Source organism: Acidovorax sp. sif0632 (genome assembly GCF_019218805.1).
Taxonomy (GTDB): domain Bacteria; phylum Pseudomonadota; class Gammaproteobacteria; order Burkholderiales; family Burkholderiaceae_C; genus Acidovorax; species Acidovorax facilis.
The window spans coordinates 1-109,971 of record NZ_JAHUWW010000005.1 but is presented as its reverse complement, the minus strand read 5'-3'; the positions used below and the strand labels follow the sequence as shown (position 1 = coordinate 109,971).

The 109,971-nt window shown below is 65.9% G+C and carries 112 protein-coding genes and 2 pseudogenes (1 of these 114 only partly in view); 74 read left to right on the top strand and 40 right to left on the bottom strand.

The window, feature by feature from the left end; all coding sequences use genetic code 11:
* The 3 genes in view from KW832_RS16690 to KW832_RS16680 are tightly spaced (at most 46 nt apart) and all read right to left on the bottom strand, a layout consistent with a single transcriptional unit that may run on beyond the window.
* Window positions 1-375: the 5' portion of an SPOR domain-containing protein gene (locus KW832_RS16690; protein ID WP_218300872.1), read on the bottom strand. It extends 363 nt beyond the left edge of the window; the window shows 375 of its 738 coding nt (coding positions 1-375); the start codon lies at window positions 373-375; the stop codon falls past the left edge of the window.
* A gap of 46 nt (window positions 376-421) precedes the next feature.
* Window positions 422-1,285 carry a biotin--[acetyl-CoA-carboxylase] ligase gene (locus KW832_RS16685; RefSeq protein WP_121508206.1) on the bottom strand — a complete coding sequence of 288 codons (864 nt, stop codon included), beginning with the start codon at window positions 1,283-1,285 and terminating at the stop codon, window positions 422-424.
* Window positions 1,282-1,884 carry an SET domain-containing protein gene (locus KW832_RS16680; protein ID WP_121508207.1) on the bottom strand — a complete coding sequence of 201 codons (603 nt, stop codon included), beginning with the start codon at window positions 1,882-1,884 and terminating at the stop codon, window positions 1,282-1,284. Before KW832_RS16680 ends, KW832_RS16685 begins: the two co-directional genes overlap by 4 nt.
* A 131-nt stretch (window positions 1,885-2,015) precedes the next feature.
* Between KW832_RS16680 and KW832_RS16675 the strand changes: the two genes are divergently transcribed.
* From KW832_RS16675 to KW832_RS16650, 6 genes are all read left to right on the top strand, one after another.
* Window positions 2,016-4,940, top strand: a complete 2,925-nt coding sequence (locus KW832_RS16675) for a DNA topoisomerase III (protein WP_218300873.1) — start codon at window positions 2,016-2,018, stop codon at window positions 4,938-4,940.
* On the top strand, window positions 4,937-5,170 hold the full coding sequence (locus tag KW832_RS16670; RefSeq protein WP_218300874.1) for a hypothetical protein: 234 nt from the start codon (window positions 4,937-4,939) through the stop codon (window positions 5,168-5,170). The genes KW832_RS16675 and KW832_RS16670 overlap by 4 nt, the downstream gene beginning before the upstream one ends.
* Before the next feature lie 89 nt (window positions 5,171-5,259).
* On the top strand, window positions 5,260-6,036 hold the full coding sequence (locus tag KW832_RS16665) for a helix-turn-helix transcriptional regulator (RefSeq protein WP_218300875.1): 777 nt from the start codon (window positions 5,260-5,262) through the stop codon (window positions 6,034-6,036).
* A 115-nt stretch (window positions 6,037-6,151) separates the two neighbouring features.
* A complete protein-coding gene (locus KW832_RS16660) occupies window positions 6,152-6,754 on the top strand; it encodes a YbhB/YbcL family Raf kinase inhibitor-like protein (protein WP_255577798.1) in 603 nt (200 codons plus the stop codon).
* Window positions 6,755-6,825: 71 nt separating this feature from the next.
* Window positions 6,826-7,176 carry a DUF4124 domain-containing protein gene (locus KW832_RS16655; protein ID WP_055401712.1) on the top strand — a complete coding sequence of 117 codons (351 nt, stop codon included), beginning with the start codon at window positions 6,826-6,828 and terminating at the stop codon, window positions 7,174-7,176.
* A 149-nt stretch (window positions 7,177-7,325) separates the two neighbouring features.
* Complete coding sequence (locus KW832_RS16650) at window positions 7,326-7,664, top strand: DUF2834 domain-containing protein (RefSeq protein ID WP_121421558.1); 339 nt, start codon at window positions 7,326-7,328, stop codon at window positions 7,662-7,664.
* On the opposite strand, the gene KW832_RS16645 is transcribed toward KW832_RS16650, so the two are convergent.
* Window positions 7,625-8,497, bottom strand: coding sequence for a helix-turn-helix domain-containing protein (locus KW832_RS16645; protein WP_255577797.1), 873 nt, complete (start codon window positions 8,495-8,497; stop codon window positions 7,625-7,627). The two genes, KW832_RS16650 and KW832_RS16645, sit on opposite strands and share 40 nt — an antisense overlap.
* A 99-nt stretch (window positions 8,498-8,596) precedes the next feature.
* On the opposite strand from KW832_RS16645, the gene KW832_RS16640 reads away from it, so the two are divergent.
* Window positions 8,597-9,355, top strand: coding sequence for a tyrosine-protein phosphatase (locus KW832_RS16640; RefSeq protein ID WP_218300877.1), 759 nt, complete (start codon window positions 8,597-8,599; stop codon window positions 9,353-9,355).
* A gap of 782 nt (window positions 9,356-10,137) precedes the next feature.
* Here the strand turns inward: KW832_RS16640 and KW832_RS16635 are convergent.
* The 3 genes from KW832_RS16635 to KW832_RS16625 all read right to left on the bottom strand — a co-directional run bounded on the left by KW832_RS16635 (window position 10,138) and on the right by KW832_RS16625 (window position 13,379).
* The gene (locus tag KW832_RS16635; RefSeq protein WP_218300878.1) at window positions 10,138-11,496 is read right to left on the bottom strand and encodes an MFS transporter; all 1,359 of its coding nucleotides are present in this window, start codon (window positions 11,494-11,496) and stop codon (window positions 10,138-10,140) included.
* Window positions 11,497-11,815: 319 nt separating this feature from the next.
* Window positions 11,816-12,460, bottom strand: coding sequence for an NADPH-dependent F420 reductase (locus KW832_RS16630; RefSeq protein WP_218300879.1), 645 nt, complete (start codon window positions 12,458-12,460; stop codon window positions 11,816-11,818).
* Window positions 12,461-12,542: 82 nt separating this feature from the next.
* The gene (locus KW832_RS16625) at window positions 12,543-13,379 is read right to left on the bottom strand and encodes a pirin family protein (RefSeq protein WP_218300880.1); all 837 of its coding nucleotides are present in this window, start codon (window positions 13,377-13,379) and stop codon (window positions 12,543-12,545) included.
* 116 nt (window positions 13,380-13,495) lie between these two features.
* On the opposite strand from KW832_RS16625, the gene KW832_RS16620 reads away from it, so the two are divergent.
* From KW832_RS16620 to KW832_RS16610, 3 genes are all read left to right on the top strand, one after another.
* The gene (locus KW832_RS16620) at window positions 13,496-14,416 is read left to right on the top strand and encodes a LysR family transcriptional regulator (protein WP_218300969.1); all 921 of its coding nucleotides are present in this window, start codon (window positions 13,496-13,498) and stop codon (window positions 14,414-14,416) included.
* A gap of 73 nt (window positions 14,417-14,489) precedes the next feature.
* Window positions 14,490-15,899 carry a DUF2130 domain-containing protein gene (locus KW832_RS16615; RefSeq protein ID WP_218300881.1) on the top strand — a complete coding sequence of 470 codons (1,410 nt, stop codon included), beginning with the start codon at window positions 14,490-14,492 and terminating at the stop codon, window positions 15,897-15,899.
* A gap of 188 nt (window positions 15,900-16,087) precedes the next feature.
* Entirely contained in the window at window positions 16,088-16,429 is a 342-nt protein-coding gene (locus KW832_RS16610) for a DUF1330 domain-containing protein (RefSeq protein WP_055400741.1), read from the top strand.
* Between the two features lie 32 nt (window positions 16,430-16,461).
* On the opposite strand, the gene KW832_RS16605 is transcribed toward KW832_RS16610, so the two are convergent.
* On the bottom strand, window positions 16,462-17,061 hold the full coding sequence (locus KW832_RS16605; protein ID WP_218300882.1) for a flavin reductase family protein: 600 nt from the start codon (window positions 17,059-17,061) through the stop codon (window positions 16,462-16,464).
* Between the two features lie 173 nt (window positions 17,062-17,234).
* On the opposite strand from KW832_RS16605, the gene KW832_RS16600 reads away from it, so the two are divergent.
* Window positions 17,235-17,624, top strand: coding sequence for a VOC family protein (locus tag KW832_RS16600; RefSeq protein WP_055401124.1), 390 nt, complete (start codon window positions 17,235-17,237; stop codon window positions 17,622-17,624).
* A gap of 40 nt (window positions 17,625-17,664) precedes the next feature.
* Here KW832_RS16600 and KW832_RS16595 read toward each other — a convergent pair whose 3' ends face one another.
* Together KW832_RS16595 and KW832_RS16590 are read right to left on the bottom strand one after the other, a co-directional pair.
* A complete protein-coding gene (locus tag KW832_RS16595; protein WP_218300970.1) occupies window positions 17,665-18,351 on the bottom strand; it encodes a glutaminyl-peptide cyclotransferase in 687 nt (228 codons plus the stop codon).
* Between the two features lie 120 nt (window positions 18,352-18,471).
* Window positions 18,472-19,707 carry a helix-turn-helix domain-containing protein gene (locus tag KW832_RS16590; protein WP_218300883.1) on the bottom strand — a complete coding sequence of 412 codons (1,236 nt, stop codon included), beginning with the start codon at window positions 19,705-19,707 and terminating at the stop codon, window positions 18,472-18,474.
* 124 nt (window positions 19,708-19,831) lie between these two features.
* Here KW832_RS16590 and KW832_RS16585 point away from each other — a divergent pair, with 124 nt between their 5' ends.
* From KW832_RS16585 to KW832_RS16575, 3 genes are all read left to right on the top strand, one after another.
* Entirely contained in the window at window positions 19,832-20,440 is a 609-nt protein-coding gene (locus KW832_RS16585) for a class I SAM-dependent methyltransferase (protein WP_218300884.1), read from the top strand.
* Entirely contained in the window at window positions 20,437-21,216 is a 780-nt protein-coding gene (locus KW832_RS16580) for a tRNA-uridine aminocarboxypropyltransferase (RefSeq protein ID WP_370628735.1), read from the top strand. The genes KW832_RS16585 and KW832_RS16580 overlap by 4 nt, the downstream gene beginning before the upstream one ends.
* Window positions 21,217-21,409: 193 nt before the next feature.
* On the top strand, window positions 21,410-21,832 hold the full coding sequence (locus tag KW832_RS16575) for a hypothetical protein (RefSeq protein ID WP_218300885.1): 423 nt from the start codon (window positions 21,410-21,412) through the stop codon (window positions 21,830-21,832).
* Window positions 21,833-21,982: 150 nt separating this feature from the next.
* On the opposite strand, the gene KW832_RS16570 is transcribed toward KW832_RS16575, so the two are convergent.
* Window positions 21,983-22,831, bottom strand: a complete 849-nt coding sequence (locus KW832_RS16570) for a hypothetical protein (protein ID WP_218300886.1) — start codon at window positions 22,829-22,831, stop codon at window positions 21,983-21,985.
* Between the two features lie 191 nt (window positions 22,832-23,022).
* Between KW832_RS16570 and KW832_RS16565 the strand changes: the two genes are divergently transcribed.
* The 4 genes from KW832_RS16565 (at window position 23,023) to KW832_RS16550 (ending at window position 25,622) form a co-directional block, all read left to right on the top strand.
* Window positions 23,023-23,901 carry a PA4780 family RIO1-like protein kinase gene (locus tag KW832_RS16565; RefSeq protein ID WP_055401116.1) on the top strand — a complete coding sequence of 293 codons (879 nt, stop codon included), beginning with the start codon at window positions 23,023-23,025 and terminating at the stop codon, window positions 23,899-23,901.
* A 64-nt stretch (window positions 23,902-23,965) separates the two neighbouring features.
* Entirely contained in the window at window positions 23,966-24,448 is a 483-nt protein-coding gene (locus KW832_RS16560) for a GNAT family N-acetyltransferase (RefSeq protein ID WP_218300887.1), read from the top strand.
* Window positions 24,449-24,610: 162 nt separating this feature from the next.
* A complete protein-coding gene (locus KW832_RS16555) occupies window positions 24,611-24,862 on the top strand; it encodes a hypothetical protein (RefSeq protein WP_055401112.1) in 252 nt (83 codons plus the stop codon).
* Between the two features lie 184 nt (window positions 24,863-25,046).
* Window positions 25,047-25,622 carry a DUF1439 domain-containing protein gene (locus tag KW832_RS16550; RefSeq protein WP_218300888.1) on the top strand — a complete coding sequence of 192 codons (576 nt, stop codon included), beginning with the start codon at window positions 25,047-25,049 and terminating at the stop codon, window positions 25,620-25,622.
* Window positions 25,623-25,813: 191 nt separating this feature from the next.
* Here the strand turns inward: KW832_RS16550 and KW832_RS16545 are convergent, their stop codons facing one another.
* Complete coding sequence (locus KW832_RS16545; protein WP_218300972.1) at window positions 25,814-26,737, bottom strand: LysR family transcriptional regulator; 924 nt, start codon at window positions 26,735-26,737, stop codon at window positions 25,814-25,816.
* 138 nt (window positions 26,738-26,875) lie between these two features.
* Here KW832_RS16545 and KW832_RS16540 point away from each other — a divergent pair, with 138 nt between their 5' ends.
* Window positions 26,876-27,676, top strand: coding sequence for an SDR family oxidoreductase (locus tag KW832_RS16540; RefSeq protein WP_055401108.1), 801 nt, complete (start codon window positions 26,876-26,878; stop codon window positions 27,674-27,676).
* 108 nt (window positions 27,677-27,784) lie between these two features.
* Window positions 27,785-28,660, top strand: coding sequence for a hypothetical protein (locus tag KW832_RS16535; protein WP_370628737.1), 876 nt, complete (start codon window positions 27,785-27,787; stop codon window positions 28,658-28,660).
* A gap of 38 nt (window positions 28,661-28,698) precedes the next feature.
* Here the strand turns inward: KW832_RS16535 and KW832_RS16530 are convergent, their stop codons facing one another.
* Both KW832_RS16530 and KW832_RS16525 read right to left on the bottom strand, forming a co-directional pair.
* Window positions 28,699-29,211 (bottom strand): SRPBCC family protein, encoded by a 513-nt coding sequence (locus tag KW832_RS16530; protein WP_055401106.1) that lies wholly within the window; start codon window positions 29,209-29,211, stop codon window positions 28,699-28,701.
* Between the two features lie 192 nt (window positions 29,212-29,403).
* Window positions 29,404-30,378: a LysR family transcriptional regulator gene (locus KW832_RS16525; protein ID WP_218300889.1), complete on the bottom strand. Its 975-nt coding sequence runs from the start codon at window positions 30,376-30,378 to the stop codon at window positions 29,404-29,406.
* Between the two features lie 171 nt (window positions 30,379-30,549).
* Here KW832_RS16525 and KW832_RS16520 point away from each other — a divergent pair, with 171 nt between their 5' ends.
* On the top strand, window positions 30,550-31,449 hold the full coding sequence (locus tag KW832_RS16520) for an oxidoreductase (protein WP_218300890.1): 900 nt from the start codon (window positions 30,550-30,552) through the stop codon (window positions 31,447-31,449).
* 141 nt (window positions 31,450-31,590) lie between these two features.
* Here KW832_RS16520 and KW832_RS16515 read toward each other — a convergent pair whose 3' ends face one another.
* From KW832_RS16515 to KW832_RS16505, 3 genes are read right to left on the bottom strand one after another with little or no spacing between them, the layout of a single operon-like run.
* Window positions 31,591-32,106: a hypothetical protein gene (locus KW832_RS16515; RefSeq protein ID WP_218300891.1), complete on the bottom strand. Its 516-nt coding sequence runs from the start codon at window positions 32,104-32,106 to the stop codon at window positions 31,591-31,593.
* A 48-nt stretch (window positions 32,107-32,154) separates the two neighbouring features.
* Window positions 32,155-32,778: a glutathione S-transferase family protein gene (locus KW832_RS16510; RefSeq protein ID WP_218300892.1), complete on the bottom strand. Its 624-nt coding sequence runs from the start codon at window positions 32,776-32,778 to the stop codon at window positions 32,155-32,157.
* 19 nt (window positions 32,779-32,797) lie between these two features.
* Window positions 32,798-33,526: an NIPSNAP family protein gene (locus KW832_RS16505; RefSeq protein ID WP_218300893.1), complete on the bottom strand. Its 729-nt coding sequence runs from the start codon at window positions 33,524-33,526 to the stop codon at window positions 32,798-32,800.
* Between the two features lie 169 nt (window positions 33,527-33,695).
* Here KW832_RS16505 and KW832_RS16500 point away from each other — a divergent pair, with 169 nt between their 5' ends.
* The 3 genes from KW832_RS16500 to KW832_RS16490 all read left to right on the top strand — a co-directional run bounded on the left by KW832_RS16500 (window position 33,696) and on the right by KW832_RS16490 (window position 37,130).
* Window positions 33,696-34,646, top strand: a complete 951-nt coding sequence (locus KW832_RS16500) for a YafY family protein (RefSeq protein WP_255577796.1) — start codon at window positions 33,696-33,698, stop codon at window positions 34,644-34,646.
* Between the two features lie 214 nt (window positions 34,647-34,860).
* The gene (locus KW832_RS16495; protein ID WP_218300895.1) at window positions 34,861-36,318 is read left to right on the top strand and encodes a metal-dependent hydrolase; all 1,458 of its coding nucleotides are present in this window, start codon (window positions 34,861-34,863) and stop codon (window positions 36,316-36,318) included.
* On the top strand, window positions 36,318-37,130 hold the full coding sequence (locus tag KW832_RS16490) for a cupin-like domain-containing protein (RefSeq protein ID WP_218300896.1): 813 nt from the start codon (window positions 36,318-36,320) through the stop codon (window positions 37,128-37,130). The genes KW832_RS16495 and KW832_RS16490 overlap by 1 nt, the downstream gene beginning before the upstream one ends.
* Here KW832_RS16490 and KW832_RS16485 read toward each other — a convergent pair.
* The gene (locus tag KW832_RS16485) at window positions 37,127-37,810 is read right to left on the bottom strand and encodes a TetR/AcrR family transcriptional regulator (RefSeq protein WP_218300897.1); all 684 of its coding nucleotides are present in this window, start codon (window positions 37,808-37,810) and stop codon (window positions 37,127-37,129) included. The two genes, KW832_RS16490 and KW832_RS16485, sit on opposite strands and share 4 nt — an antisense overlap.
* A 137-nt stretch (window positions 37,811-37,947) precedes the next feature.
* On the opposite strand from KW832_RS16485, the gene KW832_RS16480 reads away from it, so the two are divergent.
* From KW832_RS16480 to KW832_RS16435, 10 genes are all read left to right on the top strand, one after another.
* Window positions 37,948-38,376, top strand: coding sequence for a VOC family protein (locus KW832_RS16480; protein WP_218300898.1), 429 nt, complete (start codon window positions 37,948-37,950; stop codon window positions 38,374-38,376).
* Between the two features lie 35 nt (window positions 38,377-38,411).
* Window positions 38,412-39,071, top strand: a complete 660-nt coding sequence (locus tag KW832_RS16475) for a glutathione S-transferase family protein (RefSeq protein ID WP_121508929.1) — start codon at window positions 38,412-38,414, stop codon at window positions 39,069-39,071.
* A gap of 57 nt (window positions 39,072-39,128) precedes the next feature.
* Window positions 39,129-39,623, top strand: a complete 495-nt coding sequence (locus KW832_RS16470; protein WP_218300899.1) for a DUF1579 domain-containing protein — start codon at window positions 39,129-39,131, stop codon at window positions 39,621-39,623.
* Between the two features lie 90 nt (window positions 39,624-39,713).
* Window positions 39,714-40,082 carry a DUF1428 domain-containing protein gene (locus tag KW832_RS16465; protein WP_055397674.1) on the top strand — a complete coding sequence of 123 codons (369 nt, stop codon included), beginning with the start codon at window positions 39,714-39,716 and terminating at the stop codon, window positions 40,080-40,082.
* Between the two features lie 450 nt (window positions 40,083-40,532).
* A complete protein-coding gene (locus KW832_RS16460; RefSeq protein WP_218300900.1) occupies window positions 40,533-41,141 on the top strand; it encodes a hypothetical protein in 609 nt (202 codons plus the stop codon).
* A gap of 80 nt (window positions 41,142-41,221) precedes the next feature.
* Window positions 41,222-41,947 carry a GTP pyrophosphokinase family protein gene (locus KW832_RS16455; protein WP_218300901.1) on the top strand — a complete coding sequence of 242 codons (726 nt, stop codon included), beginning with the start codon at window positions 41,222-41,224 and terminating at the stop codon, window positions 41,945-41,947.
* A gap of 329 nt (window positions 41,948-42,276) precedes the next feature.
* Complete coding sequence (locus KW832_RS16450) at window positions 42,277-42,624, top strand: hypothetical protein (protein ID WP_218300902.1); 348 nt, start codon at window positions 42,277-42,279, stop codon at window positions 42,622-42,624.
* 24 nt (window positions 42,625-42,648) lie between these two features.
* On the top strand, window positions 42,649-42,933 hold the full coding sequence (locus KW832_RS16445; protein WP_218300903.1) for a hypothetical protein: 285 nt from the start codon (window positions 42,649-42,651) through the stop codon (window positions 42,931-42,933).
* 298 nt (window positions 42,934-43,231) lie between these two features.
* Window positions 43,232-44,314, top strand: coding sequence for a pirin family protein (locus KW832_RS16440; protein ID WP_218300904.1), 1,083 nt, complete (start codon window positions 43,232-43,234; stop codon window positions 44,312-44,314).
* 90 nt (window positions 44,315-44,404) lie between these two features.
* Window positions 44,405-44,881: a peptidylprolyl isomerase gene (locus tag KW832_RS16435; RefSeq protein ID WP_218300905.1), complete on the top strand. Its 477-nt coding sequence runs from the start codon at window positions 44,405-44,407 to the stop codon at window positions 44,879-44,881.
* A 13-nt stretch (window positions 44,882-44,894) separates the two neighbouring features.
* Here the strand turns inward: KW832_RS16435 and KW832_RS16430 are convergent, their stop codons facing one another.
* Together KW832_RS16430 and KW832_RS16425 are read right to left on the bottom strand one after the other, a co-directional pair.
* Window positions 44,895-46,028: a thiolase family protein gene (locus KW832_RS16430; RefSeq protein WP_218300906.1), complete on the bottom strand. Its 1,134-nt coding sequence runs from the start codon at window positions 46,026-46,028 to the stop codon at window positions 44,895-44,897.
* A gap of 44 nt (window positions 46,029-46,072) precedes the next feature.
* On the bottom strand, window positions 46,073-46,909 hold the full coding sequence (locus KW832_RS16425; protein WP_218300907.1) for an SDR family oxidoreductase: 837 nt from the start codon (window positions 46,907-46,909) through the stop codon (window positions 46,073-46,075).
* A 134-nt stretch (window positions 46,910-47,043) separates the two neighbouring features.
* Here KW832_RS16425 and KW832_RS16420 point away from each other — a divergent pair, with 134 nt between their 5' ends.
* Window positions 47,044-47,637, top strand: coding sequence for a TetR/AcrR family transcriptional regulator (locus KW832_RS16420; RefSeq protein WP_218300908.1), 594 nt, complete (start codon window positions 47,044-47,046; stop codon window positions 47,635-47,637).
* Between the two features lie 59 nt (window positions 47,638-47,696).
* Here KW832_RS16420 and KW832_RS16415 read toward each other — a convergent pair whose 3' ends face one another.
* Complete coding sequence (locus tag KW832_RS16415) at window positions 47,697-48,266, bottom strand: PleD family two-component system response regulator (RefSeq protein WP_218300909.1); 570 nt, start codon at window positions 48,264-48,266, stop codon at window positions 47,697-47,699.
* A 301-nt stretch (window positions 48,267-48,567) separates the two neighbouring features.
* Complete coding sequence (locus tag KW832_RS16410; protein ID WP_176887452.1) at window positions 48,568-49,491, bottom strand: LysR family transcriptional regulator; 924 nt, start codon at window positions 49,489-49,491, stop codon at window positions 48,568-48,570.
* 117 nt (window positions 49,492-49,608) lie between these two features.
* Here KW832_RS16410 and KW832_RS16405 point away from each other — a divergent pair, with 117 nt between their 5' ends.
* Window positions 49,609-50,250 carry a glutathione S-transferase family protein gene (locus KW832_RS16405; protein ID WP_218300910.1) on the top strand — a complete coding sequence of 214 codons (642 nt, stop codon included), beginning with the start codon at window positions 49,609-49,611 and terminating at the stop codon, window positions 50,248-50,250.
* Window positions 50,247-51,248 (top strand): pyridoxamine 5'-phosphate oxidase family protein, encoded by a 1,002-nt coding sequence (locus tag KW832_RS16400; RefSeq protein ID WP_218300911.1) that lies wholly within the window; start codon window positions 50,247-50,249, stop codon window positions 51,246-51,248. Before KW832_RS16405 ends, KW832_RS16400 begins: the two co-directional genes overlap by 4 nt.
* Here KW832_RS16400 and KW832_RS16395 read toward each other — a convergent pair.
* The 4 genes from KW832_RS16395 to KW832_RS16380 all read right to left on the bottom strand — a co-directional run bounded on the left by KW832_RS16395 (window position 51,142) and on the right by KW832_RS16380 (window position 54,780).
* The gene (locus KW832_RS16395) at window positions 51,142-52,131 is read right to left on the bottom strand and encodes a TIGR03915 family putative DNA repair protein (protein WP_255577793.1); all 990 of its coding nucleotides are present in this window, start codon (window positions 52,129-52,131) and stop codon (window positions 51,142-51,144) included. The genes KW832_RS16400 and KW832_RS16395 overlap by 107 nt on opposite strands.
* A gap of 15 nt (window positions 52,132-52,146) precedes the next feature.
* On the bottom strand, window positions 52,147-53,439 hold the full coding sequence (locus tag KW832_RS16390; RefSeq protein ID WP_218300912.1) for a putative DNA modification/repair radical SAM protein: 1,293 nt from the start codon (window positions 53,437-53,439) through the stop codon (window positions 52,147-52,149).
* 136 nt (window positions 53,440-53,575) lie between these two features.
* The gene (locus tag KW832_RS16385; protein WP_218300913.1) at window positions 53,576-54,421 is read right to left on the bottom strand and encodes a class III extradiol dioxygenase family protein; all 846 of its coding nucleotides are present in this window, start codon (window positions 54,419-54,421) and stop codon (window positions 53,576-53,578) included.
* 11 nt (window positions 54,422-54,432) lie between these two features.
* Complete coding sequence (locus tag KW832_RS16380) at window positions 54,433-54,780, bottom strand: protocatechuate 4,5-dioxygenase subunit alpha (protein WP_218300914.1); 348 nt, start codon at window positions 54,778-54,780, stop codon at window positions 54,433-54,435.
* Between the two features lie 58 nt (window positions 54,781-54,838).
* Here KW832_RS16380 and KW832_RS16375 point away from each other — a divergent pair, with 58 nt between their 5' ends.
* The gene (locus KW832_RS16375; RefSeq protein ID WP_218300915.1) at window positions 54,839-55,780 is read left to right on the top strand and encodes a LysR family transcriptional regulator; all 942 of its coding nucleotides are present in this window, start codon (window positions 54,839-54,841) and stop codon (window positions 55,778-55,780) included.
* Window positions 55,781-55,789: 9 nt separating this feature from the next.
* On the opposite strand, the gene KW832_RS16370 is transcribed toward KW832_RS16375, so the two are convergent.
* The gene (locus KW832_RS16370) at window positions 55,790-56,665 is read right to left on the bottom strand and encodes a gamma-glutamyl-gamma-aminobutyrate hydrolase family protein (protein WP_218300916.1); all 876 of its coding nucleotides are present in this window, start codon (window positions 56,663-56,665) and stop codon (window positions 55,790-55,792) included.
* Between the two features lie 294 nt (window positions 56,666-56,959).
* On the opposite strand from KW832_RS16370, the gene KW832_RS16365 reads away from it, so the two are divergent.
* The 3 genes from KW832_RS16365 to KW832_RS16355 all read left to right on the top strand — a co-directional run bounded on the left by KW832_RS16365 (window position 56,960) and on the right by KW832_RS16355 (window position 63,140).
* Window positions 56,960-60,529: a TonB-dependent receptor domain-containing protein gene (locus KW832_RS16365; RefSeq protein ID WP_218300917.1), complete on the top strand. Its 3,570-nt coding sequence runs from the start codon at window positions 56,960-56,962 to the stop codon at window positions 60,527-60,529.
* A complete protein-coding gene (locus KW832_RS16360; protein ID WP_218300918.1) occupies window positions 60,501-62,510 on the top strand; it encodes an adenylate/guanylate cyclase domain-containing protein in 2,010 nt (669 codons plus the stop codon). Before KW832_RS16365 ends, KW832_RS16360 begins: the two co-directional genes overlap by 29 nt.
* A 279-nt stretch (window positions 62,511-62,789) precedes the next feature.
* Window positions 62,790-63,140, top strand: a complete 351-nt coding sequence (locus tag KW832_RS16355; RefSeq protein ID WP_218300919.1) for an HPF/RaiA family ribosome-associated protein — start codon at window positions 62,790-62,792, stop codon at window positions 63,138-63,140.
* Between the two features lie 132 nt (window positions 63,141-63,272).
* Here KW832_RS16355 and KW832_RS16350 read toward each other — a convergent pair whose 3' ends face one another.
* On the bottom strand, window positions 63,273-64,238 hold the full coding sequence (locus tag KW832_RS16350; RefSeq protein ID WP_218300920.1) for a PDR/VanB family oxidoreductase: 966 nt from the start codon (window positions 64,236-64,238) through the stop codon (window positions 63,273-63,275).
* Entirely contained in the window at window positions 64,235-65,290 is a 1,056-nt protein-coding gene (locus KW832_RS16345) for an aromatic ring-hydroxylating dioxygenase subunit alpha (protein WP_218300921.1), read from the bottom strand. Before KW832_RS16345 ends, KW832_RS16350 begins: the two co-directional genes overlap by 4 nt.
* A 289-nt stretch (window positions 65,291-65,579) precedes the next feature.
* On the opposite strand from KW832_RS16345, the gene KW832_RS16340 reads away from it, so the two are divergent.
* The 6 genes from KW832_RS16340 to KW832_RS16315 all read left to right on the top strand — a co-directional run bounded on the left by KW832_RS16340 (window position 65,580) and on the right by KW832_RS16315 (window position 71,453).
* Complete coding sequence (locus tag KW832_RS16340; RefSeq protein WP_218300922.1) at window positions 65,580-66,368, top strand: GntR family transcriptional regulator; 789 nt, start codon at window positions 65,580-65,582, stop codon at window positions 66,366-66,368.
* Between the two features lie 216 nt (window positions 66,369-66,584).
* Window positions 66,585-67,622 (top strand): TRAP transporter substrate-binding protein, encoded by a 1,038-nt coding sequence (locus KW832_RS16335; RefSeq protein ID WP_121421518.1) that lies wholly within the window; start codon window positions 66,585-66,587, stop codon window positions 67,620-67,622.
* 102 nt (window positions 67,623-67,724) lie between these two features.
* Window positions 67,725-68,213: a TRAP transporter small permease gene (locus KW832_RS16330; RefSeq protein WP_121421517.1), complete on the top strand. Its 489-nt coding sequence runs from the start codon at window positions 67,725-67,727 to the stop codon at window positions 68,211-68,213.
* Window positions 68,210-69,529: a TRAP transporter large permease gene (locus KW832_RS16325; protein WP_218300923.1), complete on the top strand. Its 1,320-nt coding sequence runs from the start codon at window positions 68,210-68,212 to the stop codon at window positions 69,527-69,529. The genes KW832_RS16330 and KW832_RS16325 overlap by 4 nt, the downstream gene beginning before the upstream one ends.
* Window positions 69,529-70,491 carry a tripartite tricarboxylate transporter substrate binding protein gene (locus tag KW832_RS16320; RefSeq protein ID WP_055398486.1) on the top strand — a complete coding sequence of 321 codons (963 nt, stop codon included), beginning with the start codon at window positions 69,529-69,531 and terminating at the stop codon, window positions 70,489-70,491. The genes KW832_RS16325 and KW832_RS16320 overlap by 1 nt, the downstream gene beginning before the upstream one ends.
* A gap of 14 nt (window positions 70,492-70,505) precedes the next feature.
* A complete protein-coding gene (locus KW832_RS16315; protein ID WP_255577812.1) occupies window positions 70,506-71,453 on the top strand; it encodes an NAD(P)-dependent oxidoreductase in 948 nt (315 codons plus the stop codon).
* A 105-nt stretch (window positions 71,454-71,558) separates the two neighbouring features.
* Here KW832_RS16315 and KW832_RS16310 read toward each other — a convergent pair whose 3' ends face one another.
* Window positions 71,559-72,509 carry a LysR substrate-binding domain-containing protein gene (locus KW832_RS16310; protein ID WP_121508259.1) on the bottom strand — a complete coding sequence of 317 codons (951 nt, stop codon included), beginning with the start codon at window positions 72,507-72,509 and terminating at the stop codon, window positions 71,559-71,561.
* A gap of 170 nt (window positions 72,510-72,679) precedes the next feature.
* Here KW832_RS16310 and KW832_RS16305 point away from each other — a divergent pair, with 170 nt between their 5' ends.
* The 8 genes from KW832_RS16305 to KW832_RS16270 all read left to right on the top strand — a co-directional run bounded on the left by KW832_RS16305 (window position 72,680) and on the right by KW832_RS16270 (window position 79,477).
* Window positions 72,680-73,372, top strand: coding sequence for a substrate-binding domain-containing protein (locus KW832_RS16305; protein WP_218300925.1), 693 nt, complete (start codon window positions 72,680-72,682; stop codon window positions 73,370-73,372).
* Window positions 73,373-73,407: 35 nt separating this feature from the next.
* Window positions 73,408-74,442 (top strand): amidohydrolase family protein, encoded by a 1,035-nt coding sequence (locus tag KW832_RS16300; protein ID WP_218300926.1) that lies wholly within the window; start codon window positions 73,408-73,410, stop codon window positions 74,440-74,442.
* Between the two features lies 1 nt (window position 74,443).
* Window positions 74,444-75,127, top strand: coding sequence for a 4-carboxy-4-hydroxy-2-oxoadipate aldolase/oxaloacetate decarboxylase (gene ligK, locus KW832_RS16295; RefSeq protein WP_218300927.1), 684 nt, complete (start codon window positions 74,444-74,446; stop codon window positions 75,125-75,127).
* 97 nt (window positions 75,128-75,224) lie between these two features.
* The gene (locus KW832_RS16290) at window positions 75,225-76,232 is read left to right on the top strand and encodes a tripartite tricarboxylate transporter substrate binding protein (protein WP_055398481.1); all 1,008 of its coding nucleotides are present in this window, start codon (window positions 75,225-75,227) and stop codon (window positions 76,230-76,232) included.
* 34 nt (window positions 76,233-76,266) lie between these two features.
* On the top strand, window positions 76,267-77,196 hold the full coding sequence (locus tag KW832_RS16285; RefSeq protein WP_218300928.1) for an amidohydrolase family protein: 930 nt from the start codon (window positions 76,267-76,269) through the stop codon (window positions 77,194-77,196).
* Window positions 77,197-77,200: 4 nt separating this feature from the next.
* On the top strand, window positions 77,201-77,641 hold the full coding sequence (ligA, locus tag KW832_RS16280; RefSeq protein WP_055398479.1) for a protocatechuate 4,5-dioxygenase subunit alpha: 441 nt from the start codon (window positions 77,201-77,203) through the stop codon (window positions 77,639-77,641).
* A 2-nt stretch (window positions 77,642-77,643) separates the two neighbouring features.
* Window positions 77,644-78,510 (top strand): class III extradiol dioxygenase subunit beta, encoded by an 867-nt coding sequence (locus KW832_RS16275; protein WP_218300929.1) that lies wholly within the window; start codon window positions 77,644-77,646, stop codon window positions 78,508-78,510.
* 13 nt (window positions 78,511-78,523) lie between these two features.
* Window positions 78,524-79,477: a Gfo/Idh/MocA family oxidoreductase gene (locus tag KW832_RS16270; protein WP_218300930.1), complete on the top strand. Its 954-nt coding sequence runs from the start codon at window positions 78,524-78,526 to the stop codon at window positions 79,475-79,477.
* An 81-nt stretch (window positions 79,478-79,558) separates the two neighbouring features.
* Here KW832_RS16270 and KW832_RS16265 read toward each other — a convergent pair whose 3' ends face one another.
* From KW832_RS16265 to KW832_RS16255, 3 genes are all read right to left on the bottom strand, one after another.
* On the bottom strand, window positions 79,559-80,158 hold the full coding sequence (locus tag KW832_RS16265; protein ID WP_218300931.1) for an ATP-dependent Clp protease proteolytic subunit: 600 nt from the start codon (window positions 80,156-80,158) through the stop codon (window positions 79,559-79,561).
* A gap of 68 nt (window positions 80,159-80,226) precedes the next feature.
* The gene (locus KW832_RS16260) at window positions 80,227-81,546 is read right to left on the bottom strand and encodes a flavin-dependent oxidoreductase (RefSeq protein ID WP_218300932.1); all 1,320 of its coding nucleotides are present in this window, start codon (window positions 81,544-81,546) and stop codon (window positions 80,227-80,229) included.
* Between the two features lie 122 nt (window positions 81,547-81,668).
* A complete protein-coding gene (locus tag KW832_RS16255; RefSeq protein WP_218300933.1) occupies window positions 81,669-82,022 on the bottom strand; it encodes a FlxA-like family protein in 354 nt (117 codons plus the stop codon).
* Between the two features lie 159 nt (window positions 82,023-82,181).
* On the opposite strand from KW832_RS16255, the gene KW832_RS16250 reads away from it, so the two are divergent.
* The 3 genes from KW832_RS16250 to KW832_RS16240 all read left to right on the top strand — a co-directional run bounded on the left by KW832_RS16250 (window position 82,182) and on the right by KW832_RS16240 (window position 84,761).
* The gene (locus KW832_RS16250) at window positions 82,182-83,009 is read left to right on the top strand and encodes a sigma-70 family RNA polymerase sigma factor (protein WP_218300934.1); all 828 of its coding nucleotides are present in this window, start codon (window positions 82,182-82,184) and stop codon (window positions 83,007-83,009) included.
* A 64-nt stretch (window positions 83,010-83,073) separates the two neighbouring features.
* Window positions 83,074-83,682 (top strand): YdeI family protein, encoded by a 609-nt coding sequence (locus tag KW832_RS16245; protein WP_218300935.1) that lies wholly within the window; start codon window positions 83,074-83,076, stop codon window positions 83,680-83,682.
* Between the two features lie 59 nt (window positions 83,683-83,741).
* Window positions 83,742-84,761, top strand: a complete 1,020-nt coding sequence (locus KW832_RS16240; protein WP_218300936.1) for an aldo/keto reductase — start codon at window positions 83,742-83,744, stop codon at window positions 84,759-84,761.
* 193 nt (window positions 84,762-84,954) lie between these two features.
* Here the strand turns inward: KW832_RS16240 and KW832_RS16235 are convergent, their stop codons facing one another.
* A complete protein-coding gene (locus tag KW832_RS16235; RefSeq protein WP_055398498.1) occupies window positions 84,955-85,875 on the bottom strand; it encodes an OmpA family protein in 921 nt (306 codons plus the stop codon).
* A gap of 104 nt (window positions 85,876-85,979) precedes the next feature.
* A complete protein-coding gene (locus KW832_RS16230; protein WP_055398468.1) occupies window positions 85,980-86,357 on the bottom strand; it encodes a DUF4398 domain-containing protein in 378 nt (125 codons plus the stop codon).
* Between the two features lie 374 nt (window positions 86,358-86,731).
* Between KW832_RS16230 and KW832_RS16225 the strand changes: the two genes are divergently transcribed.
* Window positions 86,732-87,880 carry a mechanosensitive ion channel family protein gene (locus KW832_RS16225; RefSeq protein WP_218300937.1) on the top strand — a complete coding sequence of 383 codons (1,149 nt, stop codon included), beginning with the start codon at window positions 86,732-86,734 and terminating at the stop codon, window positions 87,878-87,880.
* A gap of 211 nt (window positions 87,881-88,091) precedes the next feature.
* Here the strand turns inward: KW832_RS16225 and gap are convergent, their stop codons facing one another.
* Complete coding sequence (gene gap / locus KW832_RS16220) at window positions 88,092-89,090, bottom strand: type I glyceraldehyde-3-phosphate dehydrogenase (RefSeq protein WP_121421498.1); 999 nt, start codon at window positions 89,088-89,090, stop codon at window positions 88,092-88,094.
* 88 nt (window positions 89,091-89,178) lie between these two features.
* On the bottom strand, window positions 89,179-91,260 hold the full coding sequence (gene tkt, locus KW832_RS16215) for a transketolase (RefSeq protein WP_055398465.1): 2,082 nt from the start codon (window positions 91,258-91,260) through the stop codon (window positions 89,179-89,181).
* Window positions 91,261-91,383: 123 nt separating this feature from the next.
* On the opposite strand from tkt, the gene KW832_RS16210 reads away from it, so the two are divergent.
* The 5 genes from KW832_RS16210 (at window position 91,384) to pyk (ending at window position 96,301) form a co-directional block, all read left to right on the top strand.
* The gene (locus KW832_RS16210; protein WP_218300938.1) at window positions 91,384-91,773 is read left to right on the top strand and encodes an S-adenosylmethionine decarboxylase family protein; all 390 of its coding nucleotides are present in this window, start codon (window positions 91,384-91,386) and stop codon (window positions 91,771-91,773) included.
* A complete protein-coding gene (locus KW832_RS16205; RefSeq protein ID WP_218300939.1) occupies window positions 91,770-92,555 on the top strand; it encodes a nucleotidyltransferase family protein in 786 nt (261 codons plus the stop codon). The genes KW832_RS16210 and KW832_RS16205 overlap by 4 nt, the downstream gene beginning before the upstream one ends.
* Entirely contained in the window at window positions 92,552-93,949 is a 1,398-nt protein-coding gene (locus KW832_RS16200) for an aminopeptidase P N-terminal domain-containing protein (protein WP_218300940.1), read from the top strand. The genes KW832_RS16205 and KW832_RS16200 overlap by 4 nt, the downstream gene beginning before the upstream one ends.
* A 16-nt stretch (window positions 93,950-93,965) precedes the next feature.
* On the top strand, window positions 93,966-94,751 hold the full coding sequence (locus tag KW832_RS16195; RefSeq protein ID WP_218300941.1) for a CPBP family intramembrane glutamic endopeptidase: 786 nt from the start codon (window positions 93,966-93,968) through the stop codon (window positions 94,749-94,751).
* A gap of 113 nt (window positions 94,752-94,864) precedes the next feature.
* A complete protein-coding gene (gene pyk, locus KW832_RS16190) occupies window positions 94,865-96,301 on the top strand; it encodes a pyruvate kinase (RefSeq protein WP_055398460.1) in 1,437 nt (478 codons plus the stop codon).
* 19 nt (window positions 96,302-96,320) lie between these two features.
* On the opposite strand, the gene KW832_RS16185 is transcribed toward pyk, so the two are convergent.
* Window positions 96,321-97,061 carry a phosphatase PAP2 family protein gene (locus tag KW832_RS16185; RefSeq protein WP_255577791.1) on the bottom strand — a complete coding sequence of 247 codons (741 nt, stop codon included), beginning with the start codon at window positions 97,059-97,061 and terminating at the stop codon, window positions 96,321-96,323.
* 79 nt (window positions 97,062-97,140) lie between these two features.
* Here KW832_RS16185 and KW832_RS16180 point away from each other — a divergent pair, with 79 nt between their 5' ends.
* From KW832_RS16180 to KW832_RS16140, 9 genes are all read left to right on the top strand, one after another.
* A complete protein-coding gene (locus KW832_RS16180; RefSeq protein ID WP_218300942.1) occupies window positions 97,141-97,848 on the top strand; it encodes a response regulator transcription factor in 708 nt (235 codons plus the stop codon).
* On the top strand, window positions 97,845-99,236 hold the full coding sequence (locus tag KW832_RS16175) for a histidine kinase dimerization/phospho-acceptor domain-containing protein (RefSeq protein ID WP_218300943.1): 1,392 nt from the start codon (window positions 97,845-97,847) through the stop codon (window positions 99,234-99,236). Before KW832_RS16180 ends, KW832_RS16175 begins: the two co-directional genes overlap by 4 nt.
* Window positions 99,237-99,315: 79 nt before the next feature.
* Window positions 99,316-100,380 carry a class II fructose-bisphosphate aldolase gene (gene fba / locus KW832_RS16170; RefSeq protein WP_055398457.1) on the top strand — a complete coding sequence of 355 codons (1,065 nt, stop codon included), beginning with the start codon at window positions 99,316-99,318 and terminating at the stop codon, window positions 100,378-100,380.
* A gap of 317 nt (window positions 100,381-100,697) precedes the next feature.
* On the top strand, window positions 100,698-101,432 hold the full coding sequence (locus KW832_RS16165; RefSeq protein WP_218300944.1) for a hypothetical protein: 735 nt from the start codon (window positions 100,698-100,700) through the stop codon (window positions 101,430-101,432).
* 62 nt (window positions 101,433-101,494) lie between these two features.
* Window positions 101,495-102,034 carry a phenylacetic acid degradation protein gene (locus tag KW832_RS16160; RefSeq protein WP_218300945.1) on the top strand — a complete coding sequence of 180 codons (540 nt, stop codon included), beginning with the start codon at window positions 101,495-101,497 and terminating at the stop codon, window positions 102,032-102,034.
* 60 nt (window positions 102,035-102,094) lie between these two features.
* A complete protein-coding gene (locus KW832_RS16155; protein WP_218300946.1) occupies window positions 102,095-103,696 on the top strand; it encodes a Re/Si-specific NAD(P)(+) transhydrogenase subunit alpha in 1,602 nt (533 codons plus the stop codon).
* Window positions 103,697-103,731: 35 nt separating this feature from the next.
* The gene (pntB, locus tag KW832_RS16150; protein ID WP_218300947.1) at window positions 103,732-105,144 is read left to right on the top strand and encodes a Re/Si-specific NAD(P)(+) transhydrogenase subunit beta; all 1,413 of its coding nucleotides are present in this window, start codon (window positions 103,732-103,734) and stop codon (window positions 105,142-105,144) included.
* A gap of 91 nt (window positions 105,145-105,235) precedes the next feature.
* Window positions 105,236-106,915: a long-chain-fatty-acid--CoA ligase gene (locus KW832_RS16145; RefSeq protein ID WP_121421489.1), complete on the top strand. Its 1,680-nt coding sequence runs from the start codon at window positions 105,236-105,238 to the stop codon at window positions 106,913-106,915.
* Between the two features lie 70 nt (window positions 106,916-106,985).
* Complete coding sequence (locus KW832_RS16140; protein WP_218300948.1) at window positions 106,986-107,753, top strand: 5'-methylthioadenosine/adenosylhomocysteine nucleosidase; 768 nt, start codon at window positions 106,986-106,988, stop codon at window positions 107,751-107,753.
* Window positions 107,754-108,046: 293 nt separating this feature from the next.
* On the opposite strand, the gene corA is transcribed toward KW832_RS16140, so the two are convergent.
* Complete coding sequence (corA, locus tag KW832_RS16135; RefSeq protein ID WP_055398450.1) at window positions 108,047-109,033, bottom strand: magnesium/cobalt transporter CorA; 987 nt, start codon at window positions 109,031-109,033, stop codon at window positions 108,047-108,049.
* A gap of 258 nt (window positions 109,034-109,291) precedes the next feature.
* On the opposite strand from corA, the pseudogene KW832_RS16130 reads away from it, so the two are divergent.
* Window positions 109,292-109,693: pseudogene (locus KW832_RS16130) on the top strand (transposase); the annotation flags it as partial.
* Between the two features lie 62 nt (window positions 109,694-109,755).
* Here KW832_RS16130 and KW832_RS25710 read toward each other — a convergent pair.
* A pseudogene (locus KW832_RS25710) lies at window positions 109,756-109,971 on the bottom strand (hypothetical protein); the annotation flags it as partial.

The following is a 109,971-nucleotide window of genomic DNA, read 5'->3' as shown; positions in this document are numbered from 1 at the left end:
GCCCGGCGGCAGGTTGGCGGCGGCGGTACGCAGGGCGTCGGCCTGGCGCTCGTCAAATACACCGGCCTGCAGGCATTCGGCGGTATCGGCAGGGGGTGGGGAGGAAGCGGCGGAAGACGCCACGTCGGCCGATGCGGTGGCCGTGCCGGGGGTGGAGGGAGAGGGTGGGGGGGAGGACGAAGAAGAGGAGGAGGAAGATGTTTTACTGTGGTTCACACGCAGGATCTGCAGCGTCTCGGGCCGGATCTGCTGGTTCATGCGCTGCGGCTCAGCCTGTTCCTCGGGGGCAAAGCCCCAGTCCTTGAGCAGCCCTTGCGACCACGCGTAGTAGCCCGCGTTGGCCAGCAGCAGTGCGATCACGGCAAGACGGAGCATGGAGCGCGGCCTTTCAGGAACATCGAGATCAACAAAGGGAGCTTCTTCACACCGGAGGCACCGCAGTGGGCCGCACGCTGATTTCGGAACTCGTGATGGCTTGCATGCCGCCCGCAGTGTGCACCAGCAGCGCGCCATCGTCCCCCACGCCGTGCGCCGTGCCGGTGTGGCCGTCGCTCAGCGTCACGGCCCGGCCCTGCAGCACATCGCGGGCTGCAAAGCGGGGCTGCATGGGGCCAAACCCGTAGCCTTCAAACGAGCGCAGCATGGCCACCAGTGGCGGCACGATGCGCAGCAGCGCGGTGGGGGCGTCCAAGCCGGGCTCTACGTCCTGCAAGCTGCCGGGCGGCATGCTCATGCCCTCGGCGCTGCGCGGCAGCACGTTGATGCCGATGCCCACCACCACATACCGTGCGGTGCTGGCACTGGCTGTTGCAGCAGAGGCTGCTTGGGGCGCCACAAAACTCGCGGTCTCCACCAGGATGCCGCCAAGCTTGCGGTCACCCGCCGCGCCGCCCAGCCAGAGGTCGTTGGGCCACTTGAGCCCCACACGCGCGGGCTGGTCGGCGCCCAGAGCGGGCAGCACGGGCTGCAGGCTTTCAGCCACGCTCACCCCCACAGCGAGCGAGAGACCCGACCAATCCTGCGGCGCCAGAGGCAGCCCCAGCGACATCATGAGGGAAGCCCCCACATCGCTTTGCCACACCCGCCCCAGCCGCCCGCGCCCGGCGGTCTGCTGCTCGGCCACCAGCAGCGTGGGCTCGCACTGGCCGTTGCGCGCGCGGCGCATCAGCTCGGTGTTGGTGGAGTCGATGGTGGGCAGCACCTCGACGGTAAAGCCCGGTAACAGCGGTGACACCGCTTCCCAGATGGCCTCGGCGGGCCAGCGGATGGGGGAGGCGGCGCTCACTGGCTTCGGCCCCGCGGCTTGGTGGTTGAAGGCGCTTTGGGGGCTTTGGCTTTTTTGGCGGAAGACTTGGTTGGAGAGGGTTTGGATGGTGGCAACGGCACCGGTGGTGCCCAGCCGCGCTTGGGCGCCAGCAGCGTGCCCCGGCAGTTCTTGCTGCCGCACCAGCAGGGGTATTCGGCCTTGAGCTTCTTGGTGTAGCGCTCTTCGATGATCAGGCCGTAGTCGTAGTTCAGCTCTTCGCCCGCCTTGATATTGCGCAGCGCGGTGATGAAAATGCGGCCGTCCCGCTCATCGGCGTAGCAGTTGGGGTTGCAGCTGTGGTTGATCCAGCGCGACGAATTGCCGCCGAACTTTGCGTCGATCACGTGGTCTTCATCCACATGAAAGTAGAACGTGTGGTTGGGTTGCAGGGGGTCGTGTGGGTGCCGGTCCTGCGCTTCCTGCCAGCCAATCACTTCGCCCGTGTACTCCACAAGGACTTCGCCTTCCGCAATATCCTGCACGGCAAACACGCCCTTGCCATGGACGCCAGAGCGCCGGGTCTGGATGCGGCGGCCCGGTGCAAGGGTGGGGGCGGCAGGCGATGCGGAGCGGGGCATGGCAAAAACTCTGTTAACTTGATAGTGCACACATGTGTGCGTGCGCGTGTATGCGTGTGCATGCGCGTGAGACCCGAATTGTAGAAGCGCCCGGAACCCGGGCAACCAGAATGACTGGCGAGAGCCCCAAAATGACCAAGACCCTGGTAATTGCAGAAAAACCCTCTGTCGCGCAAGACATCGTGCGCGCATTGACCCCCGTGGCCGGAAAGTTCGACAAACACGAAGACCACTTCGAGAACGACCGCTATGTAGTCACCAGCGCCGTGGGCCACCTCGTAGAGATCCAGGCGCCCGAAGAGTTTGACGTGAAGCGTGGCAAGTGGAGCTTTGCCCACCTGCCCGTGATCCCGCCGTACTTCGACCTGAAGCCCGTGGACAAGACCAAGACGCGCCTGAACGCCGTGGTCAAGCAAGCCAAGCGCAAGGACGTGACGCAACTCATCAACGCCTGTGACGCGGGCCGCGAGGGTGAGCTGATCTTCCGCCTGATCGAGCAATACGCCGGGGGCGCCAAGCCCCTGGGCAAGCCGGTCAAGCGCCTGTGGCTGCAATCCATGACGCCCCAGGCCATCCGCGACGGCTTTGACGCACTGCGCACCGAGCAGCAGATGGCGGGCCTGGCCAGTGCAGCCCGCAGCCGGTCTGAGGCCGACTGGCTGGTGGGCATCAACGGCACCCGCGCCATGACGGCGTTCAACTCGCGCGATGGCGGGTTCTTCCTGACCACGGTGGGCCGGGTGCAGACGCCCACCCTGTCGCTGGTGGTGGAGCGCGAAGAAAAGATCCGCAAGTTCATCAGCCGCGACTATTGGGAAATCCACGCCACCTTCGGTGCGCAGGCCGGTGAATACCCCGCCAAGTGGTTCGACCCCAAGTGGAAGAAGGGCGAGGATGTGGAGGCCCGCGCCGACCGCGTGTGGTCTGCCGCCGAAGCCCAGGCGATTGCCAACGCCGTGCGCGGCAAGCAGGCCACGGTCACCGAAGAGAGCAAGCCCACCACGCAAGCCTCGCCCCTGCTGTTCGACCTGACCAGCCTGCAGCGCGAGGCCAACGGCAAGTTCGGCTTCTCGGCCAAGACCACGCTGGCGCTGGCGCAAAGCCTGTACGAGCGCCACAAGGCCCTGACCTACCCACGTACCGACTCGCGCGCGCTGCCGGAAGACTATCTGCCCGTGGCCAAGCAGACCTTCGAGATGCTGGCCGACAGCGGCATGCGCCACCTGGCGCCGCACGCGCTCACCGCGCTGAACAACAACTACGTGCGCCCGTCCAAGCGCATCTTCGACAACAGCAAGGTGAGCGATCACTTTGCCATCATCCCCACGCTGCAGGCACCGAGCGGCCTGAGCGAAGCCGAGCAAAAGCTGTACGACCTGGTGGTGCGCCGCTTCATGGCGGTGTTCTTCCCCAGCGCTGAATACACCGTGACCACGCGCATCAGCACCGTGGCCCCGCACAGCTTCAAGACCGAAGGCAAGGTGCTGGTCAAGCCGGGCTGGCTGGCCATCTACGGCAAGGAAGCGGCCGAGGAGGTGGAAGGCGGCAAGGACGGCGACAAGGGCCAGAACCTGGTGCCCGTGAAGCCCGGTGAAATGGTCAACACCCTGCAGGTGGACCCCAAGGGCCTCAAGACCAAACCGCCCGCACGTTATTCCGAAGCCACGCTGCTGGGCGCCATGGAAAGCGCGGGCAAGCAGATCGACGACGACGAACTTCGCGAAGCCATGCAGGAAAAAGGCCTGGGCACGCCAGCCACGCGCGCGGCCATCATTGAAGGTCTGCTGACTGAAAAGTACATGCTGCGCGAAGGCCGCGAGATCATCCCCACGGCCAAGGCGTTTCAACTGATGACGCTGCTGCGCGGGCTGGAGGTCGAAGAACTCTGCCGCGCCGACCTGACCGGCGAGTGGGAGTTCAAGCTCTCGCAAATGGAAAAGGGCCTGCTCAGCCGCGAATCCTTCATGGCCGAGATCGCCGCCATGACCGAGCGCATGGTCAAGAAGGCCAAGGAATACGACCGCGACACCATCCCCGGCGACTACGCCACGCTCGAATCGCCGTGCCCCAACTGCGGCGGCGTGGTCAAAGAGAACTACCGCCGCTTTGCCTGCGTGGGCAAGCCCGGCTCGGAAGGCTGCGGCTTCAGCTTTGGCAAGTCGCCCGCAGGCCGCACGTTTGAAACCGCAGAGGCCAACGCCCTGCTGCGCGACAAGAAGATCGGCCCGCTGGAAGGCTTCCGCTCCAAGGCGGGCTGGCCCTTCACGTCCGAGATCGTCATCAAGTACGACGACGAGGCGCACAACTACAAGCTCGAATTCGACTTTGGCGATGACAAGAAGGGCGAAGAATCTGGCGAGATCGTCGAGTTTGAAGACGCGTCGCTGGGTGCCTGCCCCATCTGCGGATCGGAAGTGCACGAGCACGGCAGCAACTACGTGTGCAGCAAGGCCGTGCCCACCGCTGCGCAGCCCACACCGAGTTGCACCTTCAAGAGCGGCAAGATCATCCTGCAACAGCCTGTGGAGCGCGAGCAGATGACCAAGCTGCTGGACACCGGCAAGACCGACCTGCTCGACAAGTTCGTGAGCATGCGCACGCGCCGCGCCTTCAAGGCCCACCTGGCGTGGGACAAGGAGGCGGGCAAGGTCAACTTTGAGTTTGCGCCGAGCAAGTTCCCGCCGCGCCCAGGCGCTGCTGCTAAAGCGATAGCTGCCAAGGCAGGCAAGACAAGCGCTGCAGCCAAAAAATCCGCCAAACCTGCCGCTGCCAAGAAGGCCCCGGCCACCAAGACCGCTGCCACCAAGGCACCGCGCAAGGCCGCCGCTGGCAAGGCCCCCAGTGCCGCGCTGGCTGCCGTGATCGGCAACGAACCCGTGGCGCGCCCCGAGGCCGTGAAGAAGATGTGGGAATACATCAAGGCCCACAACCTGCAAGACCCCAAGGACAAGCGCACCATCGTCGCCGACGACAAGCTGCGCGCCGTGTTTGGCAAGGACAGCGCGGGCATGTTCGAGCTTGCGGGCATCCTGGGCAACCACCTGGGCGGCGAATGATGCAGCCGCTCCACACGGAACACGCCGCATCTCCCGCACGGTTCGCACAAGGCTTCTGGCGCACCACGCTGGCGGCTTTGGCGGTTGTCGGTGTGCTGGGTGGTTGTAGCAGTACCGCAGGCTCTGCGCGCTCCAGCGACCCTGCCAGCCAGCAGCAGCCTCAAGGTGCCAGCGGCGTGACCGTGTTTGGCGACATCGATGTCGGCGTGACGAAAGAGCGCACGCGCTGACGGTGCTTGTGCTGCCGTCGGCTGAAGCCTGCCATCATCCGGCACAGCGCCGCGCAGATGATGGCGCTTGAGCCCCAGGGGAAAGAACGATGGGCGAACCCGCACTGTCCTTGCAGATTGCCACCACGGTCCACCACCGCATCCACACCGTCACCGTGCGTATGGATTCGGTGGGCTGGGTGGTCTCGGGCACCAAGCACCTGGTCACGCCCGGCGGCGGCCACCGCTACCCCCGCGGGCGGGTGTTTGTGCTGCCGCGTGGCGCGCAGTGGGAGGTGGTGAACGACCCGGCGCCCCAGGGCCGCTATGCGGCGCGGCTCCTGTGTTTTGCGCCCGAGCTGGTGGAGCAGTTCCACCGCCAGTTCGGCCAGTTTGCAGCCGTCCCGCCGGTGCAGGGCTGCGCAGGCCTGGCGGCCGACGCCACCTTTGAAGACAGTTTCACGCGCGCCGTGGCCGCGCTGGAGAGCGATGCCAGTTCGCAGGCACTGCGCGAACACCGCGCGCTCGAAGTGCTGCTGATGCTGGCCGAGACGGGCATCGTCTTCGCCCCGCCGGGTGAGCTGGGCTGGGCTGAACGCGTGCGCCGCCTGGTCGGCCCCAGCCCGCAGGCCGACTGGACGGTGGAGCGCATCGCCGCCGCCTTTGCCACCAGCGCGAGCACCCTGCAGCGCCGCCTGGCGCAAGAGGGCGAGACCGTGAGCCAGTGCCTGCGCGATGTGCGGCTGGAGACGGCGCTGGTGCTGCTGCAAAGCTCCACGCTGCAGGTGTCCGAGATTGCGGCCCGCTGCGGCTATGAATCGCACAGCCGCTTCAGCGCGACCTTTCGCGAACGTTTCGGCTTTCCGCCTTCGCAGCTGCGGCCCTGATGGCTGCGGCTGACGCGCAGCGCACAGCCATTGACGCCGCCGGGCCAATGCGAAGGCGCGGCGCGCAGCACCATCAAGCCCTTGTCTCACACCGCTACTGCAAGGAGCTTTTCAGATGACCCACCCACTTTCACGCCCCCTTCGCGTTGGCGCCGCCATCGCGGCATTCGCCACCATCGGCTTGGCCCCTGCCGCCCACGCCCAGGCCTTCGCGCTCACCAGCCCCGACTTTGCCGAAGGCAGCACACTGCCCCCGCGCTTCGAGTTCAAGGGCTTTGGCTGTGCGGGCGACAACCAATCACCCGCCCTGCGCTGGAGCGGTGCACCCGCAGGCACCCAAAGCTTTGCCGTCACCGCCTACGACCCCGATGCCCCCACCGGCTCGGGCTGGTGGCACTGGTCGGTGGTCAACATCCCCGCCAGCACCACCGAGCTTCGGCCCGACGCGGGTGCTGCCGGCGGCGCCAAGCTGCCCGCAGGCGCCAGCCATGTGCGCATCGACTACGGCGTGGCCGCCTGGGGTGGGGCCTGCCCGCCCGAAGGCGATGCGCCGCACCGCTACATCTTCACCGTGCACGCGCTCAAGGTGCCGCGCCTGGACCTGCCTGCCGACGCCACCGCCGCGCTGGCCGGCTACATGATTAACGCCAACAGCCTGGGCAAGGCCACGCTCACGGCGCGCTACGGGCGCCCTGCGGCCAAAGGCAAGCAGCCGTGATACCGCGTGGTCGGGTGGGCGTCGTGATGTTTTAAGCTTGGTGGTCACCCACCACACCACAGGCCCACCCCATGCGCAGCACCCGCGAACGCACCCTCTGGTCCATTCTGGCCGCACTGCTGCTGGCCGCCGCAGCCGCCGCATGGTGGACGGCCGACCAGTGGCTGCCCCACGCCGGGCCGTGGACCGAGCAGGCCTGGAAGAAGATCACCCGCCCCGGCCCCGACACCTTGCCGCCCGGCAAGCAGCAGCCTGCCGCACAGGCCCGCTCTGCGAACAGTGGAGCGTCTGAGCCCGTGGCCCCGCAGCCGCGCAAGTGCGTGAAGGACGGCCGCACGACCTACACCGACCAGCCCTGCCCCAAGGGCACGCAGGAGCTGCCGGTGGATGGCGCTGTGACATCGCTGCCGCGCGCGCAGTAAGTTCATGAAGATGGCGTGCAGCGGCTCGTCCGCCGGTGCGAGGCATGTCGTTTTTTTCCTAGCCCGCCAGGGGGCTGCGCGGATTCAATCGGTGCATTGATTCACTACCCAAGGCCTCTCTCTTTCTCTTTCGAGGGCCGCACGCACCGATGCAAAACCACACCCGCCTGCGCGCATTTTTTCTTCTGCTGGCCCTTCTGGGTCTGGCCGTCCCTTGGTACTTCAACACCGTGTATTTTTTGGCGGGTGGCAGCGTGATGCCCGACGTTTTCTGGCGCGATGCCTTTGCCAATGCATTGACCACCGGCATCACCTGCGACGTGTACCTGGCCGCCGTGGCGTTCTCCGCCTGGGTGGCGGCAGACCGCAGCCTGGGCGCGTGGCGCTGGGCTTACATCGCGGCCTGCTTTGGCATTGGCCTCGCGTTTGTGATGCCGCTGTACCTGGCTCAGCGTTTGCGAGTGGGCTCCAAGGGTGGGGCAGGTTGATTCGGTAGGGTCTGTGCCCCAATCTGCAAGGGCCAGTGTGCGGTCAGCGGGCTGCGCGTGCCCTGCACCAGGGCCTGCAGCGGGTGGCCCGCCAGCCTGCGCACATCGCGCGCCATGTGCGACTGGTCGTAGTAGCCCTGGTCGGCCGCCAGGTCCACCACCGTGCCGCCGGGCGTGGCGAGGGCGTTGCCCAGCGTGCTGTTCAGCCGCGCAATCACCTGAAACTGCTTGGGCGCCATGCCCCAGTGCGCCACAAAGCGTCGTTCAAACTGCCGCTGGCTCAGGCCCATGTGCTGATCCGCGCCTGGGGCATCGTCGTGGGCCGCCTGCAAGAGGGCCAGGGCTTGCAGCCGTCGTGCTTCACACGGTGACGGCGGCGCGACCAGCTGCCGGACGAACTGGCACAGCACCGCGATCCGCGCGCCATCATCCTGCGCAGCATGCACGCCGTGCTCCACCTCGGTCCATCCAGGGCCCACCAGTTCTGCCAGCGGCCGCAGCGTGTTCACCAAACCGCGTGCGCTGGCAAACAGCGCCGCCGCGGCTTCAGGCTGCAGCACCAGCCCCACGGCCCGCACCGGCCCACCGTGTTCGTACACCGTGGCCGTGGTGCTGGCGCTGATCCAGGCCGCTGGCGGCACCAGCGCTCCTTGGCAACACACCTGCCCGGCCAGCCGCACCACCAGCATGCTCGACACCATCGCCGGAAAACGCGACTGCGCCAGCTCCGCCGGGGCGTCGACCACCGCCCCCGCCATCAGCCAGGGCTGCAAATCAGAGGGCACGGGCACAAAACGCTGCATGCCCGGATTCTGCACACGGTCGCGCCCCATGCATTTCTCCAGCCACCCGTGCGACATGCGCCTGCCGCACTGCCCGACTATCCTTGTTGCTTCAGCATCCCTATCCACCGCACACCTGTGCCACGCACCATGCAGCAAGAGCAAGCCCCCACCCGATCCCTCCCCCTCGCAGGCGCCACCAACTTTCGGGACCTGGGCGGCTACACCGGCCAGGGCGGGCGGCCCGTGAAGTGGCGGCGCATCTTTCGCTCTGACCATCTGGCGGCCCTGACCCCCGAGGACCAGGCCCTGCTGGCCGAACTGGGCGTGGCCCGCGCGGTGGATTTTCGCGGCAAGGCCGAAAGCGCTGCCTATGCCTACGCGCTGCCCGGCATCAGCTACCACCCGCTCGCCATCGAGCCCACCGTGGTGCAGCGTGCGCTGGAGCTGCAGCGCACCGGCCGCCAGCTCACCGCGCAAGACGCCGTGAGCCTGATGCAAGACACTTACCGGGGCTTTGTGCACGACAACGCCGCGCGCTTTGCCGAACTGTTCAAGCTGCTGCTGGCCAGCGACACCCCCACCGTCTTCCACTGCACCGCCGGCAAAGACCGCACCGGCTTTGCCGCCGCCCTCATCCTGCTCACCCTGGGCGTACCGCGCGACGTGGTCATGCACGACTACCTGCTCACCAACACCCTCTACCGCCGCCCCGAAGGCATGGGTAGCCACGCGCCCGAGGAAGTGCTGGCCGTGCTGTGGCGCGTGCAAGAAGAATTTCTGGACGCCGCCCTGCACAAGGTAGACACCGAGTTCGGCGGCCTACAGCCGTATCTGGTGGATGTGCTGGGCGTGGATGCCGCCGCGCAGACAGAGCTGGCGGGGCGCTATCTGCAGGCGGCGGTGTAGCCAATTCGCACCAAGACCCCGAAGAATCGCGCGGCACCCTGTACGTGGGTTTGTGCCGTGCAAATTCCGTTTGCTATCAAAGCAGAAGCTGCCAATGCAATACAGCAAGGCGATAGAGCCATGTTGGCTGATTCTTTTTGCCGTACTCTCGCCCCGCACAACCCGCCGTACCTACCAACTTTCGCAGGTTGTGCCGCGCTCCCTCACCCCCTACAGTCAAGTAACAAATGCACACAAGGGCGGGAACAGGGAGGAGAGGCTGACAGCAAAGGCGACAGACAGGGTTGCTACTAGCACCGGGCGCATACCTTCGGGATGAAGGCATGCAGCCTGGTGAGAAGCGCCTTGCTGAGCAGCCCGAACACAGGGTCGAAGGCAACGACGACCTGCTCAGGGACCGCAGCTGCTACTGCGGTCCCGTGGGGCCCCGGCAGGTGCAGGCCGATAAAAAAATCGGGTTGCACCTGCCGGGGCCTGTTGAGCGAATGCTGCAGCGCTCAATTGCTCATAAATCAATAGCTTCTAGCGCTTGACTACCAAGCGCTAGAGGCCCATTTGATCAAAATTCTCAACGAAATGAAGGCGGCGCAGGGCTAGCAAGCCCCTAGTGCGGTGTTGCACGCTATCCGGCACTTAAAACCGCGTCTTTTCGGCCAGGGTTGCGTTGCAAATCCGCGCGATACCTACGGGTATCGCTGTGGTTTGCGCCTTGCCCTGACCAAAAATCCATCGGTTTTCAATGTGCCGTCAAGCGTGCAACACCACACTAGCGCCCGCCACACTCACCCCGCACTGGTCTGCACCCGCCCCCCAACCGCACCCTGGCGCCGCACCCGCCAGTACAGCCAGCCCATGATCGACAGGTTCAGCAGATTCCACCCCATGCCGTTGATGAACGCCGCCTGGTAGCTGCCTGTTACGTCAAAAATCCAGCCCGACATCCAGCCCCCCAGCGCCATGCCGATCAGCGTGGCCATGATCACCGCGCCCACCCGGGCGCCCGCCTCTTGCGGCGCGAAATACTCGCGGATGATGATGGCGTACGCGGGCACGATGCCGCCCTGGAACAGCCCGAACATCGCCGAGATCACATACAGCGGCACCAGCCCGTCAAACGGCAGAAACAGCATCAGCCCCACCCCCTGCAACGCCGAGCCCAACAGCAGCGTGCGCACACCGCCAATGCGGTCGCAGATCACGCCCGACACCAGGCGGCTGACAATGCCGCACGCCAGCATCAGCGACAACATCTCGGCCCCACGCGCCGCGCCAAAACCCAGGTCGGTGCAATACGCCACGATGTGCACCTGCGGCATCGCCATGGCCACACAGCACGCCACGCCCGCCACACACAGCAGCAGCTGCGCATGCACCGGGCGCAGGCCAAACGGGCGGCTGCGGTCCAGTGCCAAGGGAACCAAAGATGCGGACGCAGTCGCTGGTGAAGCAGCAGCACCCAGTGCAGCACCCCCTGCCGAAGGTGACGACGACGCAGGCACCGCAGACGCAGCCCCATCCATCAACACCAACGGCGCCCGCTGCCGCATGCGCAGCGCCAACAGCAGCATGCCCGCGCCACACACCAGCCCCATCAGCACATAGGTGTGGCGCCAGCCAATGGCTTCGATGCCGTGCTGCACGATGGGCGGCCACAGCGCACCGGCAATGTAGTTGCCGCTGGCGCAAATAGCCACCGCAATGCCCCGCCGCTTGTTCCACCACAGCGCCGTGTCGGCCATCAACGGCGCAAACGTGGCCGAGCTGCCCACCAGCCCCATCAACCCATGCGCCAGCCCAAAAACCCAGATGCTGCCCGACAGCCCCGCCCACACAAACCCGCCACACACCGCCACCGCCCCCACGCACAGCACCGGCATCAGCCCATGCCGGTCCGCCATCCGCCCCGTCCACAGCCCGCCCAGCCCCAGGCACACCATCATCAGCGTGTAGGGCAGCGACGCATCCGCGCGGCCCACGCCGAATTCGGCCTGCACGGCGGGCAGCACCACCGACACCACATACATGCTGCTGTTGCCCAGCACGACCAGACCCAGCGTGGTCAGCAGGCGCCAAGCGGCTTGGGGGGAATCGATAAGGGATGCCGGGGCGGCGATGTGTGCAGAAGCAGGGGTGGTACGCATGCGGTGCAATTTAACCCTGATCTGCGCATGACGCCGCTCCGTCAACGCATCCACATGGCCAATGATCCCGATCATCTTCCCGCTGGTATTCAGTGTCCATCGCGGTCAGCGCCATCTCCAGCGTGTTGTCATCCAGCGATCCAAAACCCGAGTCTCACAGCGCCACACCCACGGTGCTGACGGAGTCTGCCCCGGGCACCTCCTCCATGGATACCAATTCAGCGGTGACCAGCGCTTGCAATAAATGACTAGCCCCCAGGTGCATTGGGCTAAACAAGGTGCACCTGGGGCCCTGAAAGTGCCTGGGCAGGCACCCCTCTCAGATCTTGATGAACTGCGTGCTCGACAACGCGCCAAACGGCAGCTCCGACAAGCGCCCGCCCACCGCCAGCGTGCCCAGGTCTACCGGGAAGTAGCCGATGGCGTCCAGCACCTTGCGCACTTCGGCCTTGGCGGCGGCATCGTCGCCCGCATAGAACATGGCGCGCTGGCCGCCAGACACTTGGGGCTGGGCCAGCACGTTCACATCCAGGTGGTTGAACGCCTTGACCACGCGGGCGCCGGGCACGAATTCGCTGAACACTTCGCTGGACGAGCGCCCGCCCAGGTCGATGGCCTTGATGCCGTAGGCCGCCAGCGGGTTGGTGGTGTCTTGGGCGTCGGGCGAGTTGGGGTCCAGAAACGCCACGGGGTTGGTGCCGTCGATGACGATGCGGCCGTTCCACGCAGGCAGGGGGCCCAGGGCCTGGCCCAGGTCTTCCCAGCGGACGGCGATGAGCACGATGTCTGCGGCGGCAGCTTCTGCCACAGTGCCCGCCTTGATGGTGGGGCCCAGTTCGGCCACCAGAGCGGCCAATGATTCCGGACCGCGCCGGGTGGAGATGGTGGCCGACAGGCCCTTGTTGGCCAATGCGCGGGCCACGTTGGAGCCGAGAGCGCCAGAACCGATGATGCCGATGTTCATGATGTTTTCCTTGTTGAAATGAAGTGGGTTGAAGTGAGGTGGAAGGGGTGAGGTGAGAAAGCGTGATGGAAGGGCTTGACGACTAACCGAGCCGCCCGGCCTGGCGCAGTTGCGTGGCAATGCGCCGGATTTCTGTGGCGCCCTGTGCCAGTGCGGCCGGGCTGGTGTGCACCGAGTAGCGGCCCATGACAAGGTCGTGCGGGTGCGGCACGGCAGAGCCCAGCACAAAGCTGGTGGCCTGGGTGGCCACAAAGTCGATGCTCTGGCTGCTGGGCTCAAACGCCACCAGCTCGCCAGCGTCAATGGCTTCGCCTGCCGTCAGCGCGCCGGTGGCCACTGCTGCCCATGCCACGGTGTGGCCGGGGGGCGGGGTGTAGGTCCAGCGCTCGCCCTGGGCCAACTGCACGGCCAGATAGGTCATGCCCTCGGGCGCCGCCACCGGGCTGTGCGCTGCGCCGTACTCGCCCAGCAGCACCCGCACCGGGCCGACCTGGGGCACCAGCTCAGGGGCGAGGTACTGGCTCTGGGCGGGGGCGTTTTCCAGCGCGGCGGGCAGGGCCACCCACAGCTGAAAGCCCCGGCCCAGCGTGTCGCCCACGGGGGCGCCGGTGTGCCACACGCCGTTGCCAGCACGCATCCATTCGACGCCGCCCGCAGGCAGCAGGCCGGCTTGGCCGGTGCTGTCTTCGTAGCGCACATCGCCTTCCGACAAGAACGTGACGGTCGCGATGCCCGAGTGGGGGTGCATGCCAAAGCCCTGTTGGGCTGCACCGGGCTGAAAGTGCACCAGGTCCAAAAAGATGAAGGGCTTGAGCACCTGGCCCAGGTCCCCGGGGCTCATGAGACGGGTGATGGGGCCGTGCGCGGTGCCACGGGTGCGGTGGGCGATGGCGCGGGGGGCTGTGGCGGGTGCAGACATCAAGAGAACCTTGGAGGTGTTGAACTGATGCCTGTAGCTTAAAAATTCATCGATTGATTGACTAGATGGTGCAATATGATTGAACTCGTCCATTAATTGAATGAATGAGCACGACCATGCTGGATCTGAACGACGTGGCCATCTTTGTGCAGGTGGTGCGCTGTGGCAGCTTTGCCGAGGCCGCGCGCCGCCTGGGCGTGCCGCCCAACACCCTGAGCCGCCGGGTGCAGCAGCTGGAAGCGCAGCTGGGCACCCGGCTGATGCAGCGCTCTACCCGCCATCTCACGCTTACCAGCGCGGGCCAGGTGTTTCTGGAGCGCTGCAGCGGCGCGGTAGAGGGGCTGATGGATGCGGGCGAGGAGTTGCTGGCGGTTAACCAGGAGCCCAGTGGCCTGGTGCGGGTGGCGGCACCGGCCGATTTTTTTGATTTCTTTGCGATGGAGTGGCTGACCGAGTTTCTGGCAGCCCACCCCAAGGTGCGGGTGGACTTTGTACTGAGCGATGGGCGCGCCGACCTGATTGCAGACCGGATTGATGTGGCCCTTCGGGGCGGCATCCTGGAGGACTCAAGCCTCTTTGCGCGCAAGGTGCTGGATGCGGGCAACGACGGCCTGGTGGCCAGCCCGGCCTACGTGGCCCGCCAGGGCGTGCCGGACACGCTGCAAGACCTGGCAGACCACGACTGCCTGGTGTTCAGCCACCCCAGCGGCAAGGCCACCTGGCGCGTGACGGGACCGGATGGAGCGCAGGCCGAGGTGCAGGTGGCGGGCCGTTTCAGTGGCAACACGGCGCAGGCCTTGCGCAAGGCCGCGCTGGCGGGCCTGGGCATTGCACTGCTGCCCTCCACGCTAACCCAGCGCGATCTGCGCGCTGGCCTGCTGGTGCCCGTGCTCCCGCAGTACCACCGGCAGGGCCACGGCGTGCACATGGTGTACCCCAGCCGGCGCTACCTGCCTTTGGCGGTGTCTGCCTTCATGGACCTGGTGATCGGCAAGATGGGCGCGATGCAGGAACTGCAGCCGCAGACCTGCGGCTGATGCAGCATGAATCCGCTCATGCTCCTGCCCGCTATGCTCCCCCACCAACGCAACACGACACACGGTGACCGCCATGCACGACATCATCTGCCCCCACTGCAACAAGGCCTTCAAGGTGGACGAGACCGGCTACGCCGACATCCTCAAGCAGGTGCGCGACGCAGATTTCCATGCGCAGTTGCACGAGCGGCTGGAGCTTGCCGAGCAGGACAAGCGCAATGCGGTGGCGCTGGCGCAAGCCCAGGTGGCCAATGAGCTGCAGAAGGCGGCAGCCGCCAAGGATGCACAGATCCAAGCCCTGAAGGCGCAGTTGGATGCAGGCGCGGTGGAGCGCGACCTGGCGGTGGCGCACGCCCTGAGCGCGGTAGAAAAGCAGCGCGATGCGCTGGCCAATGAGCTGGAGCGTGCGCGGCAGGCGCAGCAGGCAGCGGACCAGTTGGCACAAGCGCGGCTGGCGCAGGAGCTGCAAGGTGTGGCTGCCCAAAAAGACGCGGAGATTCAGCAGCTGAAATCGCAGCTGGAAGCAGGCGAGGTGGTGCGCAGGCTGGCGGTGACCGAGGCAGTCACGGTGGTGGCGCGGGAGCGCGATGAACTCAGGAACGACCTGAACCTGGTGGTGGTGAAAAAGCAGCTGGAGGAGACCGCCATCAAGGAGCAGTTCGCCCTGCAGCTGCGCGACCGCGACGGCGAGATTGCGCGGCTGCGGGACATGAAGGCGCGCCTGTCCACCAAGATGGTGGGCGAGACGCTGGAGCAGCACTGCGAGACGGAGTTCAACCGCATCCGCGCCACGGCGTTTCCCCGCGCGTACTTTGAGAAGGACAACGACGCGCGCAGCGGCAGCAAGGGCGACTACATCTTTCGCGATGCGGACGAGGCGGGCAACGAGATCGTCTCGATCATGTTCGAGATGAAGAACGAGAGCGACGAGACGGCCACGAAGAAGCGCAATGAAGATTTCTTGAAAGAGCTGGACAAGGACCGCACTGAAAAGGGCTGCGAGTACGCGGTGCTGGTGTCGTTGCTGGAGCCTGAGAGCGAGCTGTACAACACCGGCATCGTGGACATGTTCTACCGCTACCCCAAGATGTACGTGGTGCGGCCGCAGTTCTTCATCCCCATCATCACGCTGCTGCGCAACGCTGCGATGAAGTCGCTGCAGTACAAGTCGGAGCTGGCGCTGGTGAAGGCGCAGAACCTGGACATCACCAAGTTCGAGACCCAGCTGGACGAGTTCAAGACGGCATTTGGGCGCAACTGGCGCCTGGCGTCAGACGGGTTTGAGGAGGCCGTGCGGCGCATTGACGAGGCCATCAAGGACCTGGAGAAGACGAAGGAGGCGCTGCACAAGTCGGCCAACAACCTGCGCCTGGCCAACGACAAGGCCGAAGACCTCACGATCAAGAAGCTGACCCGCGGCAACCCGACGATGGCGGCCAAGTTTGCAGAGCTCAAGCAGGTGGGGCTTTTGGACGGGGAGTGATGCAAGAGCATTGCGGCGCCAAACCTTGACCTCTGAGGTAATCGCCAAGCGGAGCGCCTTTTTCTACAGTGGTCCTCGCGGGTCGGTTGCCAGCGTAAAGCGGCATTGAAGACGCGCACTGCGTCTGTGCATACACACCGAAACCGCAGACAACCAACTCACTGAGAGACCAGAAAGGAGCCCCAGATATGTCTGCCTATGCCGTTGGCCTGTTGAGCAATCTGCAGTTCGGCCCCGATATCGTCACCTACCTGCAGCGCATCGACGCGACCCTCACGCCTTATGGCGGGGCCTTCCTCGTGCATGGCACCCGGGCAGAGGTCAAGGAAGGCGTGTTCGATGGGGACTGCATCATCATCAGCTTCCCGGCCATGGAGCAGGCGCGTGCCTGGTACGAATCGCCAGCCTATGCCGAGCTGATTCCACTGCGTGCGCAGCACGCGCAATCCACGGTGTTTCTGCTGGATGGGGTGGCGGAACCGAACTACCGCGCAGAGTCCTTGCTGGCCAAGCTGGGAGTCAAGGCCTGAATGCTCCTCCGGGCACAGACACGGGCCCGGGGCTACACCGTCACCGACGCCCCCGTCGCATAAAACTGCCTACCCGCCACGTAGTGCAGCGTGCGCAGCGCATCGGGCGCGGTGTCGAACTCCCAGTGCCCGTGGCGGAACACGCGCTCGTCCGCCCAGGCGGCCACTACTTCGCCGATAAACAGGTCGTAGGTCTGCTGGTTGTGGGGCTCGGGGATGACGCGGCACAGCAGCCAGGCGGCGCAGCCCTGTACCAGCGGGGTGGCATGGCCAGGGGCGTGGAACAGCTCCACGGCGTGCTGCTGCAGTTTGTGGGGGTGGGTCTTGGCGCTGTCGGTGCCAAGGGCTACGGTCATCGCCGCCATGGGCAGGGTGGGCAACTGCAATGCGAACTCGCCACTGGCTTCGACCAGCTCGCGCGTGCGTGTCGCTTTGTCGAGCACCACCGTCACCTTGGGCGGTGCAAAGTCCAGCGCACAGGCCCACGATGCAGCCATCACGTTGTGCCGGCCCGCATGCTCTGCCGACACCAGCACCGTGGGGCCGTGGTTGAGCAGGCGGTAGGCCTTGTCGAGGGGGACGGGGGCGATGTGGGGGATTCGGGGCGAATGTTGTGGGCTGGGTTTGCTCATGATTTCATAGCTGGTAGCGCTTGTTGGATGAGCGGTAGATGACATTTTGATCTGAAACCAGACTGCCGTGTGTGGCCGTGTCGCCAGCGTGCGCGCCGGGTGGGTGCAGGGCCGGTAACATCCCCGGGCCTATCAACCACTGCCCCCCGGGGGCACTACGGAGACAAGAAGCTATGTTCAGTCATGTGATGGTCGGTGTGAATGATCTGGAGGTGTCCCGGAAGTTCTACGACGCGCTGCTCGGCACCATCGGTGTGCCCCCGGGTGTCGCCAACAAAAACCGGTATTTCTACCGGGGCCCCACCGGCACCTTCTGCATCAGCACCCCCATCAATGGCGAGCCCGCCACCTTTGCCAATGGCGGCACCATCGGCTTTGCCATGCAGTCGCCCGAGCAGGCCGATGCTTTCCACGCAGCCGGTGTGGCCAACGGTGGCACCACCTGCGAAGACCCACCGGGCTACCGCGAAGGCCCTGGCGGCAAGCTCTACCTGGCGTACCTGCGCGACCCGGACGGCAACAAGATTTGCGCGCTGCACCGCCCACCCAAGCCAGCGGCGTGACGGCCGGGCCGACCGGCTCAGCGCATCGGTTTTCTGATCTTCAAGCGGGCGTGTGTGCGCCGGGCCGACGCACGGCGCGCACCTTGCCGCTGCCGCCACCACCGCAGTAGAACAGCCCGGCCCCATCCGATTCGAGCCCGCTCACACCCACGCCTTGCGGCATATCGAGCTGCTGCAGCACGGCGCCGCTCGTGGGGTCGATGTGGCGCAGAGTGCTTTCTTCGCCCTCCCAGGTGCCGTGCCACAACTCGCCGTCCACCCAGGTCACACCGGTCACAAACCGGTTGGATTCGATGGTGCGGCGGATCGCACCTGTGGCCGGGTCGATCTGGTGGATCTTGCGGTCACGGTACTGGCCCACCCACAGGCTGCCTTCAGCCCAGGTCAGGCCTGAATCGTTGCCGCCGCCCGGTGCGGGGATGGTGGCCACTACCCGGCCCGTGGCGGGGTCGATCTTGTCGATGCGTGATTCAGCGATCTGGTACAGGTGCGTGCCGTCAAACGCGGTGCCTGCGTCGCACACCACGTTGAGCGTGCGGGTGGTGGCGCCGCTGGCCGGGTCAAAACCCACCAGGTGTTCGCCCGTGGCGGCCCACACGCACTGGCCATCGTGCGTCACGCCGTGGATGGTGCTGGCGCCGCCAAACGGGCCGTATTCGCGCACCACCTCGGCGGGCTGGCGGGCCGCAATGGGCAGGTGTTTGCTGGACGGCGGGGTGCCCGCCATGTCGCTGCTGCAGGCGGTGTCGTGGGTGGCGATAGGGGTGGCTGTGGTCATCTCGGTAGCTCCTAAGGGTAGGTACCCGGTGCACCGCAAGGGCGCTGTGCGTTGGGCGGTGAAGCCACTTTAGGCAATCGGCTGCGCGGTGGGGAGTAACAAGATCGTCGTGAATCCCACCAGGGGCGCGGCCAGCCAGCGGCGTGCGCGCGCCTGGCCGATGGCGCGCACGCGGCCGGTGGATTCCAGTTCAGCCAGCGCGCGCTGCACGGTGCGCTGGCTGTCGCCCAGGGCCAGCGCCAGGGCGGATGTGGACCATGCTGCACCGTCGGCCAGCAGCGCCACCAGCGCGCCCTGCTCGCCCTCCACCGGCGGGGCCAGCACGGCCACAGTGCGTCCGCCGTGGGGCCGGAGCAAAAAGCCGCGCGGCGTGGCCTCCACCCCGGCCAGCGGCGCGATGAGGGCGCGCAGGCGGCCGATTTCCACCCGCAGGCGGGCGCGGTGGGTTTCGTCGGGGTGGCGGGTGCGGAACACGTTGGCGATCAAGGCTTCGCGGTCCACATCGCCCGGCCACGCGGTAGCCAGCGCGCGCACCAGCGCAAACAGCACAGGGCGGCGTGCCAGCGGGTGCCACACCTCGCCCGCGCGCACGCCGTGGCGACAGGCGTCCACGACCCACAGCGTGGGGGACGCCAGCAGCGCGGCCACGTCGTCCAGCCGCAGCGTGTGCTCGACGCCGTTCGCAAGGCAGCGTGCAGCGGGCTGTTCGAGCAACGCATGGGCCTGCGCCACCTCGGTCAGCAGCGCGGGCACTCCGGATTGGGCGGCAGCCTGTTGCGCGCGTTGCAGGGCGGTGCGCGCTGCGCCGATGTGCAGTGACCGCAGGGCCAGCTCTGCGGCGGCAAGTTCGGCCACCGCGACAAGGGAAGGGGGCAGTCGCGTTGTGGCGTCGGTGGTGGGAGCGCCTGCCAGTGCAGCCGATGCTTCGTCCAGCTTGCCCAGCAGGATCAGCGTGCGCGCTGCCACCAACCGTGCCTGCAGCGCATTGGCGATGTCGCCGTGGGCCTGCAGCGTAGCCCCTGCCGACATCAGCGCCTGCGCTCGCCCGCCCAGGTCGCGTTGGGCCAGGGCCACTTCAGCCTCGGCCACCACACAGCGGGCGCGGGCCACGGGCTCGTGCGTGCCAAAGCCGCGTGCGGCGCGGCGCAGCAGATCGCGGGCGCGCGGGTGCTCGCCCAGTTGGGCCATGGCAATGCCGCGCAGGGCCAGGGCCGGGGGGTCGTCGCGCAGGGCCACGCGCTGCAGGGCGGCCAGGGCGTCGCCTGCGGCCAGCGCGCGGGCGGCGGCGGAGATCAGCGAATCCATGGCGACAGACTACCGCAGCGTGCTGCTGCGATGGCACGCCAGCATGCGTGGGGGATACTTGGCCGCTTCGCTGTGCCGCCCGCCGGGTGGTGCAAATCCCCCCAAAAGACCCAAGGACCCGCCATTGAAATCCGCCAGCGCCACCACTTTTGACGAGGCCTACTACCAGCGCTTTTACTTCGACAAAAAGACCAGCGTGGTGGACCCGGCGCACATGGAGCGCCTGGGCACCTTCGTGTGCAGCTACCTCAAGTACCTGCGCGTGCCGGTGAACCGCGTGCTGGATGTGGGTTGCGGCATCGGGCTGTGGAAGGGCATCGTGGCGCAGCATTTTCCAGAGGCCATGTACCAGGGCGTGGAGTTCAGCCCTTACCTGTGCGAGCGCTTTGGCTGGCAGCAGGGCTCGGTGGTGGACTATGCCGCCGATGCGCCGTATGACCTGGTCATCTGCCAGGGCGTGCTGCCCTACCTGAGCCCGCCGGATTTGAAGGCCGCGCTGCTCAACCTGGGCCGCCTGACAAAAGGCGCGCTGTATGTCGAGGCTGTGTCGCGCGAGGATTTTGAGCGCGACATCATCGACGAAGAGATCACCGACAACCGTGTGTTCCGCCACCGTGCCGAGCTGTACCGGCGCGGCCTGCGCGAAGGCGCCATCGAACTGGGTGGCGGCGTGTGGCTCAGCCGCCGGGCCGAGCTGCCGCTGTTTGCGCTGGAGCAGGCGGGCGGGCAGTGACGGCGACCCCTGTGCCGCCGCCCCAGCCGCAGGCTGTGCCGCACCCGCCCCATGCGGTATCGCGCCTGCGCACCGAGCGCCTGGCCCGCAGCGCCAAGCCCTTCCTGGCCCGGGGCGGCCCCAAGGGCGAGCGCTGCGCGGGCTGCCGCCTGGTGCCCAGCCACTGCATCTGCGCACTGCGCCCCGTGCTGCCCACGCGCGCGGGCATGTGCCTGCTGATGGCCGACATCGAGCCGCTCAAGCCCAGTAACACCGGCTGGCTGATTGCCGATGTGGTGGCCGACACCTACGCGTATGGCTGGGCGCGCACCGAGGTGCACCCCGACCTGCTGGCGCTGCTGGCAGCCCCCCAGTGGCAGCCGTATGTGGTGTTTCCGGGTGAGTTTGTGGAGCCCGGGCGCGTGGTCACCCAGGTGGGCAGCACCGAGCCGACGGGCAAGCGCCCGCTGTTCATCCTGCTCGATGCCACCTGGCCCGAGGCGCGCAAGATGTTCCGCAAGAGCCCGTACCTGGACCGCCTGCCCGTGCTGAGCCTGCAGCCCGAGCAGCTCTCACGCTACCACCTGCGCCGCTCCACGCGCACGGACCATTTCTGCACCTCCGAGGTGGGCGCGCTGTGCCTGGAGCTGGCGGGCGAGCTGCAGGCCGCACAGGCGCTGGAGGCGTACCTGGACGTGTTCACCCACCACTACCTGCAGGCCAAGCACCAGCTGCCGCCGGACGTGAACGGGGCGGCGCACGCACGGCTCCGGCTTCTGGCGCAGGGCCGCACCTGAGAGGGCCTTCGGCCTGTCGGGCCGCGTGCGTGCATGACCTGTTGCCCAAAAAGCATGCGCTGTTACCGCGTTGTTACAAGCGCTGCACCTGGCCCCCCGCAAAATTCCGCGCTGGCGCCACCACCTCTGGCGCGGCCCGTCTGTCCGGGAGGGGCAGGGGCCTGCACACCCAAAGCCAACCCGTTGGAGAACCATGAAAAACAAGACCCCCCTGTTGCTCGTCGCAACCCTCAGCCTGGCTGTCGCATCGCTGGCCCATGCCGGCAAGGCCGAGCGCGACTTTTTTGTTGCCGAGGTGGCCCCCGCGCTGAAAACCGCCGCCAGCACCCTCAAGCAATCGTGCGGCTGCGATGTGAAGATGGATGTGAAACAGGACAGCTTTCAGACCGTGGACCACCTGCGCCAGGTGCGCTACGCGGCCGGCACCATCGTGGACAACGCCCCGCGCTACTGCAACGATGCCCCTTCCAAGGCCGCGGTGTGCCAACTCAAGACCCTGGAATTTGCCCGCACCGGCACCACCGCTTTCAAGTTTGCCGCAGGCAAGGGTGCGATCACTCTCGATGAAAGCTCGTACCCCAGCTGGGACATGCTGGCCGCCGAGCTGGACAAATAAGCGCAGACTCCTAGATCCAAGCAGCGCCCCGACACCACTGTGCGTGGTGCGGGGCGTTGGTGTTTGTGGGCGCCGTGAGGTGCCTGAATCAGGGTGCGGCAGTTGCGAACGAATCGCCGTTCTACGTGCCGGATAGCGTGCAACACCCCGCTAGCGTGGGGTGGCACCCGCAGCCACGCGGCTTTGTACCGCCTTGGTGACGCCATCTGGTTCCAGATACGGGCTGCAGGTCTGGTACAGCGCAAACTTCTTTTCTGCCGACGTACCAACCAGTTCGGCCGACACCTCGGGCGCCGATTTCTTGAGCGCGTCGATGTGGAAGTCGCCCTCGCCCGGGTGCAGCTCCACCGCTGCTTCCAGCATGGCCGCCGCAGCGGCGCGCATGCCTTCTTGCCGGGCTTTTGCCACGCTCAGCGACAGGCCGTTGAACACATTGCCGCAGCGGATCAGGTCGATGGCGACCGCCTTGCGTGCATCGGCCTGCGCAGGTGTCGCCATGCCGTGCGTGCCATCCAGGTAGGCCCACACGTCCAGGGGCGGGGTGCCGGGCGCACACGCCCCCTGGTAGGTGCCGAAAAAGGCCTTCTTCATCGTCTGCCGACCCGCCGAGGTCTGCATGCCACTGTCGATGACAAGCTGTTCGCCATCGGCGTGCACGGTGAACTGGTACAGGTGCGCGGCGCTGGCGCCTGCGGCCTGGGCAGGGGCGACGCAGCGGGCCTTCCAGGTCTCATGGCCGGGCATGGGTTGGTCAGACTCGCTGACCGTGCAGTCCATGCCGCGCTGCTGCATGGCGTTCTTCCAGGCGCGGGCCGTCAGGCTGGCCATGTGCTGCGCTGTCACGCACACCACGGCGGTGCTGCCCAAGGAGTCCGCATAGGCACCCTGGCGGAACCCGGCAGCCGCCGCAGGCTGCGAAACCGCAACGCCCCCGATCAGAAGCCCCGCCAACACAGCAGCGCGCGGGGCGGTGGCGGGGAGCGCAATGGTGAAGGGCATGGGGGTGTCTCCGGGCGGCAGCGCCTGGTACGGCGCAAGAAAAAGAGAAGGCGGTGGAACGGCGGCGTGCCTGGGGGCGGCCCGTCATCACACTGAAAAGCCGTCGGATTGTCGTTCAAGGCCCTGGGCACGCCGTGCTCTTGTGGCCTTGCAACGACAATGGACCATTCCCCCTCTACCGCACTGACCCGATGAAAGCTCCCCCCCGCCTGCAGTCCCTCATTGAGGAAGGCCTGATCGACACCGTGGTCCGGCAGCTCATGAGCGGCAAGGAGGCCATGGTCTATGTGGTGCGCTGTGGTGATGAAACGCGCTGCGCCAAGATCTACAAAGAGGCCAACAACCGCAGCTTTCGGCAGGCGGTGGACTACACCGAAAACCGCAAGGTCAAGAACTCACGCTCGGCCCGCGCCATGGCCAAGGGCAGCAAGTTTGGCCGGCAAGAGCAAGAGGCCGCATGGCAAAGTGCCGAGGTCGATGCGCTCTACCGCCTGGCCGCTGCCGGCGTGCGCGTGCCGCAGCCCTACAACTTTCATGACGGCGTGCTGCTCATGGAGCTGGTGACCGACGCCCACGGTGACGCCGCCCCGCGCCTGAACGATGTGAGCTTTACGCCCGAAGACGCGCGCACCCACCACGCCACGCTGGTGGCCGAGGTGGTGCGCATGCTGTGTGCGGGCGTGGTGCATGGTGACTTGTCGGAGTTCAACATCCTGCTGGCCCACCTGCCGGGCGCAGAAGGTGGAGAAGCCGGCCACGATGGCCCCGTCATCATCGACCTGCCCCAGGCCGTGGACGCTGCGGGCAACAACCACGCCCAGCGCATGCTGCTGCGCGACGTGGCCAACCTGCGCGACTTCTTCGGCCAGTTTGCCCCCGAGCTGCGCGCCACCCAATACGGCCCCGAGATCTGGAGCCTGTACCAGAGCGGCCTGCTGAGCAACGAGACGCCGCTCACCGGCATCTATGCGCCCACGCATGCCGATGTGGACATGCAGGCCGTGCTGCGCGAGATTGACGACGCACGCGATGAAGATGCAGCGCGCAGGCTGCGCATGGCGGCGGGCTGAGATTTCTTCACCGCGCTGCGCTGTGGCACCATCGCGCCCCTTTTTTCTCTGCAGTTCGCTCGCCATGCCTTCCTTCCACATCCGCAACTTCTGCCCTGGCGACGAACCCGCGTTGCGCGCCGTTTTTCATGCCTCGGTGCATGGCCTGGCTTGCAAGGACTACACCGGCGAACAGCTGGCCGCCTGGGCGCCGTTGGAGCACGACGCCGCGCAATGGGCCGAGCGCATGCGGGCCAACCAGCCCTTCATCGCGCAAGCAATAGACGGCGGGGCGATAGCTGGGTTTGCCGATCTGCAGGCCAGCGGCACCATCGACATGTTTTTTGTGGCCCCGGCGTTTGCAGGCCAGGGCGTGGCCCGGGCGCTGATGGCACACCTCCATGCGCAGGCGGCGCAGCGCGGCATCACCCACTTGAACGCCCACGTGAGCCTGACCGCCGAGCCATTTTTTGCCGCGCAGGGCTTCGCGGTGGAATCGCGCCAGCAGGTGGAGCGCGCGGGCGTGGTGCTGCACAACGCGCGCATGGCCAAGGCGCTGAAGGAGTGACTCCTAATTTGATAGCTGGTTGCGCTTGCCCATCAAGCGCTAGATGCCAATTTGGCATGTGATTCAGCCATCACGCTGTGTCTTTGCACCCGCAGGTGCCTTACAGTAGCCGCCCCGCAGCAGACAAACCCACCCACACCGGCCCACGACGGCTGACACCCCATGACCAAAGACCTGGCCCGACAGAACGAACTCAAACCCATGGCGCTGTGCGAGCCCTGCCAGGGCATCCAGCGCAACTGGCGCAAGGCGCCGGGCCACGCCGAGCTGGTGCAGCGCGGCAACCGCAAGGAAGACCGCGAGACGGGCTCCGTCACCATCACCCGCTATGTGTGCGACCGCTGCGGCACGGCGTGGGAGTATGAGAACGACAAGGGCAACCAGAAGGCAGGCTGGTCGGTGGTGGGGCGATAAGCAATCGCATCTCCATGGAGAGAGGTCAGCGCTTGTTGGATAAGCGCCAGCGGTCATTTTGGGTTCCAACCCATGGCTGCGAACGGCTTGCAGGGCTGTGCGAACGGATACACAGCCATGGCCCACAAATGGGGCACCTTTTCATCTCGTGCGTGTCACACAGGCCTATCAAGGAGATAGCCTCATGCTGCACCGCAGACGATTTCTGAGAACCACCGGCAGCGGCCTGGCCCTGGGCGCCGCCGCTTTGCTGCTGGCAGGGCGTGCCGCGTGGGCCCAGCCCAGCTACACCGTGCCGCTCGCGCAGCTGCAGGAGATGGTGGCCACGAAGTTCCCGCGCAGTGTGCCGGTGCAAGGCCTGTTCGATCTCACCCTGCAACCCCCGCGCCTGCGCCTGCTGCCTGAGGTCAATCGCCTGGGCGCCGTCATGGCGGTGGACGCGGCGGGCGCTGCGCTGCGGCGCAGCCACGCGGGCACGTTCGATGTGGAGTTTGCGTTGCGCTATGAAGCCAGTGACCGCACGCTGCGCGCCCACCAGATCAGGCTGGGGCGGCTGGATTTCCCCACGCTCAAACCGGCCGTCACCGAACTGATCAATGCCTATGCCCCCGTGCTGGCCGAACAATCCCTGCGCGAAGTCACCTTGCACCAGCTGCGCCCGCAGGACACCGCCATTTTCGACGGCCTGGGATTGCAGCCGGGGCCCATCACCGTGACGGCCAAGGGGCTCACCGTGGCGTTTGTGGGCAAGCAGCCATGACGCCCGCTGGGCACGGCCGCCTTCCATCGCCGCAGCGCCGGGGTTAACTCCCTTTCCCCTCGCGGGAGCGGGTGGGGGAGACGGGGCTTCGGGGGCGCCGCGCTTGTTCTCCCTCTCCCCGCCCTCTCCCACCAGGGCTGGGCCGAGAGTGGCGCAGGTTGCGCAGGTCAGTCTCGCGCAGGGGCTTGCGCTCAATCGCCCCGCACCCGCTGCGCAAACCCGCGCAGCGCGAACTGCTCCACCACAAAATCCACAAACACCCGCGTGCGCGCTGGCAGCAGCTTTTTGCTGGGGTAGTACAGCGATGTCGGCCCTGCATCCGCCCACCAGCCCGGCAGCACCCGCACCAGGTCGCCGCGCGCCAGCCAGGGCTGCGCAAACGGCATGGGCAGCACGGCCAGGCCCAGGCCCATCAGCGCGGCCTGGCACATGGCCTCGGGGTCGTCGAACACGATGCGGGGGCGGAACACCGCCGCTGCAGCGTCGCCCGCCTTGTTGCGCAGCGTGGTCACCGGCACGCGCCCCGTGCGGATGGCGCGGCGCGCAATGCCGTCCCACTGCGCCAGGTCTGCCGGGTGGCGCGGCGCCTTGCGGCCCTGCAGCAGCGCGGGGGCGGCCACCACCACCAGGTGGATCGGCCCCAGCGTGCGCGCCACCATGTCGGGGTTCAGGTTCAGGCCGCCGCCAATGCCGGCGTCAAAGCCCTCGCCGATCAGATCCACCTGGCGGTTCTCAAAGCGCCAGTCGGGCTGGATGGCCGGGTAGCGCTGCAAAAACTCGGTGAGCAGCGGCACGATGTAGGCACGGCCAAACGCCAGGCCCATGCTCACCTTGAGCGTGCCCGCAGGCTGCTGCTCGGCCTCGGCCGCGTGGTCCACCGCATCGGCCAGCGCGGTCAGCGGCGGGCTGATCTGCGCCAGCAGGCGCTGCCCGCCTTCGGTGAGCGTGAGGCGCCGCGTGCTGCGCTGGAACAGCCGCACGCCCAGGCCTGCTTCCAGACGCGCCACGTTCTTGCTCACGGCGGCAGGCGTCAGGCCCATGAGCCGCGCGGCGGCCGAGAAGCTGCCGCACTCGGCGGATTTGACGAACGATTCGAGGTGGCTCAGGGGTTGCATGGTTTGCATTTTCAACTGCAGGTTGAAATAGATCCAGCCCATTCCTGGCTACCCGCAAAGCAATGTTTTTCTGAAACTGCAGGTGTTCCTGGTTCCGTGAAGAACCTTTCAACCACTTGATTTTTGAGGAAAAACACCATGTCTTCTGTGCCCGATACATCCGCCCCCACCACGCTGCCTGCCAGCGCGTCACGCCTGTTGGCGGGCAAGGTGGCCTTTGTCACCGGCGGCGCGCGTGGCATCGGCGCCGCCATCGTCCAGCGCCTGGCGCGCGACGGAGCGGCCGTGGCCTTCACCTACAGCAGCTCCGAGGCCCCCGCGCAGACGCTGGTGGCGGTTATTGAAGCTGCCGGAGGCAAGGCCCTGGCGCTGCGTGCCGACAGTGCAGACGCCGCCGCCCTCACGCAAGCCATCGACACGGCCGCGCGCACGCTGGGCCGCCTCGACATCCTCGTCAACAACGCCGGCGTGGCGGTGGCGGGCGAGATCGACAGCTTTGCCCTCGCCGATTTCGACCACACGCTCAACGTGAACGTGCGCGCGGTGTTTGTGGCCACGCAGGCTGCCGTGCGCCACATGGGCCAGGGCGGTGCCTATGGCCGCGTCATCACCATCGGCAGCACCAACTCCGACCGTGTGCCATGGGCAGGCTTCAGCGTCTATGGCATGAGCAAGGCCGCCATCGTGGGCCTCACCAAGGGGCTGGCGCGCGACCTGGGGCCGCGTGGCATCACGGTGAACAACGTGCAACCCGGCCCGGTCAACACCGACATGAACCCCGCCGATGGCCCGTTGGCCAGCAACATGCACGGCATGATGGCGCTCGGCCGCCATGCCCACCCCGACGAGATCGCGGGCATGGTGGCCTATCTGGCGGGGCCGGAGTCGGGGATGGTGACCGGGGCCAGCCTGCTCATCGATGGCGGGTTTGCTGCCTGAGCCAAGGTAGCTCGGGGCTCTTTGGGCTTTGTGCTGGTGGGTGGCGTTGCGCGCGCGGGTTGCGCCCAGGGCGATATAGTGGCCCACCCTTCCACCTGGGACCCTTTTGTGAACCTCACCCTCCGCACTTTGCGCAATGCCTGCGCCCCTGCAGCAGCGTTGGCCGCGCTGACGGTCAGCGTCTCCCTGCACGCCGCCACGCCCGCCGAGTCGGGCTATGTGGGCGAATACCGGGGGCGTTCCGTGGACACCATCACGCAACTGGCGCTGCTGGACGACAACACCTTTTGTTTTGCGGTGACGGGCGGGGTGCTGGACATGCTGATGGCGGGCCGCTGGAAGGCGGAAGGCAGCGGAGTCCGGCTACAGCAGGTGCGGCAGGACCAGACCTTGTTCCCGGCCTACGCCCGCAAGGTGGCAGCGCTGGGCGCCATGGTGGAGTTCGACTTCCACGGCCCCACGCTGTCCAGTGCCCGCGCGCCGGTGTTTGCGGTGTCGGCGGATGACAAGGCCCCGGCCACGCTGCGCCCGCTGTTTGGCCCGGACCACAGCAGCTGGTCTGAAAACTACCCGCTGCCCCCACTGCCTGCAGAGGCCGTGCGCTACTTCTACTTGGGCGACGTGGTGGAGGAAGCCCCGGGCAAGCCAGCGGTCGTGAAGGTGGTGCAGTACCGGCTGGACGGTGCCAATTCAGTGCGTGTGGGGTTTGATCCGCTGCAGGCCTTGCCGCTGATGAGCCAGCGGGCCGAGCTGAAAGGAGACATGCTGTTTCTGTCGGGCAGCCGCCTGGGCAAACGCCGGGCGCTGGACCCTGAAGTGGTGCAAACGGTGCGCACGGGTTGCATAGCCCCCGCTCTGAATCCTGGCGCCCCGCGCCCTGCGCCGAAGCAAGGCGAGACCCCGCCCCTGGAGCCCCTGAGAACGTTTACCGTCAGCCCGTCGGCCATTCAGGGCACTCCATTCTTCGAAGCCAAAAGCAACTGAGCCGTGGTGGGTAGTCGTCGGGTCGGATGAGGGCCGCCTCAGGCTGAAATCGCTGGGCCTCCGGGCGCACGCAGTGGGGTCTCTATCTGCATCTTGGCCAGCCGCAGCGCCTTGCGCATGTAGCCGCGCCACAGCACGTTGGCCAGCAGCCAGAGCACCGGCGCGGCCCATTTGGAGCGGGGATGAAACGCGTGGCGCCAGCGCACCGTGGTCTGCGTGCCACCCGCCTGCGGGTCAAACCACCAGGCCCCATTGGCCCCGGTGGCCAACCAGCGCAGTGCCCCGGTGAAGCCGCTGACGGTGTAGCTGAAGTACTGCGCCGGGTGGTAGTGCTTGAGCCTTTCTTCGGCCACGCTGCCGTCGGACAGCGCCACGGTGCGCGTCTGCCCCGGCGTGTCCCAGGCGCCCGTCTGGTCGCGCGTTCCGATCACTGCGGGCAAAGGCCCGTAGCCGGTGAACAGGGCGCGCGGGTCAATGGGCGCGATGTGCTGGAACGCCAGTGCCGGGGAGGCCTTGATGTGTGTCTGGACCGTGGCAGAGAAGGTGGTCATGGGTGAATCCGGTGCGTTGCTTCCGCCCTCTCGGGCAGTCAAGTCACTGTAGGGCGTGCGACCACACCGATAAATACCCTTCTCCGCAACGGACTGTTTGCCAAATGACCCGCAATCGCCTCTTTCACGGGCGAAAACGCTGTGCGCCGACGCGGCGGGCGCACACGGCAGCCATCGGCGGCCTGCGCCCGTTCAGGTGGCCGATGCTTTGCGCCGCCGGGGCTTTGGAGCTGGGCCCCGCAGCTCCTGCACGCTCAGTCCGAACGCCCGGTTGTCGGCCAGCATCTCCACTGCCAGATCGATGAAGGCGCGCGCGCGGGCCGGCTGCGCTGCCCGGCTGCCGTAGTACACATACAGGCCCAAATGCTGGGGCACGAATTCGGTCAGCACGGGCACCAGTTGCCCGCTGCGCACCAGTGGCGCCGCCGTCACGCCGACAAGCTGGCCGATGGCGTGGCCCCCCAGCACCGCGCGCGCTTCCAGCTCGATGTCGTTGACGCAGAACGCTGGCGGTATGGCATGGGCCACGATGTCATCGCCCACCTGAAACTCCCACGGCATGGGCTTGCCGGTGGTGGGGTGGCGAAACCCGCTGCAGCGGTGCTGCGCCAGGTCTTCGATGCGGGTGGGGGTGCCATGGCGGGCCAGGTAGTCCGGCGTGGCGCACACCACCAGCTGTAGCGCCATCAGGCGCCGCGCAATCACGCCGCCCTCGGGCGGGTAGCCCGAGCGGAAACCCACGTCCACCCGGTCCTCCACCCAGTTGCCGATGCGGTCGTCCAGCTGCACATCGGGCTCCACGAGCGGGTAGCGGCGGCAGAACACGTCGAGCACGGGCCAGACCACCTCCAGCATGATGGAGCGTGGTGCCACGATGCGCAGCGGCCCCGCAATCTCCTCGCGCCCGCGCCGCGCGCCGTGTACCGCCCGCTGCAGGGTCGCGAGGCCCGGCAGCGCGGCCTCCAGAAACTGGCGCCCCTCCTCGGTCAGGCTCAGGCTGCGCGTGGTGCGGTGGAACAGCCGCACGCCCAGGTGCGATTCGAGCTGCCCCAGCGCCAGGCTGGCAGCCTGCGGGGTGATGCCCTGGGCCGAGGCCGCCTGCCGCAGGCTGCCCAGTTCGGCGGCTTTGGCAAACGTGGCAATGGCACGCAGTTCATTGATGGCCATGGTGTCCGTTCCTAGGTATTGACAAGTTTTACTTGTGAATGAAGTCAGCAATTATGGGCTAGTGCGATGGCAATGGTCTGCCTACAGTTCACCTCCATGGCCGCGCCTTTGCATCTCAGCGTGCTGCGTTTGCCAGAACCCCGCTTTCAATCCCTTTCAAGGACTTCCGCCATGACGGCTTCGACTGCTCTCCCTTCCTCCTTCCCCCGCGTCTGGATGATTACCGGCGCCTCGCGCGGCATTGGCGCCCGCATTGCCGAGGCGGCGCTCGCCCAGGGCGACGCCGTGGTCGCCACGGCCCGCGATGCCGCGTCGATTGAAAGGCGCCTGGGCCCCAGCGACGCACTGTTGCCGGTGGCGCTCGACGTGACCGACGAAGCCCAGGCCCGCCACGCAGTGGGCGCCGCGCTGGAGCGCTTTGGCCGCATCGACGTGCTGGTCAACAACGCGGGCTACGGCCTGCTGGGCGCTGTCGAGGAATCCACCGCCGACGAAGTGCTGCGACTGTTCGACACCAACGTGTTCGGCCTGCTGCATGTGACCCGGGCCGTGCTGCCCGCCATGCGCGCGCGCCGAGCAGGGCATGTGATCAACATCTCGTCGCTGGGTGGCGTGCGCTCCAGTGCCGGTTTTGGCGTGTACTGCGCCACCAAGTTCGCGGTGGAAGGCCTGACCGAGGCGCTGCATGCCGAGCTGGCACCGCTGGGCATCCATGCCACGGCGGTGCAGCCCGGGTACTTCCGCACCGAGTTCCTTGATGGTGCCTCGCTGGCCGTGGCGCCACGTGTGCTGGACGACTACGCCGCCAGCGCGGGCGCCGTGCGCGAGGCTGCGCGCCGCATCAACCTGAACCAGCCTGGCGACCCCGTGCGCCTGGCCCAGGCCGTGATGAAGCTGGTGGCCAGCCGCACACCGCCGCTGCGCCTGCCACTGGGCACCGACACGCTGCAGACCATTGCCGATACGCATGCCTTCGTGGCGCAAGAGACCGCGCAGTGGCGGGCCGTAGCGGCGTCCACGGATTTTCCGGTGCACGAGCGTGAGGAGGTCCAGGCGCTGCCTGCTGGATAGAAGCTCCTGATTTGATAGCTGTTAGTGCTTATGGGATAAGCGCTGGAGGCTATTTTTGATCTCAATCAGTGGCGATGGTGTGGTTGGATGGAATGGCGGATGCCGTGCCAGCCGCCCACCCCTGCAACGGTGTGCAGGGCCTCACACCGGCCGCGCAAACTCCATCACCCAGTTGACTTCCCAGGTGGCCCCACCGTCGTCCGAAAAAGCCTGCTGCCAGCGCGGTGCGCCGGTGTGCATCTGCGACCACTCGAAGCGCACATGCACGGGGCGGCCCTCGAAGTTCTCCTGGCCTTCGAAGATGCCCATGCCATCGCGAAACCCGCCCACCACGGGCGGATGCAGCAGCCCGGTGGCCGCGTCCACGCCGCCGGTGGTGTTGTCCAGCCAGTAGATGCTCCAGCGCTGTGCCTCAGGGCTGAACACGCGCAGCGCCATGCCCACAAAGCCGGGCTTCCAGGTGGCGGGGATGAAGTCGTCGTAGTTGCCGATGCCGCCGGGCAGCGGCCGCGCGCTGCCGGTGGCGTCGAACACCTCCCAGTCGTTGCAGCCCTGAAGCCGGTGCACCAGGCGCGTGTTGCGGATGTGCCAGGAGCCCATGAGGAAGTCGAAGTCGCGGGCGGCGTGGTGGCCGGTGGTTGGGGTGTTGTCTTGCATGGTGTTCGGTGATGGGGTTGCGTGAGGGGAGACGGATCAGAACGACGATCAGGGCGACGCCATGGCCTCGTTGGGATGAACCCAGCCGGGCAGCGCGCGCAGGGAGTCCAGCCAGCGCGACACATGGGGGAAGTCCTCTTCGGCCAGGCCCGCCTCGGGCAGCCAGAAGAGATAGGCCGAGCAGGCGAGGTCTGCGATGCTGGGGCCGGAAGGCACCAGGAACTCCGAGCTTGCGAGTGTTTCGTTCAGCGTGGCCAAGTCTGTGACGGCGCGTTCACGCAGGTACGCCAGAACCTCGGCAGGCTGGGGCGCCCAGCGCAGCGCAAAGCGCAGGTTGGGCACGCTGAAGCCAATGCGGTTCGTCTCCCAGAAAAGCCATTCCAGGATGGCGCTCCCTTCCGCCGCAGCGCCACAGAACGCGCGGGTGCGCTGCGCCAGATGGAGCAGGATGGCATTGCATTGGCAATAGGCGGTGCCGCCATCGACGAGGACCGGCACTTCACCGAAGTGGCTGGCTGCCACAAAGTCCGCGGGGCGCTCGACCCGGGGCGTATCGAGCGCAATCGGCTGGTAGCGGTGCGGGGTGGCAGTCAGTAAAAGCAGCGACCGAACCTTGTACGAGTGGCCGGAACCTGCGGCGCCGTACAGCAGCAGGGAGGCGGGTGTGGACATGGGCTCTTCTCCTTTGCGATCAGGCATGCAACGCCGAGCGCGCTGTGGGCTGCAGCCGGTGCGTCTCGGGCGCCCGGGCCAGCCAGGGGGCAAGGCCCGGGGCTACGTCCTGCGCCCAGGCGCCGCTGTTGGCAAAGGACTGCAGCGCCGCTGCATCGCCAAACAGCGCCAGCCCCAGCAGCACATGCTCGCCCGCGCGCACCGGCAGGCGGGGAAAGGTGTTGGGGCTGGCTTCGGTGCTGTACCACGCCACCTGGCGCGCGCCGCCGCGCTGCAGCGTGGGGGCCATGCGGTGGCGGCAATAGTCCAGCAAGGCCGGGGTGGCGGGCTCGTGCAGATAGAACACGGTGGCGTCCAGCACACCCGCCGCAGTGCCTGTGGCGCCCGGCGCGGGCCGGGCGTGTTGCGGCAACGTGGACGCCGCCCCGGGCCACGCGGGGCGTAGCAGCAGCACGTTGTCAGAGTCGATCATGGTGGCGTTGGCGGCAGCGCGGTGCGCCGCCCACACGGGGCCGCCGTAGAAGGCTTCGAGCGCGCGGCGGCGTACGTCCATGTCGGCAAAGCCGCGCAGCCAGACAAACAGGTCGGGCTGATCGAGGTCGCGGAACTGGCCCAGCACGCGCATGCCATGGGCCTCCTGTGTTTCAACGAACTCGCGGTCGAAGAGGTCGATCAGTGCGTCGCGCTGCCCTGGGTGCAGGGTGTATTGGCGCAGTTCGACGATGGGGTGGTGGTCGGCGGTGGGCATGCGGGCTCCGGGTTTGCGGGGGTAAGACAAGGTCAGGATCGGAGTCTGCGCCGCAATACCTGCCAACCCATGGCAGGTATTTGCGCTATCTTTTGTCTTTGCCCGATTACCCCCAGTTACCCCGCACAACCGCCTGCCCATGCGCGCCAGCCGCCTGCTTTCCCTTCAAATGCTGCTCGAAACCCAGGGCCGCATGAGTGCGCAGGCGCTGGCCGAGGCGCTGGAGGTCTCCGTGCGCACGCTGTACCGCGATGTGGACCAGCTCAGTGCGGCCGGTGTGCCCATCTATGCCGAGCGTGGGCGCAACGGTGGCTTTGCGCTGCTGCCAGGCTGGAAGACCACGCTCACCGGGCTCACGCCTTCCGAGGCGCAGGCCGTGTTCTTGAGCGGCCTGCCCGGCCCCGCGCAGGACCTGGGGCTGGGCGGCGATGTGGAGGGCGCGCGGCTGAAGCTTTTGTCGTCGCTGCCCGCTTCGTGGCGCGAAGACGCCCAGCGCGTGAGCACCCGCCTGCACCTGGACCCGGTGGACTGGTACCGCGAGAGCGACCCCACGCCCCACCTGCCCACCGTGGCCGCTGCGGTGTGGAGCGGTCACCAGATCGCGATGCGCTACGAGAGCTGGGCTGACACGGTGGAGCGCACGGTGAGCCCGCTGGGGCTGGTGCTCAAGGCGGGTGTCTGGTACCTGGTGGCAGGGCCTGCGGGTACGACAGAAGGCGGACCGCGCACCTACCGCGTGTCGAACATCCGGGCTGCCACGGCGCTGGCCACACCCGTGCGCCGCCCGGCGCGGTTTGACCTGGCCAGCTATTGGGCGCAGTCGATCCAGCGTTTTGAAGCAGGGATCTACACCGGCGAGGCGGCGTTGCTGGCCACACCGGCCGGGCTCAAGGGCCTGCGCGCGCTCAGCAGCGCCGTGGCCCGCGCGGTGGCTGCGGCCCCGCCGCCCCGCCGCAAGGACGGGCGCGTGGCCGTCACCATTCCCATGGAGTCGGTGGAACACGCCTGCGGCCAACTCATGCGGCTGTCTCCGCAGGTGGAGGTGCTGCGGCCTGTGGCGTTGCGCCGCGCGCTCATGGAGCGGGTGGTGGCCACGGCGCGCCTGTATGGAATGCCGTGATCTGGGTTGCAGGGAATTGCTATTAAATTTGCAGCTGTTTGCGCAATGTAGAGAAGCGCTAGGGCCTAAAAATCTTCTAAAACTGAGCAGGCACTTCACCGCAGACCGTGCCCTGCCACTGCAGCCGCCCCGCCGGTTGGGTGGTGTTGGTGGTGTCACATGCGCGACACGTACCCCCACTACCTTCGACAGGCTTTAACAATGGCCTGCGGTGATGCAAACAGTGATGGTGGTGTCGGGGGCGTCCGAGCGGTTCTGGAACCAGACCCCCTTTCGTTCGTATTTGTTCAATGCGTTTTCGCTGCTGCTGCCCTCGGGGGAGCAGTTTGTGATCCGGGCGATGGAAGACGCTGCCACGCGCCTGCCCGAAGGGGCACCTTTGCAGGAAGAGGTGGCCCAGTTCGTGCGCGAGGAGCGCGCCCACCAGCGCGCGCACCGCTTGTACAACACGCAGTTGGCGGCCCAGGGCTACAACGCCGTGGCCCTGGAGGCGCGCATCGAGCGCGCCGTGCAGGGCCTGGAGCAGGCCCTGGCCTGGAAGGAGCGCCTGGCCCTGGCGGCGGCGCTGGAATACCTGACGGCGCTGATCTCGCGTCAGGCACTGCGCGGCGAGGGCTGGCTGGTTCACAACGCGTGCCGCCAGTCCAGCCTGTGGCGCTGGCACTGCGAAGAAGAGGTGGCGCACCATGGCGTGGCGCTGCGCCTTCTCAATGAGGTGGGCCAGGTGGGCTATGGGCGCCGATTGGGGCTGTATGTGCTGGCGTCCCTGATATTGCTGGGCGATGTGGCGCGCCACACCTGGGACTTCTTTCAGACCGATCGCGCGCAGTGCCGGTTGACCTGGGGTGGTGGTGTCCGGTCTGCGGCGGAGTTTGTGCTGCGGCAGGGCATGGGCCTGGCCCGCATGGCGGTGGGGTGGCTGGGCTACGGGCTGCCGCTGCACCGCCTGGTGCCTGCGCCGCACGCGGGCCGAAACGCAGAGAAGACCCGCATCGAAGTGCGCCCGCTGAAGGCCCGCGACATTCCCCGCCTGCTGGTGCTGGAGCACCGGAAGTGGAGCGACGACCAGGCCGCCAGCGCGCAGGCCATGGCGCAACGCATCGCGGCCCACCCGCAGCTGTGCATGGGGGCGTTCTGCCCGCGCACGGGCGAGGCGCTGGCCTCGCTGTTCCTCAAGCCCATTTCAGCGGCACAGTTGCAAGGCGCCCGCACCTGGGCCGATTGCGCGGAGGTTGGAAGCCAGGACGGGGCACAGCCCAGCCGTGACCTGTTTGGCATCAGTCTGAGCAGCGTCAGCCCGCAAGGGGTGGAGGCGATCTTTGCGTTCTTCTGGCCGCGTGCGCTGAAGGCTGGCTGGCGCCAGATTTACCTGGGCTCGCCCGTGCCGGGCTTGGCCCGCTGGCGCAGGAGCGAGACCCATGCCCCGGTGGAGTCGTACGTCTACGCCACCCGCCGGGGCATGCCGCAAGACCCGCAGCTGCGCTACTACTGGCAAAAGGGCTTCAAGACCATCGTGGCCTGCAAGCCAGACTACTTTCCGCATGCCGCGTCGCTGGACTACGGGGTGGTGGTGCGGGGGCGCATCCCGTTGTCGTCCCTGGCGCCGCTGTGGCGCCATGTGCCGCTGCCCTGGTTGCGGGGGATGCAACGCTGCATGGCCAGGGTGCTGTGATGGCAGACCATGAAAGCGCGTGGGAGCCGTTGGGCGCGCAGGTAGCTTCCGTGGCAGAGGCCGTCGGCCGCCGCGAGCCCTGTGTGTTGCGCCAGCGCGCGGCCCATTGGCCTGCAGTGGCGCAGTGGACCTGGGAGCGCCTGGGGGCGCTGGCCCCCGACCTGCCCGTGCGGCTGGTGCAGGGCAACCGCGAGCTGGGCGCCACCGTGTTCCAGCCTTCCACTCTGGGCGCTTATCTCCAGTCCCTGCAAGGCCCCGCCACCGCCGGTGAGGCGCCGCTGTACCTCAAGGAGTTCAACCTTCTGGGTGCCTTTCCCACGCTGCGCGCCGATGTGCGTCCGCAGGAGCTGTTTCCGCCGGGGGCACTGCACGATGCCCAGACCTGGATCGGCCCCGCAGAGGCCAGAACGGGCTTGCACCACGACTACCTCGACAACCTTGCCGTGCAACTGGTGGGGCGCAAGCGCTTTTATCTGCTGCGCCCCGGGGCGGTGGAGCGGCTGGGTGCCGTTGCCGCCAAGCATGACCGCTGGGCGGCCCTGGCGTCACTGAATGCTGATGCCGTGGTGGACCGAGGTGTTGTTGCAGGCGACGCCTGGGTGGCGGACCTGGAGCCCGGGGACGTGCTCTATGTGCCCGCGCGCTGGTGGCATGAAGTGGTGAACCACACACCCAGCGTGTTGCTGAGCGGGTTTTTTGGCACCCGCGCGACGGTGTACGCGCAGTGGGCGTGGCGCCAGGCTGTGCAGGGCGCACATCTTGCAGGCCTGTGGCGGCGTGGGCACTGCACCTGCCATCCGGCGCGGGTCTAAATCCCCCGCTCCACCATGTCCAGCAGCCGCTGCCCCAGCCCGTCCAGCAGGGGCTGCGGCGTGCCGCGCAGTGGCCCGTCGATGCTGAGCAGCGCCATACCGTGCACGGTGGACCATGCCAGGTACTCCGCGCCGGGGCGGCGCTCGGGTGGCAGGGCGCCAGCGGTGACCAGGTCATCCAGCGCGGCGCTCAGGTGCTGAAAAGGATTGAGGCCCGTGGCGCCGCCCATGGCCGGGTCGGGATGGGTCTGCACGGTGAAGCGGCCTCCGAACGCGGTGCGGAACAGGCCCGTTTCGGCATGCGCAAACCGCATGTAGCCTGCGCCCACGGCGCGCACCTTGGCGTGGGCCTGTTCGGTGCGGGTGCCGGTGGAGGGTACCTGGGCCAGTTCGGCCTCCATGAAGTGCGCGGCAGCGGCCACGGCGGCGGCGCGCACGGCGGCCAGCAAATCGTCGCGGTTGGCAAAGTGGCGATAGGCCGCGTTGGGCGCCACCCCCGCGCGGCGTGTGGCCTCGCGCAGTACCACAGCGTCGGGGCCACCCTGTCGGGCCAGCTCGACACCGGCGTCCAGCAGCGCGCGCCGCAGGTCGCCATGGCGGTAGGTGGCGCGCGGGGCGGGGCCTGCGGTGGCAGTCTTGGCAGTGCTGGCGGCAGGGGCGTTGCGATTGGTTACGGGCATGGCGGACTTGGATGTGGACACTGTCCATTATCTTTGCTATTGTTTGTGGACGGTGTTCACAATGAGGTGAACACTTTCTTTTTTATGACCCTCCCAGGCCTTCATGCGATGAACGGCCTGGTTTGCAAGGAGACCCCATGAAAGTCGAGTCCTACCTGATGTTTGAAGGCCGTTGCGAGGAAGCGCTGGACTTCTACCGCAGCCCCCTGGGCGCCAAGGTCGGCACCCTCATGCGCTACAAGGACAACCCCGAGCCCGCTGCAGGACAGGGTTGCGCCGACGGCAGCGGCCCAGGCCCCACGCCCGAGATGGTCATGCACGCCGAATTCACCGTGGGCGAGACGACGCTGATGGCATCGGACGGCATGGGGTCGGGCAAGGCCAGCTTCCAGGGCATCTCGCTGGCGCTGAGCCCCGCGAGCGAAGCGGAGGCCCAGCGCCTGTTCAATGCGCTGGCCGACGGTGGCCAGGTGCAGATGCCGCTGGCCAAGACCTTCTTCTCGCAGGCCTTCGGCATGGTGGCCGACCGCTTTGGCGTGCCGTGGATGGTGGTGGCGCCCGAATGAGCGAAGCGCACCAGAGCTCCAACACAGGTACGGCCATGCTTGCCCTCTATGGACACCCTTTCTCGTCGTACACCCAGAAGGTGCTGACCGCGCTGTATGAAAACGGGACTCCCTTTGAATTGCGCAATCTCGACCCCGCTGCGCCGGGCAACCATGCGCCCGAATGGCTGCGCCGCTGGCCGTTGGCAAAGTTTCCGCTTCTGGTGGATGGCGATCACACGGTGGTGGAGAGCAGCATCGTGATCGAGCACCTGCAGATGGCCCACCCGGGGCCTGTGCAGCTGATACCGGCCGACCCTGCAGCGGCGTTGCAGGTGCGGTTCATGGACCGGTTCTTTGACCTGCACGTGATGGCGCCCGTCCAGCACGCGGTGAACGCTGCGTTGACTGGCGACCCCGCCAAGCGCGTTGACGGCGTGGCCTGGGCCGCTGACAAGCTGGAGAAGGCCTATGCATGGCTGGAAGGCGAATGGGCCCGCCGCACCTGGGCTGCGGGCGACGGCTTCACGATGGCCGACTGCGCAGCGGCGCCCGCGCTGTTCTATGCCGATTGGACGCACCCCATTGCCGCCAGCTACCCCCTGCTGCGCGCCTACCGCGCGCGACTGCTGGCGCGACCCTCATTTGCGCAAGCCGTGGAGGGCGGCCGCCCCTACCGCCACTACTTTCCGCTCGGGGCGCCAGACCGTGATTGACGGGATCGACCCCCAAGCTGACTGAATTGCCAAACCCCAACCACCAAGGAGACCGAAATGATGAATGCCGAACCCCACGCCATGCACCGCTGGCTGCAGCAGCTGATTGGCGACTGGACCAGCGACGCCAACTGCGACGCTCCACCCGGCGAGTCCGGCGCCCCCGCTCAAGAGCAATCCACCGGCTCCGAGCATGTGCGCGCCCTGGGCGACCTGTGGGTGCTGTGCGAAGGCACGGGCACCATGCCCGGCGGGGGCGAAGCCCACATGCTGATGACGCTGGGCTACGACCCCGAGAAGAGCGTGTTTCGCGGCACCTGGGTGGGCTCGATGATGACCCACATGTTCGTGTACGAAGGCACGCTCGATGCCGGCCAGAAGGTGCTGACGCTGGAGACCGAAGGCCCCAGCTTCAAGGACGACGGCAAGACCGCCCGCTACCGCGACGTGATCACGCTGGTGAGCGCAAACGAACGCACCTTGACATCGTTCGGGCTGCAGCCGGATGGCAGCTGGTCGCAGATGATGCAGGCAACGTACCGGCGCAAGTGATGGGGGCGGGCTCCGGTCCGCGTTCGCCGAACGAATACCTGGCGCCCACAGGCGGGCGCATTCCTTGGTCAACCTCACAGGAGTCAAGCTATGTCCTACATCGATGGTTTCGTGATCGCGGTTCCCACCGCCAACAAGCAGAAGTTCATTGAGCACGCGCGCCATTTCGACGCGATGTTCATCGAGCTGGGCGCGATCCGTGTGATCGAAGGTTGGGGCGACGACGTCCCCGACGGCAAAGTCACCGATTTCCGCCGCGCGGTCCAGGCCACGGCCGAGGAGACGGTGGCCTTTTCGTGGGTCGAATGGCCCGACAAAGCCACGCGCGACGCGGGCATGAAGAAGATGATGGAAGACCCGCGCATGGACCCGTCCCAACCCGGCAACCCTCCCATGCCCTTTGATGGCAAACGCATGATCTTCGGCGGCTTCGAGCAGGTGGTGGAGGTGAAGGCTTGAACAGCTGTTGACGTCGCGCAGACCGCGCCCGCTTCGCGGAGCAGCGCCCTCCCACCGCACGCCTTCTCGGTGCAGTGCGCAAGCTGGCAACGGAATGCCTCGTTGCAAGCTGCGCAATGCGAATTGGTTTCGCTGCTCACGTGGTCAGCTTTGGGCTGCAAAGAGCCCTAAGCAGCCGGTGGACGAAACGACCCCAAAGCTGCCGTTGACTGCTGGCTTGCCGTCCAAACCGCGCTGTCTCAGTGCCTGGTGCCTGTCTACTGGCAAGCTATAGTTTGCCGAATTGATGTTTGCCGGGTTTGGCGGAAATTTTATACCTGTGCTTTTAGACAGCGCACTGACCGCAAGCCTAATCTGCAAGCGACTTCCCGGAGGAGTCCGTGTCCAGAATATCCCGCAAGGTCCACGTTATTTCGCAAGGTTTGCGGGATACATCACGTTAGGCATCAGATGGCAACGACCGAGAAAGATTGGCCCAGTTGGCTAGAAAGAGCCCTGCAAGGGCTTACCTACTGGACAGGCCATCGCAGGTGCTTGTATCGCAACTACCCGTTGGCTGAAGCGGCCTTCGTTGCCGAGTTATGTAACCTCATTCACGCAAATCTTCCAGACAAGTACAGCCTGCACTGCGAAGAGCAATACAGTGAATTCCTTCATCAAGACGCTCGTCCGTCGCTACTTACCGAAAGGTCACGAGCTGACTTGGTTGTTTACGAAACAGTTAAGACGCGACGTGGAGAAAGAGAGCTTCACGCAAAATTCATCATCGAGGTCAAGCGCGCCATGGCACCGAAAGCACAGATCGACGCAGACTTAAAGCGATTGATGGCTGTCCGAGCAGCGTGTCCCGAAGTCAAAACTTACCTTGTCGTTGTCGCAGAGGCGCATCGTCCAACTCGATTCGTTTCCGATGCTGGCGCCTCAATCACCAAGCGACAACGACTTGAAGACTTCGAAGGCTATTTCAAGGTACGTAGAACGCTCAAGGCAGCACATGCATACACCAGAATTGAGCGGGCGCAATACGCCTGTCTTGTCGAGGCCTTCGCTGACGCCTAACCCGTCATTGCAGCGGACTGCCTTCGGCAGCCGCTGAACTCCAACGTTATGCCTAAATAATTTCGCACATGGAGGGTTAAATGAAAAGCTCAAAAACACTTACCATCGACGAACTTAAAGAAAGAGCTATTAGATTTTTTGACAGGTACGGAAAAGATTTAGAACAAATTAGACAGCTGCTGAATATTAGGCTTAATCAATTAGCGCTTGCCTACACAATTGACAACAATCTTCCACCTGAAGCTGTAATAATTTCCACGCGAGTAAAGACACTAAAAAGCTTTTTGAAAAAACTGGAGAAAAAAGACTGGCCACAGTTCTACTACCCTACAGAGGTGGTTCAGGATCTAGTTGGCGCAAGAGTTACGTGTTGGTTTATCGATGATTGCGAAGGAATGCGTCAGCTTATATCGTCGTCAAATCATCTAAAAGTTAAAGGAAATGTAGAGGATTACATAAAAAACCCCAAACCATCCGGCTATCGCTCCATTCATCTTTCAGCCAACGTTGGTTACGACAGCGTACAACGTAGTGATGAGAAGGTCGTTATCACTGACGAGGAAATGGTGTGTGAAATTCAAATTCGAACAAAGCTTCAAGATGCTTGGGGAGATGTGACCCACGAATTTCACTATAAAGCCAAGAATGCCGGTGTCGACAATAAAGTGTACGAAAAGATTCTTTCTGAAATTGCGAGCAGATTGGCAAATGAAGATCAATCATTACTCACTCTTCGCGATGCATATCAATCCCTTGCGGATGAAAAGCTTCAGAACAAAACCCGTGAAGGCTTCCGCGATGAATAACGGAGGCATAACCATGCGCTCAAGCGGGACTGCGCAAAAGCGCGCAGCCCCTTAGCTCCACGTTGGGCATCGTGATCACTGAGTACGCGACCAGCAGGGCCGTTCACAGCACGCTGAGGCGACTGTTGGCCCCTTGGTTTTTAGCAAATGGCTGGAAGAAGCGTCCGGGTTCATCCTGCGCGTTCGTACGTGAGGCCTCATCAGGGCACTGGTGCCTTTGGGTCCTGGTAAGCCAATGGGGCAGCAGCCTTGGTGGGAACTCATTCACGCTCAATCTGGTTCCGCAGGCAGTGGCAGATTCGGCCTTATGTGGAGGTCCGGACGCACGAGTGCTTGTCACCCTCAGCGAAGAGGACAAAGCACTTGGCTTTGAGATCGCCCAACAGATTGCTGCCAGAGTTCCAATCCCGCCGCCGTCCCACCAGGTTTATGAGTGGGCGCAACTCCCGGGGAAGGAGGGAGAGCAGTGGCAACACACAATCGCTAACCTTCAGAAAGCGAACCCAGAAGCCTGGCAGCCAAACATCGATATTTGGCTCAACTACTACGCCGTTGCTGACATCGAACAGTGGGCAGGGTTTCTTCTCGCACGGCTTCCATACCTGCTGCTTCAGAGCAATGATGCCCAACAAGTGCTTCAAGCCGACCATCCCGCCTTCGGCGGACCGGCGGCTTAAGCTTGGAGTTGAAAGTCACCTGTCGTGGAACTCGTCCTCACGCTTGCTGTTCTTTCCATCCCGATGGGGCTCAATATTTGGGCCACGTGGCTCGTAGTGAATGACTCGCTGACGGAAGGAAAGCAGAAGGCTGCTCAACTTGCGGTGGTGTGGCTTCTTCCGGTTATCGGTGCCATCGTCACCCTGGCTGTGCATCGAAAGAATGAGCCGCCTTCACGTCGATATCGGGAGCCAGCGGAAGCAGGCGATGACTTTGCACGGTCTGGAATGGCGGTCAAAACTCTTCGGCAAGCGATTGATGATGAGTAGGCCGACCATGACATCCCACTTCACGTTGAACGTCAGCTTTCGCTAGCCGCCACCGGCAGTCTGGCCGCAAGCTGCCGTTCGAGCGCTAAAAACCTTAGCTACCAGCGATTGCCAGATAAGCGCTCGACCCGAATTTTCCTAAATTGTTCTGACAGAGCACGAGACGCAGAGCCCCCCACTGTCCCGCCCGCCGCACCGCACTGTTCCACCCACAGCACTTTTGCTCAGGCACCATAGGCTCCATATTCCACAGGCATACCGCCCGATCGTGGCGGTGCACAACATGAGGAGCCCCCGTATGTCGTCGCCCACACCTGCTGCTACTGCAAGCACCGCTCTGGTGCCCATCGTGCGCGCCCAGCTGCTAGGTCCGCAGTGGCCCACGCTCGACCCGTTTCTTTTCTGCGCCCACCACGACGATGCCTACCCCGCAGGCAACGCAGCGTTCGGCCCCGCCGTGCCGATTGAAGACCGCCAGATCGGCAGCGACTTCAGCGGCAAGGACGGCTGGAGCATGTACCACGGCGACACCGTGCCGGGCTTTCCGGGCCACCCGCACCGGGGTTTTGAGACGGTGACGCTGGTGCGCAAGGGCCTCATCGACCATTCCGATTCGCTGGGCGCGGCCGCGCGTTTTGGTGGCGGCGATGTGCAGTGGGTCACCGCTGGCAAGGGCATCGTGCATTCCGAGATGTTCCCGCTGCTCAACGCCACGGAGCCCAACCCTCTGGAGCTGTTCCAGATCTGGTTGAACCTGCCCGCGAAGAGCAAGATGGTGGCGCCGCACTTCACCATGCTGTGGAACGAGCGCATCCCGCGCCTGGTGCACCACGACGCTGCAGGCCGCGCCACCACGGTGACGGTGGTGGCCGGTGCGCTGCCCGGCGCGCCCGATCCGCTGTCGCCGCCGCCCGAATCCTGGGCCTCCGAGCCCGAAAGCGACGTCGCCATCTGGACGCTGCACCTGGAGCCCGGTGCTGAATGGACACTGCCTGCGGCGAAGGGTGAGACCACGCAGCGCATGCTGTACTTCTTTGTGGGCGACAGCCTGCGCGTCGGCCCGCAAGACGTGGACCGCCACGCGGCGCTGCAGGTGCGGGCCTCCGAGGACTGGACCCTGACCAACACCGGTACCACCGCCGTCGAATGCCTGGTGCTGCAGGGCCGCCCCATTGGCGAGCCCGTGGCGCAGTACGGCCCGTTTGTGATGAACACGCAGGCGGAGATCATGCAGGCCATGAACGACTACCGCCGCACCCAGTTCGGCGGCTGGCCTTGGCCCGACCAGGACCCGGTGCATGGCACCGAGGCACGGCGGTTTGCGCGGTATCCGGGGCAGGCGGAAGAAGAGCGGCCGGCAGAGGCGACGGCTGGCGCGTAAGCCGGGGCGGCGCGCCCCGCCCCCGAGGTGCCCGGCGGCCACCGGGCGCCTCGTGGACAATGCACGCTTTTAGCGCAAGCAGATACCACCATGGCCACCACCATCACCAAAGACACCGCCGTCACCATCACGTACAAGGTCACTACACCGCAGGGCAAGCCGCTGGACGCGGGCAGCCTGTCATACCTGCACGGCGGCTATGAAAACATCTTCCCCAAGGTCGAAGCCGCCCTCGAAGGCCAGGCCGTCGGCTTCACCACCGCGCTGGACCTGGCCGTGGAAGACGCCTTCGGCGCCCGCGACGAAAGCCTGGTGCGCACCATCCCCAAGACCGAGTTCCCCCCGGGCGTGAAGGTGGGCGGCCAGCTGCAGGGCATGGGCACTGACGGCCAGCCCGCCCTGTTCAACGTCGTCAAGATCAAGGGCCCCGAAGTGCACCTGGACGGCAACCACCCGCTGGCCGGGCAGGCGCTGAAGTTCAGCTGCAAGGTCACCGAAGTGCGCGCTGCCAGTGCTGAAGAAGTTGCACACCGGCATGTGCACGGGGCGCACGGACACCAGCACTGATCACGACAGATTGCTACACGGCCCCCAGCACCGTCGCAATCCCCTGCCCGCCGCCTATGCACTGCGTTGCCAGCGCATAGCGGCCCTTCTCCCGCTGCAGCAGCGCCGCCGCCTTGCCGGTGATGCGCGCACCTGTGGCGCCCAGCGGATGGCCGATGGCCAGGCCGCCACCGTCCAGGTTGATCGCGTCCTCGCGCAGGCCCAGTTCGCGGATGCAGGCCAGGGCCTGTGATCCAAACGCTTCGTTGATTTCCACCACATCCAGGTCCTGCGCCGCAATGCCTGCGCGCGCAAGTGCCTTGCGCGTGGCGGGCACCGGGCCCATGCCCATGTAGGCGGGGTCCACGCCAGCGGCCGCCATGGCCAGGATGCGGGCCAGGGGCGCCAAGCCATGGCGGGTGGCATACGCTTCGGTGGTGACCAGCACGGCCACGGCGCCGTCGGTCAATGGCGATGAGGTGCCTGCGGTGACCACGCCATCGTCCCTGAACGCGGGGCGCAACGCGGCCAGGGCTTCGGGCGTGGTGCCGGGACGGATGCATCCGTCCTGCGCCACCATGTCGCCGGATGCCAGCGTGATCGGCACGATCTCGGCCTGCAGGCGGCCTGCATCGCGCGCGGCGGCCGCCTTGCGGTGCGATGCCACGGCCAGCGCCTCCTGGTCGGCGCGCGTCACCGCGTAGCGTTGCGCCACGTTCTCGGCCGTCTCGCCCATGCTGATGTAGGCGTCGCTGTGTTCGTACAGCGCGGGGTGGGGCGAGAAGTTGAAGCCGCCCTGCGGCACCATGGTCATCGACTCGACGCCGATGCACAGGTATGCCTCGCCCAGGCCCGCCTCGATCTGCGCGGCGGCGATGTGGATGGCTGACATGGACGAGCCGCAGAAGCGGTTGACCGTCATGCCGCCCAGCTCCTGCGGCAGGCCCGCGAGCAGCGACACGATGCGCGCGATGTTGTTGCCCTGCGCCGCCTCGGGGTAGGCGCAGCCGGCAATCACGTCTTCGAGTGTGGCGGGGTCAATGCCGGTGCGCTGCAGCAGGCCGGTGACCACCTGTGCGGCCAGAGTGTCAGGGCGCATGTCGGCCAGCGCGCCCTTGCGCGCAAAGTGAAAGGGCGAGCGGGCATAGGCGGTGATCAGGGCTTTCATGGCGATGCCTTTCGGGGGTGACGTTTGGTGGGGTGGGTTGCGGGTTAGGCGACAGCGGCGGCCAGGTAGCGGCGTGCCGGGTCGCGCAGCGACAGGAAGGGGCCCAGCGCGCGGCGGGCGTCTTCCAGTGCGGTCCATTCATGCACGGCTTCTAGCGACGGGATGGTCACCTCTTCACCTTGGTCCAGGCCTGCCAGCGCTGCGTCCACCATGGTGTCCACATCCATCAGCATCTCTTGCGGCAGGTGGGCGATGGGCGTGCCCGCGCGATCCCAGATCTCCGTGCGTGTAGCGCCCGGCAGCACAGCCTGCACGCGCACGCCATGGCGGCCCAGTTCGGCCTGCAGTGACTTGGAGAGGTTGAGCACATAGGCCTTGGTGCCGCTATAGGTGCCGCTGAACATCTCGGGCACCAGCGCCAGCACCGATGCGATGTTGATCAGCGTGCCCGCCTTGCGTGCTGCAAACCCCTTGGCCACGGCCGCTGCAAGCCGCGTGGGCGCCACCACATTGAGCGCAATCATGCGTTCCACCGCATCGATGTCGGACTCGAGGAACGTGCCGCTCACGGCCATGCCTGCGTTGTTGAGCAGCAAGGTGATGCTGGCGTCCGACTGCAGGCGCTGCTCCACGCGGGCCCGGTCGGCGGGGTTGGTCAGGTCGGCCTGCAGCACCTCGGTGCGCACGCCGGTCTCGCGGGCCAGGCGGTCGGCCAGTGCCGTCAGGCGTGCAGCGTCGCGGGCCACCAGCACCAGGTCATAGCCGCGCCGGGCCAGGCGGTCGGCATACACCGTCCCTATGCCGGACGATGCGCCGGTGACAACAGCCGTGCCCAGGGAGGGCATAGAGGTGCGGGATGAATGGGATGCAGCAGTGGACATGAAGGCTCCTGAAGAAAACAGAAAAAGGCGAAAGATGTTTTACATGACGATCATCATGTTTGAATTATATGACGATCATCATTTAAAATGTCAAGCAGGTGATTTCAGGCAGCGCAGCAAACAAGGGGAATGCGATGAAAGTCAGCAAGGAACAGATGGCAGAAAACCGCGAGCGCATCCTGGAGACGGCCGCGCAGCTGTTCCGTGAGAAAGGTTTCGATGGCATTGGCGTGGCCGACCTCATGAAGAGCGCGGGGCTGACGCACGGTGGCTTCTATGGCCACTTTGCATCCAAGGACGACCTCATGGCGCAGGCCACCGAACGCGCGCTGGGCAAGCTGCACACCGCTTGGGCTGCGCTGGCGCGCGACGCTGCACACAACGGGAAAGACCCGCTGGGAGCGGTGGAATCTGCCTACCTGTCAGCCCGACATCGCGACGCGCCCGGCCACGGCTGCCTGCTGGCCGCGCTGGGCAGCGACGCCGCGCGCCAGGGCCCCGCCGTGCGGCAGGCCGTGACCGATGGGGTGCAAAAACAGGTGGACGCCCTGGCTACGCTGATGCCCGGCCGCACCAAGGCGGCCAAACGCCAGCGCGCGCTGGCCGACTACGCGAGCATGGTCGGCGCCATGGTGCTGGCGCGCGCGGTGGACGATCCGGACTTTTCGGACGAGATCCTGCAGGCCACGGCGGCGGCGCTGCGCGTCTGTGCACCACCTGCAGCTTGAGACCCTGGAGGGTTGTTCATGTGATCGCGGTTGAGAAGGCGGCGTGATCGGCCTGCATCTCAGGGCGCGGTGGGCGTGGCTGGAGCGGCCGCAGTGGGCGAGGACGTTGGCGCGGCGTCCACCTTGCGCCGGGGGACGAACTGCTCGTCGAGCAGCGCCTCGATGCGGGCAAAGATCTCGTGGCGCGAGAACGGCTTCTTCATGAAGTCGTCTGCGCCGATGCGGTTGGCGTAGAACTGCTCGGTGGCATGTTCGTTGCCGCTGATCATGATCACGGGGATGTGCTGCGAAGCGGGCAATTTGCGGATCGCGCGCAGCGCGTTGAACCCGTTCATGCCCGGCAGGATGATGTCGAGGAAGATCAGTTCGGGCGCTTCCTCTGCGATCAGGGCGAGGCCCTGCTCGGCGTCGAGCGCCTCGCGGGTGTCATAGCCTGCAGATCGAAGTGCCTTGCGCAGCACGGCCACAACAGTCGGCGAGTCGTCAATGATCAGCACCGTGGTGCCCTTACGGGCGTTGACGCGTTTGCGCTGGCGGCGTTCCACGGGTGCCGCTGGTGGGACGGCGGGGGCTTCGGGCTTCCCCGTCGGTTTGCGCACACTGCCCAGAAGCCGGTCGAAGATGCTCATGGTGCTGTCTCGTTTCTTTCGTTCTTGGATGGCGGGCGGCGGGTCATTGCGTTCGCTGGGTTCCAGCGGATGGCCGCTGAATGGGTGAGTGACGGGCGCGTTCGCACATCTCGTGTCCACAGGGCGCAAGTATTCCAGATGCGGCCGCCGCTCCGGGCGGCGTGTTCCGTGTCATGGTGAAAGAGCGGGCGGCGGTCCCATCCCAGTTGAACAACGTCGCCTCGCAAAAACTTCAAAATTGATAGCTGCCGGCGCTTGATAGATAAGCGCTAGAGGCCAAAAATAATCGAAGTATGGCCTGTCACTGCGCACCGCCGCGCACCAGCCCACGCCCGCGCAGCACCGGCTCTGCCGCCAGCCGCTCGCGCGCAAACTCCACAAACGCGCGCACCTTGGCCGGTGCGCGCCGCCCGGCGGGGTAGACGATGTGCACGGGCACGGGCGGTAGTTCGTGCTCGGCCAGCACGATGCGCAGCCGCCCCGCGCGCAGGCTGGCGGCGGCCTGGTAGGCCAGGCAGCGCGTGAGGCCCAGGCCTGCTTCGGCAGCGGCGATGTCCACCTCGTTGCTGTTGCTGATCCACGCAAACTGCGGCTGGCCCGTGGCGCCGTCCTTGAACTTCCAGGGCGCCACGGCCCGCGCATCGAATGAGAAGCCGATGGCGCGGTGCGCGGCAAGCTCGTCGGGGTGCCGGGGCTCGCCGTGTTGCGCCAGGTAGGCGGGTGACGCCACCACTAGGCGGCGCAGTGCGCCCACCTGCACCGCAGTGAGGCCGGAGTCGGGCAGGTGGGCGATGCGGATGGCCACGTCCATGCCTTCATCAAGCAAATGCACCAGCCGGTTGACGAACAGCGTGCGCACCTGCACACGCGGCTGGGCCTGCAAAAAGCCCTGCACGATGGGCGCCACATGCTGGATGCCGAACATCTGCGGTGCGGTGATGGACAGCAGCCCCTGGGCCTCGGCCTGTGCACCGCTGGCTGCCTGCTCGGCCTCGTGCAGGTCGTTCAGGATGGGGCGGCAGTCTTGCAAAAAGCGCTCGCCCGCCTCGGTCAGCCGCACCAAACGTGTACTGCGCTGGAACAGCAGCACACCCAGCCGCGCCTCCAGCGCCGCAATGGCGCGCGTGACGGCCGTGGCGGAGCAGCCCAGCCGCCGGCCCGCCACGGCAAAGCCGCCGGCGTCCGCCACGGTCACAAAACAGCGCAAGGTGTCGAGATAGTCCATGCACCCCATTATTGCGAATGTGGCAATTATGAAAAGCGGTGATTGGTTATTCACATCGCAGATTGCAATAGATATCGTCGAGCTATCTTTTCACTCACCCACCGACGAGGCTTCACCATGTTCCCCTCCACCCCGCTCCAGCTGTACCGCATGCCCATCTCGGGCCATTGCCATCGCGTGGAGCTGATGCTGTCCCTGCTCGGCTTGCCCTATGAACTGATTGATGTGAATCTGCTGCGCGGCGAACACCAGCGCGCGGAGTTTCTGGCGCTCAACCCGCTGGGCCAGGTGCCCGTGCTGGTGGACGCGGGCCAGGTGCTGAGTGACAGCAATGGCATCCTGGTTTATCTGGTGCAGCGCTACGCCCCCGGCAGTGCCTGGCTGCCACAAGACGCCGTGGGGCAGGCTCAGTTGCAGCGCTGGTTCAGCCTGGCGGCGGGCTTTCTGGCGCCGGGCATCGGGGGGCCGCGCTTTGCGACGTTGACGGGCCGTGCCGTGAACGAGGTGGCGCAGGCCACCGGCAAGCGCCTGCTCGCCTTCATGGAGGGCGAACTGCAAGGGCGGGCCTGGTTGCTCGGGGGTTCAGCGCCTAGCCTGGCCGATGTGGCCATGGTCAGCTACACCTCGCAGGCCCACCTGGCGGGGCTGCCGCTGGATGCCTACCCGCGCATTGCGGCCTGGGTGGCGCGCATGCAGGCCTTGCCGGGCTATCCGGTGCTGGCCGACCAGCTGCCCGCTGCCGAGCAGGTGGCGGCATGACAGCCACCGTGCCCGCTGCATCGGTTGGGGTGCCGGTGCCGCCCGAGGCATTCCACCCCGGTGAGCAGGCCTTACAGGCGCGCGTGGGCGTGCGCGAGCGCATGGCGGCCGTGGGTGCCATGGTGTTGCGCGACCACATGCCCGACCAGCACCGCGAGCTGTTTGAAAAGCTGCCCACCTTGCTGCTGGGGACGGTGGATGAACAAGGCCAGCCGTGGGCCACGATGCTTGCCGGACCGCCCGGGTTTGTGCACACCCCCGATGCGCAGCGCATGCAGATCGCGACCGCGCCGGATTCCAAGGACCCGGTGCTCGCACACCTGGCGCCAGGTGCGGCCGTGGGCGTGCTGGGGCTGGAGCCGCACACGCGGCGGCGCAACCGCATGAACGGGCGGGTGGCAGCGTTTGGCGATACCGGCCTGGGCGTGCAGGTGGTGCAGAGCTTTGGCAACTGCCCCAAATACATCCAGGCGCGGCAGCCAGGCCTGCGCGCTGCGCTGGTCGCTCCGGGCCCGGTGCAGTGGCTGGGGGCCGGACTGGACGCCGACGCCATCGCGCGCGTGCAGCGTGCCGACACCCTGTTCATTGCCAGTGCCTCGGCGCCACGCCCTGGTGCCGGGCACAGCGAAGGCGTGGATATATCGCACCGGGGCGGTGAGCCGGGCTTTGTACAGGTGGCGCACACGGAGGCCGGCGTGGTGCTGAGCCTGCCGGACTACCCTGGCAACCAGTTCTTCAACACCCTGGGCAATCTTGCGCTGCACCCGCTGGCAGGCCTGCTGGTGGTGGACTATGAAGAGGGCGGCTTACTGCACATTGCCGCACAGGCCGAGGTGCTGTGGGACCGTGCAGCGCGTGCTGCCTGGCCCGGCGCACAGCGTGTGCTGCGGCTCACGGTGCTGCGCGCCCTGTGGCGGCCGCAGGTGCTGCCATGGCGTTGGACGTCGCCGGTGTCAGCCCCTCAGTTCCGGGTGATGCGCGAGGCGGCGCTGGACTGAGTGGGGCACCACCAGCGGGCCGCGCACGGGGTGTTGTTGTCCCCGCGATGCGCCTGCGCGGCACGGTGGCCTCGGCCTCCACCATCTGGGCGCTGCGCTCGTGCGCTGTCTGCGCCAGCTCGGTGATGAGCGCGGCCTCGGGCAGGTTGTGCCAGTAGCGCGTGGGCATCTCCTTTTTCATCATGGCCAGCTTGAGCCGCGCGGGGTTGAAGATGTGGCGGTAGTAGGTGAGCCACAGCGCCTCGCCCGCATCGGGCGGCGGCGCGTCGCTGCGCTGCGCGCCGGGGCCGGTGTGCAGCTGCTGGCCGTCCCAGCGCACGCTGGCGTCGGGGGTGAGGATGGCCCAGCGCATCTGCGTGAAGCGGCGGATGAAGAAGCCCGCGTTGGCCATGGTAATGTAGTGGTCGGGCTCGAACCAGGCCATGTGCAGGGTCTGGCCGTCGGGTTCCACCACGGGCCGGAAGCGCACAAAGGCGTGCATCTTGTGGATGTCCCGCCGCACGCTGCGGACCATGTGGTGGGCCAACATGCGGTCGGCGTCCAGCGGGTCGTGCCGCGCGCTGTCGGCTTCATGGCCGCCCTGCGCCATGCGCCACAGCAGGCGGTACATCAGCGCAAAGCGGGCGGGGTCGCGGTGCAGGATGAGCTGCTCGCACAGGTGCACAAAATCGGGCGGTACGCGCAGCGGTGGCGCATCGGGGGCTGGGCTGGGCAAGGTGTGGCTGGCAGCAAGCTCGGGCGCGAACAGGTCTTCAGCGGCATCCGCCTGGCAGCGCCAGTCCACAGCCTGCGGAGGCACGTTGGCTTGCACCAGGGCGCGTGCCGCTTGGCGAAAACCGGGCCAGTCGGTGGCGTGGTCCAGCGTGATGGTGTGGCGCTGCATGCGGGCCTCTCCAGCTCAGAACAGGCTGCGCTGCACCGGCGGCGGCGTCAACTGCGCGGCGAGGTCGGCAGCGTCCAGCGCACGGCCGGGGCGGTAGTCGGCCGCCTCCACAAAGGGCAGCACTTTCTTCAGCGGCACATGCAGCCGCGCCAGGTCCGCATGCCGCAGGCGGCGCACGCGGCGCGCGGCCAGCAGGCGGTCCACCGTCTGCACGCCAAAGCCGGGCACGCGCAGCAGCAGTTCGCGCGGGGCGGTGTTGAGGTTGACCGGAAAACGCTCGCGGTGCGCCAGCGCCCAGGCCAGCTTGGGGTCCATGTCCAGCGCCAGCATGCCGGCCTGGCTGCCTGGGTTGCCTTGGCTGGGCGGCACGATCTCGTCGTGGGTGAAGCCGTAAAAGCGCATCAGCCAGTCGGCCTGGTACAGCCGGTGCTCGCGCACCGTGGGTGGCGCGGCCAGTGGCAGGGCGCGGGCCGCGTCGGGGATGGGGCTGAAGGCCGAGTAGTACACGCGCCGCAGCCGGTGCACGCCGTACAGCCGCGCGCTGGTGGCGAGGATGGTGCGGTCGTTGGTCGCATCCGCCCCCACGATCATCTGCGTGCTCTGCCCGCCGGGCGCAAAGTGCGGTACGCTGGCGCGGCGTGTGGTGCGCGACTGCGGCATGGACACGATGGGCAGTGCAGCCTGCTCCTTGCGCGCGGCGCGGGATTCTCCAATGTGCACCGCCATGCGGGCCATGGAGCGGTCAATCGCGGCGCTGTCCTTTTCTGGCGCCAGGGCCGTGAGGCCTTCGGCCGTGGGCAGCTCGATGTTGATGGACAGGCGGTCGGCATAACGGCCAGCCCGCTCCATCAGCTCCGGCGCTGCATCGGGGATGGTCTTCAGATGGATGTAGCCGCGAAAGTCGTGCTCTTCGCGCAGCACGCGGGCGACCTCCACCACCTGCTCCATGGTGTAGTCGGGGCTCTGGATGATGCCGCTGGACAGGAACAGCCCCTCGATGCAATTGCGGCGGTAAAAGTCCAGCGTGAGCTGCACCACCTCATCGACCGTGAAGCGTGCGCGGGGCACGTTGCTGGTGACGCGGTTCACGCAGTACAGGCAGTCGTACTGGCAGAAGTTGGTGAGCAGAATCTTGAGCAGCGAGATGCACCGCCCGTCCGGCGCATAGCTGTGGCAGATGCCCATGCCCTCGGTGGACCCCATGCCACGCCCGTCCACGGAGTTGCGCGGCGCAGCACCGCTGGATGCGCACGAGGCGTCGTACTTGGCGGCATCGGCCAGGATGGCGAGTTTGGACTGTAAATTCACTGGATGAATTTACAGTATTTCGTATGCCTGACGCCAGCCTGGGGAGAATTCTGGAGAGATGGGTATTCCTGAATTGATAGCTGCTTGTGCTTTATGGATGAGCGCTAGCAGCCAAAAATGGCCGAAATCGACGAGGTCAGACCGTTTCCAGTGCCATGACTGCGGTCGCCGTGTTCGAGATCGGGATGTGGTAGTTGCTGTGCACCCGGCGCACTCCCGCACTCGCAGTGGCCAATGCGCCCCGCATGGCCACCCACATCAGCAATTCCACGCCCTGGGTGCCGGTCTTTTCCACCAGCTCGTGCACGCTGAACTGCGTGGCCCATTCGGGGTTGGTGGTCAGGCTCTCGATGAACTGCAGGTCAAACGCCTTGTTGATGAAGCCCGCGCGCTCGCCGTCGAGCTGGTGCGAAAGGCCGCCCGAGGCAATCACCGCCACTTTCTTGTCGCTGTCCCAGCTCTGGATGGCCTGGCCCACGGCCTTGCCCAGCGCGTAGCAGCGCTTGGCCGAGGGCAGCGGAAACTGCACGGTGTTGATGCACACCGGCACCACCGACACCGGGCAATCGCCCTCGGGCCAGAAGAGCTTGAGCGGCAGTGTGCAGGCGTGGTCCACCAGCATCTCCTGGCAGGTGGTCACGTCAAATTCCTGGTCGACCAGCGTGTTGATGAGGTGCCACGACAGGTCCACCTCGCCCGGGAAGGGCGGCAGCGTGGGGATGCCCCAGCCCTCGTCGGCGTTGTTGTATTGCGCCGCCGCGCCCACGGCAAAGGTGGGCATCTTGTCGAGGAAGAAATTCAGGCCGTGGTCGTTGTAGAACATCACCACCACGTCCGGCTTCTTCTCGCCCAGCCACTGTCGGATGGGTGGAAAACCGTCGAAGAAGGGCTTCCAGTACGGATCGTTTTGCAGGCCCTTGTGGATGGCGTTGCCAATGGCCGGAATGTGCGAGGTGCCAAGGCCGCCGATGAGTTGTGCCATGTGATGTCTCCTTATTTGCCCGCTGCGACCAGCATGGCTTTGAATTCGTCCTTGGTCATGCCCGTCTGCTGTGCGCCGATGTCCTGCATGTCCAGCTTGAAGATGCCAGCAAACTTGGCCAGGTAGTAGGCGTTGCCACCTGCGGCAATCAGTTGCAGCACGTTCTTGGCGCGGATGGCGGCGGCCTGCTGCTCGTTCAGGCCGTATTGCTTCATGTACGCCTCTTCGTCGGCCACAAAGGCCTTGCGATTGGCCTCATCGTTGAACGAAAAGCACATCTTGTTCAGCGCATAGCCCTTGCGGGCCTGGTCGCCATCGAACGGCGTGGTGCCGGGGATCGGGGGCAGTGGGGAAGGCATGGAAGTCTCCGGGGCTTGATGTAAGTCAGCCCGCAGTGTCGCGACGGCATTGCCAAAGATGAAGCCTCAAAACATCATCGAATGCATGAGCAATTTCGATGGATCAGCGCTGGACGGACACCTGCTGAAGCTGCTGCTGGCCGTGCTGGAGACGGGCAGCATCACGGCGGCGGCTGATCGCCTGGGCGTCACCCAGTCGGCCGTGAGCCACCTGCTCGACAAGCTGCGCGCCATTACCGGCGACCCGCTTTTTGTGAAGCGCGGGCGTGGCATCGTGCCCACCGCCCGGGCCGAGGCCCTGGCCCAGCCCGCGCGTGACATGCTGCACCAGATGCAGCTGTTTGCCCAAGGGGCCGAGTTTGACCCGAGCGCCTGGCAGACCGAGCTGACCATCGCCGCCAACGACTTTCAGCGCGACCTGCTTTTGCCCGCGCTGGCCGCGCGCCTGCGCACTGCCGCACCGTGCGTCACGCTGCGCATCGTGCCCAGCGGCGCGCCCAGTGCCGAGCTGCTGCGGTCTGACGCGTGCCAATTGGTCATCAGCCCCCGCCCGCCCGAGGGCACCGACATCGTGCAAAAGCGTCTGTTTGAAGACCAATACCGCGTGTTCTATGACCCGGCCGTGCGCAGCGCTCCGGCCTCAGAGGCGGAGTACCTGGCGGCGGACCACGCCACGGTGGCTTACGAGGCGCACCGGGGGCTGGAACTGGACCGGCAGCTGGAAGCACGTGGTGTGCGCCGCCGCCTGGTGGTGCGCGTGCCCGGCTTTGCCGCGCTGCCCGCGTTTGTGCGGGGCACCTCGCTGCTCACTACAGCGCCGTCGCTGATGGGGCGCACCGCGTTGGCCGCGCTGGCGGGTGTGCCGGTGCCCGTGGCCTGCCCCAGTCTGCCCATGTACCTGATCTGGCATGTGCGCTACCAGCAAGACGCGGCACACCGCTGGCTGCGGGCGCAGCTGCAAGAGGTCTTGGCCGCTGTGTTGCCTGTGGAAGGAGCCTGACCCGCGGGGTCAGTCGCGCTGCCGTGACAGCGCCTTTCGCAGCCGCCGCGCCGCCCGTTCCCGCAACGAAGGCGCGGGGCGCAGCACCGGCCGTGGGTGGGCCTTGGCCTGTTCGCACGCCGCCAGAAAGTCATTCAGGATGGCCGTGTCGTCCAGCGTGTCTGAACCCTGCTTGTGGAACTCCGGGTGCCATTGCGTGGCGGCGATGTAGCCGCGCCCCGGCGCGGGCTTGAGGCGAATCGCCTCGGGCACGCCGTCGGGCTCGCTCAGGGCCTCGACCACAAACTCGGGCGCCACTCGCTTGATGCCCTGGTGGTGAATGCTGTTGACCCGAGCGCGTGGCGTGTTGGGGTACAGCGTGGCCAGGTGCGAGTCGGGAAGGATCTGGATGTCGTGGAAATGCTGGTCGTAGGTGCTGGCGTTGCGGTGCTGCTGCGCACCGGGGTGCTGGGTCTCGATGTCCTGGTACAGCGCGCCGCCAAAGGCCACGTTGATGAGCTGCAGGCCCCGGCACACGCCAAAGATGGGCTTGCCCACCTGGGCAAAGGCTTTCACCACGGCCAGGTCGTACAGGTCGCGCACGCGGTCGCCCACCCACTCTTCGCGCAGGGGCTCCTCGCCATAGTTGCCCGGCCACACGTCGGCGCCACCGTGCATCACGATGCCGTCGAGCCACTCGGCGTAGTGGTCCAGCGTCACGTCACCGCGTGCCGTCTCGCCCGTGGGGCAGGGCACCATCACCACCATGGCACCGGCCGACATGAGCCAGTGGGCGATGGACTGCTCGACGTACTGCAGCGTCTTGCCTGTGAACAACGGGCGGGCGGGGTCGGCGTGTTGAAAGCAGGCGGACAGGCCAATCTTGAGGCGGGGTGCGGCGGGCATGGGTGGTGGGCTCCAGGGAACACGCGCGGGGCGTGTGATCAATGCAATCTTGGGTTACCAATTTGTAGCACCGCCCCCGCGCCACGTCTGTAGGAAGGGGCCGTGCAGGGCTGCGCGAGGCCTGCCGCCGGTAAAGCAGTGCTACGAAATGTGGCTTTCTTCATGAAAATGCAACCGTGCGGTGTCTCGCAAGAGGCCGGTTGGGGCGGTGGGCTGGCCATAATTTCTGCTCGCCGGGCGCCAGGGAGGCTGCGCCAGGTGGTGCCCCTCCAGCCTTCCCCGAAAGCCCACGACATGTCCCACAAGAAGCATTGCCTGCCCGCGCTCACGGCGCTGGCCACGTTGACTGCCCTGGCCTGGCCGCTGCTGGCCCAGGCCGCTGTGCCCGCAGGTGCTGCCGCCGAGATCGTCAGCCTGCAGGGCACGGGCGACCAGCGTGCCGCCGCTGCAGCCGACTGGCAGCCCGCTCGCCCGGCCCAGGCCCTCGCCACGGGCGATTTCGTGCGCACCCGGCAAGCGGCGCGGATGGCCCTGCTGTTTGCCGACGACACCCAGCTGCGCCTGCACCAGAACACGGTGCTGCAGGTCAAGGGCGTGGCCACACCCGCTCAGCCGGTGACCACGCTGCTGCTCAACGCGGGCCGGGCCTGGACGCAGACGCGCCGCGCCGATGGCTCCCGGCTGAACCTGGAGACCCCGGCGGCCACGGCGGCGATCCGGGGCACCGACTGGGACATCAGCGTGGAGGACGACGGCCGCACCTTGCTGACCGTGCTGTCGGGCACGGTGGAGTTCTCCAATGCGCAGGGGCAGGTGTCGGTGGGCGCCAACGAGGCCGCCTATGCCGAAGTGGGCAAGGCACCGGTCAAGCTGGTGCTGAGCCAGCCGCGCGACCGCATCCAGTGGGTGAACGCCCTGAGCGCCGACCCGCTGCCGCACCTGGCCGCCGAGACCGTGCCCGAAGCGCTGGCCCCGGTGCGCACCGCGCTGGTGGCCCGCGATCTGCCCGCCGCGCGTGCCGCGCTGGCGCAGGCGAAAGCAAACGGCAGCGCACCCGCACCCTGGGTGGCCGTGATGGAAACCGCCATCGCACTGCAGGCGGGCGATGTCCTCGCTGCGCGCGAACAGCTGGCCCGCCAGGCGGCCACGCCGGCCGCCCCGCTGCCGGTCTGGCTCATGCAGTCGGACGTGTTGCTCATGGAAGGCGACGCGGCCGCTGCGGCCACCACGCTGCGCACCGCCCTGCAGCGCTGGCCCGCGCACCCGGCCCTGGTGGCCCAGCTGGCCCGGGTGCAACTGCTGAGCGACCGCGTGGACGAGGCCACCGCCACGCTGGCCCCGGCACAGGGCACGGCGCATGCAGAGCTTGCGATGGTGCGGGCTGAATTGGCCCGCCGCCGGGGAGATGCCCCCGGCACGCTGAGCGCGTACACCGAGGCCACGCAGCTCGCGCCGCAAGACGCCCGGGGCTGGCAGGGCCTGGGCAGTGCCCACACCGAACGCGAAGACGCCCGCCCCGCCCGCGCCAATCTGCAGCAGGCGCTGGCGCTGTCGCCCCAAAGTCCCGGCGCCTGGGGCGAACTGGGCACGCTGGAAACCTTCACCAACCAGTTCACCGAGGCGGGCCAGGCCTTTGCCACCGCTTTGGGCGACAACCCGGCGGACTACGTGGCACTCACCGGCCAGGGGCTGCTGCACCTCAAGCAGGGCTACCCTCAGGCCGCGCTGGATGCCTTTTTGCGCGCGGGCGTTATGGAGCCCCGCTACGCCCGCGCCAAAACCTGGACGGCCGTGGCGTACTACCAGCTCGGCCGCCACCAGGACGCACTGGCCACGCTGCGCCAGGCCAGCAGCCTGGACGACAAGGACCCCGTGCCCTACATGCTGCTGGCACAGATCCACACCGACCTGTTCCAGCCCGGCGAAGCCGTGGAGGCTGCGCGCGCAGCGGTGCAACGCATGCCCTACCTCAAGTCGCTCAACCAGATCGCCAACGACCAGAAAGGCAGCGCCAACCTGGGTGCCTCCATGGCCTTCTTTGGCATGGAAGACTGGGCGCTGGAACTGGCGCAGCAGAGCTTCTATCCCTACTGGGGCGGAAGCCACCTGTTCCTGGCGGACCGGTATGCGGGAGAGTTCAATAAGAACTCGGCGCTGTTCCAGGGTTTCCTCACAGACCCGATGGCGTTTGGTGCGAGCCAGCGCTATTCGTCGCTGCTGCAGCAACCCGGGGCCCATGGGGCGGTGGGGGTGACGCTGGACCGCGACCAGTACCGCATGCGAGCCCCTGCGGTCACGCTCAACGGCATGGACAACAGCCGTGTGCCCGTGTCGTGGTTCTTCAAGGCGCAGTCAGCCAATGCCAGCGAGTTTCCGTTTGACCTCCAGGTCAACGATGCGCCTGCCGTGCGCGGTGGCTATGGCGACGTGCGCGCGCGGGCAGTCACGGTGGGGGCCGGCATGCAGCCTACCGAGCGCATCAACCTGTTTGCCTATGTCAACCAGTTCGACATGCGTTTGCGCAGCCAGAACCTGCTTGAGACGTCCATGGACAACGAGAGTACACAGGGCGCCCTTGGAATGGCGTACCGGTGGGGGCCGACGGAGCAGACCTGGATCAAGCTTGGACGGGGTGTCGAAAACAGCGTTCTGCGGAACTACCCCACGCTATATTTCGCACCTCCGTTCGTGAGCGTCATGGGCGTGGGCAGCGAGCCAAGCAAGCAGCTCAGCGATGTGCAACTGCGCCATACGGTGGACCCTGCGCCGGGAAGCCGCTGGAGCGTGGCGCTGGAACACGTGCGCGAGCGCCAGAACAATCTGATTGGCGGCATAGCGGGGGTCGCTGCGGATATCCCTGGGTTTGGGCGCTACACCGACTACCTTCTCGTCGATGGCTACAACCACATCGATCGGCGCTACACGGCGTTGACCCTGGCCACCAACCAGCGTCTGAACACGGCGCTGAACCTGGATGCCGCACTGGGGTTGCAGCAAATCCGGCACCGTGTCGATGGACGGACCCAAAGCCTCCTGGTCAATCTTGAGGAGTTCACCGACGAAACAGCGCGCCGTGCTGAGATGGAGCGCGTCGTCACCCCCCGCGTAGGCATGGTGTGGCAACCCGCCGCAGGCACCACCGTGCGCATGGCCTACCAGGACTGGCTGCGGCCACTCAGCGTTTCCACCCTCACCAGTGTGGAAACGGCCGGCATTCCCGTGGAAGACCGGCTGGTGGAAGCCGGTGGCCGCCACAAGCGCACCGTGGCGCAACTGGGCATGGAACTGGGAGCCAATACGTTCCTGAGCCTGCGTGCAGACCATCTGCGTGTGCGCAACCCCGGTACCGTGGGCGTAGACCTGCGCACCCCCAGCCTGCCGTTCCTGGAAGAAATGCGCAACGTCCAGCTGGTCAACCTCTCCACCACCGATCTGCTGGAAGACACGCCCAGCTTCGACGCTGGCACCCTCAAGACACTGGGTGCCGGTGTCAACCACATGTTCAACCGGCGCTGGTCGGGCTACGCCAAGTACCTCTACCAGGGCAGCGAAAGCCATATCTACGACACGGAGGGGCCGGCAGGGCGCATCCCCTACATTCCGCGCCACACCGCAGTGCTGGGCGCCACCTGGGTCAGCCCGCAGCGGTTTTATGTCAGCGGCCGAGCGGTGTACCGGTCGGAGCGTTTTGAAGACAAGGAAAACCTCACGCGCATGGCACCCGGCTGGGGCCTGGACCTGATGGGTTTCTGGGAATCGCAGGACAAACACTGGGTGGTGGGCGTGGCCGCATTGAACCTGTGGGCGCCGAAGTCAGACCGCAGAAAGACCCGGTATGTTCTGGACGCGCGCTACCGCTTCTGATTCCGCATCACCAGCGGTCCGGCGCCAGCAACAGATCTATGCGCTGGCAGCCTGCGCGCTGGCGCTGCTGCTGGTGGGGGCGGCCACGTTCAGCCGCACTTGGCACGCGCTGGAGTTCAAGACCTTCGACGTGCTCACGGCCTGGACTGCGCCGCAGCGCACGGCGCTGCCCGTGGTGATCCTGGCGATTGACGAACCCACGTTTCAAGAGCTGCAACACACCTGGCCCTTCCCGCGCAGCGTGCATGCAGCGCTTTTGCAGCGTTTGCACGACGAGGGTGCCGCCGCCGTGGGCCTGGACATCGTGTTCGCCGACCCATCAACCGAAGCCGAAGATGCCGCACTGGCGCAGGCCATCGCTGAGACCGGCCCCGTGGTGCTGGCCGCCACCCGTGAAAAGATCGACAGCAGCAACGCTGCGCTGTGGCTGGACGTGATGCCACTGCAGCGGTTTCTGGACGCCGGAGCCGATGCGGGCGATGCCGGGGTGGAGCCCGACGATGACTTTGTGGTGCGCCGTGTGCCCGTGGCGCGCGAGGGTTTTGCCCTGCGGCTGGCCCAGCGCGCGGCCGAGGCGCGCGGCAAGCTGCCGGTGCTGCGCCACTTCGACTGGATCGGCTACCGGGGCCCGCGCGGCACGTTTGACACGCGCTCGTACTACCAGGCGCTGGAGCCGGGCCTGCTGCCTGCGGGCTTCTTCAAGAACAAGATCGTGCTGGTGGGGCGCTCGGCGCGCACCGCGACCGAGTTGTCGCGGTCGCAGGCCGACCTGTTCAATTCACCGTTTGGCACCGCAGGGGGCGAGCGCCTGTTTCCCGGTGTGGAACTGCAGGCCACGCTGGTGGACAACTACCTCACCGGCGGCGGGCTGCGCACCGTGCCCGAAGGCTGGACGCTGGCCCTCGTAGCGCTGCTGGTCCCCTTGCTGCTATGGGGCAACCGCAGGCTGCACCCGGCGGGCGCCGCAGCGCTGGCGGCGGCGCTGGTGGCGGCGATAGCGGGAGCCTCGTGGTGGCTGTTCGGGCGCTTTCAGCTGTGGTGGCCGCCCTTGCTGCCTGCGGCGGCGGCAGTGGCGGTCTACGGCGCAGCGGCGCTGGCGGGTTATGCCTTTGTGCGCCGGCGCGCGCGCCAGACGCGGGCGATGTTTGCACAGTATGTGCCGCCTGCCGTGGTCTCGCGCCTCATTGCGCAGCCCGAGCTGATGCGCCTGGGCGGCGAGGCGCGCGAGGTCACGCTCATGTTCACCGACCTGGCCAACTTCACCACGCTATCGGAGCAGCTCAGTGCCGAGCAGACGGTGGAAGTGCTCACCGCGTATTTCAACGCCATGACGCCCATCGTGCACGCCACGGGTGGCACGGTGGACAAGTTCATCGGCGACGCGGTGATGGCCTTTTGGGGGGCGCCGCTCGACGACCCGCAGCACGCCGAGCACGCGGTGACTGCGGCCATCTCCATGCAGCAGGCCATGCAGGTGCTGGTGGCCGCCCTGCGTGCGCGGGGCCTGCCGCCCATCCACATGCGCATTGGCCTGCACACGGGGCGGGTGGTGGTGGGCAACGTGGGGTCGGAGCAGCGCTTTTCGTACACCGCGATTGGCGATGCGGTGAACCTGGCCGCACGGCTGGAGGGCGCCAACAAGGCCTTTGGCACTGGCATCCTGCTCTCTGCCGCCACCGCCGCGCAGCTGCCTTCCTCGGTGGCTCTGCGCGCGCTCGATGATGTGGTCGTGAAGGGCAAAACCGAGCCCGTGCGTGTGTTCACACCGTGTGACGATGTCGCTGTGCGGGATGCCAGCCTGGCCGCGCTCAATGCCTTCCACGCGCGCGATTGGGACGGTGCCAGCGGCTATCTGGCGCAGGTGCTGGCACGCGTGCCTGGGGATACGGCGGCGCTGCGCCTGCAGCAGCGCGTGGCAGAGGCGCGCGCCTTGCCCGTTGGCAGCGACTGGTCGCCCGCCGTGGCGCTGGACAAGTTGTAGGAGCCTGTTCAAGGTCTTTTCGGGGTCGCACAAGGCACTTGCCCGAAGGGTTGGAGTGAAATCGGGCCGATGAACTCGGAGCTTTGGCGCCCCGGCTGCTTGCATGGGCACGAGCCCATGCGGCGCATCCGAAGCTTCCACTCCTCCCGATGGCACTCCAATGCGATCCCCGAAAAGACCTTGAACAGGTTCTGAGGATGTTTTGACATGTGTTTTCCGGGGTCAAGGCCTGCGGTGCCATCATGGACCCCTGAGCAACGTCATCTGAAAGGAACTCTGATGCAAGTACAAGTCAACACCGACGACCACATCCACGGCGGCGAGTCGCTCGCGCAATGGATCACGGACGAGTCCAAGAGCCGCCTCACGCGCTTTCAGGACCACATCACGCGGCTGGAGGTGTTTCTGTCAGATCTGGATGCGGGCAAGTCCGGCGCCAATGACAAACGCTGCCGCCTCGAGGCCCGCGTCACCGGCCGCCAGCCGGTCACTGTGACCGACGAAGCCGACAAGATGGCCAACGCCTTCATCGGCGCTGTGGACAAACTGGCCCGCGCGCTCGACACCGACCTGGGCCGCGTCAAAGACCGGCACGGCCGCGACACGATCCGCACGGCCGTGGAAGAGTGAGTTTTGAGTGAAATTGGCTGCTAGCGCTTGATGGATAGGCGCTAGCAGCTATCAATTCAGGAGTTTTCAGCCAAACCCCCGCGAGCCCCACGCGGGGGACGCCGCCGCAGGCGACTCAGGGGGTGTTCAACTTCACAAATCCAACACGAGCAGCTTGCTGCGCGCGCGCGAGCAGCAGGGCATGAACTGCTCGTTGGCTGCCTTTTCTTCGTCCGTCAGGTACATGTCGCGGTGGTCCACCTCGCCCTCCAGCACGCGCGTGAGGCAGGTGCCACACACGCCCTGCTCGCACGAGGTCAGGATGTCGATGCCCTCCTTGCGCAGGGCTTCCACCACCGACACGTCGGGCGCAATCGCATAGACCTTGCCCGTGCTGGCAATGCGCACGTCAAAGCCCTGATCGCCCGAGGTGTCCTGCGCAGGGGCGCCAAAGTATTCGAGGTGGATGTGGTCCTGCGCCCAGCCCAGGGCCTTGGCACTGTTCACCACATGGTCGATGAAGCCTGCCGGTCCACATACATACAGGCGCTTGTCGGGCCCGGGCGCGGCCAGCACGGCGGCAATGTCCAGCTTCTGTTCGGCCGGGCCCGCATCGAAATGGAAATGCACACGCGGTGCCATGGCCGATGCGGCGATCTCGGCAGCAAACGCCGTGCGTTCGGCAGAGCGTGTGCAGTAGTGCAGCGCAAAGTCGGCGCCCGTGCGCGCCAGCCGGTCGGCCATGCACAGCAGCGGCGTGACGCCAATGCCACCGGCCAGCAGCACCGTGCGCTGCGCTGGGTGCAGCGCAAAGTGGTTGCGGGGTGTGCTGATGGTGATCACATCGCCCTGGTGCACGTTGTCGTGCATGGCGACCGAGCCGCCACGCGACGCCGGATCGCGCAGCACGGCAATGCGGTAGCGGTGCGATTCGTGCGAGGCGTTGCACAGCGAATACTGCCGCGTCACACCTCCGGGCAGATGCACATCGATGTGCGAGCCCGCGCTGAACGGGGGCAGCGCGGCGCCGTCCACGCTCGCCAGCTCGAAGCTGGCAATGCCTTCGGCCTCGGCCTGCTTTTTGACGACGCGGACCTGGATCGTTTCCTGCGCGGTCATGCGGCCACCGCCTGGGGTGCAGCGGCGGCCTGCTCGGCCGCGATGATGCGGTCCAGGATCTTGCGCGACTGCACCCCGCCTGCGTCGATGTTCAGCATGAGCAGCTTGCGGTCGGGGTAACGCAGCAGGTTCTGCTGCTGCTGTTCCAGCATGTCCTGGTCTTCGGCAAAGATGTTGCCCTGGCCCTCGCGGATCTGCGTGGTGAGCGAGGGGTCTTGCGGTTTGAAGTTGCGCGCCATGCCCCAGAAGTAGTGGATCGAAGTCTCGGTCTCGGGCGTGATGAAGTCCACCACGATGCTCGATGCCTTCTTGTCCGCCGGGGCGTCATAGCCGCCGTTGCCCGCCAGCGCCACGCCCACCTCGATCAGCACATGGCTGGGTGGTGTGAAATGGCAGATCTGCCAGCGGTCCACCGGCTGGTCGTCGGGCAGGCCGTTCATGCGCAGCGCCATCTTCCAGAAGGGCGGCGCTTCGATGCCGTCCATGAAGCGGCTGGTGATCACCTCGTCGCCCTCCACGCGGGTCTTGCAGGGCACCTCGTCGATTTCCTTCTGGCCGATGCTGGTGGAGTGCACGTAGGTCTCGTGCGTCAGGTCCATCAGGTTGTCGATCATCAGGCGGTAGTCGCAGGCAATGTGGTACAGCCCGCCGCCATAGGCCCATTCGGGGTTGTTGGCCCAGGGCAGGTGGTGGATGGTGGCGGGGTCGGCCTTGTCGGCGTCGCCGGGCCACACCCAGATGAAGCCGTAACGCTCCACCACCGGAAAGCTGCGCGCCTTGGGGAACCCTTGCACGCGCTGGCCGGGCATGGACACCGACTTGCCCGTGCATTCCACCCTGAGGCCGTGGTAGCCGCATTGCAGGTGGCCTTCGCACACCGTGCCCAGCGACAGTGGAGCGCCCCGGTGGGGGCAGAAGTCGTCCAGCGCGGCGACCTGGTCGGGCGCGGGGCGGTAGAAGACGATCTTCTCGCCGCAGATGGTGCGGCCCAGGGGCTTGTCGGCGATCTCGTCAGGGGTGCAGGCTACGTACCAGGCGTTTTTGGGAAACATGCTTGTCTCTCTCCGTGGGGTGGTGGGATGTTGTTGGCCTGGCCCGCAGGCCGCCTTCAGCGCTTTGGTGTTGTGAACCGGATTGTGCAAAAAAGGCCGTTCGATGTATACATTCAATCGTTGAAAAGCAGCTATTGCGAATTGGTATATCGCATATGTCCTTGTTTTTGAAGATATTTTTTGAATTTTTTAGTTGGGTTAGTTTTTGTTTGTATACATTAATGGGTTGCCGGGCTGACCCCAGCCTTGGTTGCATGGTTTTTTCTGATCACCTCTCCGCACACTCCACATGAACCTCTCTGAGCCCCTCCTCGCGGATTCCACTCCGGGCGACGCTGCCGAAGGTGGCGCTTCGCAGTCGGTGAAGGCGCAGCTGCGCCTGCGTGAAATGATCCTGGCGGGCGAGTTGCCGGGCGGTGCGCGCATTGCCGAGCTGGCCATCGTCGAGAAGCTGGGGGTGTCGCGCACGCCCATCCGCGCCGCGCTCATGCGGCTGGAGCAAGAGGGCCTGCTGCAGCTGCTGCCCGGGGGCGGGTACGCCGTGCGCACCTTTTCCGAAACCGATGTGGCCGACGCCATTGCGCTGCGCGGCACGCTGGAAGGGCTGGCCGCGCGCCTGGCGGCCGAGCGCGGGGTGGATGCCGCCGTGCTGGCCGACGCCCATGCCTGCCTGGATGCCATCGACACCACCTTGGCCCCTTCCACGCTGGACGACGTGGGTTTCTCGCGCTATGTGGAGCTGAACGCACGTTTTCACCTGCTGCTGGGCCGCATGGTGGGCAGCGATGTGGTGGCGCGGGAGCTGGAGCGGGTCAAGGGCTTGCCGTTTGCGTCGCCCTCGGCCTTTGTGATGGTGCAGACCCATTCGCCGCAGGCGCGCGACTTGCTGGTGGTGGCCCAAGACCAGCATCGCCAGCTGCTGGACGCCATCGAGCACCATGAGGGCGCGCGGGCCGAGGCGATCATGCGCGAGCACTCGCGCCTCGCGCAGCGCAACCTGCGTGCAGCCTTGTCGGGCCAGGCCGGTGGGCAGGTGCATGCCGACATGCCCGCCCTCACGCTCATTCGGCGGGGGTGACGGACAACCCACCAAGCGCGAGGGTTGCAGGGTCTGCGGGTTTCACCGGTTTCATAACGTTACGGCATAGCTGAAAGTCCGTCATAGAACTGGCATGTGGATGCGACTGCATGCACAGTGGGGGAGGGACAGTGTCCCTCTCCATGCCGCAGGTTCTCTGCGGCCCTGGGGTGTGGCCTCGCAGATGTGCAGATAAATCGAGACCGGAGACAAAAAATGAACTTCTTCAAGCGACGCGCCGCATTGACGGCACTGGGGGCGGCGGCCCTGGCAACGGTGGCTGGCAGTGCCATGGCGCAGACCGTGACCTTGCGGCTGCACCAGATGCTCCCACCCCAGGCCACCATCCCGGCCAAGGCCCTGGTGCCCTGGGCCCAGAAGGTCGAGGCCGAGTCGGGCGGCAAGATCAAGGTGCAACTGTTCCACGCCATGCAGCTGGGCGGTGCGCCGCCACAGCTGTTTGACCAGGCGCGCGACGGCGTGGTGGACTTCACCTGGACGGTGCTGGGCTACACCCCGGGCCGCTTCCCCAAGACGGAAGTGTTCGAGCTGCCCTTCATGAGCGGCAACGCTGAAGCGTCTTCGCGCGCCATCCAGGAATACGTCGAGAAGTTCGCGGCCGATGAGTTCAAGGACGTCAAGCTGATCGCCGTGCACACCCACGGCCCTGGCCTGTTCCATACCAAGACGCCCGTTACCGGCCTGGAAAGCCTGCGCGGCATGAAGGTGCGCGGTGGCTCGCGCATCATCAGCAACATGCTCACCAAGCTGGGCGCCACGCCGGTTGGCATGCCTGTCCCTGCCGTGACCGATGCGCTGAGCAAGGGCACCATCGACGGCACCACCATCCCGTGGGAGGTGACGCCGTCGCTCAAGGTGACCGAGCTGGTGCGCAACCACACGACCTTTGCTGGCAAGGAAGGCCTGTACACGCAGACCTTTGCGTTCTCGATGAACAAGGCCAGCTATGACAAGCTTCCCCCCGACCTCAAGGCCGTGATCGACAAGAACTCCGGCATCGAGACCGCAGCCATGTTTGGCCGCGCCATGGACGAGGGCGACAAGGTGGGCCGCCAGATTGCCGAGCGCGCCAAGAACAACATCGTGGCCCTGGACCTGGCCGAGACGCAGCGCTGGCGCCGCACGGCTGCCAGTGTGGAAACCGACTGGATCAACGAGGTGAAGGGCAAGGGCATCGACGGTGCCAAGCTTGCTGCTGAGGCGCGGGCCCTGATCGAAAAGCACAGCCGATAACCTCGGCGGTGTCGCCAGGCGCACCCGGTTGCGCTGCTCCATGCCGATCCGCTCTGGTGGGTGCCGGAATGGATCGGTTTGATTTTTTGACAGGACCCTGCCTTGAAGTTCCTATCATTTCTCGCCCAGGCTTGCGCGGTGCTGGCCGGGGTCATTCTCACGGGGGTGACGCTGGTCACCTGTGCAAGCATTGTGGGCCGCAACACCACGGGCTGGACTGTCCTGGGCGACTACGAACTCACGGCCGTGGCCGCAGGGGCCGCGATCGCGCTGTTCATGCCCTGGTGCCAGTTGCGCCGCCAGAACATCATCGTGGACTTTTTCACCGCCCGGGCCTCCTCGGCCGTGAATGCCCGGCTGGACCGCTTCGGCGCACTGCTGCTATCGGCTATGTTCCTCGTGCTGGCCTGGCGCACGGCCACGGGTGGGCTCAGTGCCCGCAACTCCATGACCACCACCATGATGCTTGGGTTTCCTGAATGGATCACGTACGCTGCCATGGTGCCGCCCCTGTTGCTGACGGGGGTGATTGCCCTGGTGCAGGCCTTCGGCCCGGCGCACATTGAAATTGAAGAAGAGGATGCCGCATGAGCCCGCTGGCCCTCGCTCTTTCGATTTTTGGTGTGATGCTTGCGCTCATGGTGGTGCGTGTGCCCATTGCGGCGGCGATGTTTGGCGCAGGTGCCTTTGGCTACCTCTACCAGGTAGGGCTACCGCCGTTTCTCAACAACCTTAACGGCCTGGCCTTTGCGCGGTTTGCGAGTTATGACCTGTCGGTGATCCCCCTGTTCATCCTCATGGGCAACTTCGCCACGCAGGGAGGCATCTCCAAGGCGCTGTTCCAGTTTGCCAGCGTGCTCATGGCGCGCTTCAAGGGCGGGCTGGCCATGGCAGCGGTGGCGGCGAGTGCGGCCTTTGGCGCCATTTGCGGCTCGTCCATTGCCACCGCAGCCACCATCACGTCGGTGGCGCTGCCCGAGATGAAGCGGCACGGCTACTCCGGCCGCCTGGCCACCGGCACGCTGGCGGCGGGAGGCACGCTGGGCATTCTTATCCCGCCCTCGGTGCCCCTTGTGATCTACGCCATCCTGACCGAGCAGAACATCGCCAAGCTGTTTGCTGCGGCCACCATCCCCGGCATCATCGCCATGCTGGGCTACATGATCGCGATTGCGATCTACGTGCGCATCCGCCCCGGCCATGCGCCGGACCACACCGTCGATCTTCCCAAGATGTCCTTGCAGGCCGTGCTGGGCGTGCTGCCCATTGCCATCGTGTTCCTGGTGGTGTTTGGCGGCATCTATGGCGGCCTGTTCACACCCACCGAGGGCGCGGGGGTAGGCGTGGCCTGCACCTTCCTTGCGGCGCTGCTCAAGCGCGAACTGACACTGGAGAAAATCAAGCAGTGTTTCCTGTCCACCGCGTCTGCCAGCGCCATGATCTTCATGATCTTCATTGGCGCCGACATGATGAACACGGCGCTCGCATTGACGCAGGTGCCTGGTCAGCTGGCGGGCCTGATCCAGGGCTGGAACGTTTCGCCCTATATGGTGGTGGCCGGCATCCTGCTCTTTTACGTGGTGCTGGGTGCGGTGATGGACGAGTTGTCCATGATCTTGTTGACCATCCCCATTTTCTTCCCGGTGATCATGGGCCTGGACTTCGGCATGTCGCAGGAGCACACAGCCATCTGGTTTGGCATCATGGTGCTCATGACGGTGGGGTTTGGCTTGCTTGCGCCGCCCGTGGGCCTGAATGTGTACGTGGTCAATGGCCTTGCGAAAGACGTACCCATCGCTGAGAGCTACAAGGGCGTAATGCCTTTCCTCGCCAGCGATGTGGTGCGGACCACGCTGCTGCTGGTGTTTCCGCCCATCTCCTTGTGGCTGGTGCAGTTCGTCGGCTGATGGATCGCCGGGCAGCACTCCTCGCGCTGGGCCTCACCCCCTGCACCGTGCTGCGTGCGCAGCCCGCATTTCCAACCAAGGCGCTGCGCATCGTGGTGCCCTTTGCGGCGGGCGGCGTGGGTGACCTCACTGCACGCGCCGTGGCAACCGGGCTGGCCGCGCGGCTGGGGCAGCCCGTGGTCATCGACAACCGCCCCGGCGCCGGGGGTGTGGCGGCTGCCGATGCGGTCGCACGCGCGGAGCCCGACGGGCATACGCTGTTCCTCCTGTCCAACGGCACGGCGGTATCCGCAAGCCTTTTCAAGTCGCTGCCCTACGACACGCTGGCCGACTTCGCTCCGGTCAGCACGCTGGGTTTCTTCGATATCGCGGTGCTGGTACCTGCCGATTCGCCCCACCGCACGCTGGCCCAGCTGCTGGCGCATGCGCGGGCCCATCCAGGCCAACTCAATATCGGCAGCATCAACATCGGGAGCACCCAGCACCTGGCGGCCGAGCTGTTCAAAAGCAGCGCGGCCATTGATGCGCAGGTGGTGCCGTTCAACGGCACGCCAGCACTCATCACCGCGCTGCGGGGTCGGCAGGTGGATGTGGGCGTGGAGATTCTGGGCCCCACCTTGCCGCAGGTGCGCGCCGGGGCGTTGCGCGTTCTGGCGGTCACGGGCGAGCAGCGCTCTGTGGTGTTGCCCGATGCGCCCACAGCGGTGGAGCTGGGCGTGAAGGGTTTTGTGGCCGCTTCATGGAACGCGCTGGCCGTGCCCTCGCGCACACCGCGCGCGGTGGTGGACCGGCTGCAGCGCGAGGTGGTGGCCACCGTGGCGACACCCGCCGTGCAGCAGCAGCTGCGCGCGCTCAACGTCGAGCCCCGCACCTCCACGCCCGAGCAGGCCGCTGCCCTGCTCAAAACCGACATCGACCGCTGGCGCGCCGTGATGGAGCGCGCGGGCATCCCCAAGCAATGAAACCTGATAGCACCATGCAGACCGAAGAGAACCCAGTCTTGCCCCCTGTGGACCGCGTGGACCGCCTGGGTATCGTCGGCTACGGCGAAGTGGGCCGCATCTTTGCAGCAGGCCTGCGCAAAGCCGGTGTGAGCGATCTGACGGTATGGGACCTGAAGTTCATCGACCCTGCGAAGGGCCCCGAGCCGCTCGCCCACGCACAGGTGGCGGGCGCGGTTGCGGCCGACAGCGTTGCGGCCCTGTGCGCCGGGCGCCAGCTCATCGTGTCGGCCGTGACGGCCAGCAACACGCTGGCGGTGGCCGAGGCGGTGGCGCTGCACATTGCGCCTGGCGCGTTCTTTCTGGACCTCAATTCCGCATCCCCCGGCACCAAGCAGCAGGCCGCCGCGTTGATCCATGCGCGTGGCGCCCGGTACGTCGAGGCGGGGGTGATGACGTCGGTGCCGCCCTATGGCATCGCCGTGCCCATGCTGCTCGGAGGCCCCCACGCCGCCACGCTGGCGCCTGTGTTGCACGGGTGGGGCATGGACGCCAAGCCGGTCAGCGACCAGCTGGGCGTGGCCAGTGCCATCAAGATGTGCCGCAGCGTGATGATCAAGGGGCTGGAGGCGCTGGTGATGGAGAGCTATGCAACGGCCCGCCACTACGGTGTGGAAGACCATGTGCTGCCCACCTTGGCCGAGACCTTTCCGTCCATCGACTGGCAAAAGCAGGGCAGCTACTTCTTCAGCCGCGTGGTGCAGCACGGCCAGCGCCGCGCCGAAGAGATGCGCGAGTCGGCCCGCACTGTGGGTGAAGCAGGCATGGCGCCGCTGATGGCATCAGCCATTGCCGACAAGCAGCAGTGGGTGGCCGACCTGGCGCGCGAAGGCATCTTTCAAGGTCTGCCCCAGGACGCGCGCTGGCAGGACTATGCGGATCGCTTGTTAGAAAGTTTGTCATCACCTGGGGCCGCGGGCTGACGCCTCGGTCCCTTTGATGGGCCTCTGCTCCAAGCCTGCTTGTACAGGCTTGGACGTTCGCGAAGAGCTGCCACCTCGGGCGGCTGCACCGGGGCGCGCAGCGCCTCAGGGGGGGCTCCTGTACAACGCTTGCAAGGTGCTGCGAATCAGCTCCGCCATCGCCTGCTGCGTGAGCGTGGCCGGGCGCTGCGAACTCACTGCCAAGAAGAGCTTGCTGCGCAGCCTTGCGCTGTCCTCGCCATCCATGCTCGCACCCAGAATCGGCCGCGTAATGAACACCTCGGGCTTGCCCGACGTGGTGACCGCATTCATGGGCAGCACCGCGCAGCCCGCGCCATCGGCCACCAGGTCCAGGATGGCGGCCACACCGTCGATCTCCAGGCTGATCTGGGGGCGTTTGCCGCGCGCGGCCAGTTCCGATTCCACCAGCATGCGGATCGAGTTGGGGCGTGTGGGGATCACCAGCGGAAAGCGGGGCAGCTCGTCCAGCGGCAGGGGCGTGCGGGCCAGGGCATCTGCCTCCGCCTCGCTCTGGCCCACGGCGCGGCGCTGTACCAGGAACAGGTCTTCCTCCAGCAGCGCGGTGATCTCGATGCCCGGCGCAGGGGGCGTGTTGTAGAGCAGCGCAATGTCGAGCAGCCCTGTGGTCAACGACTCGCGCATGGCCACCGACAGCCCTTCGCTGATGGCCAGCGCCGCATCGGGCAGCTTCACGCGGAAGGCGCGGGTCAGCGGCACGGTCAGCACCTTGGCAATGCTGGGCGGCAGGCCAATGGCCACACGCCCGGCGAGGGCGCCCCGCACGCGGCCCAGCTCTTCGCGCGCACGCTCCACCTGGTGCAGGATGCCCCGCCCATGCTCCAGCAGCAGCTTGCCCGCCTCGGTGGGCGTGGCACCCCGGCCATTGCGCACCAGCAGGTTCTGGCGCAGCTCCACCTCCAGCAGGCGCACCTGGCGGCTCAGGGCGGGCTGGGCAATGTCCAGCACCACCGAAGCCCGGGTAAAGCTACCCAGCTCGGCCACGCGCACAAAGTATTCGATCTGCTTGAGGTCCATGGGGAATGCTCTCTGCTATTTGAATAGCTCCAAGTCAACGATCACGGAATGATATATCTGGTAGTGCCGGTGCCGCCTTCTTGTTTGGCCCTGCGCTGACCACAATCAGCGCCATGGAACCCCAGCGCACGCAACGCGCGGGCCACCCGCAGCCCGGCAGGAGACACAGCATGACCCCCCCAGAAATTCGCGGCATTTCGTCCATGGCCACGCGCCAGGTGCTGGCCGAACTGGTGTCCGGGTTTGCGCAGCAATCGGGCACGCAGGCCGCCATCGAATCGGTGGGCGGCGTGGACGCGGCCAAGCGTGTGGCGGCCGGTGAGGCGTTCGACGTCGTCATCCTCGCCTCCGACGCCATCGACAAGCTTTTGGCTGCGGGTCACCTGCTGCCCGGCAGCAAGGTGGACTGGGTGCACTCCGGCGTGGCCGTGGCCGTGCCTGCAGGCGCACCGTTGCCCGACATCCGCACCGAAGACGCAGTGCGCCAGGCCGTGCTGGCCGCGCCCAGCATCAGCCTGTCCACCGGCCCCAGCGGCGTGGCACTGGCCAAGCTGTTCGAGCGCTGGGGCATTGCCGAACAGATCGCACCGCGCATGGTGCAGGCGCCCCCTGGGGTGCCGGTGGGCTCGCTGGTGGCCAAGGGCGAGGTGGCGCTGGGCTTTCAACAGTTGAGCGAGCTGCTGCACGTGCCGGGCATCCAGATCGTGGGCCCGTTGCCGCCCGCCATCCAGATCACCACCACTTTTTCAGCGGGCATCGGCGCGTTGACGCAGCAGCCGGAAGCTGCCCGCGCCTTGCTGGCCTACCTGGCTTCGCCCGCTGCGGCCGAAGCCAAACGCAAGCAGGGCATGGAGCCTGCCTGACCGATCACAAGAACACCTTACAGGAGCACCCAAAAATGAGCCTCATCATCGACTGCCACGGCCACTACACCACGGCCCCCAAGGCGCTGGAGAATTGGCGCAATGCGCAGATCGCCGGCATCAAAGACCCCGCGGCCATGCCCAAAGTGGCAGACCTGCACATCAGCGACGACGAGCTGCGCGAGTCCATCGAGACCAACCAGCTCAAGCTGATGAAAGAGCGCGGCAGCGACATCACGCTGTTCAGCCCGCGCGCCAGCTTCATGGCCCACCACATCGGCGACTTCAATGTGTCCAGCACCTGGGCCGCCATCTGCAACGAGCTGTGCTATCGGGTCTCCACGCTGTTCCCCGACCACTTCGTGCCCGTGGCCATGCTGCCGCAAAGCCCCGGCGTGGACCCCGCCACCTGCATCCCTGAGCTGGAAAAGTGCGTGCACGAATACGGCGCCGTGGGCATCAACCTGAACCCTGACCCTTCCGGCGGCCACTGGACCAGCCCCCCGTTGACCGACAAGCACTGGTACCCCATCTACGAAAAGATGGTGGAGTACGACCTGCCCGCCATGATCCACGTGAGCACCAGCTGCAACGCGTGCTTTCACACCACCGGCGCGCACTACCTGAACGCCGACACCACGGCCTTCATGCAGCTCATCCAGGGCGACCTGTTCAAGGACTTCCCCACGCTCAAGTTCCTGATCCCGCACGGCGGCGGCGCGGTGCCCTACCACTGGGGCCGCTTCCGTGGCCTGGCGCAGGAGATGAAGAAGCCCCTGCTCGACGAGCACCTGATGAACAACGTGTACTTCGACACCTGCGTGTACCACCAGCCCGGCATCGACCTGCTCAACACCGTGATCCCGGTGAAGAACGTGCTGTTCGCCAGCGAAATGATCGGCGCGGTGCGGGGCATTGATCCCACCACCGGCAACTACTACGACGACACCAAGCGCTACATCGAGGCGTCCACGATCCTGAGTGCCGAAGACAAGCACCAGATCTACGAAGCCAATACGCGCCGTGTGTTCTCCCGACTCGATACCCGTCTGAAAGCAAAGGGGCTCTGAAATGTTTGAACTAGGCGTTGTCTACCGCAACATCACCCGTGCCGACCGCGCAGCCGCTGACGGCCTGGCTGCCCTCGGCTCGGCCACCGTGCACGAGGCCATGGGCCGCGTGGGCCTGCTCAAGCCCTACATGCGCCCCATCTACGGCGGCCAGCAGGTCAGCGGCACAGCCGTCACCGTGCTGCTGCAGCCCGGCGACAACTGGATGATGCATGTGGCGGCCGAGCAGATCCAGCCCGGCGACATCGTGGTGGCAGCCGTCACCTCGGAGTGCACCGACGGCTATTTTGGCGACCTGCTGGCCACCAGCTTTCAGGCCCGTGGCGCCCGCGCGCTCATCATCGACGCCGGTGTGCGCGACGTGAAGACGCTGCAGGCAATGAACTTCCCCGTGTGGAGCAAGGCGATCAGCAGCAAGGGCACCATCAAGGCCACGCTGGGCTCGGTCAATATCCCCGTGGTGTGCGCTGGTGCGCTGGTCACGCCGGGCGACGTGATCGTGGCCGACGACGACGGTGTGGTGTGTGTGCCTGCCGCCCGCGCGGTCGAGACCCTGGCCGCCGCGCAAAAGCGCGAAAGCTTTGAAGGCGAAAAGCGCGCCAAGCTGGCCAGCGGCGTGCTGGGCCTCGATATGTACAACATGCGCCCCGGCCTGGAGAAGGCAGGCCTCAGGTACATCGACTGAACTCCGGTCTTAAGTCTTTTTGGTCTCTAGCGCTTATTCAACAAGCGCTAGTGGCTATTAATTTTATAGCTATCGTTTTTCTTCTGTTCTGTATTCCATGACGTTCTCTGTGTCTCCCTCTTTCCGTCTCCGCCGCACGTTGTCCCTGGCATTGGGCGTGGCCGCGGCCGCAGCTTTGGCGCCGCAATTCGCTGCCGCGCAGCAGTTCCCCACCAAGCAGGTGCGCATCATCAGCCCCTTCCCCGTGGGCGGCGGCCCCGACGGCGTGGCCCGCCTGGTGGCCGACAAGCTCTCGCGCACCTGGGGCACGGGCGTGATCGTGGAAAACCGCCCCGGCGGCAACGGCTTCATCGCCATCGACGCCTGGAAACGCGGCGCCAAGGATGGTCACGACCTGCTCATCCTGGACAACGTGCACCTGGCCGCCTACCCCAGCCTGTTCAAGAAGCTGCCCTACGACGTGGCCAAGGACTTCGACACGCTGCTGCCGCTGTTCAAGACGCACTTCTTCTTCACCGTGGGCACGGGCAGCAAGTACAAGACCGTGGCCGACATCGTGGCCGACGCCAAGGCGCGACCTGGCAAGCTCAACTACGGCAGCTGGTCGGTGGGCAACCCGGTGCACCTAGGCTCGGAGCTGTTCGAATCGGCCACCGGAACGCAGATGGAGCATGTGATCTTCAAGGAGACCACGCAGCTCTACACCTCGGTCTCCACCGGCGAGATCGACTTTGCGCTGGGCAGCGCCGCCACTGCAGGCCCGCTGTACCGCGCGGGCAAGCTGCGCCTGCTCGCGTTTGCAGGGCCCCAGCGCTCGGCCGAGTTCCCCGATGTGCCCACCGTGGCCGAATCGGGTGGCCCCAAGGACTTTGCCGTCACGGGCTGGAATGCCATTGCCGTGCCGCCCGGCCTGCCCGCCGCCGTGGCCGACAAGATCCGCAAAGACATCGAACAGGCCCTGACCGGCCCCGAAGTGGCGGAGAAGTTCAAGACCTTTGGCTACGAGCAGTTCCCCACCACGCGCGCCCAGTTCAACCAGTTCGTCAAGGACGAGAGCCAGCGTTTTGGCGACGTGATCCGCAAGGCCAACGTTTCCCTCGACTGATCTGCGAGCCTGCAAGAAACCAAGGAGTACGCGCATGAGCGAATTCACAAAAACCCCTGGCTGGCTCGACTGGTACGCGGGTCCGAGCAAACCCCGGTTCCAGGTGCCTGTCGGTGCGGTGGACGCGCATTGCCACGTGTTCGGCCCCGGGGCCGAGTTCCCCTACGCGCCCGAGCGCAAGTACACGCCCTGCGATGCCAGCAAGCACCAGCTGTACGCGCTGCGCGACCACCTGGGTTTTGCGCGCAACGTGGTGGTGCAGGCCACCTGCCACGGCGCGGACAACCGCGCCATGGTCGATGCGCTGGTGCACTCGGGCGGCAAGGCGCGTGGCGTGGCCACCGTCAAGCGCTCGGTCACTGACGAAGAACTGCAGGCCATGCACGACGCCGGTGTGCGTGGCGTGCGCTTCAATTTCGTCAAGCGTCTGGTGGACTTCACGCCCAAGGACGAGCTGATGGAGATTGCCGCGCGCATCCAGCAGCTGGGTTGGCATGTGGTGATTTACTTTGAAGCGGTGGACCTGCCCGAGCTGTGGGACTTCTTCACCGCCCTGCCCACCACGGTGGTGGTGGACCACATGGGCCGCCCCGATGTGAGCAAGCCGGTGGATGGGCCGGAGTTCGAACTGTTCCTGAAGTTCATGCGCCAGCACCCCAATGTGTGGAGCAAGGTGAGCTGCCCCGAGCGCCTCTCCGTGACTGGCCCCAAGGCCCTGAACGGCGAGCAGAACGCCTACACCGACGTGATCCCCTTCGCCCGCCGCGTGGTGGAAGAGTTCCCCGACCGTGTGCTCTGGGGCACCGACTGGCCCCACCCCAACCTCAAGGACCACATGCCCGATGATGGCCTGCTGGTGGACTTCATCCCGCACATCGCAACGACACCGGAGTTGCAAAAGAAGCTGCTGGTGGACAACCCCATGCGCCTGTACTGGCCCGAAGAAGTCACCGTGGAGGACTGACACCATGTCTCTCGATAAACCCTACCTCGACGTGCCCGGCACGACCATCTTCGACGCCGAGCAAAGCCGCAAGGGCTACTGGCTCAACCAGTTCTGCATGAGCCTGATGAAGGCCGAGAACCGCGTCCGCTTCAAGGCCAACGAACGCGCCTACCTGGACGAATGGGCGATGACCGAAGAGCAGAAGCAGGCCGTGCTGGCGCGCGACCTGAACTGGTGCATTCGCCTGGGCGGCAACATCTACTTCCTGGCCAAGATCGGCTCGACCGACGGCAAGAGCTTTCAGCAGATGGCGGGCAGCATGACCGGCATGACCGAAGAGGAATACCGCAACATGATGATCAACGGCGGCCGCAGCGCCGAAGGCAACCGCTACGTGGGCGAAGATGGCGACGCCCAGGCGCACCGCCAGCCGCAAGGCAGCGCGGGCAAGAAAGGAATTTGACGATGGCCAAAATCACCGCCTCCGTGTTCACGTCGCACGTGCCAGCCATTGGCGCGGCTATGGACCTGGGCAAGACCCACGAGGACTACTGGAAGCCCGTGTTCGCGGGCTATGACTTTGGCAAGCAGTGGATCAAGGACAACAAGCCCGACGTGATCTTCCTGGTCTACAACGACCACGCCACGGCCTTCAGCCTGGACCTGATCCCCACGTTCGCCATCGGCACCGCTGCCGAATATGAAGTGGCCGATGAGGGCTTTGGCCCGCGCCCCGTGCCCAAGGTCATTGGTCATCCTGACCTGGCCGCGCACATTGCGCAGTCGGTCATCCAGCAGGACTTTGACCTCACCATCGTCAACAAGATGGCCGTGGACCACGGCTTGACCGTGCCCCTGTCGCTGATGTTTGGCGAACAAGACCCGGTGAAGGGCGCCTGGCCCTGCCCGGTGATCCCGTTCGCCGTCAACGTGGTGCAGTACCCGGTGCCCAGCGGCCGCCGCTGCTACAACCTGGGCCAGGCCATCCGCAAGGCCGTGGAGAGCTATGACGAAGACCTGAACGTGCACATCTGGGGCACGGGTGGCATGAGCCACCAGCTGCAGGGCCCGCGCGCCGGCCTCATCAACAAAGAGTTTGACAACGCCTTCCTCGACAAGCTCATCAACGACCCCGAGGCCGCAGCCAGCATCCCGCACATCGACTATGTGCGCGAGGCGGGCAGCGAGGGCATCGAGCTGGTGATGTGGCTCATCGCGCGTGGCGCGATGACCGATGTGGCCGGTGGCAAGCCACCCAAGCTGGCGCACCGCTTCTACCATGTGCCCGCGTCCAACACCGCCGTGGGCCACCTGATTCTCGAGAACACGTAAAAGGACACACACCATGACCATCAAAGTCGCACTCGCAGGCGCTGGCGCCTTCGGCATCAAGCACCTGGACGGCATCAAGAACATCGACGGCGTCGAAGTCGTCTCCCTCATCAGCCGCGACCTGGCCAAGACCCAGGAAGTGGCCGACAAGTACGGCATCAAGCATGTCACCACCGATCTGGCCGACAGCCTGGCCATCAAGGAAGTGGACGCCGTCATTTTGTGCACACCCACGCAGATGCACGCCAGCCAGACCATTGCCTGCCTGGAGGCGGGCAAGCACGTGCAGGTCGAGATCCCGCTGTGCGACGTGCTGGCCGATGGCGAGAAAGTCGTCGCCCTGCAAAAGCAGACCGGCCTGGTGGCCATGTGCGGCCACACCCGCCGCTTCAACCCCAGCCACCAGTACGTGCACAAAAAGATCACGGCAGGCGAGTTCAACATCCAGCAGATGGATGTGCAGACCTACTTCTTCCGCCGCACCAACATGAACGCGCTGGGCCAGGCGCGCAGCTGGACGGACCACCTGCTGTGGCACCACGCTGCGCACACCGTGGACCTGTTCGCCTACCAGGCCGGCAGCCCCATCGTGAAGGCCAACGCTATCCAGGGCCCTATCCACCCCACGCTGGGCATTGCGATGGACATGAGCATCCAGCTTAAGGCGGCCAATGGTGCCATCTGCACGCTGAGCTTGAGCTTCAACAACGATGGCCCGCTGGGCACCTTCTTCCGCTACATCGGCGACTCGGCCACGTACATCGCGCGCTACGACGACCTGGTGAATGGCAAGGAAGAAAAGATCGACGTGAGCAAGGTCGATGTGAGCATGAACGGCATAGAGCTGCAGGACCGCGAGTTCTTCGCCGCCATCAAGGAAGGCCGCGAGCCCAACGCCAGCGTGGCGCAGGTGCTGCCGTGCTACCAGGTGCTGCACAACCTGGAACTGCAGCTCAACGCAGGCTGATTTCGAGCCAAATTAGCTGCTAGCGCCCATCCATAAAGCGCTAGCAGCTATGTATTTAATAGCTTGAAGGGGCGTGCTGCTTCATCCCTTCAAAGCCGCCTTGTTCTCGATGATGCGCGAGACCAGGCCGTAGTCCACCGCCTCTTCGGCCGACAGCCAGTGATCGCGTTCGATGTCGGCCAGCACCACCTCCAGCGGCTTGCCCGTCTGCCGGGCAATGGTGCGCGCAATGCGCTCGCGGGCTTTCACAATCTCTCGCGCCTGGATGGCAATGTCGCTGGCCGGGCCACCTGCGCCGCCGCTGGGCTGGTGGATCAGAAAGCGTGTGTTGGGCAGGCAAAACCGCCGCTCGCGCGGCGCCGCCAGGTACAGGTGCGTGGCCGCGCTGCCCACCCAGCCGGTGCCGATCATGTTCACCGGCGCGGTGATGAAGCGCACCAGGTCATGCATCGTGTCGCCCGACTCCAGGTGCCCACCGGGCGAGCTCACCAGCATGTCGATGGGCTCGGCGCTCTCGGCATCCAGCGCAATCAGCCGCCGCGCCACATCGGCGGCCAGGGTGTCGGTGATGGTGCCGAAGACCAGCAGGGTGCGGGCCTTGAAGGCTTTTTCCTCCAGGTACGATGTGCGCGGCTCGGAGCCTTGGGTGGAGGATGGGTTGTTGGTGTCTGGCGTGTCCATGGGGGCAGGTCCTTGAAAAGAGTGACAGGACTGCCATGACGAACGAGACACGCCGGGCGTGACACCCCTCAGCCTGCGGCCACGCGCTGCCCCGGCGCGATGGTGGGCGGCGCCGCATTCAGCGTCTCGATCGCAAACCCCGCCGCCGCCTTGTAGCGCGCCATGAAGCCTTCGCGCTCTTCGCGCGGCAGCACGTCGTCGATGTGGTCGAACACCCCGCCGCAGCGTTCGTCCACCAGCCCCAGCAGGCCAAAGGGGCCGGAGCCCCGGTTGCGCAGCACCAGCGCCGAGATGTCCTTGCACAGCTGGTCGTCATAGGCACGCAGCGCCTGCGGGCCCACGCCCTGCGCAATCAGCTGCGCCCCCAGCACGCGCGCATCCACGATGGCCTGGCTGGCGCCGTTGGAGCCCACGGGGTACATCACATGTGCGGCATCGCCCAGCAGCGCCACGCGGCCGTCCACCCAGGTGGGCACTGGATCGCGGTCGATCATGGGGTACTCAAAAATGTCCTTGGCGCCGCGCAGCATGGCGGGCACGTCGAGCCAGCTGTAGTTCCAGCCATCAAAGTGGTGAGCGAATTCCTCCAGCGCCACGCGCCGGTTCCAGTCGCCCTGCTGCCAGCCGCCCTGGTTGTCCACCGTGATCTCAGCGATCCAGTTGATGGTGGCGAGGCCCGTGGCCGGGTCGGGCGGTGTGATGGGGTAGAACACCACACGGTGCCGCAGCGAGCCCACGCCCACAAACGAAGCACCCGTGCGCACCGGCACCCCCGGCGTGGTGCCGCGCCACATGATGGCGCCACCCCACTGGATGGGCGGCTGCGTGGGGTGCATCTGCGCCCGCACGGCCGAGTGCAGGCCATCGGCGGCGATCAGCAGCGAGCCTGCCACATCGCGCCGCTCGCCATTGCGCGTCTCGATGATGGCCGTCACCCCATCGGCATCCTGCCGGTAGCCCACCACGCGTTGCCCCAGTTGCACGGCATCGTCGCCCAGGCGCTCGCGCACGGCGTTGTAAAGCATCATCTGCAGCTGCCCCCGGTGCACCGAATACTGCGGCCAGTGGTAGCCCGCCTCCAGCCCGCGTGGCTCGGCGTACACCTCGTTGCCGTTGCGCCCCACCAGCGCCCATTCGCGCGCCTGCAGACCAATGGTGTCCAGCACTTCGTTGCCAAACCCCAGGTCGTGCAGCTCCCGCACAGCGTTGGGCTGCAGGTTGATGCCCACGCCCAGCGGCTGCAGCTCGGGCACCGATTCAAAGACGACGCAGGGAACGCCGATCTGGTGCAGGGTCAGGGCAGTGGCCATGCCACCAATGCCACCACCGGCGATCAAGACGGGGTGGGCGGAAGAGGGATGTGAAGTGGTAGTAGGTGCGCCAGACATGCCGAGATTGTCCATGCAATGGCGGGCGGAGCTTGTCGCGGACGCCGCAGGCGAATGTGGCGCTGGTGTATGCCGGGGCGGGGGCCGCAGGCAGAGGCCACCCGTTCAGAAAGCCGTTCTTGTCAGGCGTAGGTATCGACGTTGTTGCCCAGCCCAGCAGGTGGATTCTTTACCGATTGGGCCTTCTGCTGCTGCGCGGCACTGGCCGCCGCGCCTTCGGCCTTCGCCGCCTGGGCCCGTTGCTGCTCTTGCTGTTGCGCGCGCTGTATCGCCGTGATCTGGGCCTGCACCATCTGAATCTGGGCCTGCAGCAACTTGGCTTTCTGTTGCTTGGCCTTGGCATCCATGTCGGAGCTGGCCAAGCCCTTGAGCTGCTCGGTCAGCTCGCGCAGCTGCTTTTGCAGCTTGGCGATGTCGCTGCTGCCACTGGAGGAAGAGACCGGGCCGGTGGTGGAGGTGGTGCTGGCAATTTGCATCCCTGGTTATCGGCAAGGCGCAGGGAAAGTTGACTGGCGGCCCTCTCGCGCTGCGGGCTGTTGAACGCCGCCAACCCATGTGACGGAGGTAGTGACAACAGCCTGCGAGCCATTGTCTGCCGATGTGTGGCCGGCTTCAGCCTGTGGCACCATGCCCCGATGCAGAACGATGAAAACCTGATGGCGCTGGTGAACGCCAGCCGCAGCACCTTGCTGCGTGCCGCAACGCGCCTGCTGGGCCCGGTCGAGGCCGAGGACGCCGTGCAGGACGCCTATGTGCGTGCGCTGGAGGCCAACGCCCCGGCGCTCAATGCGGCCCAGGCGTGGCTGCTGACGGTGGTGCGCAACCTGGCCATTGATCGACTGCGTCGCCGTCAGTGGATGGCGCAGTGGGCGGCAGAGACCATCCAGGCAGCGCAAGGGGATGCCCTCGTTTCGGTCGCGCCTTCGGCAGAGGCCGATGCCGCGCTGGCGCAGCAAGCCACGCTGGCGTTGCGGCGGCTGGCGGCGTGCGTGACGCCCGTGGAGGGGGCTGCGGTGCTGCTGCATGCTGTGTTCGATGCCAGCCACGCCGAGCTGGCGCAGGCCACCGGCCGGACGGAGGCGGCCAGCCGCCAGCAATTGCGCCGCGCGTTGCAACGCCTGCGGCGGGCCGAAGAGGAGGCCCGCCGTGGTGATGGGCGCGATGAATCCAAGGACGCCGACCCTGCGGTGCTGCGCCTGTACCTGCAGTCGCTGCAATCGCGGGACGCACAGGGCCTGTGGGCCCTGCTGCGCCAGCCGCCGGTCAGTGCATTGGCCATACATGGTGCGGTGCATGCCGTGCTCCCGTTGCAGCACCAAGCCCGACGCCCACGGGCCACGGCGGGTGGTGTGGTGCAGGTAGGTGGGCAACTGGGTTTGGTGCTTACGCTGGATGGCGTGACACTGTGCGTGTTGCCCCTGGGGCCATGCGCCGAGCTGGCGCACGAAGGCGTGGTGGCCTAGCCGACGCACCCGCACAACAGCAATTGCCAGCCGCCCGCCTGCACAAAAAGACGTTCGCAGCACCATGGCCTCCCAGACCACCCCCACCTTCTTTGCCACCCCGAAGGCGTTCCGCCAGTGGCTGGAGCGCCATGCAGACAGCGCGCCGGAGTTGCTGGTGGGCTTTCACAAGGTGGGTTCGGGCCGCCCCAGCATGGGCTGGTCGGAGTCGGTGGACGAAGCCCTGTGCTTTGGCTGGATCGATGGCATCCGGCGGCGCATCGACGAGCACACGTATTCGATCCGCTTTACCCCGCGCAAGCCGTCGTCCATCTGGAGCGCGGTCAACATCGCCAAGGTGGAGCAGTTGCAGGCGGCAGGCCGCATGACGCCTGCGGGGCTCGCGGCCTTTGCCCATCGAAAGGCGTACAAGTCGGCCATCTATTCCCACGAGCTGGCGGCAGTGGTCGAGCTGCCGGCGTCGCTGCAGAGCGCCTTCCAGCGCAACAAGGCCGCGTGGCAGTTCTTTCAGGAGTCCACGCCACCCAGCTATCGCAAGAGCATGCTGCACTGGGTCGCATCCGCCAAGCGCGATGCGACCCGCGAGGCACGGTTTGCGGAGTTGGTGGCCGCCTGCGCTGCGGGTGAGCGCATTGAGCTGTGGGCAAAGCGGCCATCGGCCGCAAAATCTTAGGCTCCGCACCCAAGCCCGGGCCACCCGCTGGGTTGCCGCGCTTGCCGTAAGCTCGCGACATGCAACAAAGAAACCTTGGACCTTTCTCCGTCTCGGCCATCGGCCTGGGCTGCATGAACCTGTCGCACGCCTATGGCGCGCCTGTGTCTGCCGAGCAGGGCGAGCGCGTGCTGCTGGCTGCACTTGATGCGGGCGTGACGCTGTTCGACACCGCCACGCTCTATGGCTTTGGAGCCAACGAAAACCTGGTGGGCCGTGTGTTGAAGCAGCACCGCAGCCGCTTCACGCTGGCCAGCAAATGCGGCATGCAGGGCGTGGATGTGGCGGGTGACGGCAAGCTGGTGCGCGTGATCGACGGGCGGCCCGATACGCTGCGAAAGACCTGCGAAGACAGCCTACGCCGCCTGCAGACCGATGTGATCGACCTGTATTACCTGCACCGCTGGGACAAGAGCGTGCCGATTGAGGAAAGCGTGGGCGCACTGGGCGAGCTGGTGCGGCGCGGGCACATTCGCACTGTGGGTCTCTCCGAGGTGTCTGCTGCCACGCTGCGCCGCGCGCATGCCGAGTTCCCGATCACGGCGGTGCAGACCGAGTATTCGCTGTGGACGCGCAACCCCGAGATTGCCGTTCTGGACGCCTGCCGCGAGCTGGGCGTGGCCTTTGTGGCGTTCAGCCCGGTGGCGCGGGGTTTCTTGTGTGGCGGCTTGACCGATGTGAGCACGCTGGACGCCAAGGACATCCGCCGTGCCATGCCGCGTTTTGCACCCGAGGCGTATGCGGCCAACCTGAAGCTGCTCGATGGCTACCAGGCGATTGCACGCGATGTGGGCTGCACACCCGCCCAGCTGGCCCTGGCGTGGCTGCTGCACCAAGGCGAGCACATCATCCCCATCCCTGGAACCACGAACGTGGAGCATCTGCACGACGACCTGGGTGCCGTGAACGTGCGACTGGATGCGGCCACCATGGAGCGTCTGGGCGCGCTAATCAATGAGCGCACGGTGGTGGGCAACCGCTACAACGCCCAGAGCGCGCGCGAAGTGGACACTGAAACGTTTGAAGACCGCGCGGCGTAAGCGGCGCGGTCTTTGACGCGTTTATTGATATAGGCCGCAGAAACCGGCGTGGCTCAAGCCAGTGGCCGCCGCGCAATGGCCGCCAAGCCGCACGGGCGGCGCTTCGTTAGCGTGCGATGGCGGCGTCCCCCTGCCCGCAACGCGCAGCGATGCGAGAGCGGAGTGAAGGCGCGTGGCGCCTCAGGGGGGCGCTTTACCTGCCGCGCAGGTTGCCCTTGTCATCGGCGATCACGATCTCCACGCGGCGATTCATCGCACGGCCTTCGGGCGACGCGTTGTCGGCCACGGGGTGGGCCTTGCCGTAGCCGCGTGCGGTGATGCGGCTGGTGTCCACGCCGCGCTGCACCAGCGCGTCGCGCACGGCTTGGGCGCGGCGGTCTGACAGGTCCTGGTTGTAGCTGTCGCTACCCACGCTGTCGGTGTAGCCCTCGATCAGCAGTTTGCGGTCCGGGAACTGTTTGAGGAAGTTGGCCAGCTTGTCCAGGCGCGGGCCGGCCTGGGCGGAGAGCTCGGCCTTGTTGAAGGCAAACAGCACATCGCCCAGAGTGACCAGCAGGCCGCGTTCGGTTTGTTGGGCTTCGAGTTCGCGCAGTTGTGCTTCGAGGGCGCGCACACGGTCTTGTGCGGCGTTGGCCTGGGCCATGGCGGCCGTGGCCTGGGCCTGCTGTTGGGCTGCACGTTGCTCTGCGCTCATCGCCTGTTGTTGGGCTTGCTGGGCGCGCAGGCGGGCTGCGTCAGCCTCTTGGGTGCGGGCCTGCAGGCGGATGCGGTCGGCTTCGCTGCCCGCTTGCTGGATGTTGGCATCGAGCTGGCGCGCGCGGGCCGCGTTGGTGGCGATCTCGGCGCGTTGGCGGGCGATGTATGCCAAGTGGTTGGTCTCGGACGTGTCGCGGTCATCGGCCCACACGCGGTCGGCCTTGGCGAGTGCGTCGGTGGCTTGCTTCAGTTCGAGCTGCGCGTACTGGTTGACGGCCGGGTCTCCTGCAGCGGTGCTCACTGCGGTACGGGCCTCTTCCAGCGCGGGCGATGGGGTGGTGCTGGCGCAGGCGGCCAGCAGGCCTACGGCAATCAGGCTGGTGCACAGGGCGGTGGTTCGGTGAAAAAAGCGATGCATGGTCAGGTGTTCCTTGAGATTTTGGGGGAGGTCAATCGCGGGGCCCCAGCGGTGTTGGGCGTGAGTCCAGGTTGGGCGCTAGGGCTCCAACGTCTGGCGCTGGCCTAGCGCGGCGATCGGCGGTTGATTTCTTCTTGCAGCGCTCGGATGCCGTCTTGCACTTGCGTCAGGTTGGCGGCATTGCTGGCGGCGTCGGCGCGGGTTTCGGCCACGCGGGCATCTACCTCGGCCTCAGCGGCCAGGCGGCGCGCGGCCACATAGTCCTTTTCAGCCATGGCTTTTTCGGCCTGCATGAGCTTCTCGCGCGCTTGTTGCAACTGCACGGGGGCGCTGGTGGCCACCGCCGGGGCAGCCGCAACGCGGTTCACGGTGGTGCGGCTCACGGCCATTTGCTCGGTGGGTGCGGGGGTGGAGGAACAGGCGGCCAGTGCGCCCAGTGCGAGTGCCGCTGTGGCGGTGCGGATCAGTGCGGATGAATGCATGGTGTGGTGGACTCCTGTGGAGGTTGTGGGATGTGCCGCACCGAGATTTCGGGCGGGCAGCCAGCGGTGCTCTGGTGTTGATGCATTGTTGGGGCCCGCGCAGTACCGGGGCGTAGGCCCTGCCTCTGTATTGCTGTGGGGCATGTCTTACGAACACTTGCAAACGGGGCAGACCAGCGGCGCATTGGCCGTTGCCTGATCAACTGCGGAACTCTGACTTCCACGGGGTCTCGATCAAGGACGTTGCGCACCTCAGCGCTCCATTGCGGGGCTGAAGCGCCCTGCATGGCCGATGTCACGGGTCGACCCCGTGTATCAGCCCCGCCCCCGCGCCCCCCATCCCGTCACTGCACCACGAAGAGGAGAGCCCCCGCATGCAGCCATCCACCTTTATGACCTGGGTCCAGGAGACCACCTTTGCCGGCGTGCCGTTGTGGAGCCTGTGCGTGGCCCTGGCAGCCACCACGGCCACCTATGCAGCCATCATTGTGGTGCTGCACCTGCTGACCCGCCGCGCCAAGGTGTGGGCCACGCAGTCGCACAGCGGCATGGCGCTGACCATGGTGGATGTGCTGGAAGGCACCAGCCGCACACTGATGCTGGTGGTGGCTCTGCTCGTGGGCGCGAGCCTGCTGGACCTGCCCGGCCGCTGGGAGAGTCGCCTGAGCCAGCTGTGGTTTGTGGCTGTGGCGCTGCAGATGGGCCTGTGGGGCATGCGTGCCATTGGCATTGGCGTGCGCCGCTATGTGGAGCGGCACTCGTCCAGTGGCATGACGCAGGTCAGTGCCTCGGCCACGCTGATGTCCTGGGGGCTGCGCACGCTGTTGTGGAGCGTGGTGCTGCTGGCCATCTTGTCGAATGTGGGTGTGAACATCACGGCCTTCATCGCCAGCCTGGGCGTGGGCGGCATTGCGGTGGCGCTGGCGGTGCAAAACATCTTGGGAGACCTGTTTGCCTCGCTCGCCATCGCGGTGGACAAGCCGTTTGAGGTGGGCGACTTCATCGTGGTGGGCAATGTGTCGGGCACGGTGCAGGTGATTGGTCTCAAGACCACACGCATCCGCAGCCTGCAGGGCGAGCAGATCGTGATGTCCAACACCGACCTGCTCAAGCAGACCATCAGCAACTTTCGCATGCTGGAGCGGCGGCGCATCGTGTTCACGTTTGGCGTGGCCTATGACACCACCCCAGAGCAGGCTGAGGCCATTCCGGGTGTGGTGCGCAAGCTCATCGAAGCCCAGCCGCAGCTGCGTTTTGACCGCGCGCATTTCAAGGCGTTTGGCGCCAGTTCGCTCGACTACGAGGTGGTCTATATCGTCGAAGACCCGGCCTTCAACGTGTACATGGACCTGCAGCAGTCCATCAACCTCGGGCTGCTGCGCGAGTTCAAGGCCATGGGGGTGGAGTTTGCTTTCCCCACCCGCACGGTGCACATCGCAAGTGCTCCAGGGCAGGTGCCGGGGCCTGCGCCGCTGGCTGTGGCGGTCTCAGCAGCGGCAGCTCTTGGGGGGGGTGACCGTTGAATGCCAGGTGTTCCGTACCTGCTATGCGCGGAGGGCGGGCAAAAAAAAGCCGGTGGCCTTGGCAGGCGACCGGCTTGAACAGGGTAGTTGCTACTAGCGCTTCTTCATCTTCAAAGGGAAAACTTTTCAAGACCTGCGCAAACAGGCCTGAGTCCGCCGTTGCGTTCCGGGGACAAGCATGGCGCCTGATCCCCTTTTGCGCAAGTCGTACTTACTTGGATACCACGCGCACCATTTCCAGGCACTTGTTCGAGTAGCCCCATTCGTTGTCGTACCAGCTCACGACCTTCACGAAGGTGCCGTCCAGGGCAATGCCAGCGTCGGCATCAAAGATCGAGGTGCGGGTGTCGCCACGGAAGTCGGTGGCCACCACCTTGTCTTCGGTGTAGCCCAGAACGCCCTTCAGGGCGCCTTCGGACTGGGCCTTCATCTCGGCCTTGATCTCATCGTAGGTGGCAGCCTTGTCCAGTTCCACCGTCAGGTCCACCACCGACACATCGGAGGTGGGTACGCGGAAGGACATGCCGGTCAGCTTCTTGTTCAGCGCAGGGATCACCACGCCCACGGCCTTGGCAGCACCGGTGCTGGAGGGGATGATGTTTTCCAGAATGCCGCGGCCGCCGCGCCAGTCCTTGTTCGAAGGGCCGTCCACGGTCTTTTGCGTGGCGGTGGCGGCGTGCACGGTGGTCATCAGGCCGCGCTTGATGCCCCACTTGTCGTTCAGCACCTTGGCCACGGGGGCCAGGCAGTTGGTGGTGCACGATGCGTTGGAGATGATGGCCTGGCCCGCGTAGGTGTCGTGGTTCACGCCGAACACGAACATGGGGGTGTCGTCCTTGGAGGGGGCCGACAGGATGACCTTCTTGGCACCAGCGTCCAGGTGCTTCTGCGCGGTGACCTTGTCCAGGAACAGGCCGGTGGATTCGATCACCACGTCGGCGCCGACTTCGTTCCACTTCAGGTTGGCGGGGTCGCGCTCTTGCGTGAGGCGGATCTTCTTGCCGTTGACGACCAGGGTGTTGCCCTCGACCGAGACTTCGCCCTTGAAGCGGCCATGCACCGAGTCGTACTGCAGCATGTACGCGAGGTACTCGGGCTCCAGCAGGTCGTTGATGCCCACGACTTCGATGTCGCTGAAGTTCTGGATGGCCGAGCGCAGCACGTTGCGGCCGATGCGGCCGAAGCCGTTGATACCAATCTTGATCGTCATAGGGAGCCTCTTCAAAGTTGCAAAGTCGAAATCGGGAATCTGCCGCCGCGCACCCGCTGGCAGCGGGGCACAGCGGGCAGGAGAAGTTTTAGCGGGCCTTCTTGGCGGGCTTCAGACGTGCGGCGCCGATGGCGACGAGCACCGCATCGGCCACGTTCTCTTCGGTGAAGCCGAAGTGCTTGAACAGCACGGGCGCAGGGGCCGATTCACCGTAGGTGTCGATGCCCACCACGGCGGCGCAGCCGTATTTCCACCAGCCGTCGGTCACGCCCATTTCCACGGCCACGCGGGGCACGCCGGCGGGCAGCACGCTGCTCTTGTACTTGGCGTCTTCGCGGTCGAAGGTGGTGGTGCTGGGCATGGAGACCACGCGCACGCCGATCTTCTTGTCGGCCAGCAGGCGCTGGGCCTTGAGGGCCAGTTGTACTTCAGACCCGGTGGCGATGATCACGGCCACGGGCTTCTTCTTGATGCCCACGTCGGCGGGCTCGCTCAGCACGTAGGCGCCGCGCGAGATGTCGCCCAGGTCGCGCTTGGGCGCATAGGGCAGGTTCTGGCGCGACAGGGCCAGCACGGTGGGCTTGTTGCGGTTGGACAGGGCCACGCTCCAGGCCACGGCGGTTTCGGCCGTGTCACCGGGGCGCCAGACGTCGAGGTTCGGAATCAGGCGCAGGCTGGCCACGTGCTCGATGGACTGGTGCGTGGGGCCGTCTTCACCGAGACCAATGGAGTCGTGCGTGAACACGTGGATCACGCGCTGCTTCATCAGCGCGGCCATGCGGATGGCGTTGCGGCTGTAGTCGCTGAACGTGAGGAAGGTGCCGCCGTAGGGGATGAAGCCACCGTGCAACGCCACGCCGTTCATGATGGCGGCCATGCCGAATTCGCGCACACCGTAGTTGATGTGGCGGCCACCGACCTTGTCGCCATTCGCGGCTTCGGTCTTGACCACGTTGCCCTGCATGTCAAAGCGCAGGTTGGGCGTGCTCTTGGTGTTGGTGAGGTTGGAGCCGGTCAGGTCGGCGCTGCCACCCAGCAGCTCTGGCAGGGCGGCGGTGAAGGCTTCCAGCGCCAGCTGGCTGGCCTTGCGGCTGGCCACGGTTTCGCCCTTGGTATGGGCGGCCACCACAGTGTCCACGGCCACCTGGGCAAAGTTGGCGGGCAGGTCGCCGTTCATGCGGCGAGTGAGTTCGGCGGCCAGCTCGGGGAAGGCGGCGGTGTAGGCGGCAAAACGCTCGTTCCAGGCGGCCTCAAAAGCTTGTCCGTTGGCCTTGCAGTCCCAGCTGGCGTACACGTCTTCGGGGATCACGAAGGGTTCGCTGGCCCAGCCCAGGGCTTCGCGGGTCAGCGCGATTTCTTCGGCGCCGAGCGGTTCGCCGTGGGCCTTGGCGGTGTTGGCACGGTTGGGGCTGCCCTTGCCGATGTGCGTCTTGCACACGATCAAGGTGGGGCGCTCGGTCTGCTTCTTGGCTTCTTCGATGGCGGCGGCCACCTTGTCAGCATCGTGGCCGTCGATGGGGCCGATCACGTTCCAGCCGCTGGCCACAAAACGCAGGGGGGTGTTGTCGGCAAACCAGGGTGCGACCTGGCCGTCGATGCTGATGCCGTTGTCGTCGTACAGGGCGATCAGCTTGTTGAGCTTCCAGGCGCCGGCCAGAGACACGGCTTCGTGGCTGATGCCTTCCATCAGGCAGCCGTCGCCCAGGAAGGCGTAGGTGTGGTGGTCCACCACGGCATGGCCTTCGCGGTTGAACTCGGCGGCCAGCAGCTTTTCGGCCAGCGCAAAGCCCACGGCATTGGTTATGCCCTGGCCTAGGGGGCCGGTGGTGGTCTCGACGCCAGCGGTGTAGCCCACTTCGGGGTGGCCGGGCGTCTTGCTGTGCAGCTGGCGGAAGTTCTTCAGCTCGCCAATCGGCAGGTCGTAGCCCGTGAGGTGTAGCAGCGCGTACAGCAGCATCGAGCCGTGGCCGTTGGACAGCACAAACCGGTCGCGGTCAAACCACTGGGGGTTGGTAGGGTTGTGCTTGAGGTGGCGGCTCCACAGCGCCACGGCCATGTCGGCCATGCCCATGGGGGCGCCGGGGTGGCCGGAGTTGGCTTGTTGAACGGCGTCCATGGCCAATGCGCGGATCGCATTTGCCATCTGTTGGGATTGCTGGGTGTTGGCCATGGGGGGAGGGTTCAGGGTGGGTGATTCGGGGGAAACCCGGCATTTTACCGGGGCGGCTTTCGCCCACCTGAATTCGCAGGCTGCAAGCCGGAAGCCCGGTGGCAATGCACTACAGTGCGGGCCATGCAAGGACTGCACCTCACCGCCGATCTCCATGGCTGCCGCTGTGCCCCTGCCTGGCTGCTGGACGCCGCCGCCCTGGGCCACGTCTGTACCGATGCGGTGCACGCCGCCGGGCTGCAGCCCGTGGGGCATTTGTTTCATGAATTTCCGGCCACGGCGCATGGCCCTGGCGGAGTGACTGCTACTGTTTTGCTAGCGGAATCCCACCTGTGCGTGCACACATGGCCCGAGCAGCGCGCGGTGACGCTGGATGTGTATGTGTGCAACTTTGGCGCCGACCATTCGGGCAAGGCGCGGGCGCTGATGGACGCGCTGCTGGCCCTGTTCGACCCCACCACGGTGGAACGCCATGCGCTGCAACGGGGTGCTGTGAATGAGGTGGCGGCATGAGTTCTAGTGCCGCCTCCCATCACCAGGTACCCGCGTTGCTGCTGGCCGCCGGCCGTGGCGAGCGCATGCGCCCGTTGACCGACACCACCCCCAAGCCTCTGCTGCCGGTGCAGGGCCAGCCACTGCTGCAGTGGCACTTGGCGGCGCTGCAGGAGGCGGGTGTGGAGCAGGTGGTGATCAACACCGCGTGGCTGGGGGCGCAGATCAGCGACCATTTTCTAGGTGTTTTCGGCCTTCAGCGCTTGATGGATAAGCGCAAGCAGCTATCAATTTCATACTCGCGCGAAGGCGTGGACTTTGGCGGTGCGCTGGAAACCGCTGGTGGCATCGCGCGCGCGCTGCCCCAGCTGGGGCCCGTGTTCTGGCTGGCGGCAGGTGATGTGTTTGCCCCCGACTTCGTGTTCGACAGCGCCGCCGTGGCGGCCTTTGAAGCCAGCCACCACCTGGCCCACCTGTGGCTGGTGCCCAACCCCGCCCATAACCCGCGCGGCGACTTTGGCCTGTCGGCAGACGGGCTGGCGCTGAACCTGCCCGCCGACGACCCCGCGCCACGCTACACCTACAGCACCATCGCCCTGTTGCGCGCCGAGCTGTTTGCAGCGCCGTGGTGCGACATTCCGCCCGGAAACCCCAGCGGCATCAAAGCCCCGCTGGCGCCGCTGCTTCGCCGTGCAATGGACAATGGCCGCGTCAGTGCGCAGCTCTACACCGGCCGCTGGACCGATGTGGGCACGCCCGAGCGGCTGGCCGAACTCAACTCCTTTTCTTCCAACGCGCCATGAACAACACCGTGCCTGCCTCTGTCTACGCCCAGCGCCGCGCGCACCTGGCTGCCCAGCTGGGCCCCGGGGGTATCGCCATCATTCCTACGGCGCTGGAGCGTCCGCGCAACCGGGATAGCGACTTTCTGTTTCGCCACGACAGCTACTTCTATTACCTGACCGGTTTCACCGAGCCGGGTGCCTGTCTGGTGCTGGCCCAGGATGGCCGCAGCACGCTGTTCTGCCAGCCCAAGGATCTGGAGCGCGAAATCTGGGATGGCTACCGCCTCGGCCCGGCCGCTGCGCCCGCCGCGTTGGGCGTGGACGCCGCGCATTCGATGGCCGAACTGGACAGCAAGCTGCCGCGCCTGCTCGAAAACACGGGCTGCGTCTGGTACCCGTTCGCCACGCACAGCGGTCTGGCCGCCCGCGTGGAGGGCTGGCTCAATGTGGTGCGGGGGCGCGTGCGCTACGGAGCCATCTGTCCCGCCGAGCAGAACGATTTGTGCACTTTGCTTGACGAGATGCGCCTGTTCAAGGACGCGCACGAGCAGGACATCATGCGCCGCGCCAGCGCCATCAGCGCGCAGGCCCACATCCGTGCCATGCAGCGCTCGGCCCGCATGCTGCGCGCCGGGAAGGATGTGCGTGAATACCACCTCGATGCCGAGCTGCTGCATGCGTTCCGCGACGCGGGCTCGCAGTATCCGGCCTACAGCTCCATCGTGGCGGCGGGCGCGAATGCCTGCGTGCTGCACTACCGGGCCGATACCGCACCGGTGCGTGATGGCGAGCTGGTGCTGATCGACGCGGGTTGCGAGCTGGACAGCTACGCCAGCGACATCACGCGGACCTTCCCCGCCAACGGAAAATTCACGGGCCCACAGCGTGCGCTGTACGACCTGGTGCTGGCCAGCCAGGACGCGGCCGTGGCTGCCACCAAGGCGGGTGCCCGCTTCAACGACCCGCACGACGCCACGGTGGCTGTGCTGGCGCAGGGCATGCTGGACCTGGGCTTGCTTGACAAGAACAAGGTGGGGTCGGCGCAGGACGTGATCGACAAGCGCGCGTACTTCCAGTTCTACATGCACCGCACCAGCCACTGGCTGGGCATGGATGTGCACGACTGCGGCAGCTACGTGGAGCCCGGCGAAGTAGGCCAGGTGAGCGAGCGCAAGGACCCGCTCTCGGGCGAGACCATCACCAACCGCCCCAGCCGTGTGCTGCGCCCGGGCATGGTTCTGACCATCGAGCCCGGCATCTATGTGCGCCCCGCCGACGGCGTGCCTGAGCAGTTCCACAACATCGGTATCCGCATTGAAGACGATGCCATCGTCACGGACACGGGCTGCGAGCTGATCACGCGTGGCGTGCCCGTGAAGGCCGACGAGATCGAAGCGCTAATGCGCGCCTGAGCGCGTGGGCAAACCCATGGCCGTGGACAACGCTGTGTTGGCGGAATCGGCGGGTGCCCCGGGGCAACCCGCGAAGTGGCGACTGGGCGGTGCGCTGTGGTTGTTGGGCATGCCTGGCGTGGTGGCGGTGGTGTGGGCGCTGCTGCCACCGTTGAAGGCCAACGAGGCGCTGCTGCCGTTGCCGCTCTGGGCGGTGGTGCTGCTCAGCGGGCTGCAGACGGCCGTGCTGTTGGCGCTGGCTGTGGCGGTGGGCGTGTGGCTGGCGCCCCGCGTGGGCCTGCGGGCGCCCGTGGTGTCTTCCTGGCTGGTCGGCCAGCCCATCGGCCCCGCGCTGCGTGTCCAGTCCCTGCCTGGCATCGGGGGCGGTGTGGTGGGTGCCGCGTGGTTGTGGGTGCTGTCCCAGGTGGCGCCCGCAGCGCTCCAGCCGTCGGACCCTGCCAGCGCCATGCCGCTGGTGGTCAAGCTGCTGTATGGCGGCATCACCGAAGAGCTGCTGTTGCGCTGGGGCGTGATGACCTTGCTGATGTGGCTGGGCTGGCGCGTGGTGCAGGGCGGACAGGGCCAGCCGGGCAAGGGGCTGGTGGCTGGCGCGGTGCTACTCAGTGCGCTGCTGTTTGCGCTGGGGCATCTGCCTGCCGCGCAGGCGCTGGCGGGCGCATTGACGGTGCCCGTCGTGGTGTTTGTGCTGGTGGGCAACACGGCCTTTGGCCTGGTGGCAGGCTGGCTCTACGCGCGCCACGGGCTGGAGGCGGCGATCCTGGCGCATGTGCTGGCGCATCTGTTGTCATCCCCGTTGCTCTGATGGGGCTTTTGGACCGCAGGGCGGATGCAAGGGGTAACTCGCCTGTAACCGCTTCGTGTGAGAATTGAAACTCGATTACATCCACCAGACAAACGAGAGAAAGAGACAAACCCATGCCTACCCGCCGCGCCACCAAGATTGTTGCCACCCTAGGCCCCGCCTCTAGCGACCCGGCACTGCTGGAGGCCATGATCCGAGCGGGGGTGAACGTGGTGCGGCTGAACTTCAGCCACGGCAAGGCGCAGGACCATATCGACCGCGCCGCCACCGTGCGTGCCGCTGCCCAGCGCGCTGGCCGCGAGGTGGCCATCATGGCCGACCTGCAGGGCCCCAAGATCCGCGTGGGCAAGTTTGCCGAGGGCAAGGTGCAGCTGGAGTCGGGCGCCAAGTTTGTGCTGGATGCATCGCGCACCGAACTGGGCGACATCGAAGGCGTGGGCCTCGACTACAAGGAGCTGCCACGCGACGTGAAGGCGGGCGACCTGCTGCTGCTCAATGACGGCCTGATCGTGCTCACGGTGGATGCGGTGCGCGGCGAGGAAGTGCACACCACCGTCAAGGTGGGTGGCGAGCTGTCGAACAACAAGGGCATCAACAAGAAGGGTGGCGGCCTCACGGCACCGGCCCTCACGGCCAAGGACATGGAGGACATCCGCACGGCGATGAGCTTCCAGGCCGACTACGTGGCCGTGAGCTTTCCGAAGAACGCGACCGACATGGAAATGGCGCGCCAGCTGTGCAATGTGGCCGCGTCCGAGTACCGCCACAAGCCGGGCCTGATCGCCAAGATCGAGCGGGCCGAGGCCATCCCGCACCTCGAAGCCATCCTGCGCGTGAGCGACGGGATCATGGTGGCGCGCGGCGACCTGGCGGTGGAAGTGGGCAACGCGGCCGTGCCCGCGCTGCAAAAGAAGATGATCCGCATGGCGCGCGAGCTGGACAAGGTCGTCATCACCGCCACGCAGATGATGGAAAGCATGATCACCAACCCCGTGCCCACGCGCGCCGAGGTGAGTGACGTGGCCAACGCCGTGCTGGACGGCACCGACGCCGTGATGCTGAGCGCCGAGACGGCCGCAGGCCGCTACCCGCTCGAAACCGTGGAAGAAATGGCCACCATCTGCGCAGCGGCCGAGGCGGCGGAAGACCATCACCTGGACGCGGACTTCACCGGCCAGACCTTTGGCCGCATCGACCAGTCCATTGCCATGGGCGCACTGTTCACCGCCCACCACCTGGGCGCCAAGGCCATCGTGGCCATGACCGACAGCGGTGCCACGGCGCTGTGGATGAGCCGCCACAGCATCCGCATCCCCATCTATGCGCTCACGCCCAAGGTGACCACGCAGCGCAAGATGGCCATGTACCGCAACGTGCGCCCCCTGCTCATGGACACCAGTGCTGACCGCGATACGGCCCTTGAGCAGGCCGAGCGCCACCTCAAGAACCGCAACATCGTGCAAAAGGGCGATGTCTACGCCATCACCTGCGGCGAACCCATGGGTGCGCCGGGCGGGACCAATATGCTGAAGATCTGTGTGGCGAGCTGAATAGCCAGGTTCTGAGTCGTTAGCTGGCCGCGTGTGGCGGGTCGTTGGCGAGAGACAACGCCGCCAGGCGTGGGCGCAGTGCCAACGCTCCCAGGTCGCACAGCCAGCCCACCGTCCAGCAGAGCCAGCCCGTCCACAGCGTGTGGCTCATGAAGTGCGCGCCCCGCACCTGTTGGGCTCCACCCAGCGCCAAGCCTGCCAGCACCGCCGCAGCCAGCCACCAGCGCGCGGCAGCCGGTGCCTTGTGGCGCAGCGCGAAGTAGCCCCCCACGAAGGCAAAACCCGCCGAGGCATGGCCCGCCGGAAAGCACCGCCCACCGCCGCCATCGACCACGCCCAGCGCCCAGTGGGAGGCATACCGCGCCACACCGCCGAACTCCGCCAGGTCCCAGGGGCAGCTGGTGGTGCTGAGGTTCTTGCCCACGCTCACGGCCGCCAGCGCCAGCAAGGCACTGATGGCCATCTGCAGGCGCTCACCCATATCCAGACGCCGCAGCACCCCCCAGGGCCACCACACGCCCAGTGCCAGCAGCAGCACCAGCAGCCATCCCAGGCGGCGGGCCCCTTCGTGGAGCACCTGCACGAAGAACCATTGTTCTCGCAGTGGGAACCCGTTGGCCGAGCCAAACGCGCGGGCCAGGGGGATGTCTTGCCCGCCAGCGTCCCATGCCACTATGGCGATCAGGATGCCCAGGGTCCACAGGAGCAAGGTACGGTGGTCGTGGGCGAAGCGGCGGGGCGAGGAAGGCGTGGACAGCATTCCACCGACCATAGGGCGCGCCACTTAACGCCGCCTTAATGACCCTGCGCAGGTGGCCGCGCCCGGCGACAATCGCTGCATGCGAATACTCGTTGTCGAAGACGATGCCGGCATTGCCGCAGGCCTGCGCACGAACCTGCAGCAACGTGGCTATGCGGTGGATGTGTGTGAGGGCGTGGCCAGTGCCTGGGGGGCGTTGCGCGCGGAGCGCTTTGATGCAGTGCTGCTCGATCTTGGGCTGGTCGACGGTGATGGCGGCGATCTGCTGCGGCGGTTGCGCCTGAGCCCGGCGCCGGGGGGGGCGGCTTCTGCGCAGGTTTTGCCCGATCCCTCCACCCCTGTACTCATCGTGACCGCCCGTGACCAGGTTCACCAGCGCATTGCGGGGCTGGACCAGGGGGCGGATGACTACCTGGCCAAGCCTTTTGACATGGACGAGCTGGATGCGCGCTTGCGCGCCCTGCTGCGCCGGGCCGCCGGGCGTGCCTCGCCCACCATCCGCTATGGCGATATCGAGATGGACCCTGCGGCGCGCACGGTGCACCAAGGCGGCAAGCTGGTGGAGATGTCGCCCCGGGAGTTTTCGGTGCTGCTGGTGTTGCTGGAGGCGCGGGGGCGGGTGCTCTCGCGCCAGCAGATCGAAGAGCGCCTGTACAGCTGGGATGCTGCCATCGAGAGCAATGCGGTGGAGGTCCACATTCACCACCTGCGGCGCAAGCTGGGCAGCGCATGTATCCAGACCATGCGCGGTGTGGGCTACTTCATGCCCCAGGAGGCGGCCGCATGAGCGCTGCTGCCGCAACGCCCGGGGGAACTGCGCGCAGGCCGTCGCTGACCCGGCAGCTGCTGCTGTGGTCCCTGGGCGCGCTGGTGCTGGTGTGGGGCAGCTTTGTGTTCATGGGCTACCAGACGGGGGTGCACGAGGCGGATGAACTGACCGACGGGCACCTGGCCAGCGTGGCCGCCCTGTTGCTGAACCTGCGTGCGAACGAGGCTGCCGAGGGGCCCCACGTCACCCAGCGGGTCGCCACACCCTGGCTCAAGTCGCACGACTACCAGCAATCGCTCAGCGTCGTCCAGTGGGATGCGCAGGGGCGTCTGCTCCATCACAGCGGTACGGCGCCCGTTCCTGCTTTCAGCGCCGCCGAGGGGTTCGCCAACATGGCGCTGGGGGCGAAGGGTGTGGTGTGGCGCAGTTTTTCCCAGTGGGACGCGGCACGCACGCACAAGATCATGGTGCTGCTGGAGCTGCGCGAGCGCGACGAGCTGGCCCAGGACATTGCCGAGCAGATGATCGAGCCTGGCCTGTGGTTGCTGCCCGTGGTGTCCCTGGCCCTCGGGCTTGCGCTATGGCGCGGTCTGCGCCCGCTGTATGCCCTGTCGGCCGACGTGGCGGCGCTCGACCCCGCCAGCACCCAGCGCCTGGCGTCACGCCATGCCTGGAACGAGTTCGAGTCCGTGGTCGTATCGATCAACACCCTGCTGGACCGCCAGCAGGCGGCGATGGTGCGCGAGCGCCGGCTGGCCAATGAAGTCGCGCACGAACTGCGCACGCCCCTGTCCTCCATTGCGCTGCAGGCCAGTGCTTTGGGCGGCGAGCTGGATGCGGCCGCCCGGGCGCAGGCCATCGCCCGCATTGGTCAGGATGCCCTGCGTGCAGGGCATGTGCTCAACCAGCTGCTGGCCCTGGCGCGCGCGAGCCGGGCCGAACTGCATGAGGCCAAGGCGCCGGTGGATCTGTGCGCGGTGGCGCGCCAGGTGTGTGCCGACTATGCCCAGGCGGCCTGGCAGCGGGGCAACGACATCGCACTGTCGGCGCCACCGGCGCTGTGGGTGTCTGGGCATGCGCTGCTGCTGGACATCGCGGCACGCAATCTGGTGGAGAACGCGCTCAAACACACACCAGACGGCACGCACATCGCCGTGCAGGTAGGTGCCTCTGACGGGGCGGGTGCATGGCTGCAGGTGTGCGACGACGGCGCGCGGCGCCAGGGCGATGCGTCTGTCGCTCCGGGGCCGAGAAACCCCTCGGACAGCCTGCATCTGGGCCACGAGATCCTGCGGCGGGTCGCAGACATCCATGGTGGCTATTTCGGGCCAGCGCCTGCCGCCCCGCCCTTTACCACCTGTTTTCGGTTGGATTTGCCCCCTTCGGCGGTCGCGCCCCCCGGTTAAAATTGCGAGTTACCAAGCGGTTACCACCGCCAAGCCCGGCTTACAGCGCCTTCCCCAACCCTCAACGGACCCTACGACCATGCCCCTCGTTTCGATGCGCGAACTGCTCGACCATGCCGCTGCCAACAGCTATGGCATCCCTGCCTTCAACGTCAACAACCTGGAGCAGGTCCAGGCCGTCATGGCCGCCGCCGACGAAGTGGGCGCCCCGGTCATCCTGCAGGCCAGCGCCGGTGCCCGCAAATATGCGGGTGAGCCCTTCATCAAGCACCTCATCCAGGCAGCGGTCGAGGCCTTCCCACACATTCCGCTCGTCATGCACCAGGACCACGGCACTTCGCCCAAGGTCTGCCAGGGCGCCATCGACCTGGGCTTTGGCTCGGTGATGATGGACGGCTCGCTGATGGAAGACGGCAAGACGCCTTCCTCGTTCGAGTACAACGTGGAAGTGACCCGCAAGGTGGTGGACATGGCGCACAAGGTGGGCGTCACGGTCGAAGGCGAACTGGGCTGCCTGGGCAACCTCGAAACCGGCGAAGCCGGTGAAGAAGACGGTATTGGCGCTGAAGGCAAGCTCGACCACAGCCAGATGCTGACCGACCCTGAAGAAGCCGCCGTGTTCGTCAAGGCCACGCAACTGGACGCCCTGGCCATTGCCATCGGCACCAGCCACGGCGCCTACAAGTTCAGCCGCAAGCCCACGGGCGACATCCTGGCCATCAGCCGCGTCAAGGAAATCCACCAGCGCATCCCCAACACCCACCTGGTGATGCACGGTTCCTCGTCGGTGCCCGCCGAGTTGCTGGCCATCATCAACCAGTACGGCGGCAAGATGAAGGAAACCTACGGCGTGCCGGTCGAGGAAATCCAGGAAGCCATCAAGCACGGCGTGCGAAAGATCAACATCGACACCGACATCCGCCTGGCCATGACCGGCGCGGTGCGCAAGTTCCTGGCTGAAAACCCCGACAAGTTCGACGCCCGCGAATGGCTCAAGCCTGCCCGCGAAGCTGCCAAGCAGGTCTGCAAGCAGCGTTACCTGGAGTTCGGCTGCGAAGGCCAGGGCAGCAAGATCAAGGGCCTGAGCCTCCAGGTTGTGGCAGCCCAGTACGCTGCGGGTACGCTGGCCCAAGTGGTGAACTGATCGTTGGCATGAGGCCCTGCGGGGCCGCTGCCCAGCCTGGCTGCGTTGTGCTGCCAGGCTTTTTTTTGCCTGTCTGCATGCAGAGACTGGGGAGTTCCCTCTACAGCAGACAAAGGTGACAGCGACAACATCTTCTTCATGTAAGCTCGCGGTCAGCTTGCCCACCGGCAGCGCCGCAAGAAGTGTCCGATACCAGGGCGCTTTCAACACATTTCTCACCGGCTACACCGAGCTGGTGGTTGCATGGCAGAAACCGTCGATGGACGGACTCGGGTGCCGTGGGATGATTGAAGGCGAATTCGTATGAACCTTTCTCTATGACTCTGACAATTTCAAAGTTCCGGCGGCTGTTGCCTCTCTTGCCTGTGTTGGCTGTGACGGTGTTCACGGTGGCGTGCGCGCCCCTGACCGTTCCTCCCAAGTCCGAATATCCCGTGGGTCGCGCCCGTCTGGTGTTGCCGCCGGGGGCGTGGCAGGACCTGGGAACCTCCGAAGAAGCCACATCCAGCCCCGCAGGCCGTACCCCGCTCCAGACGCGTGCGGTGGCGCTGCGGGGTGCACAAGGCGAATGGCTGGCTGCGGTGCGCGTGCAGACCAACCGCACAGGCGATCTGCGCGGGTCTCCGCAAGGGGTGGGGTACTGCCCGCCGCAACAGGACGTCGTGGTCAAAGATCCCGCGGATGGCAGTCCCGTGCGCGCCGACTGCCTGCGCTTCAAGCTTTGGGCGAGCAGCCCCAAGTGGCTTGAAAAGAACCGACCCGATCTGGGCCAATGGATGGCCAGCCGCCAGATCGCGCTGAGCACCCCCTATGCGCATGTGAGCTACCGCTACGTCACCGAAGCGGGTGTCTGGGTGGCGGTGGATGCCCTGGTGGACCAGCGGCTGATCAGCGTCCGGCCGCGCAACAACGAAGAGTTCCTGCTCGCAGGCCTGCCCTTCCAGCAGTGGGCCTATGACCTGGCCCAGGCTGTACGCCTGAGCGCCGGCATGGTGGACGGCCACCTGGCCATTCCGCCTTTCCCGTTTGCCGAAGCCGCATCCCGGAAATGAGCGGCGCCAACAGATAACAAAACAACAAAACTACAAGACAACACAAGAGAGGGAGATTCACCATGGGCGTGATCCTGCAAATCCTGGGGCTCATCATCACCTTCACGATGGCAATGGAGGCCCTGCGCCGTTTTGGCATTGACGTGGGCTGGCTCAATCCCCTGGCCTTTTTCCGTCGCCGTGCTTGGGCCAAGAAGGTCACAACGCCGCCGCTCTACACGCTGGAGCACCCTGTGGATGTGGTGGCTGTGATGGCCTTGGCCGTGGTGCAGGCGACCGGCGCCGTGACCGTGGAGCAGAAAGCAGGCGTTCTGGCACTGCTGCGCCAGCACCTGGGTCTGGGCGATTCCGATGCGAACAACCTTTGGGTTGCCAGCTCCCACATGCTGCGCAACCGCCCGCTGGCGGTGAGCGAAGTGCCTGCTGTGCTGGAGCGCAGCATCGAAAAGTTCACTGATTACCACGTGCAGACCCTGCGCTCCGTGATGCAGGGCGCAGCGCAGATCGTGCCCCCAGCCAGCGCAGAGCAGCACCAGCTCCTGGAGGCTGTGGACGCCTGCTTTGCCAAGCAGCAGGCCGCCGCACGCCCCTGGGCGGGCTGACGCAGCGGCAGATACGCCAGCCCCTGACACAACCATTCCACAACTTCGAGGAGACCTCCCATGCAGACCAGCCCCGTCCCGCAGCCGCAGCGTATCGGCGTGCCCAGAGAGACCTTCCCCGGTGAAAAGCGCGTGGCCACCGTGCCCGATGTGGTGGAAAAGCTGATCAAGCTGGGCTTCGCGGTCACTGTGGAGTCGGGGGCTGGGGATGGCGCCAATTTCAGCGATGACGCGTACCGCGCCGCCGGGGCCCAGATCGTGGGCGACGCTGCCGCGCTGTGGGCTGCATCCGATATCGTCTTCAAGGTGCGCCCGCCCAGCAGCGACGAAGTGGCGCTGATGCGCGAGGGTTCGACGCTCATCGATTTCATCTGGCCCGCCCAGAACCCGGAACTGATGCAGCAGTTGGCCGCGAAGAAGGCCACGGTGCTCGCCATCGACTGCCTGCCACGTACGCTCTCCCGCGCGCAGAAGATGGACGCGCTCACCTCCACCGCAGGCGTCAGCGGCTACCGCGCCGTCATCGAGGCGGCCAACGCCTTTGGCCGCTTCTTCAACGGCCAGATCACGGCGGCGGGCAAGGTGCCGCCCGCCAAGGTGTTCATTGCAGGCGCTGGCGTGGCGGGTCTTGCGGCCATTGGCACGGCGGCCAACCTGGGCGCCATCGTGCGCGCCAACGACACACGTGCCGAGGTGGCCGACCAGGTCAAGTCGCTGGGCGGTGAGTTCGTCAAGGTGGACTATGAGGAAGAAGGCTCGGGTGGCGGCGGTTACGCCAAGGTCATGAGTGAGGGCTTCCAGGCCGCGCAGCGCAAGATGTACGCGGAGCAGGCGAAAGACGCGGACATCATCATCACCACCGCGCTGATCCCCGGCAAGCCCGCGCCCAAGCTCATCACGGCCGAGATGGTGCAGAGCATGAAGCCCGGCAGCGTGATCGTGGACATGGCCGCCGAGCAAGGCGGCAACTGCGAGCTGACGGTGCCCGGCCAGGCCGTGGTGCGCCATGGCGTGACCATCGTCGGCTACACCGACCTGGCTTCGCGCTTGGCCAAGCAGTCGTCCACCCTGTATTCCACCAACCTCCTGCGCCTGACAGAAGAGCTGTGCAAGGCCAAGGACGGCGTGGCCGTGGTCAACATGGAGGATGACGCGATCCGGGGCCTTACCGTGGTCAAGGATGGTGCCATCACCTGGCCTGCGCCACCGCTCAAGCAGGCCCCTGCACCGGCACCCAAGGCTGCGGCGGCACCCGTGGCCGCCAAGAAATCCAGCCATGGCCCCGGTGCACCCATGTCCGCCAAGACGCTGACCATTGTTTTTGCCGTGCTGGCCGTGCTGTTCTGGGCCATCGGTGCCTATGCGCCTGTGGCCTTCCTGGGGCACTTCACGGTGTTCGTGCTGGCCTGTTTCATCGGCTACATGGTGGTGTGGAACGTCACGCCCGCGCTGCACACGCCGCTGATGAGCGTGACCAACGCCATCTCCAGCATCATCGCCATCGGCGCGCTGGTGCAGATTGCGCCGCCCGATGCGGGCATCAATGGGCGCCCTGATGGGCTCATCCTGTGGCTTGCCTTTGCCGCCCTGGTGCTCACGGCCGTCAACATGTTCGGTGGCTTTGCGGTCACGCGCCGCATGCTCGCCATGTTCCGCAAGTAATCCGATAACGACAAGAACAACGAGGAGCACAGAACATGTCCCAAAGTCTCGCTACCGTGGCCTACCTGGGCGCGGCCATTTTGTTCATCCTGAGCCTGGGCGGGCTCTCCAACCCCGAAACCTCGCGCCGGGGCAACCTGTTCGGCATGGTCGGCATGGCGCTGGCCGTGCTGGCCACGGTGTTCGGCCCGCGCGTCAGCCCCGCAGGGGTGGCCTGGATCGTCGGCGCGCTGGTCATTGGCGGCGGCATTGGCCTGTATGCGGCCAAGGTCGTCAAGATGACGCAGATGCCGGAGCTGGTCGCGCTCATGCACAGTCTGGTGGGTCTTGCGGCCTGCCTGGTGGGGTTTGCCAGCTATGTGGATACCTCGATCCAGCTGCAAGGCGCGGAGAAGATCATCCACGAGGTGGAGATCTATGTCGGCATCCTGATCGGCGCCATCACGTTCAGCGGATCACTGATCGCCTTTGGCAAGCTCAACGGCAAGATCGGTGGCAAGCCGCTGTTGCTGCCCGGCCGCCACTGGATGAACCTGGCTGCGCTGCTGATCGTGATCTGGTTTGGCCGCGAGTTCTTGCGCGCCGAGACCATTGAACAGGGCATGGTGCCGCTGATGGTGATGACGGCGATCGCATTGCTGTTCGGCATTCACATGGTGATGGCCATTGGTGGCGCCGACATGCCGGTGGTGGTGTCCATGCTCAACAGCTACTCGGGTTGGGCGGCGGCGGCCACGGGCTTCATGCTGTCCAACGACCTGCTCATCGTCACGGGCGCGCTCGTGGGCTCCTCGGGCGCCATTCTGTCCTACATCATGTGCAACGCGATGAACCGCAACTTCATCAGCGTGATCGCGGGCGGCTTTGGCTCGGGCGCTGGAACTCCCGCCAAAAAAGGCGAGGCCACCGAGCCGCAGGGCGAGGCCGTACCCGTCAGCTCCGCCGAGACGGCCGAGCTGCTGCGCGACGCCAAGAGTGTGATCATCGTGCCCGGCTACGGCATGGCTGTGGCCCAGGCCCAGCACACGGTGTACGAGATCACCAAGACCCTGCGCGAGAAGGGCGTGGAGGTGCGCTTTGCCATCCACCCCGTGGCAGGCCGCATGCCTGGCCACATGAACGTGCTGCTGGCCGAGGCCAAGGTGCCCTACGACATCGTGATGGAGATGGACGAGATCAACGAGGACTTCCCGAATGCCGACGTGGCCATGGTCATCGGCGCCAACGACATCGTGAACCCGAGCGCGCTGGACGATCCGTCCAGCCCCATCGCCGGCATGCCGGTGCTCGAAGTGTGGAAGGCCAAGACCTCGATCGTGATGAAGCGCTCCATGGCGTCGGGCTATGCGGGGGTGGACAACCCTCTGTTCTACAAGGACAACAATCGCATGCTGTTTGGCGACGCCAAGAAAATGCTCGACGAAGTTCTTACCGCGCTCAAGGGGTGACGGGCATAATTCCACCGCAAAAAAAGCACGACCGTGCTGTTAGCCGCAGCACGGTTTTCACGACCTCAATAAAACTTATCAGGAGACAACAATGACCCATCGCCCCTGGCTGACAGCCTATCCGCAAGGCGTCCCCGCAGACATCGACACCACGCAATATCCGTCGCTCGTGGCCCTCATGGACGAGGCGTTCACCAAGTACGCTGGCCGCGTGGCCTACAGCTTCATGGGCAAGGAAGTGACCTATGCCCAGACCGACTCCCTGAGCAGTGCGTTTGCGGCCTACCTGCAGGGCCTGGGCCTGGTCAAGGGCGACCGTGTGGCCATCATGATGCCCAACGTGCCGCAGTATCCCGTCACGGTGGCTGCCATCCTGCGCGCAGGTTTTGTGGTGGTCAATGTGAACCCGCTGTACACGCCGCGCGAACTGGAGCATCAGCTCAAGGACTCGGGTGCCAAGGCCATCGTCATCATCGAAAACTTCGCCACCACGCTGCAAAGCTGCATTGCGAACACGCCCGTCAAGCACGTGGTGCTGTGCGCCATGGGCGACCAGTTGGGCCTGCTCAAGGGCGCGCTCGTCAACTATGTGGTGCGCAACGTCAAGAAGATGGTGCCCGCTTACAACCTGCCGGGTGCCGTGCGCTTCAATGACGCGGTGGCCCAGGGCACGCGCGGCACGCTCAAGAAGCCCGATATCAAGCCCGACGACATCGCGCTGCTGCAATACACCGGCGGCACCACGGGTGTGAGCAAGGGCGCCGTGCTGCTGCACCGCAACGTGATCGCCAACGTGCTGCAGTCCGAGGCGTGGAACGACCCCGTGATGAAGAAGGTGCCCGCAGGCGAGCAGCAGACCAGCATCTGCGCGCTGCCGCTGTACCACATCTTTGCGTTCACCGTGAACATGATGCTGAGCATGCGCACGGGCGGCAAGACCATCCTGATCCCCAACCCGCGCGACCTGCCTGCCGTGCTCAAGGAACTGTCCAAGCACACCTTCCACAGCTTCCCGGCCGTGAACACGCTGTTCAACGGCCTGGCCAACCACCCCGACTTCAATACCGTCAACTGGAAGAACCTCAAGGTCTCGGTAGGCGGGGGCATGGCCGTGCAGGGCGCCGTGGCCAAACTGTGGCTGGAGAAGACCGGCTGCCCCATCTGCGAAGGCTACGGCCTGTCGGAGACCAGTCCCTCGGTCAGCTGCAACCCCGTGACCGCCAAGGAGTTCACGGGCACCATTGGCGTGCCGCTCCCCGGCACCCTGATGAAGCTGATCGACGACGACGGCAAGGAAGTCACCACCCTCGGCCAGCCCGGCGAGATCGCGATCAAGGGCCCGCAGGTGATGGCCGGGTACTGGCAGCGCCCCGATGAAACCGCCAAGGTCATGACCGACGACGGCTTCTTCAAGTCCGGCGACATCGGTGTCATGGACGAGCGCGGCTTCTTCAAGATCGTGGACCGCAAGAAGGACATGGTGCTGGTCAGTGGCTTCAACGTCTACCCCAACGAGGTGGAAGAAGTCGTGGCCAACTGCCCCGGCGTGCTCGAATGCGCCGTGGTGGGCGTGCCCGACGAGAAGACCGGCGAAGCCGTCAAGCTCGTGATCGTCAAAAAAGACCCCGCGCTCACCGAAGCGCAGGTCAAGGAGTTCTGCCGCGCTGAACTCACGGGCTACAAGCAGCCCAAGGTCATCGAGTTCCGCACCGAGCTGCCCAAGACCCCCGTGGGCAAGATCCTGCGCCGCGAGCTGCGGGACAAGAAGTGACCCGTGGGGCCGCGTGCCCTGCTTGACAATCTAGGCGGCCTCGGCCGCCTTTGTTTTTCAGGGAGAACCCATGACCACCGCCATCCTCAGCGCCTTGCCCGAAGAGCAAAGCTCGCTGGTTGATCACCTCTTGCACCCTCAGCGGGTGATGCACGCAGGCCGGGCTTTCTGGCTGGGTGATCTGCAGGGCCGCCCGGTGGTGTTGGCGCTGTCGGGTATCGGCAAGGTGGCGGCGGCCACCACGGCCACGGCGCTCATTGAGCGGTTCGGTGTGGCGCGCATCGTCTTCACCGGGGTTGCGGGCGGTGTGGGCGATGGCGTGAATGTGGGCGACGTGGTGGTAGCGCAGGACTACCTCCAACACGACATGGACGCATCTCCCCTGTTCCCCCGCTGGGAAGTGCCGGGCTACGCACGCAGCCGCCTGGTCTGTGATGCGGCATTGTCTGCTACGCTTTTGGAAGCTGCTCACGCTTGTGTATCAAGCGCTAGAGGCCAATTTGGCTTGGAGTATGTGCCGCAGAGTACATCGGAAGATGCCCTGCACCGCGCGCACCACGGCCTGGTTGCCAGCGGGGACCGCTTTGTTTCTGCCGCCGATGAAGCCCACCGTCTGCGCACCACGTTGCACGACGCTGGCCACAATGTGCTGGCCGTAGAAATGGAAGGCGCCGCCGTGGCCCAGGTGTGTCACGACTACGGCATCCCCTTCGCCGCGGTGCGCACCATCTCCGACCGCGCCGACGACACCGCGCACGTAGACTTCCCCCTCTTCGTGCAGACCGTAGCCAGCCGCTATGCCGAGCACATGGTGCTTGCCCTCATGCATAAACTATGAAATTGATAGCTGCTAACGCTTTATGGAAAAGCGATACAGGTCAATTTGACTCATATTTTGCGTTGAGATAAACGACGAACCGATCACCAGCTTCGCTTCGGTTTCGACAGGCTCAGCCCGAGCGGTCGGGAGACCGAATTCATGGAGTCCGCTATAGCGCCGGGGCTACAAGTTCGACAACTGTGCCGTGAAACCGGCGCACCCCAAATACCAGCGCCACCGCGGAACCGGCTCTGCCGGGCCGCTGGAGGCGTCCCTCCTCGGGGGGGAAGGCGCGCAGCGCCACAGGGGGGCTACTTCAACCAGCCGCGCTTGCGGAAATACCACATGGGCCCGAGCGCACTGGCCACCATCAGCGCAAGCGCATACGGGTAGCCCAGCGACCAGTCCAGCTCGGGCATGAACTTGAAGTTCATGCCGTACACGCTCGCAATCAGCGTGGGCGGCAGCAGCGCCACGCTGGCCACCGAGAAGATCTTGATGATCTTGTTCTGGTTGATGTTGATGAAACCAACCGTGGCGTCCATCAAGAAGTTGATCTTGTCGAACAGGAACGCCGTGTGGTTGTCCAGCGATTCGATGTCGCGCAGGATCTGGCGGGCTTCCTCGAACTGCTCGGAGTTGAGCATCTTGCTGCGCATCATGAAGCTCACCGCGCGGCGGGTGTCCATCACGTTGCGGCGGATGCGGCCGTTCAAGTCTTCCTGGCGGGCAATGGCGCCCAGCACCTCGCCAGCAAGGGCGTCGGTCACGTCGCCGGCCAGCACTTGCTTGCTGACTTTCTCCAGCTCGTCGTAGATGTTTTCGAGCGTGTCGGCCGAATACTCGGCGTCGGCATCGAACAGCTTGAGCAGAACTTCCTTGGCGTCTTCGATGAGGCCCGGCGCGCGGCGTGCGCGCATGCGCAGCAGGCGGAACACCGGCACGTCTTCGTCGTGGATGGAAAACAGCACGCCCCGGCTCTTGAGGTTGGCGTTGTGCTGGTTCAGGATGAAGGCCACGCGCACCGAGCGGGGGTCTTCGTCGTCGTCGATCAAGAAGTCGCTGCGGATGTGCAGCTCGCCGTTGTCTTCTTCGTAGAAGCGGGCGGATTCCTCGATGTCTTCGTCCATCGCATCCTCGGGGATGGACAGGCCGTAGTGCTGCTTGATCCAGCGTTTTTCTTCGAGCGTGGGGGCTTCCAGGTCCACCCAGATCGGCTGGAACTTGGTCAGCTCTTCCAGCGATTCAATTTCTTCCTGGAACAGCCGGCCATTGGCGAGCGTGAAGATGTTGAGCATGGGCTCACTCCCTTGTTGTATGGCATCTGCGGTGTGGGGGATCGGGTGCTTTCAACCCCACAGCGGCAGGCCGGGGAGCTGAAAGCTACCAACTCGGGTAGGTTTCCAAGGAGCTTTCTCCGTAAAAAAATGGACAGGCGGCGGATTATTGCACTGCAAGCGCATCAGAGCCCCATGAGGCTGTTCAAAAACTCTTCTCAGCTAGCGCCCTGCCAGGACAATCTAGGCAACCCCACCGACCAGACAGACAAGCCAGACATGCGCGGAGCCGACATCTTCACCGAGAGCCTGGTTACCATGCGCCACCTCGATGACATCCTGCCCGCAGCCCACCCTCTGCGCGTGATCTGTGTCATGGTCAACAAGGCCCTGGCGAACATGGACGAGCGTCAGATGTATGCCGCCGCCGTCAAAGGCGGGCGACCCAGCATTGCCCCCGAGAAACTGCTGCGTGCCATGCTGTTGCAAACCTTGTTCAGTGTGCGTTCATAGCGCCAGTTGATGGAGTAGACCCAGTACAACCTACTGTTTCGCTGGTTCATAGGCCTCGCCATGGACAATGGGGTCTGGGTGCCCACTGTCATCAGCAAGACCCGCGAACGCCTGATCGAGCACGATGCGGTCATCGAGTTCTTCAACCAGATCGTGCAGCAGGCCCAGTAGCAGGAATTGTTATCGGGCGAGCGCACTTGGGAGTGGCAAAGGCTACGATGTCAAGGAATCTATCGAAGCCCTGTAGGACGTGCGACCCCATGCGGAACAGAACATATCTGGGCGCCAATCTGCGGTGCCCAATACGATTGCAGGTAATTGTCGCATCCCGGACGATCATATGGTCGCTTGAGAAACAGGTGCGGGTGGGTCTGGTACCACTCTTTCATCGCCTGCATCGGCGTACTGCTCTTGAGCGCTGACAGCGGTAGCTGGTGGTTGTACAA

Coding starts and splice junctions, on each gene's coding strand:
- pntB (WP_218300947.1), top strand. CDS start 103,732: ATGTCCCAAAGTCTCGCTACCGTGGCCTACCTGGGCGCGGCCATTTTG.
- KW832_RS16290 (WP_055398481.1), top strand. CDS start 75,225: ATGACGTTCTCTGTGTCTCCCTCTTTCCGTCTCCGCCGCACGTTGTCC.
- KW832_RS16600 (WP_055401124.1), top strand. CDS start 17,235: ATGTTCAGTCATGTGATGGTCGGTGTGAATGATCTGGAGGTGTCCCGG.
- KW832_RS16510 (WP_218300892.1), bottom strand. CDS start 32,778: ATGTCCACACCCGCCTCCCTGCTGCTGTACGGCGCCGCAGGTTCCGGC.
- KW832_RS16225 (WP_218300937.1), top strand. CDS start 86,732: ATGCAGCCATCCACCTTTATGACCTGGGTCCAGGAGACCACCTTTGCC.
- KW832_RS16325 (WP_218300923.1), top strand. CDS start 68,210: ATGAGCCCGCTGGCCCTCGCTCTTTCGATTTTTGGTGTGATGCTTGCG.
- pyk (WP_055398460.1), top strand. CDS start 94,865: ATGCCTACCCGCCGCGCCACCAAGATTGTTGCCACCCTAGGCCCCGCC.
- KW832_RS16515 (WP_218300891.1), bottom strand. CDS start 32,106: ATGCAAGACAACACCCCAACCACCGGCCACCACGCCGCCCGCGACTTC.
- KW832_RS16285 (WP_218300928.1), top strand. CDS start 76,267: ATGAGCGAATTCACAAAAACCCCTGGCTGGCTCGACTGGTACGCGGGT.
- KW832_RS16530 (WP_055401106.1), bottom strand. CDS start 29,211: ATGACCACCTTCTCTGCCACGGTCCAGACACACATCAAGGCCTCCCCG.
- corA (WP_055398450.1), bottom strand. CDS start 109,033: ATGCTCAACATCTTCACGCTCGCCAATGGCCGGCTGTTCCAGGAAGAA.
- KW832_RS16185 (WP_255577791.1), bottom strand. CDS start 97,061: ATGCTGTCCACGCCTTCCTCGCCCCGCCGCTTCGCCCACGACCACCGT.
- KW832_RS16670 (WP_218300874.1), top strand. CDS start 4,937: ATGATGCAGCCGCTCCACACGGAACACGCCGCATCTCCCGCACGGTTC.
- KW832_RS16655 (WP_055401712.1), top strand. CDS start 6,826: ATGCGCAGCACCCGCGAACGCACCCTCTGGTCCATTCTGGCCGCACTG.
- KW832_RS16270 (WP_218300930.1), top strand. CDS start 78,524: ATGACCATCAAAGTCGCACTCGCAGGCGCTGGCGCCTTCGGCATCAAG.
- KW832_RS16605 (WP_218300882.1), bottom strand. CDS start 17,061: ATGAGCAAACCCAGCCCACAACATTCGCCCCGAATCCCCCACATCGCC.
- KW832_RS16440 (WP_218300904.1), top strand. CDS start 43,232: ATGTCGTCGCCCACACCTGCTGCTACTGCAAGCACCGCTCTGGTGCCC.
- KW832_RS16565 (WP_055401116.1), top strand. CDS start 23,023: ATGAAAGCTCCCCCCCGCCTGCAGTCCCTCATTGAGGAAGGCCTGATC.
- ligK (WP_218300927.1), top strand. CDS start 74,444: ATGTTTGAACTAGGCGTTGTCTACCGCAACATCACCCGTGCCGACCGC.
- KW832_RS16525 (WP_218300889.1), bottom strand. CDS start 30,378: ATGGCCATCAATGAACTGCGTGCCATTGCCACGTTTGCCAAAGCCGCC.
- KW832_RS16165 (WP_218300944.1), top strand. CDS start 100,698: ATGACTCTGACAATTTCAAAGTTCCGGCGGCTGTTGCCTCTCTTGCCT.
- KW832_RS16335 (WP_121421518.1), top strand. CDS start 66,585: ATGAACTTCTTCAAGCGACGCGCCGCATTGACGGCACTGGGGGCGGCG.
- KW832_RS16275 (WP_218300929.1), top strand. CDS start 77,644: ATGGCCAAAATCACCGCCTCCGTGTTCACGTCGCACGTGCCAGCCATT.
- KW832_RS16400 (WP_218300911.1), top strand. CDS start 50,247: ATGACAGCCACCGTGCCCGCTGCATCGGTTGGGGTGCCGGTGCCGCCC.
- tkt (WP_055398465.1), bottom strand. CDS start 91,260: ATGGCCAACACCCAGCAATCCCAACAGATGGCAAATGCGATCCGCGCA.
- KW832_RS16365 (WP_218300917.1), top strand. CDS start 56,960: ATGTCCCACAAGAAGCATTGCCTGCCCGCGCTCACGGCGCTGGCCACG.
- KW832_RS16230 (WP_055398468.1), bottom strand. CDS start 86,357: ATGCATTCATCCGCACTGATCCGCACCGCCACAGCGGCACTCGCACTG.
- KW832_RS16550 (WP_218300888.1), top strand. CDS start 25,047: ATGCTGCACCGCAGACGATTTCTGAGAACCACCGGCAGCGGCCTGGCC.
- KW832_RS16665 (WP_218300875.1), top strand. CDS start 5,260: ATGGGCGAACCCGCACTGTCCTTGCAGATTGCCACCACGGTCCACCAC.
- KW832_RS16645 (WP_255577797.1), bottom strand. CDS start 8,497: ATGGGGCGCGACCGTGTGCAGAATCCGGGCATGCAGCGTTTTGTGCCC.
- KW832_RS16475 (WP_121508929.1), top strand. CDS start 38,412: ATGCTTGCCCTCTATGGACACCCTTTCTCGTCGTACACCCAGAAGGTG.
- KW832_RS16320 (WP_055398486.1), top strand. CDS start 69,529: ATGGATCGCCGGGCAGCACTCCTCGCGCTGGGCCTCACCCCCTGCACC.
- KW832_RS16210 (WP_218300938.1), top strand. CDS start 91,384: ATGCAAGGACTGCACCTCACCGCCGATCTCCATGGCTGCCGCTGTGCC.
- KW832_RS16540 (WP_055401108.1), top strand. CDS start 26,876: ATGTCTTCTGTGCCCGATACATCCGCCCCCACCACGCTGCCTGCCAGC.
- KW832_RS16470 (WP_218300899.1), top strand. CDS start 39,129: ATGATGAATGCCGAACCCCACGCCATGCACCGCTGGCTGCAGCAGCTG.
- KW832_RS16505 (WP_218300893.1), bottom strand. CDS start 33,526: ATGCCCACCGCCGACCACCACCCCATCGTCGAACTGCGCCAATACACC.
- KW832_RS16240 (WP_218300936.1), top strand. CDS start 83,742: ATGCAACAAAGAAACCTTGGACCTTTCTCCGTCTCGGCCATCGGCCTG.
- KW832_RS16675 (WP_218300873.1), top strand. CDS start 2,016: ATGACCAAGACCCTGGTAATTGCAGAAAAACCCTCTGTCGCGCAAGAC.
- KW832_RS16405 (WP_218300910.1), top strand. CDS start 49,609: ATGTTCCCCTCCACCCCGCTCCAGCTGTACCGCATGCCCATCTCGGGC.
- KW832_RS16490 (WP_218300896.1), top strand. CDS start 36,318: ATGGCAGACCATGAAAGCGCGTGGGAGCCGTTGGGCGCGCAGGTAGCT.
- KW832_RS16160 (WP_218300945.1), top strand. CDS start 101,495: ATGGGCGTGATCCTGCAAATCCTGGGGCTCATCATCACCTTCACGATG.
- KW832_RS16410 (WP_176887452.1), bottom strand. CDS start 49,491: ATGGACTATCTCGACACCTTGCGCTGTTTTGTGACCGTGGCGGACGCC.
- KW832_RS16435 (WP_218300905.1), top strand. CDS start 44,405: ATGGCCACCACCATCACCAAAGACACCGCCGTCACCATCACGTACAAG.
- KW832_RS16350 (WP_218300920.1), bottom strand. CDS start 64,238: ATGACCGCGCAGGAAACGATCCAGGTCCGCGTCGTCAAAAAGCAGGCC.
- KW832_RS16315 (WP_255577812.1), top strand. CDS start 70,506: ATGCAGACCGAAGAGAACCCAGTCTTGCCCCCTGTGGACCGCGTGGAC.
- KW832_RS16180 (WP_218300942.1), top strand. CDS start 97,141: ATGCGAATACTCGTTGTCGAAGACGATGCCGGCATTGCCGCAGGCCTG.
- KW832_RS16625 (WP_218300880.1), bottom strand. CDS start 13,379: ATGTCTGCACCCGCCACAGCCCCCCGCGCCATCGCCCACCGCACCCGT.
- KW832_RS16360 (WP_218300918.1), top strand. CDS start 60,501: ATGTTCTGGACGCGCGCTACCGCTTCTGATTCCGCATCACCAGCGGTC.
- KW832_RS16480 (WP_218300898.1), top strand. CDS start 37,948: ATGAAAGTCGAGTCCTACCTGATGTTTGAAGGCCGTTGCGAGGAAGCG.
- KW832_RS16375 (WP_218300915.1), top strand. CDS start 54,839: ATGAAGCCTCAAAACATCATCGAATGCATGAGCAATTTCGATGGATCA.
- KW832_RS16615 (WP_218300881.1), top strand. CDS start 14,490: ATGCACGACATCATCTGCCCCCACTGCAACAAGGCCTTCAAGGTGGAC.
- KW832_RS16310 (WP_121508259.1), bottom strand. CDS start 72,509: ATGGACCTCAAGCAGATCGAATACTTTGTGCGCGTGGCCGAGCTGGGT.
- KW832_RS16545 (WP_218300972.1), bottom strand. CDS start 26,737: ATGCAACCCCTGAGCCACCTCGAATCGTTCGTCAAATCCGCCGAGTGC.
- KW832_RS16465 (WP_055397674.1), top strand. CDS start 39,714: ATGTCCTACATCGATGGTTTCGTGATCGCGGTTCCCACCGCCAACAAG.
- KW832_RS16590 (WP_218300883.1), bottom strand. CDS start 19,707: ATGGATTCGCTGATCTCCGCCGCCGCCCGCGCGCTGGCCGCAGGCGAC.
- KW832_RS16175 (WP_218300943.1), top strand. CDS start 97,845: ATGAGCGCTGCTGCCGCAACGCCCGGGGGAACTGCGCGCAGGCCGTCG.
- KW832_RS16595 (WP_218300970.1), bottom strand. CDS start 18,351: ATGGCGGGCACCCCGCCGTCCAGCAAACACCTGCCCATTGCGGCCCGC.
- KW832_RS16635 (WP_218300878.1), bottom strand. CDS start 11,496: ATGCGTACCACCCCTGCTTCTGCACACATCGCCGCCCCGGCATCCCTT.
- KW832_RS16415 (WP_218300909.1), bottom strand. CDS start 48,266: ATGAGCATCTTCGACCGGCTTCTGGGCAGTGTGCGCAAACCGACGGGG.
- KW832_RS16555 (WP_055401112.1), top strand. CDS start 24,611: ATGACCAAAGACCTGGCCCGACAGAACGAACTCAAACCCATGGCGCTG.
- KW832_RS16630 (WP_218300879.1), bottom strand. CDS start 12,460: ATGAACATCGGCATCATCGGTTCTGGCGCTCTCGGCTCCAACGTGGCC.
- KW832_RS16235 (WP_055398498.1), bottom strand. CDS start 85,875: ATGCATCGCTTTTTTCACCGAACCACCGCCCTGTGCACCAGCCTGATT.
- KW832_RS16305 (WP_218300925.1), top strand. CDS start 72,680: ATGACCCCCCCAGAAATTCGCGGCATTTCGTCCATGGCCACGCGCCAG.
- KW832_RS16140 (WP_218300948.1), top strand. CDS start 106,986: ATGACCACCGCCATCCTCAGCGCCTTGCCCGAAGAGCAAAGCTCGCTG.
- KW832_RS16200 (WP_218300940.1), top strand. CDS start 92,552: ATGAACAACACCGTGCCTGCCTCTGTCTACGCCCAGCGCCGCGCGCAC.
- KW832_RS16420 (WP_218300908.1), top strand. CDS start 47,044: ATGAAAGTCAGCAAGGAACAGATGGCAGAAAACCGCGAGCGCATCCTG.
- KW832_RS16610 (WP_055400741.1), top strand. CDS start 16,088: ATGTCTGCCTATGCCGTTGGCCTGTTGAGCAATCTGCAGTTCGGCCCC.
- KW832_RS16500 (WP_255577796.1), top strand. CDS start 33,696: ATGCTGCTCGAAACCCAGGGCCGCATGAGTGCGCAGGCGCTGGCCGAG.
- KW832_RS16495 (WP_218300895.1), top strand. CDS start 34,861: ATGCAAACAGTGATGGTGGTGTCGGGGGCGTCCGAGCGGTTCTGGAAC.
- KW832_RS16380 (WP_218300914.1), bottom strand. CDS start 54,780: ATGCCTTCCCCACTGCCCCCGATCCCCGGCACCACGCCGTTCGATGGC.
- KW832_RS16660 (WP_255577798.1), top strand. CDS start 6,152: ATGACCCACCCACTTTCACGCCCCCTTCGCGTTGGCGCCGCCATCGCG.
- KW832_RS16455 (WP_218300901.1), top strand. CDS start 41,222: ATGAAAAGCTCAAAAACACTTACCATCGACGAACTTAAAGAAAGAGCT.
- KW832_RS16385 (WP_218300913.1), bottom strand. CDS start 54,421: ATGGCACAACTCATCGGCGGCCTTGGCACCTCGCACATTCCGGCCATT.
- KW832_RS16255 (WP_218300933.1), bottom strand. CDS start 82,022: ATGCAAATTGCCAGCACCACCTCCACCACCGGCCCGGTCTCTTCCTCC.
- KW832_RS16640 (WP_218300877.1), top strand. CDS start 8,597: ATGCAGCAAGAGCAAGCCCCCACCCGATCCCTCCCCCTCGCAGGCGCC.
- KW832_RS16265 (WP_218300931.1), bottom strand. CDS start 80,158: ATGGACACGCCAGACACCAACAACCCATCCTCCACCCAAGGCTCCGAG.
- KW832_RS16570 (WP_218300886.1), bottom strand. CDS start 22,831: ATGCCCTTCACCATTGCGCTCCCCGCCACCGCCCCGCGCGCTGCTGTG.
- KW832_RS16250 (WP_218300934.1), top strand. CDS start 82,182: ATGCAGAACGATGAAAACCTGATGGCGCTGGTGAACGCCAGCCGCAGC.
- KW832_RS16395 (WP_255577793.1), bottom strand. CDS start 52,131: ATGCAGCGCCACACCATCACGCTGGACCACGCCACCGACTGGCCCGGT.
- KW832_RS16370 (WP_218300916.1), bottom strand. CDS start 56,665: ATGCCCGCCGCACCCCGCCTCAAGATTGGCCTGTCCGCCTGCTTTCAA.
- KW832_RS16300 (WP_218300926.1), top strand. CDS start 73,408: ATGAGCCTCATCATCGACTGCCACGGCCACTACACCACGGCCCCCAAG.
- gap (WP_121421498.1), bottom strand. CDS start 89,090: ATGACGATCAAGATTGGTATCAACGGCTTCGGCCGCATCGGCCGCAAC.
- KW832_RS16680 (WP_121508207.1), bottom strand. CDS start 1,884: ATGCCCCGCTCCGCATCGCCTGCCGCCCCCACCCTTGCACCGGGCCGC.
- KW832_RS16155 (WP_218300946.1), top strand. CDS start 102,095: ATGCAGACCAGCCCCGTCCCGCAGCCGCAGCGTATCGGCGTGCCCAGA.
- KW832_RS16345 (WP_218300921.1), bottom strand. CDS start 65,290: ATGTTTCCCAAAAACGCCTGGTACGTAGCCTGCACCCCTGACGAGATC.
- ligA (WP_055398479.1), top strand. CDS start 77,201: ATGTCTCTCGATAAACCCTACCTCGACGTGCCCGGCACGACCATCTTC.
- KW832_RS16460 (WP_218300900.1), top strand. CDS start 40,533: ATGGCAACGACCGAGAAAGATTGGCCCAGTTGGCTAGAAAGAGCCCTG.
- KW832_RS16485 (WP_218300897.1), bottom strand. CDS start 37,810: ATGCCCGTAACCAATCGCAACGCCCCTGCCGCCAGCACTGCCAAGACT.
- KW832_RS16560 (WP_218300887.1), top strand. CDS start 23,966: ATGCCTTCCTTCCACATCCGCAACTTCTGCCCTGGCGACGAACCCGCG.
- KW832_RS16205 (WP_218300939.1), top strand. CDS start 91,770: ATGAGTTCTAGTGCCGCCTCCCATCACCAGGTACCCGCGTTGCTGCTG.
- KW832_RS16260 (WP_218300932.1), bottom strand. CDS start 81,546: ATGTCTGGCGCACCTACTACCACTTCACATCCCTCTTCCGCCCACCCC.
- KW832_RS16520 (WP_218300890.1), top strand. CDS start 30,550: ATGACGGCTTCGACTGCTCTCCCTTCCTCCTTCCCCCGCGTCTGGATG.
- fba (WP_055398457.1), top strand. CDS start 99,316: ATGCCCCTCGTTTCGATGCGCGAACTGCTCGACCATGCCGCTGCCAAC.
- KW832_RS16425 (WP_218300907.1), bottom strand. CDS start 46,909: ATGTCCACTGCTGCATCCCATTCATCCCGCACCTCTATGCCCTCCCTG.
- KW832_RS16430 (WP_218300906.1), bottom strand. CDS start 46,028: ATGAAAGCCCTGATCACCGCCTATGCCCGCTCGCCCTTTCACTTTGCG.
- KW832_RS16575 (WP_218300885.1), top strand. CDS start 21,410: ATGAAAAACAAGACCCCCCTGTTGCTCGTCGCAACCCTCAGCCTGGCT.
- KW832_RS16650 (WP_121421558.1), top strand. CDS start 7,326: ATGCAAAACCACACCCGCCTGCGCGCATTTTTTCTTCTGCTGGCCCTT.
- KW832_RS16245 (WP_218300935.1), top strand. CDS start 83,074: ATGGCCTCCCAGACCACCCCCACCTTCTTTGCCACCCCGAAGGCGTTC.
- KW832_RS16355 (WP_218300919.1), top strand. CDS start 62,790: ATGCAAGTACAAGTCAACACCGACGACCACATCCACGGCGGCGAGTCG.
- KW832_RS16195 (WP_218300941.1), top strand. CDS start 93,966: ATGGCCGTGGACAACGCTGTGTTGGCGGAATCGGCGGGTGCCCCGGGG.
- KW832_RS16145 (WP_121421489.1), top strand. CDS start 105,236: ATGACCCATCGCCCCTGGCTGACAGCCTATCCGCAAGGCGTCCCCGCA.
- KW832_RS16340 (WP_218300922.1), top strand. CDS start 65,580: ATGAACCTCTCTGAGCCCCTCCTCGCGGATTCCACTCCGGGCGACGCT.
- KW832_RS16620 (WP_218300969.1), top strand. CDS start 13,496: ATGCTGGATCTGAACGACGTGGCCATCTTTGTGCAGGTGGTGCGCTGT.